The 115,343-nt window shown below is 45.1% G+C and carries 98 protein-coding genes and 1 riboswitch (1 of these 99 running past the window's edge); of the genes, 32 read left to right on the top strand and 66 right to left on the bottom strand.

Going from position 1 to position 115,343, the window contains the following annotated elements:
• Nucleotides 1–349: 349 nt before the first annotated feature.
• Both AC1DVJ_RS11940 and AC1DVJ_RS11945 read right to left on the bottom strand, forming a co-directional pair.
• Nucleotides 350–628: a hypothetical protein gene (locus tag AC1DVJ_RS11940; RefSeq protein WP_477590932.1), complete on the bottom strand. Its 279-nt coding sequence runs from the start codon at nt 626–628 to the stop codon at nt 350–352.
• Between the two features lie 158 nt (nt 629–786).
• A complete protein-coding gene (locus AC1DVJ_RS11945) occupies nt 787–1,998 on the bottom strand; it encodes an S-layer homology domain-containing protein (protein ID WP_477590934.1) in 1,212 nt (403 codons plus the stop codon).
• A 211-nt stretch (nt 1,999–2,209) separates the two neighbouring features.
• Between AC1DVJ_RS11945 and AC1DVJ_RS11950 the strand changes: the two genes are divergently transcribed.
• The 4 genes from AC1DVJ_RS11950 (at nt 2,210) to AC1DVJ_RS11965 (ending at nt 6,784) form a co-directional block, all read left to right on the top strand.
• Nucleotides 2,210–3,865, top strand: a complete 1,656-nt coding sequence (locus AC1DVJ_RS11950) for an FAD-dependent oxidoreductase (protein ID WP_477590936.1) — start codon at nt 2,210–2,212, stop codon at nt 3,863–3,865.
• A 147-nt stretch (nt 3,866–4,012) separates the two neighbouring features.
• Nucleotides 4,013–4,789, top strand: a complete 777-nt coding sequence (locus AC1DVJ_RS11955) for a DeoR/GlpR family DNA-binding transcription regulator (RefSeq protein WP_477590938.1) — start codon at nt 4,013–4,015, stop codon at nt 4,787–4,789.
• Complete coding sequence (locus AC1DVJ_RS11960) at nt 4,782–5,606, top strand: HAD family hydrolase (RefSeq protein ID WP_477590940.1); 825 nt, start codon at nt 4,782–4,784, stop codon at nt 5,604–5,606. Before AC1DVJ_RS11955 ends, AC1DVJ_RS11960 begins: the two co-directional genes overlap by 8 nt.
• Complete coding sequence (locus tag AC1DVJ_RS11965) at nt 5,603–6,784, top strand: MFS transporter (protein WP_477590941.1); 1,182 nt, start codon at nt 5,603–5,605, stop codon at nt 6,782–6,784. Before AC1DVJ_RS11960 ends, AC1DVJ_RS11965 begins: the two co-directional genes overlap by 4 nt.
• 74 nt (nt 6,785–6,858) lie before the next feature.
• On the opposite strand, the gene AC1DVJ_RS11970 is transcribed toward AC1DVJ_RS11965, so the two are convergent.
• From AC1DVJ_RS11970 to AC1DVJ_RS11980, 3 genes are all read right to left on the bottom strand, one after another.
• Nucleotides 6,859–7,404 carry a hypothetical protein gene (locus AC1DVJ_RS11970; protein ID WP_477590942.1) on the bottom strand — a complete coding sequence of 182 codons (546 nt, stop codon included), beginning with the start codon at nt 7,402–7,404 and terminating at the stop codon, nt 6,859–6,861.
• Nucleotides 7,405–7,451: 47 nt separating this feature from the next.
• Entirely contained in the window at nt 7,452–8,894 is a 1,443-nt protein-coding gene (locus AC1DVJ_RS11975) for a DEAD/DEAH box helicase (protein WP_477590944.1), read from the bottom strand.
• An 86-nt stretch (nt 8,895–8,980) separates the two neighbouring features.
• Nucleotides 8,981–9,556: an RNA polymerase sigma factor gene (locus AC1DVJ_RS11980; RefSeq protein ID WP_477590946.1), complete on the bottom strand. Its 576-nt coding sequence runs from the start codon at nt 9,554–9,556 to the stop codon at nt 8,981–8,983.
• Nucleotides 9,557–9,756: 200 nt separating this feature from the next.
• On the opposite strand from AC1DVJ_RS11980, the gene AC1DVJ_RS11985 reads away from it, so the two are divergent.
• Entirely contained in the window at nt 9,757–10,014 is a 258-nt protein-coding gene (locus AC1DVJ_RS11985; RefSeq protein ID WP_477590948.1) for a DUF2573 family protein, read from the top strand.
• Nucleotides 10,015–10,092: 78 nt separating this feature from the next.
• On the opposite strand, the gene AC1DVJ_RS11990 is transcribed toward AC1DVJ_RS11985, so the two are convergent.
• Nucleotides 10,093–10,869 (bottom strand): SDR family NAD(P)-dependent oxidoreductase, encoded by a 777-nt coding sequence (locus tag AC1DVJ_RS11990; RefSeq protein WP_477590949.1) that lies wholly within the window; start codon nt 10,867–10,869, stop codon nt 10,093–10,095.
• Nucleotides 10,870–10,944: 75 nt separating this feature from the next.
• Nucleotides 10,945–11,403, bottom strand: a complete 459-nt coding sequence (locus AC1DVJ_RS11995; RefSeq protein ID WP_477590950.1) for a chemotaxis protein CheX — start codon at nt 11,401–11,403, stop codon at nt 10,945–10,947.
• Between the two features lie 283 nt (nt 11,404–11,686).
• Between AC1DVJ_RS11995 and AC1DVJ_RS12000 the strand changes: the two genes are divergently transcribed.
• Nucleotides 11,687–13,366: a PAS domain-containing sensor histidine kinase gene (locus AC1DVJ_RS12000; protein WP_477590952.1), complete on the top strand. Its 1,680-nt coding sequence runs from the start codon at nt 11,687–11,689 to the stop codon at nt 13,364–13,366.
• Nucleotides 13,363–14,151 carry a TIGR01457 family HAD-type hydrolase gene (locus tag AC1DVJ_RS12005; RefSeq protein ID WP_477590954.1) on the top strand — a complete coding sequence of 263 codons (789 nt, stop codon included), beginning with the start codon at nt 13,363–13,365 and terminating at the stop codon, nt 14,149–14,151. The genes AC1DVJ_RS12000 and AC1DVJ_RS12005 overlap by 4 nt, the downstream gene beginning before the upstream one ends.
• 246 nt (nt 14,152–14,397) lie before the next feature.
• Here the strand turns inward: AC1DVJ_RS12005 and AC1DVJ_RS12010 are convergent, their stop codons facing one another.
• Entirely contained in the window at nt 14,398–14,976 is a 579-nt protein-coding gene (locus AC1DVJ_RS12010) for a PadR family transcriptional regulator (RefSeq protein ID WP_477590956.1), read from the bottom strand.
• Nucleotides 14,977–14,989: 13 nt separating this feature from the next.
• Nucleotides 14,990–16,516, bottom strand: coding sequence for an MDR family MFS transporter (locus tag AC1DVJ_RS12015; protein ID WP_477590958.1), 1,527 nt, complete (start codon nt 16,514–16,516; stop codon nt 14,990–14,992).
• Nucleotides 16,517–16,780: 264 nt separating this feature from the next.
• Here AC1DVJ_RS12015 and AC1DVJ_RS12020 point away from each other — a divergent pair, with 264 nt between their 5' ends.
• Together AC1DVJ_RS12020 and AC1DVJ_RS12025 are read left to right on the top strand one after the other, a co-directional pair.
• Nucleotides 16,781–17,683 (top strand): LysR family transcriptional regulator, encoded by a 903-nt coding sequence (locus AC1DVJ_RS12020; RefSeq protein ID WP_477590959.1) that lies wholly within the window; start codon nt 16,781–16,783, stop codon nt 17,681–17,683.
• A gap of 11 nt (nt 17,684–17,694) precedes the next feature.
• Nucleotides 17,695–18,501, top strand: a complete 807-nt coding sequence (locus AC1DVJ_RS12025; RefSeq protein WP_477590961.1) for a histidinol-phosphatase — start codon at nt 17,695–17,697, stop codon at nt 18,499–18,501.
• A gap of 95 nt (nt 18,502–18,596) precedes the next feature.
• Here the strand turns inward: AC1DVJ_RS12025 and AC1DVJ_RS12030 are convergent, their stop codons facing one another.
• Together AC1DVJ_RS12030 and AC1DVJ_RS12035 are read right to left on the bottom strand one after the other, a co-directional pair.
• Entirely contained in the window at nt 18,597–19,001 is a 405-nt protein-coding gene (locus tag AC1DVJ_RS12030) for an EAL domain-containing protein (RefSeq protein WP_477590963.1), read from the bottom strand.
• A gap of 101 nt (nt 19,002–19,102) precedes the next feature.
• Nucleotides 19,103–19,252, bottom strand: coding sequence for an EAL domain-containing protein (locus AC1DVJ_RS12035; RefSeq protein WP_477590965.1), 150 nt, complete (start codon nt 19,250–19,252; stop codon nt 19,103–19,105).
• A 111-nt stretch (nt 19,253–19,363) separates the two neighbouring features.
• On the opposite strand from AC1DVJ_RS12035, the gene AC1DVJ_RS12040 reads away from it, so the two are divergent.
• The 4 genes from AC1DVJ_RS12040 (at nt 19,364) to AC1DVJ_RS12055 (ending at nt 23,244) form a co-directional block, all read left to right on the top strand.
• The gene (locus AC1DVJ_RS12040; protein ID WP_477590967.1) at nt 19,364–20,443 is read left to right on the top strand and encodes a ParB/RepB/Spo0J family partition protein; all 1,080 of its coding nucleotides are present in this window, start codon (nt 19,364–19,366) and stop codon (nt 20,441–20,443) included.
• A 149-nt stretch (nt 20,444–20,592) separates the two neighbouring features.
• Nucleotides 20,593–21,270 (top strand): GntR family transcriptional regulator, encoded by a 678-nt coding sequence (locus AC1DVJ_RS12045; protein WP_477590969.1) that lies wholly within the window; start codon nt 20,593–20,595, stop codon nt 21,268–21,270.
• A 29-nt stretch (nt 21,271–21,299) separates the two neighbouring features.
• The gene (uxuA, locus tag AC1DVJ_RS12050; protein WP_477590971.1) at nt 21,300–22,406 is read left to right on the top strand and encodes a mannonate dehydratase; all 1,107 of its coding nucleotides are present in this window, start codon (nt 21,300–21,302) and stop codon (nt 22,404–22,406) included.
• On the top strand, nt 22,390–23,244 hold the full coding sequence (locus AC1DVJ_RS12055) for an SDR family oxidoreductase (RefSeq protein ID WP_477590973.1): 855 nt from the start codon (nt 22,390–22,392) through the stop codon (nt 23,242–23,244). The genes uxuA and AC1DVJ_RS12055 overlap by 17 nt, the downstream gene beginning before the upstream one ends.
• Before the next feature lie 351 nt (nt 23,245–23,595).
• Here AC1DVJ_RS12055 and AC1DVJ_RS12060 read toward each other — a convergent pair whose 3' ends face one another.
• Nucleotides 23,596–24,087: a CYTH domain-containing protein gene (locus AC1DVJ_RS12060; RefSeq protein WP_477590975.1), complete on the bottom strand. Its 492-nt coding sequence runs from the start codon at nt 24,085–24,087 to the stop codon at nt 23,596–23,598.
• 18 nt (nt 24,088–24,105) lie between these two features.
• On the bottom strand, nt 24,106–24,912 hold the full coding sequence (locus AC1DVJ_RS12065) for a helix-turn-helix transcriptional regulator (protein WP_477591095.1): 807 nt from the start codon (nt 24,910–24,912) through the stop codon (nt 24,106–24,108).
• 125 nt (nt 24,913–25,037) lie between these two features.
• Here AC1DVJ_RS12065 and AC1DVJ_RS12070 point away from each other — a divergent pair, with 125 nt between their 5' ends.
• The gene (locus AC1DVJ_RS12070) at nt 25,038–26,744 is read left to right on the top strand and encodes a glycoside hydrolase family 2 protein (RefSeq protein ID WP_477590977.1); all 1,707 of its coding nucleotides are present in this window, start codon (nt 25,038–25,040) and stop codon (nt 26,742–26,744) included.
• 48 nt (nt 26,745–26,792) lie between these two features.
• On the opposite strand, the gene AC1DVJ_RS12075 is transcribed toward AC1DVJ_RS12070, so the two are convergent.
• Both AC1DVJ_RS12075 and AC1DVJ_RS12080 read right to left on the bottom strand, forming a co-directional pair.
• Nucleotides 26,793–27,158, bottom strand: coding sequence for a group I truncated hemoglobin (locus tag AC1DVJ_RS12075; RefSeq protein WP_477590979.1), 366 nt, complete (start codon nt 27,156–27,158; stop codon nt 26,793–26,795).
• A gap of 221 nt (nt 27,159–27,379) precedes the next feature.
• Complete coding sequence (locus tag AC1DVJ_RS12080; RefSeq protein WP_477590981.1) at nt 27,380–28,588, bottom strand: AraC family transcriptional regulator; 1,209 nt, start codon at nt 28,586–28,588, stop codon at nt 27,380–27,382.
• A gap of 217 nt (nt 28,589–28,805) precedes the next feature.
• Between AC1DVJ_RS12080 and AC1DVJ_RS12085 the strand changes: the two genes are divergently transcribed.
• Entirely contained in the window at nt 28,806–29,045 is a 240-nt protein-coding gene (locus tag AC1DVJ_RS12085; protein WP_477590983.1) for a hypothetical protein, read from the top strand.
• 205 nt (nt 29,046–29,250) lie between these two features.
• Here AC1DVJ_RS12085 and AC1DVJ_RS12090 read toward each other — a convergent pair whose 3' ends face one another.
• The 6 genes from AC1DVJ_RS12090 to AC1DVJ_RS12115 form a co-directional block, all read right to left on the bottom strand.
• Nucleotides 29,251–30,315 carry a HupE/UreJ family protein gene (locus AC1DVJ_RS12090; RefSeq protein ID WP_477590985.1) on the bottom strand — a complete coding sequence of 355 codons (1,065 nt, stop codon included), beginning with the start codon at nt 30,313–30,315 and terminating at the stop codon, nt 29,251–29,253.
• A gap of 71 nt (nt 30,316–30,386) precedes the next feature.
• On the bottom strand, nt 30,387–35,927 hold the full coding sequence (locus AC1DVJ_RS12095; RefSeq protein WP_477590987.1) for an immunoglobulin-like domain-containing protein: 5,541 nt from the start codon (nt 35,925–35,927) through the stop codon (nt 30,387–30,389).
• Nucleotides 35,928–35,971: 44 nt separating this feature from the next.
• Nucleotides 35,972–37,738, bottom strand: a complete 1,767-nt coding sequence (locus tag AC1DVJ_RS12100; RefSeq protein ID WP_477590989.1) for an S-layer homology domain-containing protein — start codon at nt 37,736–37,738, stop codon at nt 35,972–35,974.
• Between the two features lie 69 nt (nt 37,739–37,807).
• The gene (locus AC1DVJ_RS12105) at nt 37,808–42,013 is read right to left on the bottom strand and encodes a metallophosphoesterase (RefSeq protein WP_477590990.1); all 4,206 of its coding nucleotides are present in this window, start codon (nt 42,011–42,013) and stop codon (nt 37,808–37,810) included.
• 306 nt (nt 42,014–42,319) lie between these two features.
• The gene (locus tag AC1DVJ_RS12110) at nt 42,320–42,421 is read right to left on the bottom strand and encodes a HupE/UreJ family protein (protein WP_477591097.1); all 102 of its coding nucleotides are present in this window, start codon (nt 42,419–42,421) and stop codon (nt 42,320–42,322) included.
• 550 nt (nt 42,422–42,971) lie between these two features.
• Nucleotides 42,972–43,736, bottom strand: a complete 765-nt coding sequence (locus AC1DVJ_RS12115) for a hydroxypyruvate isomerase family protein (protein WP_477590992.1) — start codon at nt 43,734–43,736, stop codon at nt 42,972–42,974.
• 71 nt (nt 43,737–43,807) lie between these two features.
• Here AC1DVJ_RS12115 and corA point away from each other — a divergent pair, with 71 nt between their 5' ends.
• Nucleotides 43,808–44,758, top strand: coding sequence for a magnesium/cobalt transporter CorA (gene corA, locus AC1DVJ_RS12120; RefSeq protein ID WP_477590994.1), 951 nt, complete (start codon nt 43,808–43,810; stop codon nt 44,756–44,758).
• 78 nt (nt 44,759–44,836) lie between these two features.
• Nucleotides 44,837–45,751 carry an AraC family transcriptional regulator gene (locus tag AC1DVJ_RS12125; RefSeq protein WP_477590996.1) on the top strand — a complete coding sequence of 305 codons (915 nt, stop codon included), beginning with the start codon at nt 44,837–44,839 and terminating at the stop codon, nt 45,749–45,751.
• Between the two features lie 55 nt (nt 45,752–45,806).
• Here the strand turns inward: AC1DVJ_RS12125 and AC1DVJ_RS12130 are convergent, their stop codons facing one another.
• The 7 genes from AC1DVJ_RS12130 to AC1DVJ_RS12160 all read right to left on the bottom strand — a co-directional run bounded on the left by AC1DVJ_RS12130 (nt 45,807) and on the right by AC1DVJ_RS12160 (nt 55,836).
• A complete protein-coding gene (locus tag AC1DVJ_RS12130) occupies nt 45,807–47,498 on the bottom strand; it encodes a hypothetical protein (protein WP_477590998.1) in 1,692 nt (563 codons plus the stop codon).
• Entirely contained in the window at nt 47,488–48,507 is a 1,020-nt protein-coding gene (locus tag AC1DVJ_RS12135) for a glycoside hydrolase family 88/105 protein (RefSeq protein ID WP_477591000.1), read from the bottom strand. The genes AC1DVJ_RS12130 and AC1DVJ_RS12135 overlap by 11 nt, the downstream gene beginning before the upstream one ends.
• Nucleotides 48,508–48,745: 238 nt before the next feature.
• Complete coding sequence (locus AC1DVJ_RS12140; protein ID WP_477591003.1) at nt 48,746–49,900, bottom strand: Gfo/Idh/MocA family protein; 1,155 nt, start codon at nt 49,898–49,900, stop codon at nt 48,746–48,748.
• A gap of 18 nt (nt 49,901–49,918) precedes the next feature.
• Nucleotides 49,919–50,797, bottom strand: a complete 879-nt coding sequence (locus tag AC1DVJ_RS12145; protein ID WP_477591005.1) for a carbohydrate ABC transporter permease — start codon at nt 50,795–50,797, stop codon at nt 49,919–49,921.
• 14 nt (nt 50,798–50,811) lie between these two features.
• Entirely contained in the window at nt 50,812–51,771 is a 960-nt protein-coding gene (locus tag AC1DVJ_RS12150) for an ABC transporter permease (protein ID WP_477591007.1), read from the bottom strand.
• Nucleotides 51,772–51,789: 18 nt separating this feature from the next.
• Nucleotides 51,790–53,424: an extracellular solute-binding protein gene (locus AC1DVJ_RS12155; RefSeq protein WP_477591009.1), complete on the bottom strand. Its 1,635-nt coding sequence runs from the start codon at nt 53,422–53,424 to the stop codon at nt 51,790–51,792.
• A gap of 162 nt (nt 53,425–53,586) precedes the next feature.
• Entirely contained in the window at nt 53,587–55,836 is a 2,250-nt protein-coding gene (locus AC1DVJ_RS12160; protein WP_477591011.1) for a helix-turn-helix domain-containing protein, read from the bottom strand.
• Between the two features lie 150 nt (nt 55,837–55,986).
• On the opposite strand from AC1DVJ_RS12160, the gene AC1DVJ_RS12165 reads away from it, so the two are divergent.
• A complete protein-coding gene (locus AC1DVJ_RS12165) occupies nt 55,987–56,739 on the top strand; it encodes a metallophosphoesterase family protein (protein ID WP_477591013.1) in 753 nt (250 codons plus the stop codon).
• 1 nt (nt 56,740) lies between these two features.
• Here the strand turns inward: AC1DVJ_RS12165 and AC1DVJ_RS12170 are convergent, their stop codons facing one another.
• The 3 genes from AC1DVJ_RS12170 to AC1DVJ_RS12180 form a co-directional block, all read right to left on the bottom strand.
• Nucleotides 56,741–57,463: an MgtC/SapB family protein gene (locus AC1DVJ_RS12170; RefSeq protein ID WP_477591099.1), complete on the bottom strand. Its 723-nt coding sequence runs from the start codon at nt 57,461–57,463 to the stop codon at nt 56,741–56,743.
• Nucleotides 57,464–57,556: 93 nt separating this feature from the next.
• Nucleotides 57,557–58,540 (bottom strand): CehA/McbA family metallohydrolase domain-containing protein, encoded by a 984-nt coding sequence (locus AC1DVJ_RS12175; RefSeq protein ID WP_477591015.1) that lies wholly within the window; start codon nt 58,538–58,540, stop codon nt 57,557–57,559.
• A gap of 25 nt (nt 58,541–58,565) precedes the next feature.
• Complete coding sequence (locus tag AC1DVJ_RS12180; RefSeq protein WP_477591017.1) at nt 58,566–58,937, bottom strand: helix-turn-helix domain-containing protein; 372 nt, start codon at nt 58,935–58,937, stop codon at nt 58,566–58,568.
• Between the two features lie 135 nt (nt 58,938–59,072).
• Here AC1DVJ_RS12180 and AC1DVJ_RS12185 point away from each other — a divergent pair, with 135 nt between their 5' ends.
• Entirely contained in the window at nt 59,073–60,545 is a 1,473-nt protein-coding gene (locus AC1DVJ_RS12185; RefSeq protein WP_477591018.1) for a hypothetical protein, read from the top strand.
• Between the two features lie 50 nt (nt 60,546–60,595).
• Here the strand turns inward: AC1DVJ_RS12185 and AC1DVJ_RS12190 are convergent, their stop codons facing one another.
• The 7 genes from AC1DVJ_RS12190 to AC1DVJ_RS12220 form a co-directional block, all read right to left on the bottom strand.
• Nucleotides 60,596–62,296, bottom strand: a complete 1,701-nt coding sequence (locus AC1DVJ_RS12190; RefSeq protein ID WP_477591020.1) for an S-layer homology domain-containing protein — start codon at nt 62,294–62,296, stop codon at nt 60,596–60,598.
• Between the two features lie 73 nt (nt 62,297–62,369).
• Nucleotides 62,370–66,605 carry a DUF4832 domain-containing protein gene (locus AC1DVJ_RS12195; protein ID WP_477591021.1) on the bottom strand — a complete coding sequence of 1,412 codons (4,236 nt, stop codon included), beginning with the start codon at nt 66,603–66,605 and terminating at the stop codon, nt 62,370–62,372.
• A 214-nt stretch (nt 66,606–66,819) separates the two neighbouring features.
• On the bottom strand, nt 66,820–68,205 hold the full coding sequence (locus AC1DVJ_RS12200) for an ABC transporter substrate-binding protein (RefSeq protein WP_477591022.1): 1,386 nt from the start codon (nt 68,203–68,205) through the stop codon (nt 66,820–66,822).
• Nucleotides 68,206–68,285: 80 nt separating this feature from the next.
• Entirely contained in the window at nt 68,286–69,119 is an 834-nt protein-coding gene (locus AC1DVJ_RS12205) for a carbohydrate ABC transporter permease (RefSeq protein WP_477591024.1), read from the bottom strand.
• Nucleotides 69,120–69,121: 2 nt separating this feature from the next.
• Nucleotides 69,122–70,012, bottom strand: coding sequence for a carbohydrate ABC transporter permease (locus AC1DVJ_RS12210; protein ID WP_477591027.1), 891 nt, complete (start codon nt 70,010–70,012; stop codon nt 69,122–69,124).
• 13 nt (nt 70,013–70,025) lie between these two features.
• A complete protein-coding gene (locus AC1DVJ_RS12215) occupies nt 70,026–71,342 on the bottom strand; it encodes a Gfo/Idh/MocA family protein (RefSeq protein WP_477591028.1) in 1,317 nt (438 codons plus the stop codon).
• A gap of 169 nt (nt 71,343–71,511) precedes the next feature.
• On the bottom strand, nt 71,512–72,558 hold the full coding sequence (locus AC1DVJ_RS12220) for a LacI family DNA-binding transcriptional regulator (RefSeq protein ID WP_477591030.1): 1,047 nt from the start codon (nt 72,556–72,558) through the stop codon (nt 71,512–71,514).
• A 428-nt stretch (nt 72,559–72,986) separates the two neighbouring features.
• On the opposite strand from AC1DVJ_RS12220, the gene AC1DVJ_RS12225 reads away from it, so the two are divergent.
• Together AC1DVJ_RS12225 and AC1DVJ_RS12230 are read left to right on the top strand one after the other, a co-directional pair.
• A complete protein-coding gene (locus tag AC1DVJ_RS12225; protein ID WP_477591032.1) occupies nt 72,987–77,120 on the top strand; it encodes an endo-1,4-beta-xylanase in 4,134 nt (1,377 codons plus the stop codon).
• 122 nt (nt 77,121–77,242) lie between these two features.
• A complete protein-coding gene (locus AC1DVJ_RS12230; RefSeq protein WP_477591101.1) occupies nt 77,243–78,505 on the top strand; it encodes an erythromycin esterase family protein in 1,263 nt (420 codons plus the stop codon).
• Nucleotides 78,506–78,584: 79 nt separating this feature from the next.
• Here the strand turns inward: AC1DVJ_RS12230 and AC1DVJ_RS12235 are convergent, their stop codons facing one another.
• Nucleotides 78,585–79,061, bottom strand: coding sequence for an NUDIX domain-containing protein (locus tag AC1DVJ_RS12235; protein ID WP_477591103.1), 477 nt, complete (start codon nt 79,059–79,061; stop codon nt 78,585–78,587).
• A gap of 386 nt (nt 79,062–79,447) precedes the next feature.
• On the opposite strand from AC1DVJ_RS12235, the gene AC1DVJ_RS12240 reads away from it, so the two are divergent.
• Nucleotides 79,448–80,416 carry a cation diffusion facilitator family transporter gene (locus AC1DVJ_RS12240; protein ID WP_477591034.1) on the top strand — a complete coding sequence of 323 codons (969 nt, stop codon included), beginning with the start codon at nt 79,448–79,450 and terminating at the stop codon, nt 80,414–80,416.
• Nucleotides 80,417–80,469: 53 nt separating this feature from the next.
• Here AC1DVJ_RS12240 and AC1DVJ_RS12245 read toward each other — a convergent pair whose 3' ends face one another.
• The 7 genes from AC1DVJ_RS12245 to AC1DVJ_RS12275 all read right to left on the bottom strand — a co-directional run bounded on the left by AC1DVJ_RS12245 (nt 80,470) and on the right by AC1DVJ_RS12275 (nt 88,572).
• The gene (locus AC1DVJ_RS12245; RefSeq protein WP_477591036.1) at nt 80,470–81,531 is read right to left on the bottom strand and encodes a LacI family DNA-binding transcriptional regulator; all 1,062 of its coding nucleotides are present in this window, start codon (nt 81,529–81,531) and stop codon (nt 80,470–80,472) included.
• A gap of 171 nt (nt 81,532–81,702) precedes the next feature.
• On the bottom strand, nt 81,703–82,521 hold the full coding sequence (locus tag AC1DVJ_RS12250) for an ABC transporter ATP-binding protein (RefSeq protein WP_477591038.1): 819 nt from the start codon (nt 82,519–82,521) through the stop codon (nt 81,703–81,705).
• Nucleotide 82,522: 1 nt separating this feature from the next.
• Nucleotides 82,523–83,341, bottom strand: coding sequence for an ABC transporter permease (locus AC1DVJ_RS12255; protein WP_477591040.1), 819 nt, complete (start codon nt 83,339–83,341; stop codon nt 82,523–82,525).
• Between the two features lie 22 nt (nt 83,342–83,363).
• Nucleotides 83,364–84,383 carry an ABC transporter substrate-binding protein gene (locus AC1DVJ_RS12260; RefSeq protein ID WP_477591042.1) on the bottom strand — a complete coding sequence of 340 codons (1,020 nt, stop codon included), beginning with the start codon at nt 84,381–84,383 and terminating at the stop codon, nt 83,364–83,366.
• A 65-nt stretch (nt 84,384–84,448) separates the two neighbouring features.
• Nucleotides 84,449–84,558, bottom strand: a riboswitch (guanidine-I (ykkC/yxkD leader).
• A gap of 810 nt (nt 84,559–85,368) precedes the next feature.
• On the bottom strand, nt 85,369–86,133 hold the full coding sequence (gene sdhB / locus AC1DVJ_RS12265; RefSeq protein ID WP_477591043.1) for a succinate dehydrogenase iron-sulfur subunit: 765 nt from the start codon (nt 86,131–86,133) through the stop codon (nt 85,369–85,371).
• Nucleotides 86,134–86,135: 2 nt separating this feature from the next.
• The gene (gene sdhA / locus AC1DVJ_RS12270) at nt 86,136–87,899 is read right to left on the bottom strand and encodes a succinate dehydrogenase flavoprotein subunit (protein ID WP_477591045.1); all 1,764 of its coding nucleotides are present in this window, start codon (nt 87,897–87,899) and stop codon (nt 86,136–86,138) included.
• 16 nt (nt 87,900–87,915) lie between these two features.
• A complete protein-coding gene (locus AC1DVJ_RS12275; RefSeq protein WP_477591105.1) occupies nt 87,916–88,572 on the bottom strand; it encodes a succinate dehydrogenase cytochrome b558 subunit in 657 nt (218 codons plus the stop codon).
• Nucleotides 88,573–88,848: 276 nt separating this feature from the next.
• Between AC1DVJ_RS12275 and AC1DVJ_RS12280 the strand changes: the two genes are divergently transcribed.
• Nucleotides 88,849–89,745 carry a LysR family transcriptional regulator gene (locus tag AC1DVJ_RS12280; protein WP_477591047.1) on the top strand — a complete coding sequence of 299 codons (897 nt, stop codon included), beginning with the start codon at nt 88,849–88,851 and terminating at the stop codon, nt 89,743–89,745.
• Between the two features lie 76 nt (nt 89,746–89,821).
• On the opposite strand, the gene AC1DVJ_RS12285 is transcribed toward AC1DVJ_RS12280, so the two are convergent.
• Together AC1DVJ_RS12285 and AC1DVJ_RS12290 are read right to left on the bottom strand one after the other, a co-directional pair.
• Nucleotides 89,822–90,484 (bottom strand): potassium channel family protein, encoded by a 663-nt coding sequence (locus AC1DVJ_RS12285; protein WP_477591048.1) that lies wholly within the window; start codon nt 90,482–90,484, stop codon nt 89,822–89,824.
• A 12-nt stretch (nt 90,485–90,496) separates the two neighbouring features.
• Nucleotides 90,497–91,849 (bottom strand): TrkH family potassium uptake protein, encoded by a 1,353-nt coding sequence (locus AC1DVJ_RS12290; protein ID WP_477591050.1) that lies wholly within the window; start codon nt 91,847–91,849, stop codon nt 90,497–90,499.
• A 310-nt stretch (nt 91,850–92,159) separates the two neighbouring features.
• On the opposite strand from AC1DVJ_RS12290, the gene AC1DVJ_RS12295 reads away from it, so the two are divergent.
• Nucleotides 92,160–93,575, top strand: coding sequence for an RNA-guided endonuclease InsQ/TnpB family protein (locus tag AC1DVJ_RS12295; protein WP_477591051.1), 1,416 nt, complete (start codon nt 92,160–92,162; stop codon nt 93,573–93,575).
• Between the two features lie 117 nt (nt 93,576–93,692).
• Complete coding sequence (locus AC1DVJ_RS12300; protein ID WP_477591053.1) at nt 93,693–95,333, top strand: CPBP family intramembrane glutamic endopeptidase; 1,641 nt, start codon at nt 93,693–93,695, stop codon at nt 95,331–95,333.
• On the opposite strand, the gene uvrC is transcribed toward AC1DVJ_RS12300, so the two are convergent.
• The 3 genes from uvrC to AC1DVJ_RS12315 all read right to left on the bottom strand — a co-directional run bounded on the left by uvrC (nt 95,293) and on the right by AC1DVJ_RS12315 (nt 98,170).
• Nucleotides 95,293–97,191, bottom strand: a complete 1,899-nt coding sequence (uvrC, locus tag AC1DVJ_RS12305; protein ID WP_477591055.1) for an excinuclease ABC subunit UvrC — start codon at nt 97,189–97,191, stop codon at nt 95,293–95,295. The two genes, AC1DVJ_RS12300 and uvrC, sit on opposite strands and share 41 nt — an antisense overlap.
• Nucleotides 97,192–97,302: 111 nt before the next feature.
• Entirely contained in the window at nt 97,303–97,617 is a 315-nt protein-coding gene (trxA, locus tag AC1DVJ_RS12310) for a thioredoxin (protein ID WP_477591056.1), read from the bottom strand.
• A 169-nt stretch (nt 97,618–97,786) separates the two neighbouring features.
• Nucleotides 97,787–98,170, bottom strand: coding sequence for a MerR family transcriptional regulator (locus AC1DVJ_RS12315; RefSeq protein ID WP_477591107.1), 384 nt, complete (start codon nt 98,168–98,170; stop codon nt 97,787–97,789).
• Nucleotides 98,171–98,382: 212 nt separating this feature from the next.
• Here AC1DVJ_RS12315 and AC1DVJ_RS12320 point away from each other — a divergent pair, with 212 nt between their 5' ends.
• A complete protein-coding gene (locus tag AC1DVJ_RS12320; protein ID WP_477591058.1) occupies nt 98,383–98,523 on the top strand; it encodes a YqzM family protein in 141 nt (46 codons plus the stop codon).
• A gap of 483 nt (nt 98,524–99,006) precedes the next feature.
• Here AC1DVJ_RS12320 and dnaI read toward each other — a convergent pair whose 3' ends face one another.
• From dnaI to AC1DVJ_RS12340, 4 genes are all read right to left on the bottom strand, one after another.
• A complete protein-coding gene (dnaI, locus tag AC1DVJ_RS12325; RefSeq protein ID WP_477591108.1) occupies nt 99,007–99,960 on the bottom strand; it encodes a primosomal protein DnaI in 954 nt (317 codons plus the stop codon).
• Between the two features lie 34 nt (nt 99,961–99,994).
• Nucleotides 99,995–101,488: a replication initiation and membrane attachment family protein gene (locus AC1DVJ_RS12330; protein ID WP_477591060.1), complete on the bottom strand. Its 1,494-nt coding sequence runs from the start codon at nt 101,486–101,488 to the stop codon at nt 99,995–99,997.
• 202 nt (nt 101,489–101,690) lie between these two features.
• Nucleotides 101,691–102,593, bottom strand: a complete 903-nt coding sequence (locus tag AC1DVJ_RS12335) for an alpha/beta fold hydrolase (protein ID WP_477591062.1) — start codon at nt 102,591–102,593, stop codon at nt 101,691–101,693.
• Nucleotides 102,594–102,673: 80 nt separating this feature from the next.
• The gene (locus AC1DVJ_RS12340) at nt 102,674–102,958 is read right to left on the bottom strand and encodes a YuiB family protein (RefSeq protein ID WP_477591063.1); all 285 of its coding nucleotides are present in this window, start codon (nt 102,956–102,958) and stop codon (nt 102,674–102,676) included.
• Between the two features lie 212 nt (nt 102,959–103,170).
• Here AC1DVJ_RS12340 and hemQ point away from each other — a divergent pair, with 212 nt between their 5' ends.
• Complete coding sequence (gene hemQ, locus AC1DVJ_RS12345) at nt 103,171–103,917, top strand: hydrogen peroxide-dependent heme synthase (RefSeq protein ID WP_477591065.1); 747 nt, start codon at nt 103,171–103,173, stop codon at nt 103,915–103,917.
• A 109-nt stretch (nt 103,918–104,026) separates the two neighbouring features.
• On the opposite strand, the gene AC1DVJ_RS12350 is transcribed toward hemQ, so the two are convergent.
• Together AC1DVJ_RS12350 and AC1DVJ_RS12355 are read right to left on the bottom strand one after the other, a co-directional pair.
• The gene (locus tag AC1DVJ_RS12350; protein ID WP_477591067.1) at nt 104,027–104,308 is read right to left on the bottom strand and encodes a hypothetical protein; all 282 of its coding nucleotides are present in this window, start codon (nt 104,306–104,308) and stop codon (nt 104,027–104,029) included.
• Between the two features lie 27 nt (nt 104,309–104,335).
• On the bottom strand, nt 104,336–105,526 hold the full coding sequence (locus tag AC1DVJ_RS12355) for an NAD(P)/FAD-dependent oxidoreductase (protein ID WP_477591069.1): 1,191 nt from the start codon (nt 105,524–105,526) through the stop codon (nt 104,336–104,338).
• Between the two features lie 520 nt (nt 105,527–106,046).
• Here AC1DVJ_RS12355 and AC1DVJ_RS12360 point away from each other — a divergent pair.
• Entirely contained in the window at nt 106,047–107,048 is a 1,002-nt protein-coding gene (locus AC1DVJ_RS12360) for an NAD(P)/FAD-dependent oxidoreductase (protein WP_477591071.1), read from the top strand.
• A 62-nt stretch (nt 107,049–107,110) separates the two neighbouring features.
• Here the strand turns inward: AC1DVJ_RS12360 and AC1DVJ_RS12365 are convergent, their stop codons facing one another.
• Nucleotides 107,111–107,320 carry a hypothetical protein gene (locus AC1DVJ_RS12365; protein WP_477591073.1) on the bottom strand — a complete coding sequence of 70 codons (210 nt, stop codon included), beginning with the start codon at nt 107,318–107,320 and terminating at the stop codon, nt 107,111–107,113.
• Between the two features lie 36 nt (nt 107,321–107,356).
• A complete protein-coding gene (sda, locus tag AC1DVJ_RS12370; RefSeq protein ID WP_477591074.1) occupies nt 107,357–107,521 on the bottom strand; it encodes a sporulation histidine kinase inhibitor Sda in 165 nt (54 codons plus the stop codon).
• Between the two features lie 334 nt (nt 107,522–107,855).
• Between sda and AC1DVJ_RS12375 the strand changes: the two genes are divergently transcribed.
• Nucleotides 107,856–108,017: a mechanosensitive ion channel protein MscL gene (locus AC1DVJ_RS12375; RefSeq protein WP_477591076.1), complete on the top strand. Its 162-nt coding sequence runs from the start codon at nt 107,856–107,858 to the stop codon at nt 108,015–108,017.
• Nucleotides 108,018–108,306: 289 nt separating this feature from the next.
• Here the strand turns inward: AC1DVJ_RS12375 and AC1DVJ_RS12380 are convergent, their stop codons facing one another.
• The 4 genes from AC1DVJ_RS12380 to AC1DVJ_RS12395 form a co-directional block, all read right to left on the bottom strand.
• Nucleotides 108,307–108,591 (bottom strand): hypothetical protein, encoded by a 285-nt coding sequence (locus AC1DVJ_RS12380; RefSeq protein WP_477591078.1) that lies wholly within the window; start codon nt 108,589–108,591, stop codon nt 108,307–108,309.
• Between the two features lie 138 nt (nt 108,592–108,729).
• Complete coding sequence (locus AC1DVJ_RS12385) at nt 108,730–109,884, bottom strand: sulfite reductase subunit alpha (RefSeq protein WP_477591079.1); 1,155 nt, start codon at nt 109,882–109,884, stop codon at nt 108,730–108,732.
• Between the two features lie 287 nt (nt 109,885–110,171).
• Nucleotides 110,172–110,543 (bottom strand): HesB/IscA family protein, encoded by a 372-nt coding sequence (locus AC1DVJ_RS12390; protein ID WP_477591081.1) that lies wholly within the window; start codon nt 110,541–110,543, stop codon nt 110,172–110,174.
• 120 nt (nt 110,544–110,663) lie between these two features.
• Nucleotides 110,664–110,846, bottom strand: coding sequence for an aspartyl-phosphate phosphatase Spo0E family protein (locus tag AC1DVJ_RS12395; RefSeq protein WP_477591082.1), 183 nt, complete (start codon nt 110,844–110,846; stop codon nt 110,664–110,666).
• A gap of 338 nt (nt 110,847–111,184) precedes the next feature.
• On the opposite strand from AC1DVJ_RS12395, the gene mqnE reads away from it, so the two are divergent.
• The gene (gene mqnE / locus AC1DVJ_RS12400) at nt 111,185–112,291 is read left to right on the top strand and encodes an aminofutalosine synthase MqnE (RefSeq protein ID WP_477591084.1); all 1,107 of its coding nucleotides are present in this window, start codon (nt 111,185–111,187) and stop codon (nt 112,289–112,291) included.
• Between the two features lie 48 nt (nt 112,292–112,339).
• A complete protein-coding gene (locus AC1DVJ_RS12405) occupies nt 112,340–113,404 on the top strand; it encodes an NAD(P)/FAD-dependent oxidoreductase (RefSeq protein ID WP_477591110.1) in 1,065 nt (354 codons plus the stop codon).
• A 12-nt stretch (nt 113,405–113,416) separates the two neighbouring features.
• On the opposite strand, the gene AC1DVJ_RS12410 is transcribed toward AC1DVJ_RS12405, so the two are convergent.
• A complete protein-coding gene (locus AC1DVJ_RS12410; protein WP_477591086.1) occupies nt 113,417–113,671 on the bottom strand; it encodes a YuzB family protein in 255 nt (84 codons plus the stop codon).
• Nucleotides 113,672–113,767: 96 nt separating this feature from the next.
• Between AC1DVJ_RS12410 and AC1DVJ_RS12415 the strand changes: the two genes are divergently transcribed.
• Nucleotides 113,768–114,013 (top strand): NifU family protein, encoded by a 246-nt coding sequence (locus tag AC1DVJ_RS12415; protein WP_028558591.1) that lies wholly within the window; start codon nt 113,768–113,770, stop codon nt 114,011–114,013.
• Between the two features lie 169 nt (nt 114,014–114,182).
• Here AC1DVJ_RS12415 and AC1DVJ_RS12420 read toward each other — a convergent pair whose 3' ends face one another.
• Together AC1DVJ_RS12420 and AC1DVJ_RS12425 are read right to left on the bottom strand one after the other, a co-directional pair.
• Complete coding sequence (locus AC1DVJ_RS12420) at nt 114,183–114,986, bottom strand: SDR family oxidoreductase (protein WP_477591087.1); 804 nt, start codon at nt 114,984–114,986, stop codon at nt 114,183–114,185.
• 6 nt (nt 114,987–114,992) lie between these two features.
• On the bottom strand, nt 114,993–115,343 hold the final stretch of the coding sequence (locus tag AC1DVJ_RS12425; RefSeq protein ID WP_477591088.1) for a Cthe_2314 family HEPN domain-containing protein. It continues 357 nt past the right edge of the window; the window shows 351 of its 708 coding nt (coding positions 358–708); its start codon lies off the right edge, out of view; the stop codon is at nt 114,993–114,995.

Raw genomic sequence — 115,343 nt, forward strand, 5'->3', positions numbered from 1 at the left:
GCCAGGATCAAACTCTCCATAATAGTGGACGATTGCTCGTCCTATTGTGAAAGCTGAAATGCTCATTTTGATGCTAGCGAGATTTTGCAATCTCTTTTTTGAACGATTTCTCGTTCGTGCTTACTCACTCGTTGTTCAGTTTTCAAAGATCAATTTCTTTCGCTCACTGCCGTGTTACCGAAGCAGCGAGAAGTAATATACCATAGCTGTCCAACCAGATGCAAGCTTTATTTTTACTTATTTCGACGTGAAAACCTATATATCGTGGCTTTCCTTTGTCGTAAAAACTGCAGCCCGTTTTGGCCGGACCAGTAATATACCACGGGCATTTGGATAATGCAACACCTTTTTAAAAAGAATATCGATTCAGTTCTTGTTCCACTAGTTCTTGCTCAAATTGCTCCTTTAATGAATCATTGCTAGGCGATATCGAAAGACCCATTTCTTTGAACTCACGAATCAAATTCTGAATTTCATCTAGGTTACCTTGTTGCACATAGTGCTCCGTCTGATTGATTACGTGAAATGCCATTGCCTGATAAGCTTCCGTGAAGCTTTGATCAACGCCCTCTGCACCCCTGTAATCAGCGTAATATCTTTTAAATGTATCCATCAAGCTCTCTTCCATCCTAACCCACTCCTCTCRAGATATAGCATAGTTTTCCACCTTCCTTACCAAATTATACAAAAAATGCACAACAAGCCCCCTGCTAATTAAGCAAGGAGCCTGTATGTATGAATCTAACCTTTTTATATATCTATTGTAGAATTGCGAACTTACTACCTTTATTTAACGTCAATTGTTGTAACGAGTTGATTATCGCCTTTAACCTGAACGACATGACCTGGTGTGAAGTTAGCAAGAGTACCCGTCAAAGTGAAAGTCGAAGCTACATTATATGTAGTTGTTTGATCAACGCCATTGATATTACGTGTAATCGTGATTGTTGCAATTTTACCTTGCGCGTTAATAGTAGTTGCAGTCAATGCTCCCAAAATATCGAAGGCTGTGCTAACTGGCGCATTAGCTGTCACTTCTACAAACACAACTGTGTTGTTGAATGCACGAACTTTCACAGTATCGCCTACAGCAATCTCAGTAGCAGCTACTTTCACACCGTTACGCAAAACGAAAGCATCTGGGTGTAATGTATACGCTGTTGTTGTGCCATTTTTAGTTAGGGAAAGAACATTGTTGTAAACAGCAGTGCTTACTGTACCTGAGTTTGTGTTTTGATCTTGATCAGGCAATTGATTGTTTGTACGATCCAATAGAGCCGCCAATTCAGCACGTGTTACACTTTTTTCTGGTTTAAACGTATTGTCTTCAAAACCGTTAACTAAACCTTTATCAACCGCTACTTTCACGTAACCTACGGAACCAGCAGGGATTTTTTTCGCATCTTTAAATGCAAGCGTGCTAGTCATTTGTGCTTTTGCTTCAGCTTCTAGTTTCAGAGCTTTCACAAGTAGTGTCGTTGCCCATAGACGATCTGCATCTTCATTTGGAAGAACGCTGTTATCACTCTCTGTAAATAGGTCATTTTCAAGCGCTACCGCAACATACCCTACTGCCCATGCAGGAACTTTGTCAGCATCTTTAAAATTCAATTTTGTTGCTTTTTCAGCATCGGATTCAGCTTGCTCACGCAATCCCATCAAACGAACTGCTGCCGTAATCGCTTCAATACGAGTCACAGTTTTTTGTGGTTTAAAGCTGCCATCTTCATATCCTTCGAAAACACGTTTGGACGCTAGGCTTGCAATATAACGCATTGCCCATTCTGAGTTTTTCATATCGTTGAAATTAATGTTAATCGTAACGTTTCCATTGAATACATTCTTCTGGTTAACGATCGGAGTGTTTTTAGATCCTTTGTTATTATCTCTATCATTATTATTATGACTACCATTTGCAAATGCGGCTGCTCCGCCACCCATTACCATTGTTAGAACAAGACCTGTAGTTACGATTTTTTTCATTAGATTCTTTTTCATTTTAAAATCTCTCCCTTAGTCATTATGGTTTATACATAAGATGGAGCCTTCGCGAAGGGTTCCTGGTTATGCTACAAGGATTCGCCATGGCTTGTCAGTTTTTGGGGGTAGAGCATGAAAATCTTTTAAAATCAATTATCAAAGTCTATTAAATCCACCCTGAAACTGCTAAACTGAGACCATATAGTCTAACGCTAAAGGAGCTTTATGTATGCGCTTACGAAACCCGCGAGTTCAACTCGTTATTGCATTGGCTGTACTCCTAATCCTCGTATCAGCCTTCTCATTCAGCAAGATTTGGTTCAAGCAAGGAAGCCTTAACGTAACCGCTGTAGCGCCCACCGTTATACATCAAGACATACCCCAAGTGAGTGAAGCACCTTCAGCAGTACCTGTGCAAGAGTCAAAAGTCGAGAGTTCAGCCACATATCCAACAGAAAACGTAGATGTTGTCGTTATTGGAAGCGAGCTCGAAGGCCTATATTTGGCCCGTGCTGCTATGGATGAAGGCCTGAAAGTGAAAATACTCGATCCCCACCAAGCTTTCGGAGGCCAAATTCTTCAAAGTCAGATGTTGTTTCTAGATGAAACACGCGATGAACAAGGACATTTACTCGTTCAAGGCCGAGCCAAAGAATTATTCGACGGCTTCCGAAACGCGAAGATTCGCAAGTTGCCTGAGTTCACCACTTATATGAATAAGCTGAGCAAGGACATCCCCATTGAGTCAGGTATCACGATTCAAGATATTGAACAAATACAAACGCCTGATTATATGCACAAAATTCCGTCCATTGTATATCGCACTAACAAAAATGAAGTAAAAAAAATAACCGCTTCCTATTGGGTAGATAACAGTGACTTTGCAGCGTTAATTAGTAAATTAGAAGCCAAACGTCTACCAGGCCTTGAGAAGTTCTACGGTCAGAAAGACATTGAATATATGAGCGCTGGCATGATGATGAAGTTCAAAAACGTAGATTGGAAAAAGTTCAATACGACATTTAATGCGTTAAAGCCTGAGGAAAGAGCTAAGCAATTTGGCGGCGGAAGTGTAAGCGATAGTTTTGCAATTGGACTTAGCGGCATGACCAAGGCGTATCATCCTTCTAATGACCGCGTCTTCTTAAGAGGTTTGAATGCGGTGAATCAACGCGATGGAGAAGTCCTCATTAACGCCCTGCTCGTCTATACCGTGGATCCTGCCAAGCAGGCGTCCGTACAAGAGGCTGTTTATTTAGGAAATAAAGAAACGGCTCTGATTTTGCAACATTTCCGTAAGACGTTACCTGGCTGGGAGAAAGCCGAACTAGGCGAACTTCCAACCTACCCTTATGTAAGAGAATATAATCACTACGAAATGGACTACACGTTAAAGCCATCTGATCTCCTTGCAGGCACGATGTTTTGGGACAATGTCAGTATTGGCGGCTATCCCCTAGATCTACAAGGAACGAGCGCCAACAAGTGGGGAATTGAGATGGGACGCCCTGATAAATATGGCATGCCGCTTCGCAGCTTTTTACTGAAAAATTATGAGAATGTCATTGCCGCTGGGAAAAATGTGGGTTCCTCAGCTATCGCATACGGCAGTACACGTATTCAACCCAACACGAGTTTAGCCGCTGAATCCATCGGGGTCATTTTAGGCCAACTTCATGGAAAGCAAAAACTTCGCGAAATTAAACCTGAAGAGATGCTGAAGCTGCAAACATACTTAGCGACTCGTTATCAAATCAAGTTGACGGGTGTTACAGCTACCAATAAGATCACAGGTTGGAACGAAGAAGAAATTCGTAAACTGGATACGGGCGAGATCACATATCCCAGCTATATTCAAACGCGTAAAAAGCCAGCCGTTAAATAAAATTATGTTATTGACCGTGTCCTCGTTGTGACGAGAGAGCACGGTTTTTTCTTTCGTAAAGGTATTGAAAGTAAGGTAACATCCGTATACAATAAGCAATATACTTATAATCACTTACAAATACTTAAGCAAAGAAGGTGAACAACCTTGTTTCAAGAAGAACGACTCTTCTCTATCCTCGAATACTTAAAATCGAATAAGCGTATCTCCGTAGATCTGATCTGTGAGCTTTATGAGGTTTCTCGCGATACGGCTAGACGAGACATGGTGAAATTAGAGGAGCAAGGCTCGATCGTTCGCACGAGGGGCGGAGCGATTCTTCCGACGCTTTCTAAAGAAGTCGGTAATTATGATCAGCGTCTTCAAGAAGAGTCCTCTTCTAAACTGACGATTGGTAAAACAGCCGCAGCCCTCGTTCAGGATGGCGATTATCTGATGATGGATGCGTCCACGACTGTTTTGCATGCTGCGAATGCCCTTATCTCCAAAAACAACATTGTCATCACAAGTTCGATTGAAACAGCCGCTATCCTCACCCGCAAAGATGAAATTACGATTCATATGCTTGGCGGTGTGCTAGATAATAAGCAGCATAGTGTCTACGGGGCTACTGCGATTGAAATGTTAAAGGAATATCACGTCGATAAGCTATTTATTGGAACGTGTGGTATTTCCGAAGATGGACTGTCTGCTCCGAATGAAGAAGAGTGCTATTTAGTTAGAGCCATGATGCAGCATGCTGATCAAGTCATTGTACTCGCAGATCATTCCAAATTCGGTAAGCGTTTATTCCATCGCGTGGTTGGATTTGAAAGCATTGATATATTGGTGACTGATCAAGCGCTAAGTGAGGAAATGAAAGATCGACTATTAGCCAGTGAAGTTGAAATTGTATTAGCAGGAGGAGAAAACCAACATGATTAAACTTATTGTTAGTGATTTGGATGGCACGTTGCTTGATCACCATAAGAAAGTCGCACAGCAAGAGCTTGATGCCCTACGCAAGGTGAAAGAGGCAGGAGTTTCGCTTTGTTTAGCCTCAGGTCGAATGAACTTGGAAATGCAACAAGTGCTTCAAGAAATAGATCATCAAGCACATTCCGTTTCCCAAAATGGCGCGTTCATCCATTTACTGGATGGAACGCTTCTGCAATCTAAGCTATTTGAGCCTGCCATTGCTAATCGCGTTTATGAGCTAATTAAGGCTTCGGATGTCGTAAAGCTGATATGCTCCGGCGATGCGAACTATATCGAAAGCTTGAGTCCAGCTTCCGATGAGATTCAGGCGAGGATGTTTGAATCATTTATCGTGAAAAGCGAAATTGAGCAATCCCTGAAGGATGCTTTCCCGATATGTAAATTTTCACTATTCGGACGTGTAGAGAATTTACTTGAGATCAAAGCTCTATTAGAAGAACAACTTCGGGATCAATTGGACATCTATTTGGCTGATACAGATTGTCTCGACATCATGCCTCACCAAGTTTCGAAAGGCAGCTCCCTGCTTACACTTACCGCACATCTAGGTTTAAAGCCCGAGGAGATCGCTTGCTTTGGGGACTCCTTTAATGATGTCTCGATGTTCGGTATTACTCCGCATAGCTTTGCCATGCAAACCGCTCATGCAGATGTGAAAAAGCATGCCGCTACTACGGTGGGTTCCGTATCCGAAGCGATTGCACACGTTTTTGCCTATAATGACAAATTTACGACTGAACATAAAGGCAGCGCCGCATTATGAAAAGATTATTGATCATGGGCTGCTTATCTTACTTATTAACAGGCTGTACACACGTTATTTTTGGTGCGGTATTGCCTGAATTACTGGCCCATTATGGTCGAAGCTACAGCGGCGGCGGCATGCTCGTATTTCTGCAGTTTGGAGGCTTCATGCTTGGGGTGCTTGCAATGCCCACACTCATTCGTCGCATCAGTCGTCGAAGTACGATTACAATGGCATTTTGCTTCTTATTTATCGCTATGATTGCCATTGGCTTACTGCCTCCCTGGCCGGTGGTTATCGGGTTGACCTTCCTTGCAGGTATCTCATTCGGACTTGTGGAATCTAGCATAAGTACATTCGTTCTCATGGCTGCCAAGGATCAACAAGCCGTTGCCTTCAGCAAGCTTGAAGTCTTCTTTGGTGTAGGCGCCTTATTTATGCCGCTTGTTTCCAGTCTACTTATTGCAAATGGTTTATGGAAAACTGCCTTTATACTGCTTGGGGTAAGCGCACTTGCAACAGGGATCATTTGGTCCAAACTTTCCTTAGGCGAGCATGATGAATTACTTGCACATAAAGCGGACCGTACGCAGAAAGCAGCTCGAGTTCCTGTTCTTACTAAAAATTCGTTCATCTTTTTATGCTTACTAATGACCGTCTTCTTCTTATATTGCGGCATGGAAAATACGATTGTTAATTTCTTACCGTCGATCTTTAAGGACCAGCTTCACGCTTCAAGTTCAATCGCTTCACTTGGTGTTACCGCTTATTGGGTAACAATGGTTGTTGGTCGCTTATTTGCAGGCATACTTGCCGAGAAAATGACGTATTTCCGTTATTTAGCCTTCTCGTTTGCCTTAAGCTTGCTTACCGTATTCTTATGGGTGTTTAGCACCAATCTATGGAGCAGCTTTGCCGTTATCCTCTTTCTCGGGTTATTCATGTCAGGTATGTTCGCCGTCGCCCTGATCTATGCGAATCAACTATTGCCAGGACGTACGGAACAAACAACGAGTGCGCTGATCGCCGCTGGCGGTTTAGGCGGAGCCATCCTGCCGCTCGGTGTTGGTTGGGGCATGGACCACTTCCATGTCGGTGTCTCGATTTGGTTTGTTCTCATTAGTATGTGTGTTGTATTTGGCATTATTGTGTATACGCGTAGATGGCAGGTTCCTGTTCTGCGGGCAAAAGCTTGATGTTCGTGTGAGATACGAAATAAGAAACAAAAAACCTTCAGATCCACTTTGTGGAATTGAAGGTTTTTTAATTTCTACTGAAACGGCTTTAATTGAATCACGATGCTGTTGTCTTCAAAGACCACATTCTTAATTCCAATTAATTTAGGCAAATAGGATTGCAGTGGGATTTCAACAGGAGCTAGCTGAAGCCAGGCGCTAGGCAACTGCATATTCTTGATCTGCGTATTCACATGCTGAATAACTAAGTTAGGCGGATCCCACGCCAACGTAAACATCGTGTGTGCGCCGATCGGGATCCGTTCCTGCCACCTCACGTTGACATCCGCCTCAATCATCGAGCCTTGCAGGTTCAGCTTCGCCCCTTCCAGTCGAAAGTTATGCGGCAGCAAGCTGTGCGAAGCTATTTGCTTCTTGAGCAAGTTATTCACATCATCTTCCGAAAGCCGAACGTCCAGCTTCCGTGTAAGGACCATCTCTGCGATTTTGTTACTAATTGAAATCTCTTTATACTGCAGATCAAGTGACTCCGTTGGCTTCACATACTGAATGACGATGACTAGCATCGCCGCTGCGATGACAGCCAGAGTCAAGATCGTAATCATGATTTTCTTCAGCATGCTGCTTTACACCCCGCTGATAGTGACCAGCTTCCTTATGAAGCAAGCTATTCTTCTTTGTTCTGCTGCTTCTCTTTCAGCCAGCGCGGAGCTCCCTTGCTCTTGCGATCGCGCTCGCGTTGCGCTTTGCTGACGGCTTTGCCCGCGGCAGCCGGCTTGGCCCCCGCTGCCGCTGCCGGCCTCGCCGGAGCAGCGTCGCGCTGGACGCTCGCTTCTGGCGCCGCGGCGCTTACGCGCACCGCGCCCGCTGGCGCGGCAGCATCACGCGCGCCGGCGGAGCCGCTGCGCGAAGGAGCTGCGCCGCTCGGGCGCGCGGCTTCACGGCGGCTGCGCATCGTAGCCGCACTGCGGTCTTGGGCCGGGTCAACTAACCGGCCTTCGTACATCGCCTTCGGCTCGATCGTAATACCGAGCTGCTTCTCGAATTTTTCGATGATGAAGAGCTCTCTCGATGTCACGATAGAGATCGACGTCCCCTCGCGGCCCATCCGGCCTGTCCGACCTACACGGTGAAGGTAATACTCCGCATTCGTAGCTACATCCAAATGGAATACGTGCGTTACACCTTCAATATCTAGTCCTCTAGCAGCAACGTCCGTCGCCAGCAACAATTGGAATTTCCCCTCACGGAAATTCCCCATGACCTTGGCGCGATCCTGCTTGCTCGCTTCTCCATAAAGAGCTTCAACAGAAAGACCGACATATTGAAGCTTGCCAACGACTTGCGCAATATCGTCGGTCACATTAATGAACACGATCGCAGATTTTGGCTTAATCATGCGAACCAGTCTTCTGAGTGTATCGATCTTTTCCCGTTCCTGGCACACGACATAGTGATGCTCCAGCGTTTCAGCGGTACGCTGTGAGGGGTTAATTTTGATAACAACCGGATCCTTCAGCCATCTGCCTGCCGCTTGCTCTGTACTTTGGGGAATTGTCGCCGAGACAAACACCATTTGACTCGTACGAAGCATACCTTTAAGCACCGCTTCTACATCCTGCATAGAACCCAGCTCAAACACTTGGTCGACTTCATCCACTATGCCGATCTTCACATGATGCAGCGTAAGCTTCCGAATTTTCATCAACTCAAGTAAACGTCCTGGCGTTCCAACGACAATATGCGGGTGAAGACGCAGCTTTTCTACCTGTCTTGCTGCTGCCGCTCCCCCGATCAAGGATTGCGAACGAATAGGTCCCCCACTCGTCAGCTTCTCAATTTCCTGCATAATCTGCATGCCTAGCTCTCTCGTAGGGACGACAACCAACACTTGCAACTGTTTTTGTGCAGGATCAATTCGCTCCAAAGCCGGCAGCAAATAGGCTAGAGTTTTCCCCGTTCCTGTCTGGGATTGGATAATCGCGTCTTTGCCTTGCAGGAGAACAGGGATGCCCTCCGCCTGAATTGGAGTTGGCTCGCCAATTCCTAATTGTTGTAATTTATCTAAATATGTTTGTGCAATCTGCAGCTGTTCAAAACTCGTGCTCAATGCTAAATACCCCTTTTCTCTTCCAACCTCATGCCCATATTATATGCTAGAGTGCTTCAGCAAACAAATATGTACACGATGCCTCACTATCTCTCCGATCCCCACTCATCCAAAAACTTCTGCTTAATAGCATCGCGCGCACGAAACAGCCTTTGTCGCACAACGCCTTCTGTCACGCAGAGTTCACTCGCCATATCTTTGTACGATAGATTGTGGATCCATTTCATCGCGATAATTTGTCTATAGGCGGGGCTAAGTTGATTTATGTAGGCAATAACGGCTTCTCGCATGACCTTCATTTCAACTTCTACGTCTGGAGAGGCCGAATAGTCCGAAGCTGGGGCTGACTCCTTCAAGGCGAACAATGTCTCTGTTTCAAGTTCATCACGGTTACGTCTATGTTTTCGCAAATGATTGAGGGTTACGTTCCGAGTAAGTCTTTTGAGCCAGCCCTCGTATTTATCGATTTCCGCTAATAACGGGGCCTTGTGAACCGCTCGAAGAAAGGATTCCTGGATAATGTCCTCCACGGCCGCGTGATCTCTCAATATAAAATTAATCATCGGATAAACAAGCAAGTAAAATTCTTTATAAATCTGTTCCTGCATGCCTTTATCTAATGTGTTAAAGTCGCTGGTAAATATCTCTCTCAGTGACTTCATCCTATTCCCCCCTAGCCTACAGGTAAAAAGACCCATCATATATCTACCTTATTTTAGGGTAAAAAGGGGGCGTAAACAATCGTTACCGTAAAAAATATCGGGAAAATTTTCCTTTGCGTTTCACTTTTGACAGCCTCTTCTTCATCTATTACACTAAAAGTGCTATAACTACCCTATTTCCATCCGAAGGGATGAAGTGAATGAATACCGATTTCGAGAACGATTTTAACACACTGGTCGCCAAAACAGCTGAACTTATTACGGGTGATACATCCCCAGAAATGATCGAGAAAATCAAAATATGGGCATTTTTTAACCATGTTCATAAGGCCCTTCCTGCGCTTGCTTCCCACTGGAATCAATCCCATCCCGAAGGCAAGGCGGAAATGCGAAAGATTTTCGAGGAAATCCGTGAGCTCAATTTAGCGAAGCAAGCAGCGAAGCCTGATCAACAGTAAGCGCCGGGTATGGACTCTTACCCGTGCTTTTCTGACTCATGAAAAAAGCGGCCCCAATCGTTCAGACTGGGAGCCGCTTTATTTTTTATTCATGATACCTGACATCAACTTGTCAAACATGCGTGGAAACATATGAAACAATTTCACTCCTGCGCTGGCTACGAAAGGCAAATTCTTTTCTGGTATGTTTTTCTCGATGGCATGCATAAGCTGTTTAACAACTTTTTCTGGCTTTAACATGAACCAAGAGATGTTCTTGACATAATTACCGCTCGGATCCGCCTTGTCGAAGAATGGTGTCGCAATCGGACCTGGGTTAATTGCAGTAACCGTTACACCCGTCCTCGCTAGCTCCATCCGCAAGCTATTCGTAAATCCAAGCACCGCATGCTTGGTTGCGGAGTAACCTGTCGATTTCGCTGAACCAATTTTCCCCGCCATCGAGGCAATATTGACGATGTGACCGCTGCCTGCCGCCAACATATGCGGGAGTACGGCTTGCGTGCATCGCACTAGCCCAAGATAGTTCACATCCATCATCTCTTCAAAATGAGTAAGAGGCGCCTCGGCAAATGTCTCGAATATGCCAAATCCAGCATTATTAATCAGTATATCAATACGCCCAAATTCGGCGATGATTCGAGTCACAACTTCGCCCACTTCTACCGTCTTCGTCACATCCATGGCATATACGGCATGTCTACCTGGCAAGCCTGAAGCAATTTGTTTGAGCTTATCTGTACGCCTTGCGGTCAACACGGGAATAGCTCCTTTAGCTGCAAATTGCTGCGCCATCACAGCCCCTATCCCACTTGAAGCACCTGTAATCAAGACGACTTTGTTCGTGATTTCCAACCTATTCCGCTCCCTTCCACGCAAATAAAAAAAGGAGTTACCATATTGTAGGTACTCCAAACATTCTAACTTATATTACGTAATTAGTACTTGAATGTCTAGCTCACCAATGCCATCCATAATTAAAGGAATGGTTAATGCTTTCTTCGGCACAAATCCTGCTGCCGTTGCAGATTGGACAAGCTTAGGTGGTGTGATGTCTACCCGAACGCCTTGATTAAAGAGCATCGTGCTCGCATTACCGCTAATCATATTTCCCAGCTCAGATATGGCACTCTTTCCCATATCATCCATTTCAGTGATGACGTATCCACCCATCATGGCAGATACCATTTTCAAAGCAACATCTTCCGCCAAACCGAAGACAACGTCACCTTCCATTTGCCCCGTCATCCCAATTTGAATCCAGATATACTTTTCCACAAATTTGACGTCTTTAATGCCGAGCTGCCCTGTAGTTGGGCGAATGTTAGCAACTTGCTCGATGACGATTCTAGCCGACTCCAAAAAGGGATTAATGTACTCAGCCTTCATAGCTCCGCTCCGATCTCATTTGTGAATAAGTTTCACAGAAAAACGACCTTTTTCAACATTATACATAAAATTTTAGGACAAGTATACTGTGAAATTTACAAAAATAGTTCCAACTACTCAGATACACACCCCAATTCTACCTTCATACTTAAATTGTCGAAGCGTAGAATGAGAACGGTAACATATAATTAATAAAAACAAAAAAGAATGGAAAATTATTCAAAATAATTGCTAATCCTGTTAAACTATTAGAGAGAATCTTAAAAAGGAGAGCTGACAGTCAATGACGATGCCCCCCCCTCCTGCTAGTGTCCAAAAAGTAGCTTTTTACCTTGTAGGTATTATAACACTCTTAGGTGTGGATTTATTTTATTTACATCATCTATCTTATTTTCAACATAACCAAATGGTACGTATAGCTCTCGATAGTGGTTTGTTCGTCGTATTCATGATACTTGGCTACTTAGGAATCAGGCTAATCATGCGACGCGAAGTTATCATTTCGGAGTCTGCTGAGCGGTATAAATCACTATTTGATAACCATCCTGATTCCATTATTTCATTTAGCTTGGACGGCGATGTCCTTTCTTCGAATCACGGACTGGAGAGCTTACTAGGATTTGGTGAAGAATCGTCGAAATCTGTTTCCTTTCTTCCAATGATCCATCCTCCTGATCTACTCAAAACACTGCACCATTTCCAAGTGGCTTCTCAAGGATTGCCACAAAATTTCGATGCTGCTTTCATGCATCAAAATGGATATCCCATCGCTTCTAATGTAACTTTCGTTCCAACGAAGGTGGGCAATCAAATCGTTGGGGTTTATGCCATACTCAAAGACTTGACCGAGATTAGAGAACAGAAGAAGGAAATTGATAAGCTGTATAAACAAAATCAACTTATTCTGAACTCTGTCTCTGAAGGCATTTATGGGATTGATACGAATGGACGCACCATTTTCTGGAACAAAGCAGCTGAAGCCATTACCGGTTGGAAAGTGGACGAAATGCTAGGACGCCGGATACATAATCTCATTCGACCTGTGGATGGTGATGGATCTTTTGTCATCCTAGAGGAAAACTCGACCGTGAATACGATGCTGCAGCGTGAAGGCTCTATTGTTAATGAAGATGTATTTTGGAAAAAAGATGGAACCAGCTTTCCAGTTGAGTATATGTCTAGCCCTATGCTCGATGGCAGCGGCCAGATTCTGGGCACCGTCATTACGTTCAGCGATATTACCGAGTTGAAAAAGACGCAGGAATTCCTGATTAAATCAGATAAACTATCTGCCGTTGGGCAATTGGCTGCAGGTGTTGCACATGAAATCCGTAATCCGCTGACCGCATTAAAAGGCTTTCTCAAGCTGCTCAAAACGAGTTCCGCAAAGGAGCAGTATTACATCGAGATTATGCAAAAAGAACTGCAGCGTATAGAATTCATTGTGAATGAGTTTTTGTTTGTTTCCAAGCCGCAGGCTCCCCATTTCGTTACTAGCACGTTGCATACGATTGTTATGAGTACCGTAGAATTGCTTCAGCCACAAGCGTTGCTCAGTAATATTGAAATTGAAGCTGTCGTTGACGCTGGACTTCCTCACGTTACGTGTGATGAGAGTCAAATCAAGCAAGTATTTATCAATATTATGAAAAATGCCATAGAAGCTATGTCAGAAGGCGGAACCCTGCGAATCCATGCGGAGCTAAATGTCGCTGGCGATCAAATTCTCGTTCGTTTCGTGGATCAAGGCTGTGGGATTGCGCCTGAGCGACTTCCCAAGCTTGGGGAGCCCTTCTATAGCACGAAAGAAAAAGGAACGGGTCTTGGCCTGATGGTCTGTTATCGGATCATTGAAGCACATGGCGGCTTCATGAAAATACATAGTAAACTAGAAGAAGGTACGATCGTCGAGATCACACTTCCGACAACAACTTACCTATCTAAAGGAGCAGCAACAGGATGAACGGATTTCTAATCGATCTAGATGGCACACTTTACAGAGGGCATGAGCCCATTCCTGGTGCCGCTGCTTTCCTGCAGTGGCTGCATAAGGAGCAATTGCCCTACCTATTAGTGACGAACAATTCGTCCCGTACCCCCGAACAGGTTGCCGAGCATATGCAAGCGCTCGGCATCGATGTACCCGCGGCAGCCGTCTATACGTCTTCGCAGGCGGCTGCGCAGTACTTAACCGAGCAGCGCGCTGGACGCCGCGTGCATATGATCGGCGAAGACGGCCTGCGGATCGCGCTGGACGCAGCCGGCTTCGCCTTTGATGAGACGACGCCGAATTACGTCGTCCAGGGCATTGATCGCAGCTTCACCTACGGGAAGCTGACGGAAGCGGTCCGCCATCTGAAGCATGGCGCGACCTATGTTTTAACCAATCCCGACCGGATGCTTCCGTCGGATGGAGGTCTAATGCCAGGGGCTGGCTCCCTGGCCGCTGCGATCACCGCCGCCTCTGGCGTGGAGCCGGTGGTGATCGGTAAGCCTTCGCCGATCATCATGGCGTATGCCATTGAGCGGCTCGGTCTGCCTGCCGCCGATGTCTGGGTCATCGGCGATAACGTGCACACCGACATCCGCGGAGGCGCGATGGCGGGGTGCCGAACGGCACTTGTGCTGACGGGCGTAGCCACGCCAGACAATGTGCACGAGCAGCTGGCGTCGGCTGGCATATTGCCGGACTTGGTCTGCACCGATTTACCACATTTCATAGCACAGCTTGAAATGCTAGAGTCATAAAGCAAGAAGTAGCTTACCACACCACTCGATAGAGATGATTATTGGTCCATATCACTCCAACCAAAGATCCCTATTTATAGCAGGTTATATTGGGGTAGGGTCTAAGCCTGCACATTTAAGTCGATCAAACCTAAATTGCTCCAGTTTGGGGCTAATGAGCATACCTCCCCGAAAGTTTCTACTTTATTGCGCCAAACAAAAACCGCACTACCTTGTCAATCAAGGTAGTGCGGTTTTCAATTTTCTTCACTCAATCCGATCCCAATCCACATCGAGCACCGAATCTTTCTCCTGCAACCGACCCTCGCGGGCATCCCGTTGCAATTCTTCTAGCCATTTCAACTCGGTGAATGCACGTTTATAGCTGCCGACCATCATTTGCAAGACGACGCGTGGAACAATGGTCAAATGCTCATTGTATAGGCTTTTCATCTTATTCATAATCATTTTCTGTTCCAAAATTTTATGCTCTAGAATATCCGCAATCTTGGCTTGGTCACCATGAACGGTAAATGGCAGGGCAACGTAGAGCGGATGATAATGCTTAATCTCTTCATGCAATTGATGAGACAGCAGCTCTTGAAATTTGCGCTTACCTGCTTCGGTGATTTGATAAATCGTCTTCTCGGGTCGATTCGTATCTCGCACGACTTCCAAAGCTTCTACAAGACCCTCTTTATGAAGCTGATCCATCGCATAATAAAGCGAACCATCCTGCAGCTTCATATAATTCGTCATGCCGCGCTCTTTCATCGTTTGGCGAATCTCATAGGTATGCCGATTGGCTTCCATTAATAGCCCGAGAATGACCAGCTTCATCGACATTTGTCATTTCCTCCTAGTGTCCTACTGGTACATCTCCTTTAACAGGCGCTTTACCAACTTCTAGTTTAGCATTTCCCATCATTAAAATGAACGCAAGACCTAGTACGGCTAAGACAATCGTTGTTTGGAAAACGACTGCAATGGAATCGGCCAATGCCGTAAGCAGCTTATGCAAGACCTCAACTGGAATGTTCGCTCTCACTTCAGGTTGCAGCAGCATGCGTGCGTCATGAAACTTTTCAGCCATGGCTGGGTCATTCAGCGAAGTCGTGATGTTATCTTTTAAAGCGTTCACTTGAATGCTCCCGAATATGGCTACCCCAATGGCGGAACCAACAGATCGGAAGAAAGCAACTAAGGATGTCACCGTACCCCGACGGCGAAAATCTACTTTATGAAGTGCGGACATCGACGTGATTGGGAAGCAAGCGCCAATCCCTAATCCCAGAATAATCATATACGTTGTGATCACCCAACGCTCCGAATCAATGGAAATGCCGCTAAGAAGCGAAGTCGCTACCAAGAGAAGTGCCACAGATACAAAAAGCACATTCCGGTAGGAGAATTTACCGATGAAGCGTCCCCCTAACGCACTACTTACAACAACACCAAGCATCATTGGCGTTAATGTCGAGCCAGCTGATGTTGCCGAACCTTCGAATACACCTTGGATAAACAACGGAATGTAAGTTCCTGCCGAGATGAGCACCGCACCGTATGCGAAGCTGACCCCCATGCTGGATGTAAACAAGCGATTTTTGAACAAATCAAGAGGTACAATTGGCTCTGCGGCGTATTTCTCAATGAGAAGAAAGCCAGCTAGGAGTACAACGAAACCAGCAAATAAACCAATAATCTGCATCGAATCCCACGCATACTCTTTTCCGCCAAACTCCAACGCGAACATCAGCGAAACGATGGCTGCGGTCAGAACAATCGTTCCACCCCAATCAATCTTGGCCTTACTATGTTCCACGGTCTCGTGATACGAGAAAATAATCATTACCAAGGAAAAAATACCGAGGGGTAAATTGATGAAGAAAATCCATTCCCAGGTAACATGATCCGTAAAGTAAGCACCAATTATGGGCCCTAGCACACTGGATAAACCGAAGACAGCGCCGAACAAGCCCTGCATTTTACCCCGTTTCTCTGGAGGGAAAATGTCAAAAATAATAGCAAAGGTAATCGGTATCAAAGCACCGCCACCAATACCTTGAATCGCACGGTAGATGATGAGCTGTGTCATCGATGATGCCGTTCCGCATAACGCAGATCCAATCATAAAGACGACAATCCCGATAATGAAAAATAGTTTGCGGCCATACATATCGGACAGCTTTCCGAAGATCGGCATTGCAGCCACATTGGCAATCAGATAGGCCGAGAATACCCAAACGAATTGGCTGAAGCCGCCAAGCTTGGATACGATCGTTGGCATCGCAGTGGATACGATCGTTTGATCGAGCGAAGCCAGCAAGAGCCCAAGCATCAAGGCTACAACCGTCCAGGTTGGATTTGATTTACGTGTTAAAGTCATACGTGGAGTCTCCTTAGTCGATATTTTATATGTATAAATTATTATATTCAAATTTGAGTATTTTGCAAAAATAATTTTCAGGTTGACGCCCTTTCCCATGCCTTGGTAGCTTGCACCCAAAAACTCGCAATTATCCTGCCATGTTGCCTAGTTAGCACTTCCTATCATATAATAAGGTCAGAAAAGGTTTTTATGCCATTTACAATTTCGATAAATTTTATTTGTACCTTTACACCTAAATCTAACATGCAGGAGGTAAATCTCATGAATATGAACCAGTTAGAAACCCTCCTCACGATTTCCAAAACGATGAGCTTTCGAAAAGCTGGCGAGATTCTTAACTTGACCCAACCTGCCGTTTCCGCGCAAATAAAAAGTCTTGAGGATGAATTCGGTACGATTCTCATTGATCGTAATCAGCCTGTCACTTTAACAGATAGTGGAAAGCTTTTCTTGGAGCATGCAGAGAAAATATTGCGGATCACTAGTGACCTGAAACAACGTCTTTCCGATCTAAGTCAGACACCTCAAGGTCACATCCATATTGGCACAACGACTTCCATAGCCATGCAGATATTACCGAGGGTGCTTTCCTATTTCCAAGATCAATTCCCGCTGATTAAAACAACGATTCATTCCATGACGTCCTCTCAGATCATGACATCCGTGGAAAACGGTCATATCGATATCGGGATCACGTATTTGTTTGAGAAAAATCCAGCACTGGAGACATCGGTGCTTTACTATGATACTTTCGAACTCATCGTCTCCACGCACCATCCACTTAGTCGTTTCACACACTTATCTATCGAAAAGCTCAAGAACATTCCGTTTATCATGCTTTCCCCGGAAACAGCAGGTCGACGATTCGTTGATCAAATCTTCAAGTCCTATGAGGTCTCACCTCATATTGTCATGGAGTTGTCTAGCAGCGAGGAAGTGAAGCGCATGGTAGAGCTTAATCTGGGTGTTGCGATTATTTCCAAGATGTCTGTTGCTGATGAATTGCGGCATGGATCATTGAAAATGGTAAAAGTGAACGAACTGGATATTACCCATCCAGTAGGCGTAGTATATAAGTCAGGACGGTACTTGAATTCAGCTATGCAACAATTTCTTCGCGATCTTAAAGGAATGCCGGAAACGCAATTTATCGGTTCAGAATAGGAGTCCAAGCCATGAAATTCGACCTACATACGCATCATGATCGATGCGGACATGCGCAAGATACCATACGTGACTATATTGAAGCAGCCATTGCAGGCGGCCTTCAGGTTATTGGCATCTCGGATCACTCGCCTTATTTTGGAAGTTCAGAAGATCGTGCACAGCCTGCTATCGCCATGGCCAAAAGCGAATTCCCCCGATACATCGAAGAAGTACTTCGCCTCAAACAAGAGTATGCTGGCAAAATCAATGTACTCTTAGGCGTCGAGTCTGATTATTTCCCTGAGCACGTGGAGATCTATCGGCAAGAATACGCGAAATATCCGTTCGACTACATCATAGGATCCGTACATCTCTCAGGTGGAGTGAGCATCTTCAATCGCAACAGATGGAAGAAATTAAATGCAACTGAACAGGTTGAACATAAAGAAGAGTACTATCGTCTGATTGCTGATTCGGCACGCTCAGGCATGTTCCAAATTCTTGGACATATCGATGCGATGAAAGGTTTCTACCCTGCATTTTCCGATATCGCGACACCAAAGGTCGATGAGACTTTGAAAATCATTGGAGAGTCTGGTGTAGCGATCGAAATTAATACGTCAGGCAAAACGAAAGACGTTGGCGGTTGGTATCCTTCACACCAAATTCTGGAGCGTGCGCTGCATTACGGCGTTGAGGTTACCTTCGGGTCTGACGCCCATGTCCCTAGTCGCGTTGCTGACGACTGGGAAGAAGTCCAGAAAGCCTTGAAGGAAATTGGATTCAAGCATTGGGTCTATTTCCAAAATAAGCAGAAGCAAATCGTCGCGCTTTAGCTTTTCCTAAACACAAAAGAGGTGCCCCAGTACGGGGCACCTCTTTTGTGTTTACGAACGATATTAAATATCATAATTATGAATCGACTTGGCTCCTAAAATGCTAGCTTCTCATGTAACCCTTCTTTTAATACAGCTTGCAGCTGCTCTGGCTTCATCGATTTATAAAAATAATAACCTTGTATATGATGACATCCATTCTCCACCAAGAACTCCGCTTGCTCTTCGGTTTCGACTCCCTCTGCAATCATTTGCAGCTGAAAAGCATTCACCACAGATATGATCGCTTTGATCATCGCTCGATCCTTGCTCTCGGTTTGAACGCCTCGAACAAAGGACTGGTCAAGTTTTATCTTCGTAACCGGGAACCTTTTCAAATAGCTTAGGGTCGAATAATGCGTGCCGAAATCATCCACGGAAATGGAGATCCCTAGTTGGCGAAGCGAGTAAAGTACGCCCATCTGCTCGTCCTGCATAGCAACATTCTCTGTGATTTCCATCTCTAATTATTTCGCTTCCAGTCCTGTCTCTTCCAGAATCGCAATGACTTTATCCACAAAGCGATGATCATTCAACTGTTTGACAGAAATATTAACGGAGATCATGAGGGGTTCATCTTAAGGCTATGCCAAGCTTTCATCTGCCTGCATGCGCCGCGGAGCACCCATTCACCAATGACATCAATAAGGCCGAGTTCCTCCGATAAGGGAATAAAATCGGATGGCGAGATGTAGCCTTTCGTCTGCTCCATTTATGCCAAATCCCCATGACGAACACGCCTTTCTGTCGAATTGACGTTTCCACGGTTCCAACCTTGATATATAATTAAGTTAGATGACCCTGAACGAATGGAGACATGAAAATGGACATACATAACATTTCTATACATCTGATTGATGAAGACACAGACCAGCCCCGTTATCAATTCGATGAAGAGGCACTTCAAGAATTAATGAAAAGCATTGGTGAAATTGGCTTACTCTCACCGATTAAAGTGCGTACAACCGCTGACAACCGATATAAAATCATTTATGGCAATCGCAGATATAAAGCTAGTAAAATGCTTGGCCTTCCAACCATGCCTTGTATCGTATCCACGGTAACGGATGAGATGGAAATCTATCTGGAGCAGATTGCTGAAAACCTAACACGAGAAGGCTTCTCTCCGATCGAGGAAGCCGAGGCTTTTCATAAGCTCATGCATGATGCGAAGTTTAGTTCTTCTATCAAATATCTTTCTGGTAAGCTAGGTAAGCCGGAATCCTATATCAAAAACAAATGTGAGCTGCTCAAATTTGGGAACTCCGTTAAGAAGCTCATCGTAGGCGGAACCGAGATTCGCAAAGATAAACTCACTGAGGATCAATTACTGCCGCTGAAGGATCTGCCGATCGAGCATCGTGATCCACTTGCCCTAATCATGGCACGCGATGAAATGCCCGTCAGTGATGTGAAGAAAATTGCGAAGATGTTTAAGGATAAAGACATCTCTGACAGAATTAAAGGCCAGCTGCTTTATAAGTCTGGGCCTGAATTAATTGAGACCTGGTCCACCTTCCAGAACAATCGGGCAGAACGTGCAAAGCCAGTCGCAGCCAAGTCACCTTCTAAGACAGAGAAGGTGAAAGTGGAGGTTAAGGAAGCAGAGGTTACTGATGAAGTCAAAGTTGAAGTCAACAACAGTTCGGCAGTTGAAACTGCGATTTCAGCGCAGCAAACTGAGACTCCTATGGCTGCTGGAAAGCCACTTCAAGCAAAACTAAAGCAATTGCTTCTCACGATCCCCGCTCCTCCCGTTTCGAGCGAGCTCCAAATGGAGCAGGATGGAATGAATGAGCAAGAAAAAGAGCAGTTCTCACAAGACGTCTCGACGTTAGTGGAACAATTGGAACAACAATTGGAAGCTTGGAAAAAGGTTCAAGTTTTAGCTGTTTCTCGATAAAGCTTTCTGACACCGTATGTGACTCGTGCTATTCCTAGTTAGGAAAGCACGGGCTGCATGCGGTGTTTTTGTTCATCACTCCCCACTACCGCACTACCATACAAGTATGGTAGTATGAATGTAGGCTATATTTAACAAAGGAGACACACATGGATTTTTTCAAAAAACCACTGATTAGTTCGACCCGAGATGCCGTCTATCACACGCTAAAGACTCAAATTCTGAGTCTTACCCTGCTTCCAGGTGCGACCATTTCGGAGAAAGAAATGTCGGTAAGCTTCAATGTGAGTCGGACACCCGTTCGGGAAAGCTTTGTGCAGTTAGCACAGGAAGGCTTGTTGGACATATATCCGCAACGCGGAACGGTTGTCTCTCGCATTGATTTGGAGCTGGTTGATGAAGCACGATTCATTCGAGAACATTTGGAAAGCGCCGTTATTCGCTTGGCCTGTATCTCTATTCCTGAAGAGTCCCTTCGCTCGCTGCAGATGAATTTAGCCTCGCAGAAAGTGTGTATGGATGAACAAGATTATAAGAAAATGTTTGAGCTTGATGAGGAATTTCATCGAACGATTTTCGAAGGCTGTAAGAAAATGAACACCTGGGCGGTCATTCAACAAATTAACGTGCATTTGAACCGTACCCGGATGCTTCGATTGGCGACTGATCATCATTGGGAAGAGCTGTATGCGCAGCATGGTCAGATTGTTGACGCCATCAAGGAGCAACAGCCAGATAAGGCAGAGCAGTTAATACACGCTCATCTTCAAGTTGGCATTGCCGATCAAGCATTACTGAAAGAGAAGTTCCCCACGTATTTCAAATAGGTTTATGAAATGGAGGCGAGTGTGCATCTATGAAAATGGTATTCCGCTGGTTTGGAGAGGGCAACGATACGGTCACCCTGAAGCAAATAAAACAAATTCCCGGCGTTGAAGGCATCGTCTGGGCACTGCATGATGTTCCAGCCGGTGAAGAATGGCCGATGGACAAGATCCAGAAGATCAAAGCGGAGGCTGATCGTGCTGGGCTGCATTTGCAGGTTGTTGAGAGCGTCAACATTCATGAAGACATTAAACTAGGACTTCCAAGTCGCGATGCGTATATCGCTAATTATAAGAAAACGATTGCCACTTTGGCACAGGTTGGTGTCAAAGTGATTTGCTACAATTTCATGCCTGTGTTCGACTGGGTACGGACGGATTTACATAAAGAGCTTGAAGATGGCTCGACGGCACTCTTTTATGAAAAAAGTAAAATTGCTAACCTCGACCTTGCTGAGCATGTTGGGCGGATCAATGCAAACCCAGATTTCAGCATGCCGGGTTGGGAGCCGGAGCGACTTGCTCATTTAACGGAGCTTTTTGATGCTTATAAGGATGTTACGGAAGAGCATCTCTGGGCGAACTTAAAGTATTTCTTGGATGAAGTCATTCCGGTTGCCGCAGAGCATGGCATTCGAATGGCCATTCACCCGGACGATCCGCCGTGGTCCGTCTTCGGATTACCGCGCCTAATGACAAGCCAAGCGAATATTCGCCGTTTCTTAGCCTTGCATGACAGCCCATTTAACGGGCTTACGATGTGCAGTGGCTCACTCGGTGCGAATCCGAGTAATGAAATAGTCTCGATCGTGCATGAATTCGCGGATCGGATTCCTTTTGTACATATTCGGAATGTCCGTGTGTATGAGAATGGCGATTTCATCGAGACCTCTCATCGAACGAAGGATGGTACGGTTGATATTTCCGGCATTGTGCAGGCGCTGCACGAGAACAATTACGAAGGCTTCTGCCGTCCGGATCATGGCCGACATATTTGGGATGAGCGCTGTAGACCTGGATACGGGCTGTATGACCGAGCACTAGGTATTATGTATTTATGGGGACTTTGGGACATGATGTGTCGCCAAGGGGTTACTTTACAAGAAGGAGCTGTGGCGGATTATGAGCGGATTAACTAATTTTCCATCCCTACAAGGGAAAGTCGTTGTGATAACAGGAGGTGCTGGCGTCCTGTGCCGCGTGATGGCAATGGAACTAGCTAGACAAGGCGCACACATTGCTATTCTGAACCGCACCCATGAGAAAGGGCTAGCTGTGGTGGAGGAGATTCAAGCAGCTGGTGGCAAAGCGATTGCTGTTGCTTGCGATGTAACTGTGACCGAAAGTGTTCAGCAAGCTGCAGCCTCAGTGATTGAACAGCTCGGTACCTGTGATATCCTGATTAATGGCGCGGGTGGAAATCATGCCAGTGCGAATACGACGAATGAGATTTTCAAGATGGAGGATGTGGCGAATCCAGATGTACAATCCTTTTATGATCTAAGCATCCCTGGATTCCGCAATGTACTTGATCTTAATTTCGTTGGGACATTAATTCCTACTCAAGTGTTCACGAAACATATGCATGGCAAAACCGGTGCAACGGTTATCAATATCTCATCCATGAGCGCACCTTCGCCGATGACGAAAGTTCCTGCTTATAGCGCTGCTAAAGCAGCTATCGATAACTTCACGAAATGGTTAGCTGTTCATTTGGCAGAAAGCGGCATTCGCGTAAATGCCATTGCCCCGGGCTTCTTTTTGACTGAGCAGAATGCCAAATTATTAATGAAAGAGGACGGATCGTTGACAGATCGCTCTCATAAAATCATTGCACATACCCCGATGCGCCGATTCGGCAAGCCGGAAGATTTACTAGGTACCTTGCTGTGGCTGGCTGATTCCGACATGTCCCGCTTCGTTACAGGCACAACGATCCCTGTGGACGGCGGGTTTATGGCCTATTCGGGCGTTTAGTCAGAGTGAAGCGCACGCCGTTTCATTGCATAAAGCTCTTTGTGAGCTGTGCATTGAAACGGTTTTTGATTGTTTATGGACTAGGTAGAAGGAGGCGGAGAATGGTGTTATTTGTGTCCGTTAGCGAGAATCTCGCGGGGAACGGGGCTCCAGTCTGAATATGGAAGGTCTATACGATTTCATAATCTACTTGTTTAATGGCAGAGAACACGAGATCGATCATCTCCGCACGAGCGTGATTAATAAAGCCTAACGACGTCTATCTAGAATTTTAGGGAAGCATGTTTTTTACTCATACTTCGCTAAAGAATCTGGGATTCAGCAGATGGGACCACCTTTTCCCCAAAAGTATCAGCGCTTCTGCAAAGCAACCCACATCGACTTATTGCGAAACTCTTCCTCCGAACCAAGCTCTCTTCCGAACCAAGTAGGCGGTTCAAACTGCTGTGCCGCCTGCAAATCAGGGAACTCGACTTCAACGACAAGGAGGTCAATTTGTTTATATTCATCGATTTCAAAAGTAAACCCACCCGCTTCAAGCGTCGTACGAATCTTCTCTAACGGAATTAATCCTGTGCGCTCGAGTAACTGTTTATAGATTGTCTCAGTAATGCTGTATTCAACTTCTTCTCGAACCATCCCATGTCCCGATTTGAAGGTATGCGTATAATGCGATTCCCCCGAGCTGTCTACCAACTTGCGCACGCGAATTTCTTGGTCATCGGAGAAGGCCAAATACGTTTGATAAATATATTGCTTAGACACTTGGCTCATATCGTTATTCACTAATTCAGCCGCAGGAAATGCGGGCAATAAATACTTTCTTTCAATTTCGGCACCCATAATTCGGTTAGCCCCTCTCTATTTGTTCATTGTTCGAAAACGAACCGGTGAAATCTCGTTCCATACTCGAAACATTTTACCAAAATGAAACTCATCTGCAAATCCACAAGCATCTGCGATCGCCTTCATCGGCTCATCGGTCAACAAAAGCATCGTCTTCGCCTGCTCATTCCGAATCTTATTCAGATACGACTTAGGCGAGATGCCTACATGCTTTATAAACATTTTACGTAATTGCGAGACAGAAATATGGTAGGTTTTCGCCAACTCTTCCAGCCGGATGGGCTGATGGTAGCAGGTTTCGAGCCACAGCTTCGCTTGCTGAAAGGCTTTCATGTAGGGGTCACTCGACGAATCGGTATCCTTCATAAATTGGATCAATCGTATTAACACATATTGAAATTCTGCCTGCCGTTCATGCGGATCCGTTCCATGCATCGACCATAAGCGTGTGAGCTGTGCTTCCAGCCAATCTGACTGCTCTAAGGTGTACGGTTTATAAAAGGGGATCGGCAGTGCATCCACTGGCACCGGCTTCAACCAATGGAGATGCTCGAAAGGAATGTCAAAAACATCAAAAAGGAGCATCCTGATACATAACGGCTTGTCAGTAGACGAAGTCATCGTCAGTGTAAAACCAGGCTTTAGATAGATTAAATTCCCGGCTTGTACGTGCAGCGGTACTTCGTCTATCTCATGGCGGAATTCCCCTTCGCCGCTCATAATCCAATATAGCGAGTGAACATCTGTCGTATTGCGAATATCTTTCCAACCAGGCACAGGAGGCTTCTCATACGAAAGTCGATGATGATAAATACGGTGCATATTCAAAGGAGTTGTTCACCAGCCTTGTAGCGATTTTGACAAATAGAGATGAGGTTTATCCATTCAAATTAACTCTTCTTCTATGATACGCTTTACGAAACAGACATGAAAGGGGCTTACCGATAGTGATACGTACTTTTCAGCAGCATAACTTGCGACCTACCCGAATTTTGGACGGCTTATGGGATTTCATCACGGATCCTGACAATAAAGGAGTTTCTGAGGGGTGGTCCTCACAATTCCCTGCGGGCTCTAGAAAATTCGTCGTCCCTTCCTGTTGGAATAACGAATTAGGGACTTACGATTATATTGGCGCAGCCTGGTACCGAACATATTTTGATACGCTACATGAAGCGAATATTCGATTGGTATTTGAAGGCATTCTTCATCATGCGGATGTGTACGTGGATGGTCAGCATATTGGCTACCACTTTGGCGGGTTTACACAGTTTTCTATGATTCTCCCCCATCTAGCAAAAGGCAAACATGAACTCGTCATTCGCGTTGATAATACCGTTGATTGGCAAACATTACCGACGGACATTGCGGATTGGCACTCTTACGGGGGTATCATTCGTTCAGTTGAGCTTCAGGAGCTCCCTGATGTCTATATTGATTCAATGAAAATTGATTATCAATTGAAGGACGATACGGCTAATGTTCAACTGCAGATTCAAGTGAGTTCTTTAAGCCAGAAAGATTGCCAGATTGAGGTTAATGCGAGTACGGAGGGACTTTCGCTCGGGGTTACGAATGTGCTGGTTGCTGCAGGTCAAACGACTCACTTTACACTGCAGGGAAGCCTTAACGAGGTTCGCAGATGGGATGTTGGTCAACCCGCTCTGTATACATTTACGGTTAGGGCCGGTGAAGACGATCTCATCGATCGGACTGGCTTCCGTACCATTGAAGTGCAGGGCAGCGATATCCTGCTGAATGGAAAAAAGCTATACCTACAGGGCGTGAATCGTCATGAAGAGCACCCGGAGTGGGGATTTGCCTTTCCACCAAAGCTGATGCTGAAGGATTTGGACATTTTATCCGACATGGGCTGTAACATTGTGCGCGGCTCCCACTATCCGCAAAGCCAGTTCTGGATTGATCTGCTCGACGAGCACGGCATGCTTCTCTGGAGCGAGATCCCGATGTGGGGTTGTTTTATGAGCGTGGAAACACTAGCAAGCCCTATATTCAGAGACCGTGGCGTCCACATGCTGCATGAAATGATCACCCGTGACTACCATCATCCTTCCATCATTTTCTGGGGTGCGCACAACGAAATTGATACACGGACCCAGGAAGCGCTGGAGCTTACGAAAGCTTTCGTAGGCAAAATCCGCAGCATGGACGCAAGCAGACTCGTCACTTACGCAACGATGCAACCAGAGCAAGATATCGTACTCTCTTACTTTGATGTCATCGGGATTAATAAATATTACGGCTGGTATGAAGGCAGCGTTGATGGATTTAGTACTATGCTGCAGAACTACTACAAGAATGCCGAGAAACAGGGCGCTGCTGGCAAGCCTGTTATCATGAGCGAGTTCGGCGCGGCGGGGATTTTTGGTGATGCTGGCTGGGAGCCGCGCCTCTTCAGCGAAGACTATCAAGCTGATGTCGTCACCCGTGCTTTGAAAATCTTCCGCGACGACCCGCGCATCGTCGGAACGCTCATCTGGCACTTCGCCGATATTCGCGTCGATGTGCGGAGCGACCGTCCTTACTTCCGCGATCGCGCGCGGAGTTTCAATAACAAAGGCTTGCTGAGCGAGTATCGCAAGCCGAAATTGGCTTATCGTTTAGTGAAGGAGATTTATCGCTCTGAACGATGAGACAAAGGGACTCAGCCTATGCGGGCTGAGTCCCTTTTTAAATAACACTCATTTATGTAAGATATCGTCCTTCAACGTAGACACCTTCGCCAACACTTGATTGATCTCGTCTGCCCCCACATTAAAATGCGCAAGTGCGTCATGAAGATGCGTCGCAATCGCATTAAAATGTTCTTCCGATAGATCCATTCCTGCATGCGCCTTGGCCATGGAAGCCCCTGTGTACTGGTTCGGCCCACCTAACGCAAAGCCAATAAATTTAGCCTGATGCTTACGCTGTTTCTCCATATCCGTGTTGCGAAAAAAGTGATTGACCGTATCATCCGCCAAAACTAGCTCATAAAAGTAGTTCACCACTGCCGTGATGGCCTCTTCTCCACCGAGTTTATCGTACAGCGTTGTTGCGTTCTCCATTCGTATCCTCCTTCAGAAATGTACCTATTTACCTGGATAGCTTATCCAAAATTCACGGAAATAATCTCTGTCTATATGATTCCTGTCTCCGCCTCAGTCCAGCACACTGGTAAATTAGTGCCAGGCAAAGTCATGAATATAAATAAAAAAAGGGACCTAGCCAACTGGGCTGGGTCTCCTGCTTTTAGAGGTGTTTGTTCGATTACTTCAATTTACAAGGCTTACTTCAACTTCATAGATCGATACTTCATCGGAGAAATCCCGGTAAGTTTAGTAAATTGACTGGTGAAATAGGCGGCATTTTTTAGTCCGATCATCTTCGCAATCTGATGGACTTTCAATTCGGGCTGCATCAGCAGTTCCTTCGCTGCGTTCAAGCGGATTTCAGTCAGGAACTCGATTACGCTTTTGCCAGTTTTCTTCTTGAAAATGACGCCGAAATAAGCTGGATTCAAGTGCACATGCTTCGCTATCTCTTTCAAGGGTAATTCCAGATGATAATGATCCTGTAAATACCTTATAGCTTGTTCATCGAACGGAATTTCACTTCGTTCTTCCTGACGAATCAAATCATTCAATATTTGGATGACGGGAAGCATCTTCTCGGAGAAGGAATCTCCCGCTTCGATTTGTTCCAGTTGTTCTGCGTAATAGATACGATGTTGAACACCATTTTTCGTAACGTCTTGTCTTAATAACGCTAAAAGAACGACCTTCAATTCTTTCTCCAAACTTTCCAAAGCCTCCGCGTTCAGTCCGGACTTCTTGATGTCTTCGTTCCACTCTTCAAGCCGATTGATAATCGTCATGGCATCTTGGAGTTCGAAGAGCGCCGACAATCGATACAAATAGGAATCGATAAGCGATTTTTGAAAAGCTTTGGTATCTCTGTACGTCATGATCATCGCTTCATTGGATATCAATCTGTACTTCAAAGCTTGATTCGATTCTAAGTATCCTTTGGCGATGAATGGCAAGGAATATACACCCGATATCCCCACGGATACAGAGAGCTGTAAACTTTTCATCAACTCACTCTGCAGATGACGACAGATCTGAATCGCTTTTTTTATATCAAATGTTTGTAAGATCGCAACAAGACATTCTTCATCGTCAAAAAAGCACGAGAACGAATTTAAACAATTAGCAACCAAATAATACGCGGATAATTTCAAAATATCCCACTGGTGAGTATCGCAGCTTGCTTTCATAGCTGATATCCGATCAAAACGCAATTGAATGACATGATATTGTTCATCCCCTAATGAAATGCCAATCGCATTCGCTTCCGAAATAATCGCCTCCGACGAATGCTTTATGTCCTTTTTGAACAAGCCGCGCAAGAACTCACTGCGAATCACATATTGATATTTGGCAAATACAATATTATTTTGAGCAATGTGATTGGGGATAAAATCAACAGCTTCCATCGTCATTACCTCCGTGTTTATGTATCAGTGTGTAATAGCAATTCATAATTCTGATAATACCGACCTTTTAGTGCCCGCCACATCTTTTATCCAAAAGATTCCTAGTGTTCGCTGTACGCTGTCAGCATGTTGCTTACAGATTAGCACGAGTCATAATACCCTTTCATTATGGAAATACTGGGTCTTTATTTGAAAGAGAGGAGCTCGTGAATCGCTTGTGAGAATTAATGATCTACTTGAGAGGTTTACGGAGGAGTGGGAACAGGAACTAAATAAAAAGGATGACCAGCGTTCTACGGCAGTTGATATTAGTGAACTGATCGTGCGTCTGTCGATCTTTACCCACTCCCTGAACTTCTCTGCGAGGTCTTTCCCCATTGTTATAACAATCCGTGTGTTCTTGAATCAGAATTGGTTGTTTCTGCCTTATCAGACCATTTGTCTATACTCTATTTAATTTTACGAAACAGTGATAGGGATGAGTAGGGAGTCAATATTAATATATAGATATAAAATTGATTTCTTGAGATGAAATTAACACTAAAAACAATTAAAGTAACTTTTCTAAACTATTTAATAAGTAATCCTCTGCGTCCATTATGAATTACAGGGAGGGCACTCAATTAAGAGTGCCCTCCCTTTACAACAAAATCTAATCTGCCTTAACTACCCAAACGTTGCACTACCCAATATAACGCCATCATGAATATGATGCATGACGTCGAGATCATCAATTTTCGATACCATGTGTATTTCCGCAATGCTAACAAGAGCGGCAATACCACGCACAGGACCATGAGTTGACCTGCTTCCACGCCAATATTAAATGATAAGAGGGTGCCGATCAGATTACGCTTCGGAAGACCCGTCTCAGCCACTGCTCCCGCGAAGCCCATTCCGTGAATCAGCCCGAACATAGCCGTCAACAACCATCTCCACTTAGCCTTTTGAACAAATAAGTTTTCCAAAGCTACGTAGCAAATGGTCAACGCAATCGTCACTTCAACCCAAGCTGAATTGACGTTAATGGTGCCCGTCGCCACTAAGAACAAGGTTATACTGTGTGCAACTGTAAATGCGGTTACAATTATCAATGCATCCTTGAAACGGGAGGCAATCAGGATCAAGGACAACAAGAACAGCAAATGGTCGTATCCTGTGAGGATGTGCTCAATTCCAAGAACAAAATAATTCCATAGAAGTATGCTCGTTGCTTTAGTCGGCACAGTAAGGTGTATGTCTTTTTTATCCTTTGAAAGAAGATCTTGATAGGAGTATTTATCAGCCATAACGACAAGCATATTTTTATGTTCAGGGTCATTCTCATACACTAAGTTATAATGAAGATCAATTTGCTCTAGCATTTGCTCGCTCGTAAATCTTAATTCAAATAGAATGCCTCTCATGGAATTTTTATCCTCGATTTTCATCGATGACAATTCCATCTGTAGCGGCTGCGAATTCGCTATGATTTGAATACCGTTCTTAAGATAGGACGTGATCCAGTCTCTTTGAGGAGACAGTTCCTCGTTTTCCACGTTCCTGCTTAAGTTGGTGTCGAATTGCAGCAAATAGTCGTTTTGATCTAAGAACAGCTCATAAACGATTTCTTTGCCTTCCACATGCAAGGTCGAATACCCATAGCTTCCGGAGTGCGCATAGGATGGGACGGCAGTACCGAATAAACACACCAGAACGAAAAATAAGGTAAGTGTTTGTCTAATCATGGCTGAACCTCTCTTTTTCATATTAATGGAGAGAAAGGATATCCCCTTCTCTCCATTTTTTCATAACTGGTTTATTGCAGAATTCGATTAGCTATCCACACAAGATCGGCAATATCAATTTTACCATCATTATTGACGTCCGCAGGCTTAGCGGAAAGCCATCCGGAGTCGACCTCAGTCATTCCATAACAGTGCCCCGCAAGTATCAAATCGCCAATATTGACTTGTCCGTTTCCATCAAGATCCCCTGGATCCACTGGTAAAGTGGTCAAGATTATCGATTGCGTAAAGCTTTGCAACGCAATGTTTAACGATATGGCAGCATGATCGAGCTGTTGTTGGGTAGAAGCGGCATCCAGGTTGACGATTGATGCGGCTTGGATCGCCGCCATTAAAGTATCTCTGGAGCCAATCGGATATTGACCTAGATCAGTTCCTTCCACTGCATGAGCATGTGCGGATTGTGCCAAGGCGATCATTGCTTGCAACATAGCCCGTTCAGATCCCTCCTCTGCAGCCAATACGTATAGCACGAAGGTTTTCGTAGCCGTCTCCGTTCCTTTCGTGATCGTTGCCGTCAGCGATACTATCGCATCTGTTGCGGACGTTAGCGGACGGATTACCGTTCCGCTAGCTGAGATAACGCCAATTGTGTCACTGCTCCATGTGATCGTCGAATCGTTCGCGCCAGTCGTATTCAGCGTAACATTCCGAGTCACGCCGTCTGCGCCATCCCCATTCGCGTAACCGATGCTCAGCGCCTCTTTATCCAAAGCGACGGAGGTTGTGTCGTTTTCCGAAATGGAAAGATCGTCATAGTACGTTACCGTGCTCGGCGCAGCTCCGCTGTTCCCCCATTGATCGCCGATGACGATACGGTTAAAAGATTTTCCGTTTCCGTTTGAATCCATCGATTCCGATATGATCAGAATATTGTCAACGTACATATCCACATGATCACCCGACGTATAGTCCCATTTGAATTCGTGCCAGCCAAGCGTTCGAGTCACATTCGATGCAAAATAACTGGAGCCTATGCGATATGCGTATTTGGTCGGCGAGGTCGGCGTGTTGACTCCGATTGCCCGCAATGCGAGACCGTCATCGACGAACACCTTATTTTGCTTAGTCGGGCTATTATTCAAAACAGCCGAATCATAAAACCAAATCTTAAAGACTTTATTGTATTGTTTGTCAAGATTTTGAATAATCGCATCTACATCTTCATTAAGGACGTAGCTGTAGGAGCCCGAATGCTTAATCTTGGTACTCAGCGTCGGCACGCCTTTCCCTGTCACCACCTTCCAGTTGCTAAGGCCGTTCTCAAACCCGTCCTTCTTATTAAACGACTGATTCACGCTGCTAGAAGTATGCTCTGTGGACAGTGCCACAATCTTGTCCGACGTCAGCGCTTCGCTGAATACGCGAACATCATCCAGTAGCCCGTTGAACGCTTCGCCTCCGGTTTCGTTAGCTCCGAGCATAAAACTGGTCGAAGTTGTGGAAAGCGCGCCTAAATTTGTCGTATTGGAGGCTCTTTGAACGCCGTCGATATAAACAAGCATGCCGCTTGCTTTATTATAGGTTACGGCGTAGTGATGCCATTCGTTGTCGCTCCAAGCAGTGTTGCTCCAGGTGAAGGTCACCGTCTTGGGCACTCCGTTAATCCAATATGTGATTCGGCCTTTTCCTGTACCGTCGAACTGCAGTGCGGTAAAATGGCCATCGTGGCGTATGATGGACTTTACGCCACCAACACTTGCAGACTGTGACGTTTTAAACCAAACCGATACCGTTATGGCATCCGTTAGATTCAAAGATGGCGTACTGCCAAACTCAACGCGAGAATTAGTTCCATTGAAAGACAGTGCTTTTCCTGTAATGCCGTCATTGCTCCAGGTTGGATTGTTCAGCATCGTTCCGTTATTGCTGTTGCCCGAAGTATCGTTAACGATAGTTTCGGAGCCTTCGTTCATACTCCATTGAGCGACAAGCGAGCTCGGCGCTCCAGTTACTGCAATCGCATTGCTAGCTGGAGTAAGATTACCATTCTGGTCGTACGCTTTTACCGTGTACAAATGATCACCTGGAAGTACAATGTTATCCAGATAACTGTTCAATTGGGCAGGAGAATCCGAAATCTGCGTACCGTCTCGGTAAACCTTGTAGCCTGCAACCAATACGTTATCCGTTGATTTCGTCCAATGAACGGTGATGCGATCAGCAAGCGCGTAATCCAAGTTTAATACTGGCGTAGAAGGGGCCTGCGTATCTGCAATCGTACCAGCCGCTGGTGTTGCCGCATCGGAAAAGCTTCCTTTTCCTCCTGCTCTTACCGCCCTTACTTTGTAGTAATAGGTATTCGTGAGACCGGTCATGACCTGAGTATCGTAATAATGATTACTGCTCGCGGAGGCAATGTAACTACCAGATCCCGGAGTAAAGTTGCTGTCTTTGCTTCTGAATATTTCATAATAAGCAAGTTTGGAATCTGTTGCTTCATTCCAGGTCAGCTGAGTTCCTTTGCTGTCCATTGTAGCCGCCACGCCTGATACTTTGACAGGAGCTGTGCCTTGAGTAACGCGAATCGTAAACCAGTCGTGCCCTTTGATCGTAAAAGTAACTTTGTTGTCGATAACTTGCAGCGGTGCCAAATCATTCTCGACGATATCCGTTTGCGTGGCCGAGCCCGCTTGCAGTTTACCCAAATCTACGGTCACCGTCGTATCCGCGCCTAATGTTTCATTAAAGCGAAGAATAACACCTTCACCATTGTTTTCGGCGATTTTTGCGGCTGTAAGCACAACATTATTCTGATCGATCCCGATCAATTGATCTACTTTTCCGTTATACGTTCCCGATTGTGCATTCTGAATTACCGTCGAAGTGAAGCCAGACGCTGCTTGCATGCCGAATTTGTCCGCCCGGCCCGTTTTCCAGTCCGCGCCGCCGTGAGACGCGATGGAATATTTAAATGAGACAAGTCCTCCCTGCGTTTTTTGGAAGTTCGTTTGCCACTTATTATTGAATACGTAGCTGTAAATCCAAGGTTTTTGCTGTCTGACATCATAATTCTTATCCCACTGGTAGGAGCGGCGAGCGCCGTATTCCACGAGCGGAGCATTAACCGGCGACAACATAATACCGTAATCGCTTTGGTTGGAAACATCAATCCAGCGATTCACCGTATAATTGTCCGTCATAGATCCATATAACTGCTCGGTGCTGGTATCTTTAGTATTAGAGCTAACACCCGGACGTACATCTCCAGTCGGCATTTCGTGACGAATGAGCGGAGTTGAAACATTCATCGGGAACGAGAAGTAAGCCTCCTCATCTTGGGCAGCCGTATTCATAGCGACATCCTTCATCACGTCATTGACAATATCGATTCTCGGAAGCGAATCGTACAAAATAACATTTCGCTTCAAGTTACTTACTCCTTGAGCGGGCTTACCGTCCGCCGTCATTACACCCATTACCCCACCGACTGCGCTCGTCAGTTGAGCCGAGATTACGCTGTTCGTAGTAAGCAAGGTGCTGGCGTTGGCATTCGTTGTATAGTAGATGAATTGATTCATCTTATTCGGAGCCGTACTATCGACCATCTCTTTATTCCCATTTGCTTTGTCGATAATACTGCTAATCGAACCTGTGGAGTCAAAGGTCACCTTAAAATAATTATTTTCCAACGTGTTGGCAGTCGCTACGAGGGAAGTCGTAAAGACAGGATCATCTGCACGTGTGTTTACTTGGAAAGTCTTATAACCATTGCCCGGAACATTACCCGCTACAAAGGCAACGTTGCCGTCGCTCAGTCTCTGATATGGGACCGGTAAACCCGTTTCTTTATCGATAAGATCGAAATGAACAGGCAAATCACTCGCTTTTACATTTACGATATCCGAGTTTATCCAGGAATTAGAGTTATAAACGACGATAGTTTTACCGTTTGTTGGTATAAGCGCATTGATCGCTCCCAGCGAGCTGTTGAGTGTCGAATCGGACAAAGTGTTGCCCGTTATCGCCATATCCCGCTTCCAATTCCATTGATCTTCCGGACGGTTGTTACTCGGTGCTTGAGGCCCCCATGCGTGATCGTCGAAAATTGTCATTTTCTTAAAGGCTTCGTTGATGTTTTCGAACGGGTATCGGGTTCCCGAGCCTGCCAAGGTTGCCCAAGTTGCGAATTTCTCGGCAGCCGGCAGTTTATCATGATTCTGTTTATTTACAGATGTTTCAAATGCAGCCGATGCTGCTCCGTAGTTCCAGGATCCTTCCAGGGTTCCCTTAAATGTCGGAATCTTGGATGTGTCGGCGTTCGCATCGATATATTGGAAAAAATCGCCAACATTCGAGCTGCGGTATTCCGGGAACACATATTTTCTACCCAAGCTGTCGGTTTTGGCATTCATCGTTTGGATGTTTCTGATTACGTCCGCAACGATGCCTCCATTATCTCCGCCATTTGTCATATCTTCGAATACCGCATCGTAAGGATAGCTGCTCGGACTCGTCGGATCTGTAACATTGTTTTGCAAATTCAATAAGCTTCCTGCTACAGCATTAAATGTTGCATTACCGCTTACATCCGTATTTCTGAAGCTGAAATCGTCCATCGAGTATTTCCCATGGTTATAGAATAGGATTTTATTCGTCGGGACCCTTCCTTGCATATAAAACAATCTAGGATATGCGGCAGCATAGTTATTATCGTTTGAGTCACTCCACGTACTGTTCGTCCAGTTGGCGCGAATAACACCGTATTTTACGCCTGCAGAGGCGTTCGCGTCGATATTCGCCCATGAAATGCTGGAATCGTCCGACTTTACTAATACTTTGCTCGAATCGGCTCCAAGCATATCTTTACTGATTCGCTCGGAATAGTAGTTTTCCCTGGCGAGCTGCTCTGTTCCTAGCCCTTCGTATACGGAATGCTGAAAATTGGACGGGTAAGAAATATTGCCGTTTCTCACGTTTTGTTTGTATGTTTCAAGCCAGTCCGCATTTCTTGCATTCGCAGCGGATTCAAGGAACATATAAGAGGCTTCGAGTGGATAACGGAACTGATTGTTCGCCGTTTGTCCTGCGGTTTGCGCAATCTTTGTGCTCGCGTCATCGAGAAACCCCGGAAATATCGATTTTCTTAGACTTTCTTGAGGATTGGTGTAGCCATAGTCCATATGCGTATCATGAGCAATGAAAAATTTCCAATGGCGGATTTTTTTCTGTGTCGATGTCTTCGTGGCTACTGGCACTCCCGTACCGTCGGCATTATCGAAAACTTCGAACGTAACATTATCTCCATCATTGTCTAATTCCAAAACATTGACGATAGTAGTGCTCGTACCAGCAACGAGATTCCCTATAGATTGCAGATACGGCGATTTGCCCGTAACGGAAATTTTGACCCATGCGCTTAACGCGACGCCTGGATTACTAATCGTAAGCTGCGTTTCGGATTTTAATTGACCTCCATCATCGATAATGAACGGACGTTGCGTAATTGTAGTAATCGAGACCGCGCCTGCCGCAAAAGCACCGCTTCCAAAGGCACTAAATGAACATATGAACATGATGATTGCCAACAATGCTGAAATCTTCTGTTTCACTTTATTACCTTCCTTTCAAAAAATATTAGTAAGTTCGGTATTTTCTAAATAAGGCTAGACTTCTGCAACAAACGTTGAATAATTGCTGCAACTTCAGCTCTTGTGATCGTAGCTTTTGGTGCAATTGCCATTTCGCCTCTGCCTGTAATAATGCCAGCCTGCAAACAGTCTGCAACATTACTTTGTGCCCAAGTGGACGTATCCGCTCCATCCGTATACAAGTTAAGTGTCGTATTCGCATCTTGCACAGACAGCTTGGCTTTCAAACCAGTAACTCCCATCGCTTTGGCAATAATCACCATCGCTTGCTCACGCGTAATTTTATCTGTTGGACGGAATGAACCGTCTTCAAAACCGCTAATCAGTTGATAAGAAACAGCTGTCTTGATTACGTCGTTGTACCAATCCGAATCTTTCACGTCTGTGAAGGATGTCGGACCTTTTTCCAGCTTAAGTCCCAGGCCGCGAACAACAATAGCTGCAAACTCAGCGCGTGTAATGTCTTTATCAGGATTGAACAAGCCATTTTCCATGCCATCGATCACCATACGCGAGCCCATTGCATTAACCGCTTGCTTTGACCAATGGTTCGCTACATCACTGAAATTAACTTCATGCCAAACGACTGAATAAGTACTGTTAGTCAAGCTGTTGATAACAGCGAAATATTTCCCGTCAATCTGTACGATCTTGGTCGGAACGTGGCGTACCTTACCATCTGGCTCAACGACAATACCTGTCGTAATTTTGTTCGGGTCTACTCCGTCCGGAATAGCAATGGTGCGTTCTACATACATGTTAAACTTCGAAACATCCACTGTTTGATTACCATAGGTTGCTTTAACTGTGAAATCAATCGTTGGCGCAACAATCGTAAAGTTCCCTTCATTCGCTGCATCCTTAACGATTTCAACCGTACTCGCTGTCGCTGCAGCAATTTCGACCTGAATCTTGATGTCTTGCAACGCTACCGACTTACCGATTTCCTCACTGATCGCGTCGATGTTCATTTGCTGGGCAGGAATTTTATAAGTTGCCTGGTTCGTTTTTATTTCCAGAACGGCATCCTTGTTCTCCATGCTTTTGACCATCATTCCGTTCAATTCGCCAACAACAACATCGGACTTGCTGTTTACTGGAATTGTAATAATGGCGTTTTGTCCTACTTCTGCTAATTTCGCTTCTAATTTCTTCTGATCGATCGAAATTGTGGTTACCTGCTGGTCGTCACGGTTAGATATCGTTGCTGTTCCAGCGTTCTCTACTATTCCGTTAACGATGATATCAAAATCGGTCTTCTGCACCGGAATTGGTCCTGGTCCCGGTCCTGGCTCTGTCTGCTTCGATATCGTAGCAGACACTTGTGCATCGGAAGTTTGTAACGTAGATTCTAACTTCGAATCTATCAGCTTCACACTTTTAAGGGATACTGCTGCAATACCGTCGCCTTTCGTTTTGAAGGATATCGTACCCAAGTCTAGATTCCCGTTATCTCCCACAATGTGTCCTGTTTTCGTGTGAGCAAAAACTAGTTGATTACCCGTAACGATCTGATCTACCTTAAAACCCGATTCCGGACCTGTCCAGCTGTCGTATGTCAAACGAGCGGAGTCAAACCCCAAAGTGACTTCATAGGCATATAAATCGGTTAATCCTTGTCCCGATACCGTAACCTGAATTGTATCCCCAGTTGTCAGATGATCGTTATTAAGCGTTAGTGTAAAACCAGAACTATTAGCAGCTGAAACACCTAGCGGCATTATCCAAACAAGGCATAATATTAGCATCAAATTCAGTATTTTGTACTTCATAATTATCATTCCTTTCAATAATAATTTGAGGAAGGTATTGCTCCTCCCTCAAATTCTCGTTTTACAAGATTACTGTCTAAGAATTGTTCTAGCCAAGGCTGCAAGGTCGATAATATCCAACTTGTTGTCGTGATTAAAGTCATACATTTGAATCGATGACCAATCGGAACGGTCGGAGGTTGCTCTATAATTTTTTGCAAACAGAACCAAATCGTCTACGCTTACGGTCGTATTCACCGCTCCTGCAAAGGTTGCCAATGCTGCGTCTAAGTTGATAACTGCCTGGTCTGCTTGAGGTTGAGTTGTGTTGACATTGTTGGTAATGGTACGTGCATTGCTAATTTCTACTTTTAATGCATCGACTGCACTCTGCGAATAATATCCCCAGCTTGTTGAGCTAATCAAAGCTGAATCGACTTTCGCTTGAGCTGCCGTGATCTTCGCGTTTAGCTCCGTTCTATCCACAACCGGAACGGTAAGCTGAACATTGAAGGCTGAATCGCTATTTATTGGTGATTCAACACCATATACATCAGCAACGACAACATTATTTAAGTGAATTGTGCTGTTTACCGTTTGACCAATCAGTTTGGTTTGGAAGTTCAGCTTCAGAACATCCATCGTTCCTGTAACCGGACTATTCGATCCTGTAGATGCTGCAAGAATTCTAATGGATCCAGCTGTATCGGTTTCTCCAATGGCTGAAACACCCTCAAAAAGTGACTCCACAGACACAAATTGCAGTTGTCCTGGATCGAAGCTGACAGTAAGATCTTGGGCATAAACGCTTGAGGTTACATTCGATAAGCTGTATGTCAAGCTTAGAGACTCCCCGATTACTACGGAAGCTGGACCTGTTAATTGAGCTCCTTGAATAATTCTCAGCCCAGAAATAGCAATCTGCAAATTATTTGTCGCCTCATCGACCTGCACCTGCGTCGCATTCACGTCACTATTTACTTGGATTGCAACCGTCAATGCACTTTGCAGCGAAGTCCATGTTGTAAGTGTGTAATTGTCGCTATTATATGCTTGGGCTGCTGTAATCACAGCACTAAGCGTCGATTTGTTTACAGTCGCATTCCTGAATGTAACATGAATTGTACGATTGCTAGTCACATTGGTAATCGTATACGTATTGCCCGTTATTGTTACACTTGCATCGTCTACCAGCAATGTGTCGATCAGATAACCGCTGTTTGGTGTGATCGTGTACGTTTGAGCTGCTCCATCATTCACAGTAACGATGCCGCTCGGGCTAATCGTACCATTGCATCCCGCTGTTGCCGTGATCGTATGAATCGTCGGCGGTACTTGCACGATAATCGGAATCATTAGAGAACTAGCTGGCGCAGGGGTCATCACTTGACCTGATGCGTTGGCAAGTGATGCTGCAGTCATACCCAGGTTGGCTGTCGCTGCCTGAGTAAGCGATTTTGCTTTCCAATTGATCTTGAAGAGGGATCCGTCGGAGTCCAAAGCGTCTGTCGCTACTTGGCTCGCAGCAATGATTCGAATTTGTCCCGGTATGTTGGCTTGGGATTGAATCACCTTAAATCCAGGCTTCATTTCCTCGATCGACACAAAATCGACGACATCGGCACTATAGCTTAACGTGAGATCCGCTCCAAAGATCGCGGTTGACACGTTATCGAGGCCAACTTCGGTGCTAAACGAGGTGTCTTTATAAACCGAAATCGGACCTGTCAGCAACACATTTGGAACGTCTATAGGCAGCACAGTTTGACCGTTAATGATTACATAACAGAACCCCTTAACACCGCCTGATGCTGTTGCAACTACTTTCACAATTCCGTTTTTCTTAGCGGTAAGCATCCCATTTACATCAATCGTTGCTTTATCCGTTATCGCGGTCCCAAAAGCTTCCTGCACGCTCCAGGTTACATTATTATTTGCGGTGGCCGGCAGCACGAATGACTGCATCTGCAAAGTGCCGCCAGCAGTTGTGATCCCGTTCTCGTTTCCAACCCTTGAAACAGTTATGGATTCGACCGCCTGAAATTGTCCAGTAATTTTAACCGTACCGATTCCTTTAATGTCGGTGCCGTCTTTCGCTGTAGCAACCACTTTCACGGTCCCGTTTTTAATAGCTTGAAGCACACCGTCGGCGTTAATCGTTGCTTTATCTGTTGGCGTGTTCCCATCGGATCCGTAAACGCTCCAGCTTACCGTCTTTTTTGCACCATTCGGCAAAACTTCAGCTAACATTTGCAGCGTACCGTCATCGGTAGTAATTGTCTTTAGACCTTCCACGCCATCTCCAGTAACCACGATCGATGTGGCTGGCGGGGATTGGTTACTTAAAGTGATCGAAGAGTTGCCTTTAACGCCGCTGCCGTCCACTGCAGACGCTACTACCGTTACTGTTCCGTCATCAAATGCGGAAAGCAGTCCATTGGCATTGATCGACGCTTTATCCGTTGGCGTGAATCCATCGGCTTCATAGACATTCCATTGTACAAAGTTATCCGCATTTTCAGGTAGAACAGTAGCCAACATTTGCAATTGGCCGTCTAATACAGTGATTTCGTTCGCGCCGCCCGTTCCGCTTACAGTGATTGAAGTAACCGGATTGCTTGGTGGCAGGATTACGGCATCCCTAGAGCTGATTTCGACGCCTTCTGAATTATCGCGTTTATCAACGGCCTCAACGATGAAATCGTAATTTTGGTTTTCATCAATGCCAGTAATCGTGTACTTGTAAGCGTCCTGACCTTGAACAGCAGGAATATAGGCGCTCCAATTCGTTCTGAGCTTTCCGTTTTTCTCGATGATGCGATAGCCTCTGACCATATCCGTCCCGCCGGAGTTGTCTGTCGGCTTTGTCCATGACAACACGATTCTTCCGCCGACTCGCTTTTCAGCAGCTAGCTGCTGAACCTCATTCGGCCTCGAATCCGTTCGTTTAATCGAATACGTATCGAACGGTGTGTTCTGCCCAGAAATGTAAGATTGGAGCTTTATTACTTCTTCGCTGATTTGAACCCCTGTGAATACCGACTCATTCGTTTGTTGGTAAAATTCAGCAAAGTCTTTATTAATGGCAGGATTTATTGGGTAGTATTTGTTTGCCGCCGAGTTATTGATGAGATACATTGTACCGTCCGGATTCAGAACATTTCCATCTACATCTTTAGTTGAGTTCGCAATCGGCTGATTGTTAAGCATTTGTTTGGACCGCACATACGTATGGTCATGGCCTTGCAAAACAAGATCGATGCCGAGCTCATCAATAAGTGGATATAATTTATTTCGGAGATCCGTAATATTCTGTTCGGTCGAGTGAGAGCCTACAGAATAAATCGCTTTGTGAAATCCAAGGATTTTCCATTTTTTATCTGTCGAGGCGACTTCTTTGCGCAGCCACTCAACTTGCTTGTCGAAAGATTCTTTTTGAAGCTGATTCCACTCTACATCGCCCGTATCCAAGATCATGAAATGCGCGGGGCCGTAGTCGTATGAATAAACGCCACCTGGAAAGACCGCTTCCGCTTTCGACAAGCTTTCGAGGTTGAAGTGAAAGGAGAAATTTCCGCTCGTACCGCTAAGTTCATGATTCCCAGCCACAGGCGCAATCGGTAAATTCATGAGATTGTTCTTGGCCTGAGTTAAATAATCATGCCATTCTTCTTCATAGCCTCCGATCTCGACAAGATCCCCCGTCATGAGAAGGAACTTGGCGTCAGGGAACTTTTGCACCCCATTGTTGAGCGTATTCCCCCATTTTGCGAAATCCGAAGTATTAATTCCTTGGGAGTCGGTCGCATATAGAAATGAGAACTGATTCTCGTTCTGGGCTTCCGTCGTCGTAGTCCCGATTTCGCTCCAGAAGCCACCACTTCCTACCCGATACTTGTAGGAGGTTCCAGGCTGTAAACCATCAACAAGCACTTTATGAATAGCAAAATCGCCGAAAACACCGGCTCTGATTGTAAGTGTCTTCACTTGCGCTTTGCTTTTAAACGATAGAATCTCGCCTGTCGCAAAGTCCTGTGAAGCAGCAACGACTTGTACTTCGCTATCTAGAACTTCTACAGGTGGTTGAACACCAGTTTGCAGCGCCGTATACCACGCGAAGCCTCTTTGCGTTTTTGGATCTCCGTTAATCGTCATCGAGACATCTCTAGGACTATAATCGAATTCTACTGTCGGATTAACCGATTGTGCCAGTACAACAGGCGTCAAAAACGCCGATGATAATAGCATTAGAATGCTGGCTAGACAAAGGAATATGCCGAAAAATTTTCTATTCAAAATCATAACCCTCCAATAAACTTGATAAATGCAATAAAATGTAAATGAACCTCGTTGGATACCCTTTAATGTGGCATTCCTCACCTCCTTGAGGCGAATTATGTCGAACATGACTTATTGTCCTATATTTAATAACTAATTTGATATAGATTAAATCTATACGCTTGTAGAATTTATGGGATGTTTCATTATCTTTTTGTTAAGATCTTTCATCCGCACTAAGCAAGCTGATAAAAACAAAAAAGCAAGCATTTGCCTGCTTTACCCCGGATTAAAACCAGTGCCAACACGAATATGATGCATCGCTTAGAGATTACGCTTCGGAAGTCCCGTCTCATCCAAGGCTCCGGCAAAGCCCCTGCCGTGAATCAGCCCGAATATCGCCGTCAATAACCATCTCCACTTCACCTTTTGAACAAATAGATTTTCCAAATCTACTTAGCAAATGATCTGCACAATGGACAATTCAACCCAAGTTGAATTGTCACTACTGGTGTCCGTCGCCACTAAAAACATGAAATATATATAGATGGACCTAAAAAATATAGAAGAATCTTTAACATAATGTTAATTTGTTTGTATTGTAAACGACGCCGAGTTTCAGAAATTACATATAAACAAACAACCCCTTTCCAGCTTGAACGGAAAAGGGGTGTAGTGCTTTAACTTGCTTTATAGAAGTTGCCCATTTTGTTGCTAGATTTAAGAACCGTTCTTGGAGCAAAGTATCGACTAACCGCAGCAAGCAAAGATAAGAAACTAATTTCAAAAGGAAAACCAACTTCATGACATTCAAAATGAACAAAAAAAGGGACCTAGCCAACGGGGCTGGGTCCAAAGTTTATATTAAAAAAGGGGGTCTTGTTTATTATAATACCCTTTCTATGTTAGAGAACTGTAACGGGAATGTTCCAATTGTGTTACAAATTTGAAGAAGTTGTAACATAACAGCTGCCTGTCACTTCAGCAGTTTACGAAGCCCGACCTGCGGCTCCTCCACCGGAAAATATTCAAGTCCCATATGCCCAGTAAATCCTGCCTCATCTATGGCTTGGAAAATCTGTTCATAGTTCAACTCACCATTATCGAGTTCGTGTCTGCCAGGATTGCCTGCCGCATGAAAATGGCCGATCCACGCTATATTTTCACGTATGTTGGCGATGACATTCCCTTCGGTGATTTGTTGATGGTAGATATCGAACAACACCTTTACATAAGGACTTCCTACTTGCTTTACGATATGGAAAGCTTCTTCTGATGAAGCCAAGAAATAACCTTGATGATTCACGCGCGTATTCAGCGGCTCAATTAGAAGCGTAACTCCCTCTTTTACCAAAAGAGGTAGACAAGCCCGCAGCCCCTCAATCAGCGATTGCGTCTGTGCCTCTCTAGACAGGCCTTCAAGTGCTTGTCCCACTTGGGAAATCAGTTTGGTGCAATTCAGGCGTTTTGCGACTGCGATGGATTCCGTAAGTCCTTCAATATAAGTACTACGCAGAGCTGGATCTACCAAGCTCACGAACTTCGTGCAAAATGTTGCAATCGAGACACCCGCTTCAGCCACAGCATCCGCAACGGCATCTACATCCTTTTGCCACCAAGACCAGAACTCAATTGTATCGTACCCGAGCTCCTTCAGCTCATTAACACTTTCCCTAAAATCACGCCCGTTATACACCGCATCCACACAAACGGAGAGCTTCATCCCAATCCCTCTTTCCATTCTGATCTTTCCCCATTGTATGGTAAAATGAAGCAAATGCCTATGAAAAAATGAAAAGCTAGGAGTCGCCCATGATACGAACGCTTGCCATCACTACCGATTTTGATGTAATCCACGATCTCCCGCTAGAAGAACTTTCAGCCCCAACGATTCGTTGGTACTGGGTTGATTTCAATAATCCGGATGAAAAAGAAGCTTCGACGTTGAAGGATCATTTCCACTTTCATCCCCTCGCCATCGAGGACTGCTTTCATTTCATGCAACGACCGAAGATCGATCATTATCAAAATGTTCATTTCTTTGTCATGCATGCCATTAATGCGAAGACACTGGATGCGGAAGAAGTCGATATGTTCCTCGGGAGCAACTATATCGTTACGTTTCATTTACGTGAATCCAGAGAAATAGAAGACGCCTGGACCCGGGTATCTGAGCAAGAAAATCTAAGAAATCAAGGGCAAATCTATGCCGCTTATTTAATTCTAGATAATCTCGTTGATCAATATTTCCCCAGTGTTTATCAAATTGAGGACGCACTTGATGATATCGAAAACAATATGAAGGCCGAGGCCATTGATGCATTGATGAACCAAGTTTTTGAAATCCGTTCCCAGCTATTGAAATTACGCCGGACAATCGTCCCTATGCGTGACCTTTTGTATCGGATTATCAGTACGGACCGGATCGAACAGGTGCGCGAGCATCTCGTCTTTTTCACGGATATTCATGATCATCTGCTAAAGCTTTCTGAAATGATTGACTCGAATCGCGAGATTACCGCGGATATTCGTGATAGTTATATCTCGCTCAACTCCAATCGGATGAATACAATTATGAAAACATTGACGGTGATTACAACGATTTTCATGCCATTAACATTTATCGCAGGGCTCTATGGGATGAATTTCACCTATATGCCTGAGCTTGACTGGCAATGGGGATACTTTGCCGTGCTTGTCATCATGATTGGCATTGGTTTAGGCATGTTTGCCTGGTTCATGAAGAAGGGTTGGTTTAAATAAGTTGGTGTCAAGGGATACCCGCCTCTGCAACAATCCCCAATGATGACGGCGAATTAGCTTCAGAGGAGGAAATCCTGCGTGCGAAACAAAGAATTGAAAATAAATGAGACGGCTGTCAGTTATGCCATCGACGATTACACGAATCATTTTCTAACGGAGTATCCCGTTCATTGTGAATATCGAACCATTCCCTTGGAGCAGCCTCTCCTCCATTCCCATAATGGTTACGAAATTTACCTCGTTGTAGAAGGGTCCGGCCATTATCTCGTTGGCGATCGTCTCTTTCCGCTCCATGCTGGCAGCTTAACGCTCATTCATCCGAATGTGCTGCATCGTCCGTTTCATGGGCAGAGTCCTGAATTCCATCGGTTTGTACTCTCATTAGACGAAGCCTATTTGACGCGTTTACATGAGATTTGCCATATTTCCGATCTTTCGATTTCACGCCTGTTGACGGAGAGCCATCCTGATGCAAGTCATTACTTCCTCACGCCGACGCAGCTGCATGGGATGCAGACGATTCTAGTCGAGCTGGAGCAAAATCTTGCGGTACGTGACCCGCTTTATGAGCTGGCGGTGCTGCGAGGGATCAGTGAATTTTTCTTGGAGCTTCTTCATTTGCAAAAGGATGCCGCCTCGCAAGCGATCAAGCGCGATGATCCGCAGCTGATCGGCGATGTGCTCGCCTATCTGATTGGCCACTATCAGGAGAATATCCTGATCGAGGATCTCGTGCTGCGCTTCCCTGTGTCTCGTTCGCAGTTGTTTACGTTATTCAAGGAAACGACTGGCACGACCATCGGCCAGTTTCTCACGGAATATCGCCTCAATGCGGCGAAAAGGCTGCTTATGGAAAGTGATCTGACGGTCACGGACATTGCCTCAGCCACGGGCTTTGGCGATATCTCGCATTTTTTCCATGTGTTTAAGAAAGAAACGGGGCTAACTCCGAAGCAGTATCGGGTTGAGGCTTATAAGCGAAGATTATCGTAGCAAAACATCCACCAACCCTGCCAGAGGCAGTTTTGGTGGATGTTTTAAGTATGCGCTATTGCTGAACGAGCTGCTTCTGTAAAGCCTTTGGCAGGCTGATTTGGTTGCCACGGTAGAAGTCGGCGGTCTTGCCTGGTGCTTGAGGCACTTTAATAGACATGGCGCCCTCTACCGAGTCGGCTGATGCCGTTACCCATTCTTCTTGATTCGCCAAGTGAACATTCGGTAATGAAGCATTGCTGCCTAGTGAAAAAGCGAAAATCCAAACTGCTTTCTGCAGCTTGTGAAAATCGAATGCTCGCTCTTCGTTGCCAGTCGAAATGATATAGTCCAAGTGAAGCTCATTCGCCATGCGATCGGCTGATAGCACCAAAGGACCGTAATCCGAGCTGTCGAGCACCACTTCCACTTGAAGCAGGGTATCCCCAAGCTGCGCTGAGATGCGCTTGCCTTCTTGCTTCGTAGGAAGCTCAAGACCTTCTAACTCACCGCCAAGAAGCAGTCGAATGCGCAGGTCCTTCGCTTGAAACCTGCCGTTGATGATGTCTAGGTCTTGATGCCATGCGCCATTATCGGTCGCCAAATTGAAGCTGAACAGCACTTGATTGCGTGATTGCACACCCGTAAAAATTGCAGAGCAGAAGTCCTTCCCATCCTTCAGAAATTGCAGCTGAATGGAAACCTTCTTTCCGCCAGCGTCCACGAAGCCCAGCAAATTACGGCGCTGATTCCACATACTACCGAGCGTGTAGCTGCCGAGGGTCAGCTTGTCATTTTGATATGTCGTCGCATAGTTCTGATATCCGGTCTCCGATGCCATCATCGTTGGCTCTGTGTAATAACGTTCATCCTTGGTACTAAAGTACGCATGAAACTGCTGAGGGCATTGGATGCCCCCTGAGTTCTTGTCTATTGCATTTCCCAGAAAATTCTTCTCACGATCTGTCAGCATTGTGTGATACGTTCGACTGTAAGGACCTCCCCATTCCCGCGTTGCAGGATGGTAATGCTTCGCGATCATGTGCCACGCAATGTCCAATAAATGTTCAGCATCGGCAACAGCTTCAGGTGTCGTCGACTCCTGATAAATGCTGTCCAGTTCTTCTATAGCAAGCGGTGAGTAACACGGACTGTTATACTCCGAGAATGTGCCAATGCCTGACGTATAGGCAAGGAACCGCTTCAACCGCTGCTCCCCATAGCTGCGGATTTCTTGGTCGTCGATTACTTCCCCGCCGACCAAGGTGACAAAGGCACCCATAATCGCAATGTTCGTATAATGCGGTCCCACATTGCGAATAATGATCGCTTGGCAGGCGTGATAGACAGCCTCACGAATTTGAGAGATGAGCGATTGCGGAAGTGCCGCCGCATACCGCTTCAATATCAGTACCAACTTCTTCCCATGGAAATCCGCCATGTTCCAGTCTGGACGATCCATCTCATCCAGCGATTCCTCGTAGAAGTAAGGCCAAATACCAAATGAAGCCCGCGATGGATCCTGATCTTGCTGCGCGATAACGACGCCTAGGATGTCGGCCGCTCTTTGCGCGTTGACTTCACCGCCATAGCGAAGTAAATCATAGGCGTAGCACATGGAAGGGTACAAGGCATATACGAAAGGATGCGTATCTGGTTTAAGTGCTGTGTGGTACGTTGCCTCTAGCCGCGTTCGGAGTAATTTGACCTCAGCATCGTACAATTGTTCATTGGCTTGAATTGCTTTTAATAGTTCATTATCGCGCATATTGGGTTTGCTCCTTCTGCAGGACTCTGGATAACAGCATCAGCACTAACCCTTGGCCATAGAGAGTGGGATACGTGGGAATATCGTCTTGATATGCCTGAATCGTAGGCATGACAGGTGTACCGCCAGATACTCCTTCCACAATACCTTCCTCCGTAATGTATGGCAAGATGGAAGTACTTACTTGCTCCGCTGCGGCTGCCGCCTCTTCTTCACGAGGAAGAAGACCTAGCTCCATCCCCTTCAACAGACCATAAGCAATTCCTGCACTTCCCGACACTTCTCTGTAAAAATGCGGTTGGTCCATGACTGTACTCCATAGACCGTCATCCTGTTGAAACGCAAGAAGTCCGTTCATTAAGCGACCATACCGTGCCTTCAGCTCGGCTGGAATTTCAATGAGCGTTTCAATTTCCTCGACGATCATCGGAATCCCCGCCGCGATCCAAGCGTTCGCACGGGTCCAGCGCGCGCCCGACATATGATCACCTGATGCGCAATTCCATCCGTGGAACAGTACATTCGTCTGTGGATCCTGCAGTAATCGCAGATGGATCAACACCTGCTTAAGCGCCTCCTCCGCAAACAATTGGCTGCCAGTTAATGAAGCTGTTCGCGCAAGGAACAGCACCGCCATGAAAATCGTATCCGCCCACACCTGCTCGGAGAATGCCACATTTTCGGTTACCGTGTGCTCGAAAGCATCTTCCCGCGTGCGCGGTGTATCATGGATTAACCATTCCGAGATACGCACCGCTTCCTCCTTATACCAAGCCTCCCCCGTGATCCGGTAGAGCGCTGGAAAAATCGCATAAGGAGCCATCGAATTGATGACTGATTTCTCTCGGGCTTTCTCTTCGTTGCATTTCACCCATTCCTGTAAATAGGCAAGCACTTCTGGTTGACGCGTTACCTCGTAGTATTCCAACATTGCGATGACACCAACGCCAGGAACCCAATCCCAATGATGGATGTCCATTCCCCATTCGCCAGTGTGATCTTTTATCATTTCTTGCCAGACTTTTTCCGCATAATTGATTCCCATTGCAATTCACTGCCCTTCGCGGTGTTTCCTTTAGATCAAAGGATTACCTTAACAGTAGCATCAATGCCCCGTCGGAGGCTTGGGGTTCTGTCTTGAAAACATGGGGAATCGTCCAGAATGTTACAACTAGAAAATTCCTCTTATTCAAAGAGCTTTATTTCACTCTAGTGAATAAAAGGAATTCGTTAGTTCCTTGCTATAGTCAGTCCCAGCTAATTGATTGGAAAGTGTGTGTCTCCGCGGACTCTTTCGCTTTAATACACATTAAGGCGCTTAGCAGTCCCGCTTCCATCGGAGATGTCGACTCCGCCTTCCCCTTCAAGATATCGATAAAATTCTGGGCAAGCCGGGCATCGCCACCGCTGTGGCCCGAGTCATCATGCTGTAACATGTAGCTCTCTATGCGGCCAGAGTGATGCATATGAACCTTAATCTCGTTCATCCGAAAATCGAATTCGAGTGTACCCTTATACCCAATAAACCGGGCAGATCTGGTCCCCGCCGATTTGCGTGTATAAAAATTTTGACTATACACGGCATGCATGCCGCTCTCGTATAAAATCATAGCACTCCCTGAATCTTCGAGCCCCGTATCGACGGCGAATGAACAGCCTGGACCTCGTCTTGCCTCATTCGCGTATCGCACCAGATTCAGATCGCTCTCAGGACATGTCTCCCGCTCATCACAGTCTTTGCATACAAGTCCAACCGGTTTGTCACCCTTAAAAATTTGTTTCGACGTCATGGCAGAGATTTGTACTGGACGCAAATCAAGAATCGAATTGATATAGTCGAAATCGTGCGTAGCCTTTTGAAGCCACAACCCGCCTGTCAGCGCCTCATCTCGAAACCACTTCTGAAAATAGCCAGGCCCGTAAGGCACATTGTTAATCGCTTGCACGTGCTCTACTGTACCAATCTTGCCAGAGCCAATAATCTCCTTGGCCAATTGAACATGCTCTGTAAGCCGGAGTGGAAACGAAACAACAATGTTGTTCGTTGTCCCTGCATATTTCATATAGGTTTGTCTCAATTCCACGAGCTCATCCAAATGAATGGCGACTGGTTTCTCTAAAAATAACGGCAGCCCCGTCTTGATTACAAGACTTGCCATTTCAGCATGAAGATTGCAACGCGTACCAATGCAGATGCCGTCCAGTTCACTCGCTCTCAGCATGTCAGACGCATCTGAATAGTAGGCGATGTCATGCGTCCATCCTCGACTTGCTACCTCGCCCTTAACTTCATCGATTTTGATATCCGTCACGGCAACAAGTCGAACATCTGGGTCACAGTGGACGAGCATGTCGATCATATGCCGCATCCTCTTGCCGTACCCAATAACGCCAATTTTCATTGATAGCTTCCTCCTAACCTAACCTTTGATAGCGCCAATCATGACACCTTGAACGAAATACTTCTGGATGAACGGGTACAGAAGCAAAATCGGCAGCGTAGCCACAATAATAATGGCGTATTTGACCTGCATGATCGCCAAGCTTTTCTCTGCGCTAGGCGACATGGAATCCGCGAGACCTTCTGAGTTTTGCACCAGTACCTTCACCAGATACAGTTGAAGAGGCTGTAAGTTCTTATCGGATAAATAAATCAGTGCTCCGAAATAACTGTTCCAATGCCCCACCGCATAGAACAAAATTAGGACCGCAATGATGGGCATGGAAAGCGGTGCAACGACACGATAAAGGATAGTGAGATCATTCGCACCGTCCAATTTGGCCGATTCAATCAAGCTTTCTGGGATATTGGCAAAGAATGTGCGGGCGATGATGACATACCAAACGCCGACTGCACCAAGGATGACGAGCACCCAACGCGAGTTGTACAGACCTAATTTGTTAACCAAAATAAACGTTGGAATAAGGCCGCCGCCGAAAAACATCGTAAATGCAAGGAACACCGTAAGCCATTTCTTCGCAAAAAAGACAGGGCGGGATAACGGATAAGCCAGCAACAATGTCATGATGACATTGAGCGCCGTTCCCGCTACTGTGTAAAAGATTGTGTTCGAATAAGCTTGCCAAACGTCTGGATTTTCAAACACCAGCTTATAAGAATTTAGTGAAAATCCAATCGGGTACAACCAAACTTCATTACTAGCTGCTGCCAATGCTGAGCTTAACGACATACTAACGACATAAACGAGCGGGTACAAACAAACGACGATGACCAGACACATAATGCCGATAATGACATAATCCGCCAACTTGGATTTCCATTTTATCGTATTTGCCATCATACTTCTCCTAGTTACCATAGCGATATYTGTGTAAATTTCCGACTCAGTGTATTGAACATAATGAGCAGGGTAAAGTTGATAACCGCATTGAATAAGTCAATGGCGGCTGCAAAGCTAAAGTCTCCACCCAAAAGTCCCACCCGATAGACATAGGAGGAAATGACGTCTGCTGTTTCATAGGTTGCTGGGGTGTACAGCAAAATTATTTTTTCAAAACCAACACTCATCATTCGCCCTAATGACAGCAATAGCAAGATGATGATCGTAGGCGCGAGGCCAGGCAGTGTGACGTGAATAAGCTGCTTCCACCGGGATGCGCCATCAATTTTGGCAGCTTCGTACAGCATAGGGTCGATGGCTGACAAAGCAGCCAAATAAAGAATAGAATTGTACCCAAAGTTTTGCCAAACATCACTGCCGATATAAATCGTACGAAACCAGCCAGGCTCGCTCATGAAATTGATTTTCTCATGTCCGAACCAACCCAGAATGACATTGACAATGCCCTCATTCGGGGACAGAAACGTAATGACCATCCCCGAAATAACCACCACCGAAATGAAATGGGGCATATAGCTGACCGTTTGCACGACCCTCTTAAATCTTTTCAGTCGAACTTCATTAAGAAGGAGGGCAAAAATAATCGGAATCGGGAAGCTCCAAATCAAATGATAAAGGTTAATTAACAGGACGTTTTTAATAAGCCGCCATGCGTATATCGAGTTGAAAAATTCCTCAAACCAGCGGAATCCGACCCATGTGCTGCCCCAAACTCCCTTTGTAGCTGAATAATCTTTGAACGCAATCAATATGCCGTACATGGGAAAGTAATGAAACAACAGGAAGTAAATGATGCCAGGGAGCGTCATGAGCAATAAATATTTATCTCTGCCTACAATTTTGAAAGCATTCCGGAGCAACGTTTGCCGTTTAGACGCTTTGCTCTCCGGGGCAACTGTTGCGATTTCCATAGCGTCATCCTTTCTTCCTTATTTGCTCTTCATTAATCGATCGTATTGAGCTTGTTTAATGCCAACGATCTCGTCAATGCCGATATCTTTCAAGCGCGCAGTGAACTGATCCCATTTCTCTAGCGGCTCTTGACCGAGGATGAATTTCGCAACCATTTCATCTTTATATGTGGAGAGATCTGTCATTTTACGGTTCAATTTCGCACTTTCCTCATCTGTTGGCATAGCGAATTCGGCAAGCGGCACAATATACGATTCAATTTTCTTCGCCCGTTCCTTCAGCGTATCGTCGGTTAACTTCAACTTTGAAACATAACCTAATCGCAGGGTTGAAGCTACAGATTGCCAGCCTCCGACTGAACGAATAGCCTCAACAGGTCCCAGTCCTTGCGGATTTTTCAGAATGAAATCGGTCATTTGCGCATCGCCGTTTTGCGTCGTATACGTCTGCCCCTCGATGCCCAGCGTCATGCGTTTCGCATTCTCAGGAGAGTACATGACATAATCAAGCCAGCGCATAGCTTCTTCGACATGCTTGGATTCTTTCGTGATAACAGCTTTCCCGTTAGGAAGACCAAGCGTTTCAATATGTCCTTTGTAACCATTCGGCCCTGCAGGCGGGTTCGTCATCACATATTTGCCAGCACTTTCGCCCGCTTCCTTCAGCTTATTGTTCCAAAGCGGTGTTGACTCTTGCCAGTTGATGACGGAACCGGTGATGCTACGGATAATTTTGGAAGTCATTTGATCCTTATTATTGACTGCAAACTCCACGTCTAGCAGCCCTTCTTTAACGAGCTTATTCAGGTAAGTAACCATTTCCTTCGCTTTCGGATCAAGCCATTCGTACTTAATTTTTCCTTGCGCATCTGGATAGAAGCCATCACTGAAACGAAGGTGTAGTCCCCAGGCATTTCCCCAGTTATAGAGCTGGGATACGCCGTTCACATTCGTCATTGGAATCTCATCGGCTTTCCCGTTTCCGTTAGGATCTTTTTCTTTAAACGCTTTCAAAACCTGATACCAATCGTCTGTCGTAACCGGCTCTTTCAGACCCAACTTATCGAGCCAATCCTTTCGAACCAACCAGCCGTAAGGTCCTGCCGCAACTTCCTCATCACGTGAAGTAGATAAATGATACGTAATACCTTCAGGCGATTTCATGAAAGCAGGAAGCAAGGTTTTCTCCTGAAACAGCTTCTTCGCGTTTTCACCGTACTTATTAATGAGTTCGTCAAGCGGTTGCAGCAAACCATCTTTTGCATATTTGTACATATCAAAGTTAGAGAAAATAATGTCTGGCAAATTAGAACGTGCTGCTAGACGTGTCTGCATCGTAGTCTGGAATTGTGCCCCAGGCACGACATCCCATTTGATCTTAATTCCCGTCTTCTTCTCGATCTCTTGGAATACGGGCAGATTTTGCGTCAAACTTGCAGCTGCATATGGATTATCTGGTACAGCAATCGTTAATGTCACCGAACCGTCCGTTACGATCGGCATTGGATTCTTCGCCTCTGCCGTTTTCGCATCTGCCGCTTTGGTCTCAACCGGCTTTGTTGTTTCTTTGGTTGTAGATGCTTCATTCGTACAGCCAACGACAAGGGTCAACGTGAAAGACAAACCTACTGCGGTAGCAATCCATTTTTTCAAATAAAAAACCTCCCTTATTTGGTTGCAATTTCATTCTCGTCTAACGCAGAAGAAGCTGCCAGCGAGATGTAACCTCAGCGTAAATCAGCAGCCCCTTTTCGTCCACGAACAATACTCGTTCTGAAGCGATCATTTTTTTACATTAGCACTTGAAAAGCCTTTCTACGCGCGTTCCTTAAACTTGCTCGGAGTAATGCCCATATATTTTTTAAACAAACGTCGAAATGTTACATCATTTTCAAATCCAATCTTTTGAGCAACCTGCAAAATCGTCGTATCACAAAGCAACAACCTCTGAGAAGCATCTATTCTTTTTTTGTGCACATAATCGATAAAATTAGTACCTGTCTGATCTTTAAAAAATCGACTTAAATAGGAGGCCGTAATATGAAACTGGTCCGATACTTGCGATAACGATAAAGATGGATCTTGATAGTTGTCATTGATGTAATCGAGTACCTGTAGAATCAGCGTGTTGTTGCCGCTTTCTTTCAACCCTGCAATCGTCGCAGCCGCCTCACGATAGAGTTCCTCAATGAAACCGAACATATCTGTCAAATCATCCATCGTCCACAATACTTTCAAATTAAATCTAGTCGGTATGCCCGCTTCCATCTGCTCCAATGCTTTGTAAGATGCAGCGGCCACACTATAGCAGAGAAATCTTGCCATCCCTGCAGTCAAACAATRTGCAGCGATATGATGATTAACGGTCTCACGTGCAATGCGAATCGCTTCGTGAATGGCTCCGCTTTTGATCGCAATGATTAAGGATTCTTCTTCTGGGAAGTATCCTCTCCAATCTCCGCGATCCTCGATTTCATCTACGTAGATCATAGTTCCCTCTCCTCGAACGAATCGGTAATCGACCGCAGCGGAGGCATCTTCATATGAATGAGAGAGCTGATCACAATGTTCGTACATCCTCCCAATGCCGACTGACTTGTAGGTCCAACTGCACTGCGTTAGGAACTCCGCAACCCGTGAAACAGCTTCGGCTCGCTCCCCGGTCTCGTTCATATTCAAAACGACAGCCTTGCGGCGCGGTTCCAACTCGACCCAATAAGCAGCAGCATCCAGTGGCATGAAGATTGCTTGTAACTGCCGATGCTGTGACTCATCCAACACTCGGTCTTCATCGATCAGAATGACCATACACATCACGTAGTTCCGCTCAAATTCAAGTCCAAGAAATGCCATTGTTTCGCGCAGCACTGGTTTTTGGGCCGCATCAGGCTTCAGTAAATGATTCAGACAGGTATTACGCGCAAGCGGTCGATATAATTCAATTTCACTAGTGTTTCGATTCGCATTCGTAATCATGTCCAGAATGGCATGCTCAAGCACATTGAATTCATTCTTATCCGTATCTTCATTGAACAGCTTGCTGCGCACCGTGCTCATAATTCGGGCAATGGGCCGGTAATTGCGCATCGTCAGCAAATAGGACAAAAATAAACCCAACACCATATAGAACAACGTCAAAGCAGCTGCGACTACCTGAATGTAAAGCAATTCATTTGAAAATGTTTGGGCAGGGATCGCCACCGTATACATCCAATTGGTTTTGGGTGATTGCACATGATAAAGTGCATAAGATTCGCCCTGCGCGCTTTCCCATTTCAACGATTTGCTAATCGTGGAGTAATCACTCGTTTTGGTGGATTCGAACGCTGCTTCATTCGTCTGTGCGATCAGCTGATCAGATGAATCCGTGATGAGAAGAAGGCTATTCTTAAGCAGCGTCGATTTTGCAAACACATCCAATAGCGCCTGCTCATCAATAAATAACACCAGTGTTGCTAGGAAATTCGAGTCTCCAGGAGGCAACGATTGGATATACGTAAGCTTGGCATGCTGCTTATTGTCAGCATCAATCTCTTGATGAATCATCAGACGTCGGTCGTTCCGAACAGATAAGGTTTGTTTCCATTCTTCCCAACCTACGTGATCAAAATGAACCAAATCTGAGAAAAACCGCTCTAGATTGTCCTTGCCTTTGGTTGATAAGACAGTATCCTTTTCGTTCAAATAAACAGCAATATCCTGAACAAATTCATACGTTGTTTTATACAATTTCAGCTCCTGCAAAATGTTCAACATCTCCGCAATATCGACCCTGTCATATCCTAGGGTCGAGCCCTCCATATTCATGAGCTTGGATACCCAGGGCGTATAGGAAAATTGCAAAGCAAACGAATCCATCCGTTCAAAATGGAGATCAACTTCCTTCTGGATGTCGTGTAAGGCACTGCTATATGTAAATTGAGTCTGCTCGCGTAGCGAATTATAAGCCCAATAATAGGCCGCAATGCCAAACAGCAGAAACGGCACCGTAATCAATATTAGATATGAAGCGAATGTTCGTATGAAAATGCTGTTTCTCTTTTTAAAATACGATAACCCGTTCATATACCCCTCCGTCGCGCTTTATCCATGTAAATTTTTGTTTGCCACAGGTAAAAAACAAATCTCTATTCGGTGCATTCGAAATCAGATAGCATCATTCTTATGTAGTCATTACATTGCTCTAGCAGAGCAATTTGTAAAGGAGTCGATTGAATGGAACAGACTGGAAAAATAGCCATTATTTCAGATATTCACGGCAATGTTCCCGCTTTGCGAGCTGTCCTTCAGGATATTAGGGAACGATCCATTTCCCGCATTATTTGTCTTGGTGATATTGTTGGTAAAGGGCCCAACTCCGATGAAGCTGTTGATCTCATCAGAAGCAATTGCGAAGCCGTCATCCAAGGCAATTGGGATGTATTGATGGGGAGTCATCAGGTTAGTGAAGACTATGCCTGGCACCAACGACAACTAGGCCAATCGCGAATCCAGTATTTGTCCTCATTGCCATTCTCCATTGATTTTCGCATCAGCGGTAATCGGGTAAGATTATTTCACGCATCAGCAACGAGCGTATTTCACCGAGTCCAACCTTGGGATTCTCTGGAAAGCCGACTCGCGTTGTTCCACAATACCGATCAAACCGGTACGCCCGAAGACGGTTGTACACCAGACATCATTGGATATGGCGATGTCCACCAAGCATTCATCCAGCACCTAAACGGAAAAACCTTATTCAATGCGGGCAGCGTCGGTAACCCCCTTGAACTCCCGCTAGCTTCTTATGCCATTATGGAAGGGGTGCTTGATTCTGAGATTGTCGCCCCTTATTCGATTCAATTCATCCGATTACCTTATGATATTGAATGGGCTCTGCACCTTGCCAAACAAGCAAATATGCCGTCATTCGCAGAATATCAATTTGAGTTGACTACCGCCAAAACGAGGGCCTTGATGAAAAAATAACTTAATAGAATGCACGTCTTGAATGCTCATATTTGTTTCTTATTTTATGAACATGAGACGCACCTGGCTCTATAAGTAGCACATCTGGAATCTCTCCTATCGTATTTAATAGATTCGTTAAGGTGATCTCATCGTTACTTGCAGACACAGAAATTCGTATCGTTATCTTACATGAAGAATCGTTCTCGTTCATTCTCTCCATGGAAGATCCAGTTTGAATGTGCAAGACCTGTATGTTCATTGTCACCAACTTGTTAATCACTTCACTTAAACTTGCCGGTTTGTCTGAGACACCTAAAGTAAATTCAATTTGCTTCCGCTTACGAATGAGGTACTTCTCCCAATGATTTAAGACAAACAAACAAAATAATACGAGAATAGCGGTCAAGAAGGAAACATAATAGAACCCCGCTCCGACAGACAAGCCAATTGCTGCTACTACCCATATAGAAGCAGCAGTTGTCAACCCAGAAACGGTCGAGCCATTACGCATAATGGCTCCAGCTCCAAGAAAACCTATACCGCTAATGACTTGGGCCGCCAATCGCGCTGGATCCCCCCTAACGGTAGTATCGTTCATAAAGTCACTGAACCCATAAATAGATAAAAGCATGATTGTCGTCGATCCAAGGCAAACTAAAATATGAGTTCGCAGCCCAGCCGCATGGTTACTCATTTCTCGTTCCAAACCGATACAACCTCCTAAGACCAGTGATAAAATCATTCGCAACGTTAGATCAAAATGAGATATATGCCAGATCGTATTATGTATTTCCAATCTAATCCCCCACTTATATCAGTCTCCTCTTATTCAAAACTAAATGTCGGCAATGAGTCCAAAAGGCTCCGTATGCGTCTGACCACCCGGTCCGAAGAGTCGAGCACGCACGTACTGGCGTACTTCGCTTGTTGTGTCCAGATGAATGGTTTTGTCGGTCGATACCACTCTACCTTCCGCAGATATCCACTCTATTGTGGCGTAATTTTGCGCTTCCACAGTGATCGTCTGGGCATTTCCATCGACCTTGATATCACTGATGACGGGAGGCATGCCCACTGGCATATCTGGAATCCCACTAGAGGTAGAAAAGATCAACTTGCCGTTTATCAAAGCGTCCTTAGCCGCTGCTTCCGTTTTTTCTTCTAACAACAGGTAGGTCCAGCCCTTCCCCACCGCATTCACATGATGCGAGTCGTCTGTGCTAGTTCCCCACACATTCCTTTTAGGCATTAGCGAAGTTAGCAGTTGATCCCACATCGTTTCACTGTTATTTTTGTCAAATTGGCCTACATTAAGCACTTCTATCCCGACAACATGAGGAAACTTGTTAAGAAGTTCGCGTGTAAAATCAAATTCAGAGGTGCTTCCGCCCCGAGCGGGATGATTGACATACATAATGCCGCCTAATTTCCCAACATTGATAATATTTTGTTCGAAACCCTCAGTTATATAACGGCCTTCGCCTCTTCTGTCAAAATAGTTCGTAAAGTAGCTGGACATATGTGTGTTTTTGCTAAGTTCGTTGCCTTGGATGGCGATCATAGGACTGTTGGACACCCCCCAATCGCTCCAAGGATAAGTCACATAGTCGTGATCTGTGATCGCAAGAGCTTCATAACCTAATGCCTCGTACCTCTCAATCATTTCCTTCGGCGTATTGACGACGTTGTCTGACCATTCTCCTATGGGTTCATTCGAATTCAAGGTATGTGAATGAAGATTGGCTTTGATGTGTTTTACGGTACGCCAATTTATTTCAGAATAGGGATTGTTAATGATAAATTTACACGTTGCCGACATTGTGCGTTCCCCTTTCTTATTCAATTCAATTAATCAGCTCCTCATACCTGCGACGGTATGTACTTGGCGGCTGCCCGAACGATTTCTTAAACTGTCTTGAAAAATATAACGGATCAGAAAACCCGGTGGAGTATGCGATCTGTTTGATAGATAACGGCGTGCATAACAACAATCGAGCCTGCTCCATCCTGATCTGGAGGAGGAATTGCATTGGCGATGTCCCCGTTTGAAGCTTAAACATTTTAGAAAGATGCGTTCGGTGATATCCTAATGCCCTTGCCAACTTCCCAATGGAAACTGGCTTCGCATAGTTAAGTAGCAGCCAATCGACAGCATCTTGAACTTGCTTATTTTCTTCTATTGGCACTTGCCTTGCATCGCTGACTGACAGTACCATCGTGATTCCCGCCTCTCCAGAAAATCCCCTACAAAAGTCCATCTGTTCCTGATTGGATTCCGTCTTCTTTTCAGATAGAGTTCTAGTTGGGAGCGCATAATTAGCGCTTCACACTGAAAGGAGTTGGTAATTGATATGAACGTGAAAAAAAGTAAGCTGATTGCATTTGCCTTGTTTTTGTCGTTTATGCTGTTTGGCGGGACTTTGCCTGTCGCATTGGCGGCGGATGCCATTTCCCCACTTCCGCATCTGGGTATTTATTACGGTTGGCCCTCACTCGTCAACGGCGCTGCAGGCAATGTAACAACGGCTACAGCAACATTCAATCAATTTGACGTTCTCGTTTTTGGTGACGGTATCGAACATGCAGCTCACGGAGATAATGCGAAAACAAAAACTATCATTACGAGCTTGAATGCAAGCGGTAAAAAAGTATTCGGTTACGTGGACCTCGGTGTTTCCACTCAAAATCTAAGCATCGCCACGATGAAAACGTATGTGGACGAATGGAAAAGCATGGGCGCCTACGGCATATTTTTGGATGATTATGGGTTCGATTACGGCGTCACACGCGCCAGACAAAATACGATGCTAACCTATATTCACAGCGTAGGACTGAAAGCATTCATGAACTCATGGAACATTGATCACGCGCTTGGCAATCTAGACGAATCTGGCGTAAGCAATCCTCCTAGTACGGTAGCAGGCGATTATTACTTAGCGGAAAGCTGGCTCATCTCAGGGAATAGCTATCAATCCGTTTCGAGTTGGTCGGCCAAAGCTGACAAAGCGCTCAGCTACTATCGTTCGAAAGGCGTGATTACTGCCGCTTTGTCGACGAATGCTGCAAATGGAGCAACAGCTTCGGACAACACAACAGACAAATTTAAGATGGCTTGGTGGGGCGCTGCCATGTATGGCTTCCCGTTCCAGTGGACGGATCTTTGGTACTCGGCAAGCAATAACACCCTCCATTACTATTCGAACTTAAGTACCAGTTACGGATCGACCTTCCCAGCCGATCCTGTTCATCAAAGCAGCTCCACGCTAAACTCTCGCGTTTCTAACTCAGGTACAATCAACGTCAACGGTAACGGATCTACAACTGGCACTGGCAGCTTTACGTCAACTTCAACAATTACCATTGACGGCAGTACAAGCGACTGGTCAGCCATCACGGCGCTTAACAGCAGCGGGTCTGGTGCGGTTTCCACAATAAAAGCCACAAATAACGGTTCGAACCTGTACCTCCTAATTCAGGGAAGCGGCTTAAATGTGAAGAATCAATTTTATTTGAACACGGACAACAGCACAACTTCCGGATACAACCCGACTGGATGGACAACAAGCGGCGTCGATGATTTATTGGAGAATGGCTCACTGCATACGTACGCAGGCACGAATAACAGTTTTACCTGGACACCTGTCTTAACGTTAAGTTCAGCTCAATTCGTCAATAATGGTAGTACGATTGAGGTCTCCATTCCATTATCCACACTAGGTTTAAGCGCGGGAAATACGATACGAGTAGGTTTCATTAAAAATGATTCGGCAACGGATCGCTTGCCTGCATCAAGCGGAACACTTTACAGCTACACCTTGCATTAGTCAAGGAATATGGAAGAAGAGCCATGTTGATAAACATGGCTCTTTTCTTTTTATCTCGACAAATTGAAAATACGATAAATCATCACAGCTGCTTGCGCGCGAGTTGTATAATCACTTGGTGCAAAGCTGCCGTCTTCCATGCCAGTTACGATTCCAGCTTGACGAAGCGCTGTTACCGCAACTTTGGCATACTCCGCGATCATCGATTGATCTGTGAATGCCTGAGAGCTCGCCGTGCTCGGCAATTTCAAGCCCGACTTTTGGGCCATGCGGTAGATCATAACAGCCATATCTTGACGGCTGATTTTCTCATTGATGCCATAACTGCCATCTTCCTTACCGTTAACGATGCCAAGTTGTTGCGCACTAGCGACGGCTTGCTCATACCAAGTTCCCCGCTCTACATCACTAAATGTGCTCGTTGCTTGTTGATTGATTAAATCCAATGCTCCCATGAGCATTTGAATAAATTCAGCTCTTGAGACTTGACCTTGAGGACTAAAATGACCTTCGCTGATGCCGGATACGATTTGACGAGCTTCAAGACCCTCAATGTCAGCTTTTGCCCATGGCACAGTTCCTAAATCTGTAAACACGGACTTCACGTCTACTGCGGCATATTGGCTAAAATGAGCTGGTTTGAATTCAACCATGCCCGTCACGGCGTTGTATTTGCCGTTTTTGACAACTTCTAATTTACCATCGGCAGACAAGTAGTAGATAACAATCTGATGAGGTGATTCACCTGGCTGCAGCTTGTATGGAATAGCGACTACAGGACGGTCATTTCCAAATTTGCTAATAGTCTGGCCATCGACCGTCAGTTTGAAGTCATAGACGGTGTGATTTCCAATTGTAAGCTTGACCGCATCCGACAATGATGCAGTGTCTACTTTAGAAACAGTAAGCTGAACATCACCTGATTTACCTGAGTCATTCAACAGTCCTGGGGAAATAGTGACGATCGCCAGACCTGTATTGATTTCGATTTTATCGATTCCAGCATCATTCGCATGCTGAATTTGCTGTGATGGTATTTGAACGACGACTTGATTCGATTGCTCTGCTCCCTTAATGTTAATCTGCATGTTGTGATCCGTTGTGGAATTAAGTGCTTTATCAAATAGGTCTGGCATAATGTTGACGTTCGATGTACCGTTGGGGCCTGGCGTTGTATCTACATTTACTACTCCTGGGCTTCCTGAGTTTCCTGGATTTCCTGGATTTCCTGGATTTCCTGGGTTTCCTGGGTTATCAACGCTAGTCACTGTAAGTTCAATCGCGCTGTCGGAACCGTTTGGTATAAATCGACTCTCAGCCAAATTAGCGTCCATCAATTTAACCAAGCTAACAGACACTTTCACTTTACCTGCATCTTTGCCGGTAAAAACAAATTTACAAAGTTCTGATTCCCCGTTTATGACAGGCTGGTTAGTATTCAGGGCGAAGGCGCAACGAATTTGATTACTTTCCGTTTTCTGGGCCGAAGAGCCAGTTCCTTGCATTACATTTTGAGGTTCCCCTGGCGTTATGAATGTCGACTGATCCCAGTTCAATTGCACTTCATATGCTGCAACACCTTGTAGACCGCTACCCTTCACGGTAAAAGTTACACTATCCTTGACTTTAATCGTACTCACGTCTGAAGTTAAACTGAATGTTGGCGAATTGCTGGCGAAAGCTTTATTTCCTAGTAAGGGTAAGACCATACAACAAGTTAGCATAAATGCAAGAATGGCAATACGTCTCATGAAGTCAACACCTCTTTTTTGGGGAAATAGGAAGAGGACAATCACTTGCCCTCCTCCTTTCATGATTGAAAAATTAATGATTCAGCAGACGTCTAACAACAAAGGCCAATTCGTAAAGTCCTACTTCACCGTCTCCGTCAAAATCCCAAGTTGCTTTCCATCCTGAGTCTCCGACTTTACTTCCGTAGTGAGCAGCAATAACTCCGACATCTCCGATATCGATTCCTACTTTATTGTTAACATCGCCTGTTGTGCTAGTAATGACAAGACTGTTAAATACGGCAATTGCCGAGTTCAGAGCCGCAGCTGCGCTACTGAGTTCCGCTTGTGTCGCACTTGAATTGCCAGCAACCGACTGTGCGGCATCAAGCGCCACTTGAAGTTTACTTTTCGCACTAGCTGGATACTGACCGACTTGTATTCCTGCAACAGCGTGCGCAAGTTTGTCCTGTGCAGTTTCGATAGCTGCCGTCAGTGCAGTACTGCTAATGATTTCAACAGATACTGCTGCCCCAGTTACATTCGCAGATGTTACTTCACCTGCAGCATCTGAGAAAGCAGCTTGCTCTACTGAGAATATTCCTGTTCCCTCAGCGGAGGCAACCGGAGTGAAGTTAATTTTAAGTAATGCAGGTTGATCTCCGTTCAGTGCGTTACCCGCACCAGTATTAACGACAATCAAGCGTACTGTCCCTGCAACCGAATCGTTATCGACGTCTTGAATAGCTGATTTACTATCTAAAGATACAGCGTTGTCGAAGGTAAACTTTTGAGCATCATACTTGATGACAACATCCTGTGCCGTAACTTGTTGAGCACTTGTCACACCAAATTGTAATGCTACGTGACCTGTAGTAGTAACCTTTTGTGGACCTGACAAGACTACTGATGCAGTAGCTGGTGTTGAACCATTCGACACTTGAATTTGATCAATTGGGTACCAGCCATCGCTACGTTTACCGGCAATCGCCAAATCAATACCAGGTTTATTTGTGTCGGGAGCAATTACGCTAACCAACACCTTATACGTCCCACTCGCAAGATCAGCTGGAATTTGCAGCGGAAGATTAGCATCATTACCGCCTGGTAACCAAGAACGAATATCCGTTTGATTTGCTTTTGTTACGGAAGAAGCAACGACATTCCCGTTCGCATCGGCTAGTGCAACTGCAACTGGCCAGTTGTAATAGAACGGTGCCACACCTTTGTTATTCCAGTGTGTTGCAATGGAAACTGCATCTCCAGCAGCAGCTTGCGCCTGATGTGATACTGATTCCAATACATAACGGTAACCAACTGTTTTCATCCAGGAATCCAAGTTTTCTTGGATATTTTGTGTGATACCGTTCTCACCCACTACGAATTTAGCCGGTGAGTTTGGACCTACCCATGACGTATGGGAATAGCGAATTTCGTTCAGCTGTTCCATAATATAGTCGTCAGTGAAATGATTTGGCAATGAAATATTGCTTGTAAATTCTCCGCCAGAGAAATTAGTTTTCCAGAAATCAGGCATTGCGGAAGCAGTTTTTGCTGCAGCAGCATTCTGACCAGGCTCAAGGAATAAGCCGACATCGCCCCAGCCGTTAACTGTCCAGTCTTTCCATGTTTCCGTCGAACCCTTATCCCCAATAATGTCGTTGAACAAGCCTAATTTATTGCTTGCAGTAATCGGGAAAGGTTTTCTCATACCAAGCAATTTGTTATGGAAGTTATCGATATATGGTTGTACATACTGATCGGATACGGAAACTTTAGGGAAATTACCTAGAGGTGCATTAACATAGGTATTATGGAACTCACCCCAATGTCCTAAAGAACCGAGCTGGATGTAAGAAATTCTCGGATCATTATCATAGTGCTCCGCGAACGCTTGAATCATTCTTTTATGTTCACTGATCAGTACTTGGCTATTGTAATTCGGCGCAAAACCTGTACGAGATGTAACATCGCCATAAATCGTTCCAGCATTTGCAACTCCTTGTTCAGCCACAATCTCGTCATACAACCAATCAGGGATATCCCTGTGTACAGTGCTACCCGGTGTATCCATGACAATGCGCAGGTTGACCTTGGCACCCTGGCTGTACCAATAATCAAGCTGGTTCGCAGCTTCTATGCCTGCCCAGTCAAAATTCCCTTTTGTAGGCTCAAGGTCTTTCCAGTTAATGCCGGCATATAGAATTTTGGCATTTTGCGGATAAGGTGTATTCTTCAGAAGCTCCTTACTTGGCGTTTCAACACCTCGCGCCCAAGGCATAAAGCCCATATACGGATTGTGAAGCACATCAAAACTCTCTCTTGGGTAGTAAACGCCAGCAGTCACAGTTTGATGAACTTGAGAGGATACGCTCATCATTGGCGCACCAACTTCAGGAAGAGCCGTTGAATTTTTGGAAACATATGCGACTTTCAATTGTCCTGGACTAGCTAGTCCTAGTTGATCCAAATATAGATAGACGAGACTTGAAGTCATATTCAACTCATTATTAACAGAGCCGGTCTTCACCCAGTTGCCTGCGCCGACAAAACGGTACAGCGTGTTGTAAGATACTTTGTAATCAATGCCTGCATTCGGCCATCTCGAATCATGATCGCCGGTTGTGCTGTTGTTATCGCTGTCGATGAAGTATTCGTTTTGCGAGTTCAGATTGGCTCCTTGCGTCAGTAAGTAAAGCTTGTTGTCATCTTGAACGGCATTCAAAGTCATCGTAGCCGCAGTCGAAACCGATTTATTATCGATTGCTGCCCAATCGCTTTCTTGACCATCAACGATCATCGCTGTGCCATTCGTTGCCGAAAGCGCCGTTGGATATTTCAAGCCGGAAGCTGGTGCGTTATCGCTTCCAACGACAGCTCCAATATTTAATCCAACATTAACCTTATCCGAAACATTCGTAAAACTGTTCAGATCAACAGACATCTCGAAATTAGTAAATCCAGCTGGTGCATATGTAGCCGACATGACCGTTGGCTGAACACCAATTGAAGTCCATCCCCATAATCCATTTGCTCCAGTATATTTATAGAGCTTACCGTTCTGAACCATATAGTCCGAACCTGTTGCCGGAATTGCCCCGTACTGTTGATAGCCAGTTGACGTGGAATTGTCAGAGTCAATGAACAGATTTCTAAAAGGTGTAGTCGACACATCACCATGATAATGAGCAAATGCATAAACCTTTTTGTCTTTGATAAAAGAACTAAAATCAACAATACCGCCTGTTCCTGCCGCAATCGGCGTGATGCCTGCCCAATCCGCATCATTGCCGTCTACAGTCACTTTCGGAAGCGCTGGGATCACTTTCGCCGCAGCGCCTGGTACTTTAGGGGCTCTTTGACCACTGTTACCGCCATCGAATCCTATGTAAAGAGTACGCGGAGCAGTTAAGCCAATTAATGAAATCGGGATAGATACTTCAATTGTTTTGTTATCTTTCGTGCCAGATTCTGCATACTGAACACTCGGGTCTGTCAAGCTCGCCAACGAGTCCCAAGCCCATCCAGCGTTATGGCTTTTATATACAGCTCCATCCGCGCCATTCTCGATCAAATAATCAAATCCTTGGTTGGGCCAAAGACTAGGTGCAAAAAATCCAGTATTTTTATTGTTATCGGTATCGATCAGAAAATCATTCCAATCGCCAACTTTACCTGTAATTAAAACGGAAAGTCTTTCATTATTCATAACCGCATAAACGGAAGTTGTAACAGAATCAGCAGTAGTGGCAATTGGCTGCAATCCAGCCCAATCGTCCGTATTAGCGTCTACTGTAATGTTGGCATCTGGTCCAAAGGCAGGCACTTCTGTGTCAGCGCCTAACATATCTTTACCAACATCAGGTAAGAATGCGTTGAAGCCGCTTTGACTATAGGCGACCTTCATAGGTGCTGATGCAGGAAGTCCAAGCAAATCAATGCCAACCTCTGTCTCCGCAATAGTTTGCGTATTGGCATAAGGGACAGTCCCTATTTGCGCCCACGCCCCGCTTGAATATTGATACAGCTTATCGCCTGTAATTTTGTAATCAATACCGCCTGAATTCTTCCATCCCGTCACTGGCTCGCCTGTTGCAGGGTTGTTATCCGCATCGATATAGAATGTGCCTTGATTGCTAACATTCGTTCCTTTCACCAGTACATGGAGCTTACCACCGCTTTGAATCGCTTTAATCAGTTGCAATGAACTAGCTGCCGTAACTGAATCATGTGTCACGGAAGCCCACTCGGCAGGTTGCCCTGTGAAATGAACCGTAGTCGGTACTGCAGCACTCACGGACGCAGACGCAATTGGTGTTAGAGTAGACATTAGGAGCGAGGCAAACATGACCAAACTACCGCTCTTTTTCGACAATAAATTCCTTTTTACCACTAAACACACCTCTTTATGGAAGATTGTTGGTCAAAAAATAGACAACAAAAAGACAGCAGGCAGAAAATTTCTTTGACAAAATTATCAAAAATCTTTTCATGCTCATACTGCCTTCTCGTGATGTCACCTAGGGTTGGATAAAGCCTTTACCTTATTTGCCGTAAAGTGTTTTGATTTCTTTCACGGCAGCTTCGATATCACCTTTACCAGATAGAGGTTGTGCTAATTTTTGCGGGATGATTTCCCATAGCAGCTTATCTTTCCCATCAAAGAATGGCACAGGAATCGCAAACTTCTGGGAATCAATAAAGGTTTGTTTATTGTAACCTTCGTCGATTCCGAGGTAAGCTGCAGCTGCAGCTTTATTCGCAGGAATCGATTGACCTTGTTTAGCAAGGGCGATTTGGCCTTCAGGGCCAGCGAGCCAGCTCAACAGCGCCCAAGCGGCTTTCTCGTTTTTCGAATTCGGGCTCATCGCATTACCTGCAACTTGAACAACCGTTTTCGTATCTTTGAATTTCGGAGGCAGAACAGTATCGAATTTAATATTCGCTTTCTTGAACTCAGGAGCAGACCAGGAGCCAGCGAAGCTCATCGCCACTTTGCCAGTTGTCAAGGCCAAGAACGGCTCTTTGGAAAGCGATTGGCTTTGGCTCGTCGTTGGTGTTACATGGTATTTCGTAACCAGATCACGATAGAAACTTAGTACTTGGTTAGCTTCTGGAGAAGAAAGCGCAAGTGATTGATCGTCGTTTACTACTTTACCGCCATTGGAAAGAACTTGCGGCTCTAGAACGGAATCTGCGGATCCAGCAGCATCCACCGTGATACCCCATTGCACGATATTATTCGCATCGAACCCGGCATCAGCGGCTGTTTTACCGTTTTTGTCAATCGTCATTTTCTTAGCGATATCCAACGCTTCATCCCACGTCATTTCTTTCTTAGGTGCCGTGGCTCCAGCCGGGTTGGACTTGCTATTGTCGAACAAGCCTTTGTTATAGTACATAACGATCGTATTGGCATCTCGTGGAAGCGCCACTTGTTTGCCGTTCACTTGATGAGCGGCGAGGACGCCAGGCTCGAAATCAGATGTATTGAAACCCGTTGTTTTGATCAGATCGGTTAAATCTTTCATCGCGCCAAGTTTCGCGTATTTATCATCATAAGCGAAGCTCATTTTATAAACATCAGGCAAATCTTTAGAAGCAGCTTGTGCTGTTAATGACGTCCAGTATGTACCCCAATCTTTACTAACAACTTCCACTTCGATCTTCGGATATTTTTTATTAAATTCTTTAAGCAACTCTTTCGTTTGCTCTGTCTCTACGTTCGTTCCCCACTGTGAATACGTTATTTTGCCGGAAATCACTTCCGCTGTTGCAGCAGGTGCCTGTGTTTGCGCTGCAGTTGTCGCTGCTGCAGATGCTGCTGGAGCTGGTGTTGTTTGCGTTGTGTTTGAACTGCAGGCTGTAAGAAGTGTTGATGCACCTACGATAACGGTTGCTGTGCTAGTGAGCCATTTTTTTGTTTTCATGGAAAACCCTCCTTAGATTTATACATTCGTTACATGTTAATTCTATAGACAAGATATTGATCCAATCTGCATGACCCATCTTACTTCAAGCCGGTCATGACCACCCCCTCAATGAAATAACGTTGTGCAAAGAAATAAATACAGCCAATCGGTAACAGGGCGATGAATGAACCTGCAGCTAGAACAGGAAAATCATGTGAAGTTTGCCCCATAATCATTTGCAAGCCTACGCTCAACATTTGAAGTTTTTCCGATTGAATGAAAATCAATGGTGTGAAGAAATCTGTCCAAGAGAACACGAAAGCAAATATGAAAGCGGTCACAAGAATTGGCCGACAGAGCGGCATTGTTACCTTGGTGAATATGGTCCAGTAACCACCGCCGTCCATATGTGTAGCTTCATCTAATTCCATTGGAATGGTCATCATAAACTGGCGGAACATGAAGATAAAGTATGGGTTAGCGAGCATTTTTGGAACGATGAGCGGTAACCACGTATTGTACCAACCAATGTTTTTGTATAAAATGTACAGCGGAATTAATGTGATTTGGGAAGGAATCATCAACGTTGCAAGGACGATACCGAACAAAAATTTCCGCGATTTTGCTTTCGTTCTAGCAAAACCAAAAGCAATCAAGGCTGCGCACAAAACGGTTCCTACACCGACCATACCAGAGATCGCGAATGAGTTGAAAATCCATCTCCCCATTAGCGGCATCGTATCGAACAGACGACTGAACGCCCCAAAACTAATCGGATGAGGMAAAAATTCTGGCGGAAACTTAAACGACTGTTCCTGTGTTTTCAACATCGTGGAAACGAGCCATAGCAACGGTCCCATAAACACGGCCAATCCGATCATCAGCAGTGCATATTTCGTCATTTTCGCTGCAAAAGCAGAAGTGCTTGTCATGCTTAGCTTCCTTTCTCCGACTCATAGAATACCCAGCGGTTCGAAGTTTTCATTACAATGAGTGTCAATACAAGAATGATAATAAACAATACCCATGATTGCGCCATCGCGTATCCAAATTTCATATCCTGAAAGGCCGATTGATAAATATTCATCACGTATGTTCTAGATGCGTAGTTTGGACCGCCGTCGGTCAAGAGCTTAGCTTCGGTAAACATTTGGAAGTAAAAAATGATTTGCATAACAAGCGCGAACAGAATGGATGGTGTTAGCATTGGCAGCGTAATGTTAAAGAAGCTGCGAATCGGACTAGCCCCATCTATTTTAGCCGCTTCGTACAGATGGCTCGGAATGTTCTTGAGCGCAGCTAAATATACGAGTACAGGACCGCCTGACATCCAGACACCGATCGAGACAACCAACGGCTTAATTAAAACCTCCGTGCCGAACCAATCGATTTTGTTCACACCGAATACCGACAGAAGTTCATTGATAAATCCGTTATCCATACCGAACATCAACTGCCAGATAATAACCGTTGCCACGGGCGGAACGAGATATGGTAAATAGTACAAGGTTCGAAAGAAGCGAATACCTTTAACCTCGAAATTGAGAATGACCGCAGTTAAGATTTGAAAGACAACGGTTACGGGCACTGCAAATCCTACGAAGAACAGCGTATTCGTGAATGCTTTTATAAATATTTTATCCTTTAGCAAATGGGTGTAATTATCCAAACCGATCCATTCCGGCTTCGTGATAGTGTTATAATCGGCAAAACTGAACACCAGACTGACGATTGCTGGCCCGACAAAGAAAGCTAAAAATCCGATAATCCAAGGCGAAATGAACAGTAAAAACTTCAGTTCTTCTTTGGGCTTTGAGGCCAACATCCGTATCCCTCCGCTATTTGACGCTTGTTGACACTTGCTCCAATTCAAGCTCCAATTCCTTTTTCTGCGCGATAATATGATCATAGTAGGCTTTCATCTCGATCACTTTGCCTTGATCTAGGCGCGATTGTTCCGCTGCAAATGCCATGATATGTCCTTCAACTGAAGCTTCTGCTGAAGTTAGATTGCCATGCGTTCTCCCAAGCCTCACGTCGGCGATGAATTGTCGCATAATTCCCTCGTCGCCTCCGCCATGATGATGTGCAGGAGCATCCACTTGAACAAGTGTCCTTTTACGCGTGGAGAATTGGAACATATCAATTTCGCCTTTCTCAAAATCACCGCGAATTTCACCCTTTGTGCCCATAATCTGCACAATTCGATTAATATCTCGCGTGAATGCGCTCATACTGAACATTACGGTTGCGCCGTTTGCAAACTCCATGTTGACGACTTGATGATCCACCACATTATTATCGGTACGGTAAACGCATTTGCCGTATGGTCCCGCTTCCAAAGCCTTCATCCGGTTCTCCATCGTAGGGGGATCGGCAATGAGTCTAGCAAACGGGTTATCTACGAGATCCTGCAAGTAATAACGAGTTGCCGAGAACGGGCAAGTATGTTCTACAAGACAGCCATTCGTGCACCTGTCCGTAGATCCTTCTGGTGCATTTTCTTCTGTAAAGTGAGAGAGTGAACCGAAGGAACTGATCTTTTCGCACTCTGCATCAACTAACCAGCGAATTAAATCCATATCATGGCAGGATTTTTGCAAAATCATCGGACTCGATTGGTCAGAATTCCTCCAATTTCCTCTAACAAAGCTATGCGAATAATGCTGATAGCCGACATTCTCATTATGCTGGATCGAAACGATATCTCCGATGTCGCCTTGCGCAATCATTTGCTTTAGGGTTGACCAGAAAGGGGTGTACCTGGATACATAGCAGATCGACAAAAGCAGATTTCTCTGTTCAGCCATTTGCGCCAAATGAATACATTCATACGGGTCTGGCGACATCGGCTTCTCCAATAGTATATGGTAACCTTTATTAATCGCTTCCAGCGCTGGTTCGTAATGCTCTTGATCTTGGGTGCAAATGAGGACTGCATCACACAGCTTAGGCAGAGTCATCATCTCTTGCCAAGAAGAAAATACAAATTCATCCGGGATTTCATACTCATTTGCGAATATTTCTCTTCGCTGCGCGTTCGGTTCGGCTACAGCAACGATTTTCACTTCATGTGGGAACTGTTTGGCGTAGGGGGCATAGCACAAATACCCTCTTGCTCCTGCCCCAATTACGGCAATCTCTACTTTTTTCATCTCTCTGCCTCCAATTCCAGGTGATTTACATGTTGTTTGTCCAAATTCATCTATATTTGCGCCAAATATTTTCCCAAAGGGCATAAAAAAACAAATCTACATTGTAAGCGTTTACTTATCGGTCAAAAGAAAACACTGGATTTAGTTGGTTAACCAGAAGCAGTGTTTTCTAATTTTTAGATGAAATGGATGACTCTCTAATTATTAATTCGAAAGGTACTGTCACTTTTAGGGGGATATTGTATTTCCCTTGGATATAATCAATTAATAATTTCGCTGCAATTTGGCCGATTTCAAACTTCGGGATATGTATAGTCGAAAGCGGCGGCGACGAATACTGGGCAAATTCGATATTATCCAGACTCACGAATGCGATATCGTCCGGCACTTTTAGACCAGAGTCCGATACAGCCTTCATTGCGCTCACAGCCATCATATCACTTGCGACAAACATAGCCGTAGGCATATGTTCCTTGTGATTATGGATCAAATGCTCCATAAAATCATAGGACTTTTCAATCACCCACTTGGAATCGCAAACCCAATCCGGATTATAAACCAGATCCGCTTCAGCTAGCGCATTTTTATAGCCGCGAAATCTTTTCTCAAGCTCCATACTGCCTGCAAGACCAGGGCCGCCAATAAAACCGATGTGCTTATGCCCTTGCTCGATCAAATGCTCGACCGCATATTTGGAAGCCGCAACACGATCATAGCCTAGACAAGGCAATTCGTGATCCGATAAGTCAACACCGACGATATGCGTTACATTTTTCTTAATGTAATCATACGTTTTCTCGTCATGAATACCTTCAACCAATATTAAACCATCTATACCGCTCTCATGAATGATTTTATGCAAAATAGCTGGGTTCGCTGCATCCTCTGAAGTGTGGATAAAAGCCAACGTACACCCCAACTCCGCAAGACCCTTTTCAATCCCTTCCAGGATAAAAGAATAATACGGATGATTATATTTGTTCAATGGGCCCGTCACTATACAACCAACAACATGCTCGAGTTTACTTTGCTCTTTATTGCTCTTAACCACTTTTTTCATAATTCGGTTCTGGTGGTAGCCTAGTTCATTAATAGCATCCCAAATCTTTTTGCGAGTTTCCTGATTGATCGCTCTGCTCGAATCATTGTTCACTACTCTTGATACTGTAGAAATTGACACTCCAACGTGATCCGCGACGTCTTTTAACTTTATCAATACAATTAACTCCTCTTCCACTCCAAATATTTGGGGCAAAGCAGTCTGTGAATCACTTGGTTTGTTTAGCATTTATTTCTTGTTCTCATCATAAATCCTAGACCCCAAACGTGTCAATAGTTTATCCAAAAATTTGCGCCAAAAACATTGCTTCGTTTGGCATGATTATTTGCACCAAAAAAATATCCACCAAATTGAATTGGCGATAGTTAATTTCGAGGCAAATTTATAGGTCATTTATTTGAAAATTGGATAAATCCCGAAAGCTGATCGAGTTCGTCAACGTAATCGCTGCAAGCTCTTTTTTCTACAAGATTAATTCTTTAATCTTTACAGTAAGACCTAAACATAGTTAGGTACTCACTTCACTTTTAACCATATACAATAATGTTTGAAAACGATTACAAAACATGAAGGAGGGTTATATCTTGTCATTCGTAAAAGCATTTCGCGGCTTTTTATCCGGACTTCTACTCGTCACTTTGATATTTCCACTAGGTAGTGGACATACATTGGCTGTCGAAAATGAAAGTGGTACGATTGTCTACAATTTTGATGACGGTACAACCCAAGGTTGGGGAGCTCGCGGTGCGGGAAGCGTTGCTGTAACACAAGACAGCGCCCTATCTGCCCCAAGCAGCTTAAAGCATACAGGCAGAACAGGCACATGGAACGGTCCTAGTCTTAATGTCAAAAGCTTACTGCAAAAAGGAGCTGTGTATGAAATTTCTGCTGATGTGAAGCTGCCGGACAAAACAGCTTTACCGGCAAGTACGGTAAAAATTTCTTTGGAAAACACCCCCGTTGGCGGGAGCACGGGTTGGGCACAAGTTACTACAGCCAGTATCGCCAATTCCGATTGGACACCTCTGGTCGGGAACTACAGTTTTGATAAGGATATGAGCGCACTAACCCTTTACATTGAAAGCTCGGTAGCTACGGAGTCGATCCAGATTGACAATGTGAAAATTAAAATGACAACGCCGCCGCCCATCGATCAATCGGGTCTCGAAACTGGTTTCGAGAATAATACGGTACAAGCATGGGCTCCGCGGAACGGCGCTGAAGTTCTCACCGTTTCTTCAAGCGTTTATCACACGGGTTCGTACAGCTTGCTTACAGAAGCCATGGGTGCAAATCAGGGACCTAAAATTAACTTGCTTGGCAAGATGCAAAAGGACAGCAAGTATAATTTATCCGTTTGGGTAAGAATGGCGCCAGGCCAAAGCCCTGCCACTCTGCGCTTGAGTATACAGCGAACCTACCAAGGCACCAATAATTACGAGACGGTTGTCGGCAATAAGGAAGTCACAGCAGATGGTTGGGTTCAGTATACGGCGGATTACACGTTGAGCAACCCTGTTGATGCCATTGGCGCTTATGTAGAAACAGCTAGCGCAGCAGCTACCTTCTTCATCGATGATTTCAAATTGACTTATCTACCAGGAAAACCGATTCAGACCAACATTCCATCGTTATATCAGACGTTGAATGCCTATTTCCCGAATGGCATTGGTGCAGCCATAGAGCCAAGTCAAACGGCAGGCGCAACTGGCGATATGTTGAAAAAGCATTTTAACGTCATCGTAGCTGAAAATGTCATGAAGCCTGCCAATCTTCAACCTTCAGAAGGTACCTTTACATTCACTGAAGCGGACAAGCTGATCGCTTATGCTGAAGCTAACGGTATGAAGGTCCGCGGTCATACACTGGCGTGGCATAGCCAAACCGGAGATTGGATGTTCAAAGACTTAGACGGCAAGCCTATGATCGAGGAAACAGATCCAGCGAAACGCGCAGCGAATAAAGCTCTTCTGTTAAGCCGCTTAGAAACGCATATCAAAACTGTCGTGGAACATTTCGGAACCAAAGTTTACGCTTGGGATGTTGTGAACGAGGTGATCGACGATTCCAATGGATTACGTAACAGCCCTTGGTATCAAATTACGGGAGAAGACTTCATCAAGCAAGCTTTCATCTGGGCGCATCAATACGCTCCGCATGCCAAGCTATATATTAATGACTACAATACTCATAATCCGAGAAAAAGAGACGATTTATACAATTTGATCCTGAGAATGCAAGCCCAAGGTGTGCACATCGATGGCGTCGGCCACCAAACGCATATCAATGTTGACGGTCCGTCCGTGAGAGAGATCGGAGATTCCATTGAAAAGTTCGGCCAACTTGGACTCGATAACCAAATCACGGAGCTAGATGTCAGCGTCTATACCGACAGAAATCAAAGCTATACAACTGTGCCGGAGAATGTGTTGATCAAGCAAGGCTATCGCTACAAGCAGATTTTTGATGAGTTCATTCGTCTAAAAGCTTATGTCAGTTCCGTTATCCTCTGGGGAGTTGGCGATGATCATACATGGCTCAGCACGTTTCCTGTAACAAGATTGGAAGCTCCTCTGCTGTTCGATAAAGAACTGCAAGCCAAGTACGCCTACTGGGGCATCGTAGATCCTAGTAAACTGCCAGTCGCTATTCAAACCATCGATCCTGCCAAAGGAACGCCGGTTATTGACGGTAACTCAGAGCTTGTTTGGGATGTTCAGCGTTCCCTTCCGTTCGATTCAGGTAAAATCAAAGGAGATTTCAACGTACTTTGGGATGATTCGAATCTCTATATCAAAGTCAATGTGCAGGATGCAACCATTAATGCCAATGATTTGCTTGAACTGTTCGTAGATGATAACAATGGAAAAACAGCTGCCTATCAGCCAGACGACAAGCATTATACGTTACAACGAAACGGTACAGCTGTTAGCGGTATGAATTATTCGGTTAAGGAAACGACAGATGGCTACCGTATCGAGGCATCCATGCCAATTACAACTGCTGTTCTGGGTAGCAAAAAAGGATTCGACCTCCGTGTAACCGATGCGGATCAGGAGAATGCCCAAGTTTCTTGGAATGATGTCACCAACAGCCAGAACACAGATACAACTAAATTTGCAATCTTAACATTAGATAAAGCTTTAAACACGCAAGAAGCTATCAAAGGAACACCTGTCATTGACGGAGAAGTCGATACCATGTGGGCAAATGCGAAAGAAGTATCCACCGATCTGTGGGTACAAGGAACGAGCGGTGCCACAGCTAAAGCCAAAATCATGTGGGACGAAAACCATCTCTACATTCTAGCTAACGCAACGGACAGCCTCTTAAGTGATGCAAGCAGTGCGTTCCACGAGCAAGATTCCATCGAAATCTTCCTTGATGCGAACAACCATAAATCGACAGACTATGAGTCCGACGACGGACAATTCCGAATTAACTTTAAGAATTCACAAAGCTTCGGGGGGGCTGCTTCAGCGGACAAGATCACCTCGGCTGTGAAACTTACAAGTGATGGTTATCAGGTTGAAGCGGCTATTCAACTGCCCAACGCAGTCAAGGATCGTATGATTGGATTCGACTTCCAAGTCAACAATGATGAGACAGGAAGCGGTTCGAGAAGCAGCGTAGCGATTTGGAATGATACCACAGGCCAGTCCTACCGCAATACGTCCAAGTTCGGTGCCCTTCAATTGGTGGATCCTACTGCTCCTACTGAACCTACTGTTCCTAGCAATCCCGGAAGCAGCAGCGTAGGCTCAACTGCTGTACCCGCAGATACGATTGTCGCGTTAGACGGTGGAAAGCTAACCTTAAACGGCACGGTGATCGAAGTACCTGCTGGTGCAGCGGCAAGCAACTTTACAATTAAAGTAGAAACCATCAGCGACACCTCTTCCCTGTTCGCTGATCAACCATTCGACGCGATCAGCGAAGTTTATGAGATCACGAAAAATCAAGAGGGAACATTTATCAAGCCGGTCGTGATTACACTTCCTTTTGACAAATCGAAAGTAGATTTCAGTAAGTCGAAAGTAAGGATATACTGGTTCAATGAAGAAACGCTTCAGTGGATCCTCCTAGAGGGGCAGCAAATTGATCAAGCTAATGGAACAGTATCCGCATCTACAAACCATTTCACGAAATTTGCAGTCTTGGCATCCGCGATTGATGCGCCTAAGGAAATTGAAACAGCATTATCCGATATCCGAGGGCATTGGTCCGAAGCAAGCATTCGCACTTTCATGAAATCAGGAGCGATCAACGGCTACCCAGATAACACATTTAAACCGGATAACAACATCACGAGAGCGGAATTCGTTACAGTTATCGTCAAAGCTTTCGAGCTTAAAGCAGTAGGTGAGAAAAGCTTTAGCGACACCCAGAACCACTGGGCCCAAGCTTCAATTGCCACTGCCGCTGCTTTAGGCGTGGTCAACGGGAAAAGTAACGACACCTTCGCGCCAGATGATCTCATTACGCGCGAGCAAATGGCTGCGATCATCGTTCGTGCCGCCAAGCTCAGCCCAGCTGAAACAAGCAGCAGCTTCACAGATAGCTCTCTGATCTCCGATTGGGCTCACGCTGCGGTTGATACCGCCATTGCCAAAGGATTGCTCCAAGGCTATGACGACAATACCGTTAGGCCAGGCGCAAACACCACCCGTGCTGAAGCCGTGACCATTATTTTAAGAGCTCTGGAAGCAGCGAAATGATAAAAGACGGATTCTTTGTAGATCAATGATCTATAGAGAATCCGTCTTTTTCGACTTTATCTATCCTTTTTTGTGCATACTACGTACGATAATCTGTAGGAATAGGAGTAACACAAGTGAACATGGACGAACTCATTGTGGAACAAATTAAGAAGCAAGCTGTGCCTTTGAAAAGCTCTGATGATTTGGACGTGTTAATCGAAGCGATTGGCGATAAGAAGTACGTTTTACTTGGTGAGGCCACGCATGGTACTTCCGAATTTTATAAGCTGCGCATGGAATTGAGCCGTAAATTAATTGAAACGAAGGGATTTTCCTTTATCGCCGTTGAGGGAGATTGGCCTTCCTGCTATGAGGTTAACCGTTATGTGAAGCAGTATAAGGATGCGAAGCCAACCGCCCGTGAGGTGATGGAAACATTTAACCGCTGGCCAACATGGATGTGGGCGAATGAAGAAGTTGGGGAATTAATGGATTGGCTCAAAAAACATAATGAAGATAAACCGATGGAGCAGCGAGTCGGCTTTTATGGATTAGACGTCTATAGTTTGTGGGAGTCATTCGAGGAAATCGAGCGCTACTTACAAGAAAAAGGTACTCCTGAGCAGTTGGCTTTGGCTCGTAAAGCCTTTGAGTGCTTCGATTCCTATGAAAAGGAGGGCCAAAACTACGGCGTTTCCGCTGCCTTCTACGGCGAAAGCTGCAAGGACGATGTCGTGAAGCTGCTAAAGGAGCTTCACGCGAAACGCTTACGTTACGACGAAGACAGCGAATCCGCCCTTAGTGCGGAATTGAATGCGCTTGTTGCTGTAAATGCAGAGGACTATTACAGCACCATGGTCTTGCACGACGCGGAGTCATGGAACGTCCGCGACCGACACATGGTCGAGGCGCTGCGCCGCCTCGTCGACTACCACGACCCAGACGCCAAGGTCATCGTCTGGGAGCATAACACGCACATCGGCGATGCGCGTGCAACGGATATGCTGGCCGACGGCATGGTCAACGTCGGCCAGCTTGTGCGCGAAGCGCACGGCGAAGCCGATGTGTGCGCCATCGGCTTCGGTACATACCGCGGCACCGTTATTGCCGCGAAATCGTGGGGCGCGCCAATGGCGACGATGCAAGTGCCCCCTGCCCAGCCGGGCAGCTGGGAGGAGCTCATGCATCGCGCTGGCGCGCATGATCAGATCCTCCTGCTCAGCCAGGAGGATCCGATTCTCGGGCACGAGGTGCTGGGGCACCGTGCCATCGGTGTCGTGTACCGCCCCACTTCTGAGCGAGGGAACTATGTTCCCTCGGTGATGGCTCGGCGGTACGACGCCTTCGTTCATGTGGACGAGAGCCATGCGCTTCGTCCACTCATTGAAAAAGTGCTTGTGTGAGTTCACACAAGCACTTTTTGTTATATTTAGAAGTTCAACGGCATCGTTGAAAGCTTATAGCCTTTGACCTAAGTTAGCACTAATTTGGCGCGAGCTTGTATTCCTCTATAAATTCAATACTCTTCTTACGATCTCTGCCATGTTCAAAAATGAGTTGTTTTATGTTTGGATACAGCACAACACTGTCCAGTTCCGATAAGAGAACCCACCTAACACCAGTTTGATTTAAGTCTGGTTTTTGGGGCAAAGAAGGACTTGATCCACCTTTTATCTTACAATCAAAAATTAAACTTAATCCATGTGGAGCTGTGCCATATATGTTTGACGAAAGGTGAGGAGCATACTCATAAACAAATGCAAGCTGCCCTACTTCAACATCTACGGAGGCTTCTTCCCAAGCTTCACGTTTCACTGCTTCAATTACTGATTCTCCAGGTTCAACTCCACCAGCAGGAAGGTTGTAATGTAATCCGTTTTCGTCCTCAAACTCAACAAGAAGAACAGCATCATTTTCGATAATAAGTGCACATGCTCTTACCCTGATATGATAATTCATCTCACCATCGCCCTTTCTTTCGCTATACGACAAACGAACTCGCTTCACCCACTGTAGCGGCGGTGATATGCAAATTAACCACTTCCTTTTTATCCCATAAATTCATTATAGCATCTAAAGGATCCTAGCCCCTTCCAATCATCCACAAACAAAAAAAGGAACCCAGCCAACGGGGCCGGGTTCTAAAAAGTTTATATTAAAAAGGGGGTCTTGTTTATTATATTACCAAGTGAACATTATGGAACCATAACAGGAATATTTCATTTATGTTACAAATTAGAAAACGCTTTATTTATTTTCATCCCATTCTCCAGTTGCACCTTTCACCCATGTGGCATATACTAAAATAAAATTAATTAGAATTATTCTAATTAAGGAGGAACCCTATGAGCGTCCAGTATGACTATCATCATCTCCACCATGTGAAAGAACAAAGTAAGTCAAGAAAAACACTGTGGGTCACCCTCATGTTAACTGCTTTTTTCACCATTGTTGAAATTGTCGGTGGGGTGCTCTCGAATTCCCTTGCTCTTTTATCCGATTCTGCCCATATGATATCCGATGTCTTCGCGCTTGGTTTGAGCATGGTTGCCATACACCTTGCTACGCGTCAGCCCAATGCCCGCTTCACTTTTGGCTTCCTGCGCTTTGAGATTGTCGCTTCATTTCTGAACGGATTAGCGCTATGCATCATCGCTTTGGGTATTTTTATCGAAGGTATCCAGCGTGTCATTCACCCCCAACCGATTCAATTGGGACTCATGCTAGGCATAGCTTCGATCGGTTTCGTTGTTAACCTTGTGCTCACGTTGGTTCTCCATAACAGCGTTAAGGAGGAGGATAATCTCAATGTGCAAAGCGCGCTATGGCACTTTTTTGGTGACTTACTCAGCTCAGTTGGTGTCATCATTTCATCGATTGTCATTTACTATTCAGGTCTGCTCTGGTTCGATCCGATGATTTCGATGGTGATTGGGGGCATTATTTTTACAGGTGGCAGCAAAATCATTCGAGAATCTTTCATGATCCTGATGGAATCCGTCCCCGAAAAGTTTAATCTAGATGATATCCGTGCTGTGATCGCGAAGGTAGAGGGTGTTGAAGATGTGCATGAAATGCATCTCTGGGCGGTTTCGACCGACCACTACTCATTGACTGCACATGTATTTATTCGCCCGAACATTCAGCCCTTCTGTGTCATTCTCGCCATCAATGAGACTTTGAAAAGCAAGTATGGCATCGAGCATGCCACGATTCAAATCGAGCACGCGGACATTAATCCGCACGGCGAGTATGGGAAGGACTTTCTTCGGCAGCAAAAGCAACTGAAACAGCAAAGCCACAATGGCGCTTGAATCATGGCTAAAATAAAAACCGTTAATCACTTCTCCCAAAGTGATTAACGGTTTTATGCATTATGCGTTGATTTACGCACAATCATCTCCATCTCGATGAGCAGCTCGTGTCCCATCATCTGAGCTAGATGCGAATCGAGCAGCTTCGCGCTCTCCTCATCCAGCTCTTCCCCCATCTGCCGCATGAGGAAAGCTGCGACCAAGCTCGTTTGCAGCTCGACAGGCATCTCGAAGCTCGTAATCGAAGGGAAACTCGCCTTCGCAAAATGCTCATTATCCATCCCAATGAGCTGGACCTCTTCGGGAACACGGATGCCTCGATCATGGCACTCCGAAATCAGTTCCAGTGCTAACGCATCATTGAACGTATAAATACCGATCGGTCGCAACCCGCCGCTCACGCGCAGCGCCTCATCCAATGTGCCAGCCACTCCCAGCTCTCCGGCATCCAAAAGGGCATGCACAGTCGGCTCCGCCTTATCTCCCAGCCCCGCGAGAAAACCCTCGATCCGCTGCTCATTCGCACCCATCCCTTTACGCCTACCTGCGTAGAAAACTGCTTTGCAGCCATGAGCCAAAAAGTATCGTACTGCTTCACTCGACGCCTTGGCAAAATCCAAATTCACCGCCAGCTTCGTAATCTCATTCGGCCAGCCCCAGCCGTTGAATATGACGAGCGGCGTCCCTTCACCCACCAGCTGCTGCGTGGAATGCATGCTGATTGCCAAACCATGTGAAACCAATCCGTCCACACGTCGTTGTAATAAGTGCTCAATATGCCGCGTCTCCACCTCAGGATCCATGCCCGCTGCTGAAAATACAGATAAATGATAGCCGTAACCGTGAAACCGCTGCTCCAACTTCTCAGCAAATCTGCCATAATACCCGCCAAAATGCGGAAGAATCAGCCCTAACTCATTCGAGCGGCGCCGACTTAAATTTGTTGCCATCACGTTCCGGCGATAACCTAGTTTTACAACCGCTTCTTCCACCTTGCGGATCGTCTCCGGCGACATCGGAACCTTCCTACGGTTCATCACATTCGACACCGTCGCAATGGACACACCTGCCTCAGCGGCAACCTCGACGATCGTAGCTTGTTTGTTTTTCTTCATCCCATACCCTCATTCTTGAAACGCTTAAACTTATTGTAGCTAGAAGGATATTACTCGTCAAATCCCTCTTCCCCGTTGTAGTAGCATCTGCCCAGCAAAACAAAAGACACCACAAGCAGATCACTCTGCGTTGGTGCCATCTACCCTAATAGCTATGGTGCCCATCAACAATTACTCGTCGTGATGCCCAATTAACGAAATGATCTGCTTCTTCAGCTTCACGAAAGCTTCCGAATCCTTCACATCTTCCACCTGCCGCAGACCGCGCGGTATGACAATCTCACTGCGGATCGTGCCTGGATGCGCCTGCATCACATATACCCGCTGAGAAAGGAAAATCGCCTCCTCAATGTCATGGGTGATGAAAACAACCGTCGTTTTCTCCTTTTCCCAAATCCGCAGCAGCAGCTCCTGCATGGAATTTTTCGTTTGTGGATCCAGGGCTCCGAACGGTTCATCCATCAGCAGTACATCTGGATTATTCGCCAAGGCACGCGCGATCGCAACCCGCTGCTTCATCCCGCCCGAAAGCTCCTTCGGCAGTGATTTAGCGAATTTATGCAAACCGACAAGCTCCATGAAGTGATCGGCTATCGCTCTCTTTTCGAATAAAGGAACTCCCTTCAATGTTAACCCGAATTCAATGTTCTCCCTCACAGACAGCCATGGGAACAACGTATAGCTCTGGAAGACCATGCCTCTGTCCGCACCAGGACCGTCAATTTCATGGCCGTTGATACTCAAATCGCCCATCGTCAAGGGCTCTAACCCAGCAATGATGCGCAAGAGGGAAGACTTCCCGCAGCCCGAAGGACCGACGAAACTGACAAACTCATGAGCATCAACGTGAAAGGACACACGATCCAAAGCTACGAATTGCGACTTCTTCGTACTGTACACCTTCGTAACATCGACAGCATCGATCTTGCGTACACCCACGCTTTTCCCCACAGAGGACACGCTGTTATCTGCCAAGTTCAAAGCTTCCATCCTAACGCCCTCCTTCCAGCCATGGGAAAAATCGCTTATGACAATAAGCAAATGTGCGATCCGTCAGCAATCCCAACAAACCAATCGCAATAATGCCTACAAAAATTTGATCCGTATTCAGAAACCGTTGCGCCTTCATAATCGAAAATCCAAGTCCACTGCTTGCCGCAACCAACTCCGCTACAACTAGATACGTCCATGCCCACCCAATGATTAAGCGCAATGTATTCATCAAATCAGGCAGCAGTGCGGGAATCAGCACCTTTTCAATCACTTGCCACCGTTTCGCACCGAGTGTATACGAGGTTTGCAGCAGATCATTGGAGACCGACCGTGTATTGTCTGCAACCATCAGCATCAGCTGGAAGAAACACCCCAAGAAGATAACGAGCACCTTCGCCCATTCGCCAATCCCAGCCCATACCATAATCAAGGGAATGAACGCTGTCGCAGGCATATACCGAATAAATTCCGTTGGAGGTACAAGAATCGCCTCAGCAAAACGGTACGTACCCGCCAAGATCCCAAGTGGAATCCCGATTATACAAGCTAATAGGAATCCACCGCCAACCCGGAAAATACTAATCCAAACATTATCCCAGAACACAGGGCTCTGTAATTGAATCCCGAACTGCCGGAGCACCTGATCCGGTGTCGGGAGGAAGGTAGGATTGACGAATTCGCCATAGCTCATCACGCTCCAGAACAGCAACACAACAGCTATGATAAGTACGACCCCAGACATATAGGATTTTCGGCTAATATCGCCCCTAATGGCAAACAATGTGGACTTTCGTCTTTTTTTTACCAGCATTTCCATCTGCAGTCCTCCTGTTCAGCCTTTATTTCTTGCGCTCCTTCATGACTTCTTCTACAAAATGGCCATCCAAGAAGGTTTCCGCTTTTGGTATTGTAGTCAGCATATCTAAGCCTTTTAAGAATTCGGCTGTTTTCCCAGCAGTAAAGGTAAGCGATTCGTAGGAATCCGCTTTTACGAAAGCTTTGACGTTATCTTCCAGTTGGAAAATCTTCACGCTGTCCACGCCAGCTTTATACTCATCGACCGGCGTTTCTGCCGCTTTGGCCATAATTTTCAGTGATTCCTCTGGATTGGCTTTCCAGTAGTCCAAAGCATCAAACCAAGCGTTAATGATTTTTTTCACATCATCTGGGCGATTCTTTGTAATTTCTTCTTTAAATACGAGCAAGTCTGGAATCAATCCCGGTGTATCCTTGGATGAGAATAATAGCTTTCCTTTCCCCTCTTGAATCGCTTTGCTTAGGAAAGGCTCCCACAGTACCGCAGCATCCAGGTTACCTGAGATGAACGCTGGCCCCGCATCATTCACCGTCATATTCGTATAGGAGACGTCCTTCTCTGCTAACCCTGCTTTTTCAAGAGCTGTCAGCATGAGAAGATGATCGACAGTTCCAAGCTCTGTTGCTACTTTTTTACCTTTCAAATCTTTCAAAGAATTAATGCTAGGCTTCACAACAACGCCATCGCCGCCATTGGAATTATCGTTAACGAGCACGGCTTTGAGCTTGATGCCCTTACTTGCCGGCGCAAGTGTATCACTTAACGTCTGACTATTGGCATCCACTTTACCTGAAGCGAGTGCCGATAAAGAGTCACTGTACACAGGGAACCAAACTAGATCCACATTCACGCCATTTTTCTCGAAAAAGCCCTTTTCCTTCACGAGGTACCAGACGAACCAGCCCGGCCATGGACTAAGCGCCAATTTGATCGGCTCACTGCTGCCTCCTGCTTTCGTACTCGCCTCTTTACTCCCACACCCGCTGATTACTGTAAAAGTTAATAATACCGCTAACATCAGAAATATTGTTTTTTGTCTCATTCCCCGAACTCCCTCTCTTGTTAAAATGATTAGGAAAAAGCCCGGAATGATATCATATCCTGATATCCTCCCGGGCTTTTATCCCTCCGTGTGCACGATGAAGCTCAACGTGTGTCTTCTCTTGGACCTGACCAACAGCCAAAACCTCTGTTGCGGAACCCTAGAAAACAAGTTTGCTATGCGGTTGTCTTTTCGTTGTCTTACTTTTGTCTATATCATACTTAGATTGATCACTCATGTCAATATATATAACACAAATAAATTATAGGTTGTCAAAATGAGTTAATGCGTAATATTATATGACATATAGAACATCTTAACGGAGGTGTCGCGATGTATTCGATTCATTTCCACATTCACATGTTAGATAAAAAGCACATTCAACCAGCCGCGGCCATTATACCAACTCAAGTATCTTCACCACTTTATGACGATCTCACTATGCCTAGCCATTCTTTCCAGCACCCTCACTTGATTCCCCCTATAAACAAGCATGATGTCACTGAACCGCCCTCATACCCCGCAGCTCACTAACCTCTACACACTTGATGAAGATGACCTGAGACTCTGACTCAGGTCTTTTGGGTTTGCCGAGACGTGAGTCTCGGTGGGGATATCCGTACCGCATTACTTACTAGACGCATTTATCCACCGCCCATCAGTTCTTTCTGCGCGCTTTCGCCACCAATAAGAATGCCAAACATTCTTATTCATTCGCAAAGCGGGGAATCACGCGAAATAAGAACTCCCCGAGTTCTTATCTACCGCTCATCAGTACATTCTGCGCATTTTCGCCACCAATAAGACTGCCAAACATTCTTATTCCTTCGCAAAGCGGGAAATCACGCGAAATAAGAACTCCCCGAGTTCTTATTTGCTGATCATCGATGTATCGAGCTCGAACTCACCGCCTGCTACACCCACCCCCAAACAAAAAAAGGCCCAGCACCCTCAGGTGCCAGACCTTTCTATTCGTCAGCGCAGCTTACACGCCTAACCATTTCTTGAACAAATGCTTCGTCGTGTCCGCATTCAGTGCTGCGATTGACGTCGTAAGCGGAATGCCCTTCGGACAGGAGCGTACACAGTTCTGCGAGTTACCGCAGCCTTCGATACCGCCATCTGTCATCAGCGTATCCAAACGCTCGTCTTTGTTCATTTCACCTGTGGGGTGAGCATTGAACAGACGAACTTGAGACAACGCGGAAGGCCCGATAAACGAATTCTTGTCGTTTACGTTCGGACAAGCTTCCAAACACACGCCGCAAGTCATACATTTGGACAATTCATATGCCCATTGACGCTTCGACTCCGCCATACGCGGTCCAGGACCAAGATCGTATGTTCCGTCGATTGGAACCCATGCTTTAACCTTCTTCAACGCGTTGAACATGCGTCCACGGTCGATAACAAGGTCACGCATGACAGGGAACGTGCTCATTGGCGCTACGCGAATTGGCTGCTCCAGCTTATCCACAAGTGCCGAACAAGCTTGACGCGGCTTCCCGTTAATGACCATCGAACAAGCGCCGCATACTTCTTCCAGACAGTTGGATTCCCAACATACTGGTGTTGTTTTGTCGCCTTTGGCATTCTTCGGATTACGCTGAACTTCCATTAATCCGCTGATCACGTTCATATTCGCGCGGTATGGAACTTCAAATTCCTCTGTGTACGGTTTGGAATCCGGACTCTCTTGACGAGTCACGATAAACTTCACTGTTTTCGGTGCGCTTAGTGTCTCCGCCATGATCAGGATCCCTCCTTTTTCTTCTCCGTGGAGTAGTCACGTTTACGAGGTTTAATCAACGATACATCAATTTCATCATACGAAATCTTTGGACCATCTGGCGTCCAGTCAGCGATAGTCGTTTTCATGAAGTTGTCATCATCACGCTCAGGGAAATCAGGCTTGTAATGCGCGCCGCGACTTTCATCACGCATCAAGGCACCAACAGTCATCGCTTCAGCAAGCTCGAACATGTTCCAAAGCTGGCGTGTGAACGCAACACCTTGGTTGTTCCAACGCGCCGTATCTGTGATGTTGATGTTGTTGTAACGCTCTTTCAAATCTTTGATTTTACCAATTGTATCTTGTAAACGATCATTGTAACGAACAACCGTCATGTTAGCATTCATCATGTCGCCAAGCTCTTTATGAAGCACATACGCGTTCTCAGTACCGCTGTTCATTTTGAGCAAGCTCTCATAACGATCTGTGTGACGCTTCTTCTCACGGTCGAATACGATCGAAGATGTATCATCCGCATGCTTCTCTAAGCCGCGAATGTACTCAACCGCTTTCGGACCGGAAACCATTCCGTCATAAATCGCCGAAACGAGGGAGTTCGCACCCAAACGGTTTGCACCGTGATGCTGATACTCACACTCACCTGCTGCGAATAGGCCAGGAATGTTCGTCATCATGTTATAGTCAACCCATATGCCGCCCATGGAATAGTGAACCGCAGGGAAAATCTTCATCGGAATTTTACGCGGATCGTCACCCATGAACTTCTCGTAAATTTCCATAATACCGCCAAGCTTAATATCAAGCTCTTTCGGGTCTTTATGAGAAAGATCCAAGTAAACCATATTCTCGCCGTTAATTCCTAGCTTCTGATCAATACACACGGAGAAAATCTCACGCGTTGCAATATCACGAGGCACAAGGTTACCGTAGGCTGGGTATTTTTCTTCAAGGAAGTACCAAGGCTTACCGTCTTTGTATGTCCAAATACGTCCGCCCTCACCACGAGCTGACTCGGACATCAAGCGCAGCTTGTCGTCACCAGGAATCGCCGTAGGGTGAATTTGAATCATCTCACCATTCGCATATTTAACACCTTGCTGGTAAACCGCACTTGCTGCTGTACCTGTGTTAATAACCGAATTCGTTGTTTTGCCGAAAATGATACCAGGGCCGCCAGTCGCCAAAATTACGGCATCAGCAGGGAATGTTAGAATTTCCATGCTGCGCAGATCTTGTGCTGCGATACCACGGCATACGCCTTCATCGTCTAGAACGGAACCAAGGAATTCCCAATGTTCGAATTTCGTTACAAGACCTGCTGTCTCCCAACGACGAACTTGCTCATCCAACGCGTACAGAAGTTGTTGACCTGTAGTCGCGCCAGCAAATGCTGTACGGTGATATTTCGTACCACCGAAACGACGGAAATCAAGCAATCCTTCTGGTGTACGATTGAACATAACGCCCATACGGTCCATCAAATGAATAATCCCAGGAGCCGCGTCACATAATGCTTTAACAGGTGGTTGATTCGCCAAGAAATCTCCACCGTATACCGTATCGTCAAAGTGCTCCCACGTGGAGTCACCCTCACCCTTCGTATTCACCGCACCGTTAATGCCGCCTTGCGCACATACGGAGTGGGAACGTTTAACAGGAACCAAGGAGAACAATTGTACATGAACCCCAGCCTCTGCTGCTTTAATTGTCGCCATGAGTCCCGCAAGGCCTCCGCCGACGACGATGATTTTTGAATTAGCCACTTCTGTTCACCCTCCCTTAATGCCCCGTATGCGCTTCTACTGGAACCGAAAAGTCCGTACCTGTAAACGCAGTTAATGACATGATAAACATCACAGTCATCCCAACGAATAAGCCCAATGTAATGTAAGTCGAAAAGCGTTGCGCACGCGGTCCAATTGTAATCCCCCAGCTTACTAGGAATGACCATAAACCATTGCAGAAATGGAAGGATGCAGAAATAATCCCTACCAGATAGAACGTGAACATGAAAGGATTCGTCGCGATATCATGCATCGTCCTGCCCAATTCTTCATGCGCTACATTGCCTAAAGCAACCTGAACACGCGTCTCAAACAGATGCCAAGCAATGAATAAGAATGTAAGCACACCTGTTACACGTTGCAACATAAACATCGTATTACGGAAATATCCGTAGCTTGATACGTTATTACGTGATTGGTACGCTACATAAAGTCCGTAAACGGCATGATAAAGAAGCGGTAGCCATATTCCCACGATTTCCATGAGGAGTACCAAAGGCAAGTCGTTCAGCCAGTTAATTTGATCCACGAAGGCTTCGGGCCCTTTCGTAGCTTCATAGTTAGTGAGCAAATGCTCAATAAGGAAGAAGCCCACCGGAATGACACCTAATAACGAGTGGATCTTTCGAAAGTAATACGAATTACTCATAATGTAACCAATTCCCCCCTCAACAAAATTCAATCCCAACTAACATACGACACGTTTTGACAAAACAAGCCACATATCATTGTACTCTCGCCGCAAACGAGCGTCAACCCATAATCATCCACGCCTATTTTGCCAATTCAGTCAATGATTATACGTGGAAGTTCACGAAATATAGATAAATTGTGACATGTACATCGTACCTCTTTCACGCTTATAATGGAAGTGCCGTTTTTTTATATCTACTTATAACTATTTCACATAAGAGGTGAGAATAAACATATGGATCTTTTAGATGTTTTCGCTATCGTTGTCGAACAAGTCAGCCTCAATAAAGCTTCGCAATTGTTAAACATTTCGCAGCCTGCACTTTCGCGCAAAATTATGAAGCTGGAAGATGAACTGGGTGTGGAGCTTTTTATCCGGAAGGGGAAAAGACTGGAGTTAACCAAAGCGGGGCAAATTTGCTATGATCATGCTTTAGAGAAGCGCCATCTCGAACGCAAGTTCAAGCAAGCTATTCATATGTATAAAGCCGCGGGCAGTCATGCGTCACTTACAATTGGCGCCTCGCTCACAACGCTTCAAGCAACATTGCCTGATCTCATAACGGATTACTTACAGGAATATCCCCTGACAGATATTAAGCTTCTTACCGGCAAAACGCATGAGGTCGTGTCCATGGTCAAAGACAACAAAGTAGATATCGGTATCGTAGCCTCACAAATTAATGCGACAAGCCTTCACTGTGAGCCTTTGTTCGACGACCATCTCTGCCTTGTACTTCCATCCGGACACCCTTTTATAGATCGTTCGGAGATTACGATGCAGGATCTGAATGAACTGCCGATGATTCTCTTTTCAAAAGGTACTTGGTACCGCATTCTGATGGACGAACTATTCAACCGTTTCACTATATTTCCTAATGTTCAAATGGAAATCGATTCCTTCGAAGCGATCATTCGGCTCGTTTCCACCTGCAAAACAGCAACCTTATTACCCAAATCCTATTTACGTGACGATTTAATTCAGAATAATGAACTTATTTTAAGACAGCTCCAAGAATTGGAACAAACGAAACGAACGACCTCACTCATCTACTCCGATCACTCTGCTGATAATGCAGAATCCATGAAGTTCGTTGCCCAAGCGATCAAATACTTTGCCAAACACAACTAGCTGCAATTTTCATTAAACATGCATTGTCCACCTTCATTTGAAATTCAATAGCTGCAGGACATGGAACGTGTTGGGATCAGCCGATAACTTGACTTTCAAATTCATTGATTTGGTTATTGGTTCCGATAATGACCATAATGTCGTTTTCATTCACGATGTCACCTGCATGCGGCGCAATGATAACCCCAGACTGCTTATTGATCGCGACAACACTACAACCGTACTTTGCCCGCGGATCCAACTGTTGGATCGTGTAACCGCATAAGCGTTTCGGTACCGATAGCTCAACAATCGTGTAGTCTTTGGATATTTCAATATAATCCAACAAATTAGGAGTTGCGAGTTGATGTGCCACGCGAATCCCCATGTCTCGCTCCGGATAAACGACGCGATCAACACCTAGTTTCGTCAGAACCTTTCCATGAAGCTCTGTTAACGCTTTGGCAACTACTTGATTGACCCCTAAATCTTTCATCACAATAGCCGTCAAAATACTGGATTGAATATCATCCCCGATCGCGATAACCGCGCAATCGAAATTTCGAATTCCTAATGATTTCAGCACATCTTCATCCGTGGCATCTGCGACAACCGCATGTGTCAATTGAGCGCTCATTTCGTTTACGACTTCCTCATCCAAGTCAATCCCTAACACTTCATGACCGAGTTTCATCAGCTCTTTAGAAAGGCTTGACCCAAAACGGCCAAGTCCTACTACTACGTATTGATTCTTCTTCATTCTACTAAACCCCTATCCAATCGTAATTTTCCCCTCAGGGTATCTAAATAATTCTTTTTCCTGCTTCGGCTGTAAGGCATAAGCAAGAGTGATTGTCCCTAAGCGCCCAGCAAACATCGTTAAACAGATAAGCACTTTCCCAATCGTTGTTAATTCTGGCGTCAATCCCATCGAAAGGCCCACGGTTCCGAAGGCGGATGTGACTTCAAACAATATTTTGATAAATGATGAATCTTGTATCGTGGATAAGATCATCGTAACGATAATAACTAAGAATAATGCCATCATGGTTAACGTAATTGCCTTGAGAATACGATCCTTCGCTAAGCGGTAACGATAGATAACGATATCTTCTTTTCCACGAATCATCGTGATAATTGCACTGATTAGGATTGTAAACGTAGTTGTCTTAATCCCGCCACCCGTTGAACCTGGAGAAGCTCCAATAAACATAAGGATGATGAGGAGAAATTGAGAGGCTTGACGAAGCGCACCAATGTCCACGGTATTAGCCCCTGCCGTCCGAGCAGATACGGATTGAAATAAGGAGGACAAAATTTTCGCGCCAAAATCTAAGGAACCTAAGGTTCTGATATTTGTAAATTCGAATATAAAAATACCAAGCGCACCTACAACAAGGAGCGTACCGCTCATGGATAAAACGACCTTAGAGTGAAGGGAAAGTTTCTTCTTATTCCGAAATTCCAATAGATCAGCAATGACAATGAACCCAATTCCCCCAAGAATAATCAGCATCATCGCTACAAAATTCACGACGAAATCACCCGCATATCCAGTAAGCGAAACGAAAGGAGCATCCACCGTACCGAACAAATCAAAGCCCGCATTGTTAAACATGGAGACAGCATGCCAGATGCCGTAATAGAGACCTCTTGTAAAGCCAAAATCAAACGAAAACCGAATTGTAAAGATGACAGCCGCAATCGCTTCAATCGTTAAGGAATAAATAATAACTTTACGAATCAAACGGACAATGCCTTCCATACTGCCCTGATTAAAGGCCTCTTGCAGGACAAGCCGCTCTTTTAACGTAATTTTTTTGCGAAAAGCAAAAGCAACTAATGTCGCCATCGTCATAAAGCCAAGTCCGCCAACTTGAATCAACGAAACGATTACAATCTGCCCAAACATCGTATAAGCACTTCCCGTATCCACCACAACAAGCCCTGTTACACAGGTTGCGGAAACAGCCGTGAAGAAGGCATCAATAAAGGGAAGTGAATGTCCTGTCGCCGATGCAAATGGCAGCGTCAAGAGACCCGCTCCTATGAAAATGATTACAGCGAAGCCAAGAACCAATATTTGTGGCGGTGTAAGCTGCCATATATTCAATTTTTTATTCATCGTGCCTCCCGGGTCATGTAAGAAAATAATCGGACTTCAAGCTGTAACGATAGGATTCCCCGTTAACATGTAGAAATTCCGCCAATAAGCAATTGATAGGTATTATATAATTGTTTCCGAATCTTTACCAGTAAATTGGCTTTTTTTAATCTATCCGTTCCGTGGAGAGGACTCCCACATCTACAAGTGGCGAGGTGAATCCGCGACTTCCTGAGTTCCCCTCTAAATGTCCTTCCTTTTCCAATTCAAATACGATAAAATAATTATAGAACATTTGTTCTAATTCACTATATGGACTGGAGGTGAAGTCATGTCAGAGCCAAAGTCAGTTTATAGAACCTATCAAGTATGGATCAAACCTGGACATCGATTATATCCGTATCTGGATCAGGTGTGTCAAGATGCCAAGAACCTCTACAACACGACCAACTTTTATATTCGACAAGTGTTTACCGCTTTTGGGCAGAATCAACCCCTACAGCCATTACAGCAACAAGTGATGGATACATTGCAGACTCACATCGACGCCATGAACGAACGACTGAGCGAGAGGAATCGTTCCCGTCCGTTTCAATTACCATCGCAGGAGAGTCCTTTTGTCAATTACCGCTTTCTGGACGCCTTATTCAAAGTGATGGCACAAGTCGACTATCGGATGCTCCCTACGCAGAGTAGTCAAGGGGTTATGCAGGTTGTGTTTCATAACTGGAAATCCTTTTTTGCCAGTATAAAGGACTATCGTAAACATCCAGAGAAGTATAGCGGAAAGCCACGTATTCCGGGCTACGCTCGTAGTCAAGCAAAAGAAGTGGTTTTCACGAATCAGGATTGTGTGATCAAGGAACGGAAATATCTTAAACTTCCGAAAACGCGAATGCAGCTTAACATCGGAAAGCTGGGTTATACCGATGGACAGTTGATGCAGGTACGTGTTGTTCCAAGATATGGACAATACGTGGTGGAAATGGTCTTTGCATGTCGGATTGAAGAGAGAGAAGCAGAGAAAGAACATGTACTAGCGATAGACCTCGGCGTCGACAATCTTGCAACCATCGTCACCACAACCGGATCCAAACCGGTTTTGTTGAAGGGCAAGGTAGTGAAAGCCATCAATCAGTATTACAATAAGATGAAGGCTCGTTATACAGGTATTCTTCGGCAAGGTAAGGAGCCGCAAGAAGGTGTGCATACTTCCCACCGTTTAGAACGATTGCATCTGAAGCGCCATCGCAGGCTCAAAGACTTGTTCCACAAGGCGAGTTATCATATTATCAAGCTGGCTGTGGAACAAAACATCGGAACAATCGTCATCGGGCATAACGACGGGTGGAAGAAATCGTCTGATATCGGGCGGCGAAACAATCAGTCCTTTTGTCATGTCCCTCATCAACTTCTTCTTTCGATGCTTCAATATAAAGCGGCTGAACAGGGAATAGTCGTTATCTTGACAGAAGAAGCTTACACTTCGAAAGCTAGCTTCTTGGATCACGATGCATTGCCGCGTTATGACGAAGAGGGGACTTGGACGTTTTCAGGGAAACGGATCCATCGCGGACTGTATAATAGTGCAAAGGGTATGATCCATGCCGATGTAAATGGCGCAGCCAACATTATGCGAAAAGTATTCCCAAAAGCATCCGCCAAGGAAGCTAATGGGATAGAGGGGTTGGATGGTACAATAACCATCAATGTGTCAACTCCACTGGTGTTAAGCATCCTGAAATAAGTAAGGTTGATACACTAGAAACCCCCACTTAAACTTTATCTAAAGGTAAGTGGCGGGAGTATTTCATGATAACGTAAAGAAATAATTGAGAATTGTGAATCCAGAAGGGAATTGACTATGCTAAGGCTGAAATTTAATCGTTTGCTGCTTCTCTTGGCTTGTATCGGCCTACTCCTTTATATCAGCATTGCGATGTTATATGGACTGCGTGACGAGGAACCGCCAACAGCGGACATTCCTACGATTACTAAGCAGCAAGCTGCAGAAAGTGCGGCAGCCTTTATTCTTCAGCGCTATGAGCTGCACAATCCGGAAACTTATGTTGTCTATCAATCTAAAAAAGAACGAAATGGCTACTTACAAAAAGAACATTTACTAGAAGCTTATACGAAGCAATATGGGGAACGGTTCCCCATCGACTATTATCAAGTCAGTGTGAAGGATTCCATAACAAAACGACAGTTTGAAGTCGATGTGAACTACACAAATTCAAACATCATTGGCTGGCATGAAAATCTAGAAATTACGAACAGGGGACAGTCGTCGCCGATTAGTACGACGAAAGCAGATACGTTAGCGAAGCTGGAGATTCGTCAAATGGGCTTTGATCCAGAGGACTTCATCCAGGTGGACGCGACAAGCGATGATGCTACCGAAGAACAATCAACGCTGCATTATGAAAAACGCACGAATCCGATCGGTGAAGCTAAGCTTCACGTTCGCGTGAATTTCGATCAAACGAATCTTACCGGTTTTCTTGTCAGCTTTCAGCTCCCTGAGTCTCACCTGGATTGGCTAGCGGAACAAGATGACTCCGCATCTCTCATGACTTGGATTTCCATGGGCTTCACACTCCTGATGACGCTTGCTGCGATTGTTTTTGCCATCATATATAGGAAACATATGAAATTCAGCAGAGGCCTGCTTTTAACCACAATCTTCTTAGTCATTTATTTCATGAATAATGTAAATATGTATCCGGCATTCCGGGCTATGGGCGGTGATATGAATAGTGATTTCGCCATATGGTTTACGATTATCTTCATGAGCGTCATTACTGTTCTTCTAGGCATCTCGCTCTACCTTTCATTGGTCGCAGGTGTTGGGCTTTGGAACGCCATCGGTCAGAGAAAATGGCCATCTTGGAAAGACGGCATGTTCGGCCAAGAGGTTTACCACGGAATGGGACGCGGTTATTTACTCGCACTCTTCATCCTTGGCATTCAGCAGGTGTTATTTTACGCAGGCGAAGTGAAGTTTGATGTATGGTCCGTTAATGATCCTACGGATTCGGTACTCAACATGCTTGAGCCACGATTATTCCCGCTCATGGCATGGGTTGCGGCCATTTCAGAGGAGGCAACCTTCCGACTGCTCGGAATCATCCTTTTCAAAAAGCTGTTCCGCAACAACTTCATTGCCATCCTATTACCAAGCGTGATCTGGGCAGCTAGCCATACCCAATATCCGATCTATCCTGTGTATACGAGACTCATCGAGGTCACCATCATCGGTATCATTCTTGGTTATGTATTCCTGAAATACGGGTTCATTACAGCCATATTTGCCCACGCATGTATGGATAGCATATTGATGGGACTTTCTCTCTTCTACTTGGGGCATGTTGGCGATATCCTCGCAGGCATAGTGTACCTACTACTACCTGGACTAGTCGGTCTTGGATTAGCTTGGCTGCATGGAAAAAGGCGAAAGCCCCCTATTCTTGGGGAGCCGCCGCCTCGCCTTGAAGTGCTTTGATAATTTCGTTCGCTAATTTCTCACCGATACCCAGAGGCTTGAAGTCCGTGACTTCAGCCTCTTTTATTTTGCGCACGGAGCCAAAATGCTTCAGCAACGCTTTGCGGCGCTTCTCACCGACGCCTGGAATGGCGTCGAGCTGCGAAACGACCATCGATTTCGCCCGCGTTTCCCGGTGAAATGTGATTGCGAAGCGATGGACTTCGTCTTGAATCCGCTGCAGCAAGTAGAACTCCTGACTGTCCCGCGGTAACGGAACAATTTCGGCAGGATCCCCGATCATCAGCTGGGCTGTTTTGTGCTTCGCATCCTTCACAAGCCCGCAAATTGGAATATATAAGCCCAATTCATTCTCAAGAACGTCGATCGCGGCAGAAATTTGCCCTTTTCCTCCATCGACAACGATCAAATCAGGCATCGTAAGATTGTCCTTCAATACGCGTTCGTACCGACGCCGAATCACTTCTCGCATCGTTTCATAATCATCTGGCCCTACGACCGTTTTCACCTTATATTTACGGTATTCCTTCCGATCAGGCTTACCATCCACGAAAACAACCATGGCCGATACCGGATTCGTCCCTTGAATGTTCGAGTTATCGAACGCCTCTATACGGCGTATAGTGCCAATGCCAAGCCACTCGCCAAGATTCTCAACAGCCTTCGTTGTACGACGCTCGTCGCGTTCAACTAATTTGAATTTCTCATCCAATGCGTTCACTGCATTGTCTCTGGCCATATCGACCATTTGCTTCTTCAACCCACGCTGCGGCATGTGGACTTTGACCTTAAGCCAACCTTCCAAGGCTTCGCGAATCTCCTTCTCGTCTCCCTCTGAACGTCTTACCACATCATCCGAAGCTTCTTGCTGCGCTTCCGGTTCTGGCATCGTTGGCAAGAAAATCTCCTTCGGCAATGCTGGATTATCGCTGTATACCTGCGTGACATACGTCATGAAATCGTTGTACTCATCACCGTAGTAAGGGAAGAGTGAGACGTGCCGCTCAATGAGCTTGCCCAGGCGCATATACTGAATGTGCACCGCCATCCAGCCTTTGTCGACGGCGTAGCCGAACACGTCGCGGTCAAGCGCATCGGCCGTCGTGATCTTCTGCTTCTCCATGAGTGCGTCGATGCTCATGATATGATCGCGCAGTTCCTTCGCGCGCTCGAAGTTCAGTTCTTCTGCTGCCGCCAACATCTTGGTCGTCAGCTCTTCTTTAATGACGTCGTGTCCCCCGTTCAGGAAACGACTGATCTCTTGCACCATCCGCTCGTTCGTCTCAGCGGATACCTCCAGTGCGCAAGGCGCAAGACACTGACCCATATGATAGTATAGGCATACTTTATCGGGCATGGTCTTGCACTTGCGCAGCGGATACAACCGGTCCAGCAGCTTCTTCGTCTGCTGCGCTGCAAAAGCATTCGGATAAGGGCCGAAGTACTTCCCCTTATCCTTGTACACGCGCCGCGTGACTTCCAGACGCGGCTGTTCTTCGTGTGTGATCTTAATGTACGGGAACGTCTTATCATCCTTCAGCAGCACGTTATAGCGAGGATGATGCTGCTTAATCAGATTACACTCGAGGATGAGTGCCTCCATATTGGACGAAGTAATGATATATTCAAAGTCGCGAATTTCGCTGACTAGTTTTTGCGTTTTTGCACTGTGACTCCCTGTGAAATAGGAGCGTACACGATTTTTCAAAACCTTAGCTTTACCCACATAAATAATGGTCCTTTGATGGTTCTTCATGATATAGCAACCCGGCTTATCCGGCAGTAAAGATAGCTTATGCCTGATCGTTTCCAGGCTCTCTTCGCGGACGTCTGCGTCCTCTTGCTCGAAGTCAGTCATTTACTCTCATCTCCTTTCAGAAAAATCAGCACAAAAAAAGCTCTTTCTCAGCATAGCAGAAAAAGAGCTTTTTCTCACGAACAATTGTTTCTAGTTTGTAACGATTATGACTTATTGATGACGGGAAACAACGTTTTTCAACGCGTCTTTGGATTGGAAGCCAACCACTTTATCAACCGGCTGTCCGTCTTTGAAGACGATTAATGTTGGGATACTCATTACGCCAAAGCGAGCAGCAGATTCTGGATTGTCATCTACGTTTACTTTAGCGATTTTCAAAGATTCAACTTCTTTATCCAGCTCTTCCAATACAGGAGCGATCATTTTACAAGGTCCGCACCAAGGTGCCCAGAAGTCTACAAGTACTGTACCTTCTCCTTCAACTTCTTCTTTAAAACTGTTGTCAGAAACATTCACGATTGCCATGATAGTTCCTCCTTCTTAGAATGAATTCAATTTATAAGGTGAAAAGTAAGATTAAGCTGTTAACTTAACTTGCTTTGCATCACGGGTGACAAAGTCAACACACAAAGTATACCACAGTCAGGTACCTTTTCAACCAAGCCATTAGTTAGTAAAAAGGGCATCCTTTGGTCTACTTCGAAGGTAATTCCACTGGCAAGCCTTGGCGTCGCTGCTCTTCAATATAGAAGATTCGATCCTTCAAGTTGGCTTGAAGGAGCTGTAGCATCTCCATTTGCTTCTCAATTTCTAGAAGCTTCTCGCTGTATAGCGGGAGTAGATCATCGCATTGTGACTCCTGATTCTTCATCACACAGTTGAGAAAACTCTCAATCTGTTCGGTCGTAAAGCCGAGGCTCAAATAAAATTGAATCGTCTTCACACGCTCAACAACCATTTGATTGTAGACACGATAGCCATTCTCTTCACGCTGAGTTGCGATCAGCCCTTTGGCTTCGTAGTAGCGCAAGGAACGAATACTGGCTCCGGTAAGCTTGGATAGCTCACTAATCCGCATGGACTTCACTTCTTTCCTGATCCTTCATGCATGGAGGGATGTCTATAATATAAACCATGACACTAATGTCAGAGTCAAGAGCTATTTTACCCAATTTGATCTCATTTGTGTTTGTTTGCATAATTGTCACTTTTGATTAGCTTTACAACTTTCGACGAATTTGGGTATACTAGGCTTACAAATATGAATGTCGGACGTTAGGGGGTAACCAAATGAGCAATCAACACCCTGAGCATCACGTGTACGAAGAACCGCGTAATGATTTCATGGACGTAGGCATAGGCTTTGGCGCATTCTTTGGCGTATTGTTCGTCATTGCAGTCATTGCTACCGTCATCCAAGTGATGAAATAAGGTTAACTAAAAAGAAAGCCGCTTTGCATGCAAATGCGAAGTGGCTTTTTTGCATATCAAACAAAGCACCAGGTACATTCGACTAACTCTGCCGCACTGGCCCCTTCTACTCGAGTTAGTCGACTATTTCGACTAACTCCCTGCCGCACTGGCCTTTTCCACTCGAGTTAGTCGATTATTTCGACTAACTCACTGCCGCACTGGCCTCTTCCACTCGAGTTAGTCGATTATTTCGACTAACTCACTGCCGCACAGGCCTTTTCCACTCGAGTTAGTCGACTATTTCGACTAACTCACTGCCGCACTGGCCTTTTTCACTCGAGTTAGTCGATTATTTCGACTAACTCACTGCCGCACAGGCCTTTTCCACTCGAGTTAGTCGACTATTTCGACTAACTCCTTGCCGCATACTCTTGCTGGGGTCGGGAAACTGGGGCTTATACACAAAACCTAGCCATTTCTGGCTAGGTTTTTCATTACTTCTTATCGCCCGCGTTTGTTCGTTCCCGTTACCTCTACCACATCAACGAATGGACGTATACGGTCCATAATCCGTTGTCCTTTATACTCCTCGTCACCGTCTTTGTTCGTGAAGCTGAAATGCTTCTCCAAACCCGACAGCACATAATTGGAGGTGTAGAAGGTTGGTTTCCGATTCATCCGGTGATTGACGATTGCACCGATGACATGATCTCGGAGCCAAGGATTCAAGTTCTCTGCCCCGATATCATCGAAAACGAGTAAGTCTGTTTCTTTTAGAAGGTCTATCGTCTCTTTCAACTTATACGGCTCTTGGAACATGCTCTTCAAGTCCTCGGCAAAGTCTGGCATATAGACGATAGCACCCGTCATCCCTACCTTGGCAAGCTGATGCAGCATGTAGCCCATCAAGAACGTCTTTCCCGTACCGAACGATCCAGATAAGTACAGGCCACGAGGCTGAAGGCCTTCCTCAATAGTTAAATTCACGTAGTCATTGATCTGCATAACGGCTTTTGCCCGATCCAAATCCGTTTCCAAAATATCACCAAAAGAGAAGCTTCTCGAAATCATACGCGGATCCACATGAAACGTGCGAATACGGCTGCTTATCGCATCTTGTTGACCTTTGGCAATAAACTTTTTACAGGAAACCTTCTCCTCATGGATAAAAGCAGCTTGACCTTCCACGGATTCGGCCGAAATTATCGTGTAATGCCCCGTCATATCGTTAGGACATTTGTCCAACCCTGGGCAATTGGAGCAATTTTTAAATTCAGAAACATGCTGGTACAGCTTGTTCATATTTATTTTAATCGCATAATCATCGACAAAAGAATATTTCTGGCGAAACTTAGCAATCAAAGGGTCCGCGAGAACCCCTTGGATCTTCACTTCTGCTTTTCTTTTCCATTCTGAATCCGGTAATGATTTAAGTAGATGAGATAATGATTCCATCATCCGTTCGGCACCTCCTAACAGTCACATCATTCTAGCTCTTGCGATTAAATCGCTCATCTAGCTTCTGTGCCATACGTCTTGCAGCCTCTAGCTCCTCTGCAGACAGCCTTGTAGACGCCGTTGTTCCCGTATCTGGCAATACAATAGGGATATGAGGCTTCTGTGTCTTACCCTGACGTCCACGCGTAGCAGAGCCGCCACCCGCCTTCGCAGATTCCACTTTAGAAGCAGCCTTCTGTTTATAATTGATTTTCTCACGAACATATTCAACAGCTTGCTCATACGTATTAATTTGCTTGCCTAGCATATCAGAAGCTACAGCCTCAATCGAGGATTTGGCCCATGAGCGACGATCAATGTGCAGGAAGTGAATCAGAACATTGATAACTTCTTCTTTTAATTTATAGTTCAAATCGATTTTCTCAAAAATATTAAGTACGCCATCAGGTATTGAACCCTGTGTGAAAAACATTTTCAACACGGCCGTATATGGCTCATTTCGCATGATGTAGTTGTACTGATGATCTGTGCATTCGCCGCGCAGCTGCTGAGGAACTTCTAAGTAATAAGCCATCTCAACGGACTGCTCTTCCGACGGATCAACGCTATCCTCAGTTTTCGTTGTCGTCCGCTCCCGCTCTTCATCCCGTTTCTTGCTCTGTCTGTAGAACAGATTTGCATTATATTGCATGAGATCCATGACAAGCTCACCCTCTTCCGTGAACACGCCATCCTCATCCAGCAAGCGACATGTCTCTTGCAGGGAAAGATTGTATTTCTTCGCCACAATATTAATGGCTACCATATGCTCTGGTTTGTGCTTCAGCGYTTCGACAAACACACGATTACTAGCTCCACGCGGGAACCTCATAATAATATCCGCATACTTGAAGCCCTTGGTTGTCACATCCATTCGAGCGTCCCCTTGCTTGCTTGCAGACGCCTCATAGAGTGCTTGTTCCAACTCATAATCCACGACCTGTGTATTCAGACGGAATAGCTCATAGAAAGGTACAGATAAGTTCTCCTCGGTCGCCTCACGGCACTCCTCAGGTTCAGGTGAGAGAAGATCTTCACGTAGCGACAGAAGCATAAATTTGCCGACCTTGTCACGGAGTAACAATGTTAAGTGCTGGTTACGGAAAAACTCATTCGGTCCTAACGGCGCGAACAGCGTATAGACGAAAACATAATCCTCTTCCTCTGGAATAAACTTGCGTGTCGTCTGAAGGAGACCGATCGCTTCTAGCTTCGAGGATTGTTCAATAATATACTTCCGACCGCGCTCATTCTGATCAAGCTCAAGCAACAGAAACAATTTTCGTTGCTGCTCCATCGGCGAATAGCCTACCTTCTCAGCACTCATCTGCTGATAGAGTGCCTGATAGAAACTAATCGCCAAGCCGCCTATCATTGGCTGATACATCATTGCTAACATTTTATAATCTAAACTGCTCAAAGAAAACTCACGGTTCACACAAAACCTGTGATTCTCGGTGAAATGCAGCATATTCGTCATTCTCATTCCGTTACAGCACCATCCTGCCTCAGCTCGACTGAGTCGTAACTACAAATCTAGCTACTTACTGCCTCAGTCTCTCCCTATTAGTCTACCACAAAAATCGACAATCTTGGTATCTACAAGAGAAAGATAAATTTACCTTTCGGGCAAGAAAAAGATTCCATCGCAATTTCTCACTAGCAATGGAATCTTAGCTTGGGCTCAATTATTTATACGTCTGCAACGTGTTTTCGGGATCAGCAGTATGTTCTCCTACATGTCCATACAGCTGCGGATACAACTTCTGTGCGATGATCAGATCAAGCTCCCAACGTTCGCTCTGCTCCTTCTCTTCTAGGCTTTGCATCCATAGATCAATAAGATCATTCATACGCGTTGCGTTTTGAATCGGTACAGGATGCTTAGCATTTTTGATGAAAAAAAGAGAGCTTTGAGGCAGCCCCTTGTGAAGTATTTGGGCGTATGGATGGAATCCAGTATCTTTTTGACCATAGATCAATAACACGGGTTGTTGAATCATCGGAAGACGGCTTGTGCAGGAGTAGCGGAGTGATTGTTCGAAATAGGACTTCACATTACCTACTGCGTCATGTAAAGCATGTTCGTTCAACTTATGATAGGTTGTCGTTTTATCGGCATTGCCATACGTAATTGCATTAATCAAAAGTTTCATAATTCGACTAGGATTCGCCATTCGAACCGCAAACCAAACTCTGAACCTATTGTAGGTATCTGTCAGTTCAGACATTCCGCTTACAATAATCCCCCCTACAAACCTGGTGGGATGCGATAGCAGTGCTTCCAAAGCAACGGTTCCTCCTGTTGAATAACCGCACAGAAAGGCTTGCTTGATACCTAAGTGATCAAGAAGCCCTATCATGTCTTCCGTAATAAGTTCATAACTTAGTGTCCGCGCCGAGCAAGCACTAGCGCCATGCCCCCTAATATCAAAGGTAATAACACGGAAACGGTCCCCTAGTTGTTCTTTCTGATACGTGAATGCTTCTAGCGTAAGCAACGGAGGGTGAATAAACACAATCGGCGTGCCCATTTCTTGCCCATTTAACTCATAGTGCAGTGTTGTTCCATTCACATTCGCCCAAGGCACGAGTCGTGTCACCTCCTAAAGTGAAGTTTAGTAACTCCCTCTTAGCGTGACCCGATTAGCTTACCTTTATCACACGACGACTAGAACATTTTGAAGCCGCGCGTACGCAGTGCTTTGATCGCAGAGCCACTCAAAATCGCGCCAATTAGACCCCCGATTGCAGGAATAACATCTACAATAGTAAAACTCTCGTCACTGGATAGAAAAGATGAGGATCCCATGTAACCATAGATGATAATCCCAATCACCAAGGCAATGAACGCGTACAGCGGAAACCATGTCGTTTTCATCAGCATGTTTAGAATAAATCCGATCCMAAAGAATAACACCATCATTAAGACAGTGGCAATCACCATTTGCAACAAGATAGTTCCCCCTTAAATATGTAAGAAGCACTTCATTTCATTGGCTCCTGTAGCTCTTATTATTGTAATCGACAGAAAGGTACAGGTAAAGTGTACACAAATTGAACAATTTCCGAGAAACTGCAGCGCAATTTCACCCTTTGTTCATTTGCCCTTTCTCCATGAATTGGATACAATGTAGGGGATATTAGCCCTTGAATGGAGGAAAAACAATGAGTGAAGCCGTACAAACGCTGGAAGGCTGGTATGCGCTCCATGATTTCCGTCTGATGGATTGGAATGCATGGCATGCCGCAACCCCGCAAGAACGTAAGCATGCAGCGGACGAGCTGCAATCTTTCTTGTCCCAGTGGCAGCAAGTTGAAAACGATAAACTAGGCAGCACTGCAGTTTATAGCATCGTAGGTCAAAAAGCTGATTTCGTTTTCATGCAAATGCGTGAAACACTGGAAGAGCTGAATGAGCTTGAAACTGCTTTTAACAAGTCTAGCTTTGCTGCTTTTACTATACCCGTTTATTCTTATGTCTCAATCGTAGAATTGAGCAGTTACCTTGCGAAGCCAGGTGTTGATCCGGCCCAAGATCCTGAGATCCAAGCTCGCTTGAAGCCTATTCTTCCTAAATCCAAGCATATCTGCTTCTATCCGATGAACAAACGTCGTGATGGTAACGACAACTGGTACATGCTTCCTGCCGAAGATCGTAAAACAATGATRCGCAGTCATGGTATGATCGGTCGCACTTATGCAGGTAAAGTGAAACAAATCATTACAGGCTCCGTTGGTTTGGATGATTGGGAGTGGGGAGTTACCCTATTCTCAGATGATCCCCTTCATTTCAAAAAGCTCGTGTACGAAATGCGCTTTGATGAAGTCAGCGCACGCTTTGGCGAGTTCGGAGATTTCTACGTTGGTAATGTAATGCTTCCTGAGAAATTCGCGACATTCATTCAAATCTAATGATTACCTAAGAGCAAGGGACCTCGGTCCTTTGCTCTTTTTTTATTCTTCCCATGATAAAAAGAAAAAGAAGCATTGCCCTTATACAGAGCAATGCTTCTTGGATCATTTATTCATCGTCCTCGTCGTCTCGCAAAGCAGCTTCCAATTCAGCTTCCATCTGCGCTTTACGCGCCAGATACGCTTCAGTATCACGGTCACGTTGACGACTTTTTTCCTTCAGACGTTCAATCGCAGGAAGAATGAGGATATCAATTTCCTTTTGAACAACAGCCACATGATCGTAACGTTTCTCAGTCTCTAAGAAGTGACCTACCTCGATCAAGGCATTGTAACGATCCAGTTCATCCCGGGTAAGAAGTCCTCTTACTTGGACACTGCAGTGTCGCATGGCAATCCCCCCGTTAGCTAACCTTGACTAGAAACGTCCTTTACGTATAACTAACGGAATTCCGCCAATAATGTAAAGGTATCTCATATCAACCACTTTTTTCATCATAGCAGCTACATTACCTTTCAATTTACGGGAACCAACGATACCGATCGCTTGACCTTTACCAAGKGAAGCTACTGTACCTTTGTTCGAGTATTTGAAGGTTTTCATTTGCGATCCACGGATCGACGCGATCAAGTTGTGTGCAACAGCTTCACCTTGCTGCATAGCAATTTGTGCTGTTGGCGGATATGGTCTGCCTTCATCGTTCATCACGATGGAACAGTCACCCACAACATAGATATTATCGAAGCCTGGTGCGTGAAGATGCTCATTCACTTTAATTCTGCCGCGCATCGTTTCGAAGCCAGCTTCGTCTAACATATGGTTACCGCGGATACCGCCCGTCCATACAACCGTTGCTGCTTTAATAAACTCATCGCCAGCAATAAGAACACCCTCAGGCGTACATTCTTTAATGGCTGTACCAATTTTGAAAGTGATACCTTTGTCAGTAAGAACTTTCATCGCATACTCAACAAGCTCAGGATCGAAACCTGGCAATGCTGTTGGAGCTGCTTCAATATTATAAATCTTCACAAGGGAAGGATCCACGTCGAACTCTTTGCAAAGCATTGGGATACGATCTGCAAGCTCACCGATAAACTCAATACCCGTAAATCCAGCTCCGCCGATAACGAAAGTTAGGTAGTCTTTACGATCTGGTTCACGCTTGTACTTCGCGAATTGGTATTCAATGTGCTCACGAATGAATCGTACGCTGTTGATACTGCGAATGTTCAAAGCATTTTCTTTAAGTCCAGGAATACCGAAGGTTTCCGCTTCGCCACCAAGTCCGATAACAAGGTAGTCATAGGAAAGTGTTCCGTCTTCCAAAATAACTTTTTTCTCATGCGGACGAATTTGTGTAACTGTCGATTTCACGAAATCAACTTTAAATTCATCAATCAGTTTCAAAATGTTCACGCGTGCATTTTCAGGATTATCCGTCCCTGCAGCAGGCATGTGAAGATGTGTTGTAATGTAGTGATAATCATGCTTGTTAACAAGCGTAACATCAGCTTCGTTGTAGTTCAATTCCTTCTGCAAACGAATTGCAGCTAGAATTCCGCCGTAACCGGCTCCTAATATAACGATTCTTGGTATTCTACTCATGTCTCTCTCACTTCCATATCCGTATTTTGTCCATGGTCTCTCTATCTTGTGAAAAATTACACAAACAGCTTCAAAAGTATTATACTGCTACTAGTTTGCTCGTATTCGCAGTGAATTATGTTGAAACAGGCTGAAATTCGTCACAACATGTGTAAACCGATTCTCATGATATGATATAATTTTCATAAGTAAATATCAAGTGCTATTTTGCTTTAAAATCAGGCAATACGGCCCTTTTAGCCCATCTAGCGAATGTAAGCATTTACTTATCATATCAATAAGCGAATTATATGAGAAATCCTCTCTCGAAGCTATTCAGGATGAGCGACCGCGTTCAAAGGTATGATTTATCGCCAAATTTAGAAGATGTTTTCGGAAACCGAAAACTTATGCCTTCTAAAATGTGGAGAAAAATTTAAAATTTTCTGTTTCCTTCATTAGATGAGACGTTTATAATGATAATAATTATCGATTTATTCAGAATACTTACACATATCCGGGCCAAATCGGAGGTTCTATTATGAACGTGGGAGAAATAAATCAAAACATCGTTGACATTATTGTAATCGGCGGTGGTCCCGCTGGCATGTTCGCTTCCTTCTATGCGGGAATGCGTCAAGCATCTGTGAAAATTATTGAAAGTATGCCTCAACTAGGCGGTCAACTTGCAGCGTTATATCCCGAAAAATATATTTATGACGTCGCTGGCTTCCCTAAAGTAACTGCACAAGAGCTAGTTAATAATTTGTCTGCACAGATGAAACACTTCCGTATCGGCATTTGCTTGGAAGAGAAGGTACATCAGGTTGTGAAGAAAGAAGAACGTCTTTTCGAAATCACGACGGACAAAGGTGTTCATTTGAGCCATGCCGTCATTATTACAGCTGGCGTTGGGGCATTTGAGCCGCGTCGTCTTGAATTACCGGAAGCTGCTCAATTCGAGAAGATAAACCTTTATTACTTCGTAAGTGACTTGAATGCTTTTGCTGGACAAAAAGTTGTGATTAGCGGCGGCGGTGATTCTGCAGTTGACTGGGCATTGATGCTTGAGCCAATTGCTGAGAAAGTAACTTTGATCCACCGTAGAGATAAATTCCGTGCGCATGAGCACAGTGTTGAGAACCTCATGAACTCCAAGGTTAATGTTGTAACACCTACGGAAATTACGAAGCTTCACGGTACGGACCGTATCGAGCAAATCACCCTCAAAAATATTAAATCAGGCGAAGAAAGCATCCACGATGTCGACGCCGTTATCATCAATTTCGGTTTTGTTTCCTCTCTTGGGCCGATTTCCGAGTGGGGCCTAGAAATTGAAAACGGGTCAATCGTTGTTGATTCCCGTATGGAAACGAATATTCCAGGTATCTTCGCAGCTGGTGATATTACGACCTACCCAGGCAAATTGAAATTGATTGCTGTTGGCTTCGGTGAAGCACCTACTGCGATTAATAACGCTAAAGTTTACATCGATCCAAGTGCCAAGCTTTCACCAGGACACAGTTCGAACTTAAAATTTTAATTTTCGGTAACAAAAAGGGGTATTCTATACCTAATCTACGGATTAGGAGGAATACCCCTTTGTCATCTATATGTCCAGTTTGTAATGGCTTGCGAGAATTGCAAACCAACTGTCCTATGTGCTCGCAGCGTATGTGTGACCATGGTAAGCTGAGTGACTTGCTCGGTCCCTATTCGCCTTACGAGATGAATGACATTTCCTTGACCAACGAGTATGGCAGCAACAAAAACCAAAACCAATGCCTTCATCTCTTGAATTGCCCCGACTGTCATTCCAGCTTTACCCTGCAAATACCTGCTGAGTGAACTTTAATTGAGTGGTGTTTCATCCTTAACCAACACGGATAACTTTAATTTACGTCTCTGAATTTCCGCGAGCAAAAGTTCAAGAAAATCGGATTCTAATCTTAAATCTAGTGCTTTGTAATAAGAGTCGATCAACGTCTCATCGCTAATTTGTCTCACTGAAATCACCCATATTCTATAATTTAAACTTATAGTATCATGGGGTTTTTAATAGAACAAGCGTTCCGTTATCCACAGATAACTGTGCATATCCTGTGGGTAAATTGTTAATATGTACCACCAGGGCAGGAAATATATAGGGGGATAATGTGCATAAACTTATGCACATCCAAAACTTGGCAAATGCCGATAAAAAAAATTGATCACTAATTTAGGCATTTTTCACGTTCTGTTAACATAACCTTCATCTTTTTCACAAAATTGAAAAGAAATTTTAATCGTCCCTTAATAATTCTCGTTTACAATGATACTAGAAAGACAATCCATAAGGAGATGAACGAGTATGATCGTATACGATATCGTAGTAAATGGAGAAATCAAAGAAACAATTAAGCCGCGTAAGAATCGTTTGAAAGAAATTTATGCTTTTATGCAAGAGCAAACGAAGTTAATGCAAGCTAAGTATGGTGAAAACGTACGTATTAAAGGCCGAATGGTTTACTAGGAAAAGAGTAATTTCACCCGCGGCCTCTCTCCTTCCACAGCTAAATAATCCTTTTCCGATGTAAAACAGTCAATAATCGATAGAAATCGTAGCTGCCTTTCTCCGGTATGTCGGTCAGTCCAGCCTTTACTGCTGCATCTATGCCTGACTTCGCCCATCCGTCAACGCTGCCTGCTCCTCTAGCGAATGAACTCTACCGTTAATTCTGCGATTTGTTCCTGTAATTTTTCTAACATCCGTATGACCTCCTCATCGAAGAAAGTTAACCCTTCTGTTGCTATAATCGCATTCAACTTACTTGCATAGGCAGGGTCAGTTGCGTACCCATATTAGACACATTCTCCCCTTTAGTAAACTCCCATGTGCTTGCTGACACACGATCTCCCCGCCAGTACGGCGTCTGCACACCACTTCCAACCTTATACCCCACCAAGTTATTCCACGCGTTGATTTGACCATCGGTTTCGAGTATAGCATGTGCAATTCTGACAGACGGGAACATGGGTGAGCCCTCAAAGCGGAGCTTCACTGCAATCGGTGCTACGAGATCGATGAAATCCTTTCTTATTGCCATCTAGTTTATTCCACAAATTGGTAGATGGAGACGCGGCTAGTTGATAGATGGTGAAATAGTAATTTGTTTTGCAAAAAACGAAAGAGGGTGCCCCTCAGTCATTTTCATGACTTTTGGGACACCCTCATCTAATTTCAATTAATAAACGTCGCGTTGGTAACGTCCTTGCTCTTGCAAGCCATTCAAATACGCTTCAGCGTCTTCGCGGCTCATCTTGCCTTCTTTTTCAATTATGTCAATTAGGGTGTTGTGAACATCCTTCGCCATGTTTTGTTTATCGCCGCACACGTAGAAGAAAGCTCCGCGCTCTAACCAAGCGAATAGCTCCTGGCTATTCTCCTGCATTTTATTCTGCACATACACTTTCTGCGCTGAATCGCGGGAGAAGGCTACGTCGATTTTGGTCAGTGCGCCAGCCTGTTGATATTGCTCAAGCTCCTCCTGATACAGGAAATCTGTCGCAGAGCGTTGGTCGCCAAAGAACAACCATGCTTTGCCTGTCGCTTTGCCCACCGCACGCTCTTGAATAAAGGAACGGAATGGCGCAATACCTGTTCCAGGACCTACCATTATGATATCCCGCTCCGAGGACTCCGGCAGGTTAAAATGTTTGTTTACTTGAACAAAGACCGGAACGGTATCACCTTCGTTCAGGCGCTCTGCGCACATCACGGAACATACGCCTTTGCGCTCGCGACCATGCGCCATATAGCGAACCGCACCGATCGTGAGGTGAACTTCCCCCGGATTGGCTGCAAAGCTGCTAGCAATGGAATATAAGCGTGGCGGCATTTTTCTTAATAAAGCGACAATTTCGTGCACAGAAGCTTTCCAAGGTCCAAATTCACTTAGTAAGTCAAGCACATCGCGTCCGTCAGTATAAGCCTTCAGCTGCTCCACATCCGCCACAAGCTGCTTCAACGCTTCATTTTCGGAAAATTCAACTGCTTGCTGAACGATCTTCCTGGACAACAGAGTAAGCTCAAAATGCTTCAAAAGCGCTTCTTTCAACGGGAGCGTTTCGTTCTGTTTATTAATGACAACCGCCGTGTCCGCATCCCACTTCATAACCTCAAGGATAGAAGCAACCAACTCAGGATCATTGTCAGGAACTACGCCTAAGCAATCACCAGGCACATAGGCCAGGCCAGAGCCTTCGAGCGAAAGTTCAATATGGCGTGTTTCTTTGCTGGAGCCTTCCCCGTTTAAATTGAAGTTTTTCAATACTTTCGCTTGAAACGGATTGGTTCTGGAAAACAAGGACGGTACTTTTTCGACATCAGTAACTTGCATTTCTCTTCACTCCAGAAATTATTTTTTATTTAGAATAGCACATGCCGTTCAACATAGAAATGTTTTTTAATTAACCATATTATGAATTTTTAATTATTTCGAAAAAATTAAACAATTTGTCTTAATTAGAGGCCATTGTTCATCCCACAAGCCCAATTGACATTTAAAAAACAAAATTCTGCTTTGAATCAGCCTCTTTTTCCAGTTTCGTCAAAAACAAAAAAATAAAAACCTCCCAATTCTGTGTATTAACATCTACACAAGCTTGGAAGGTTCGTTATCCGTTATTAAGCTTCGACCTTATCATCACAAGGCTCAGGTGTTCCCTCATAATCCGCTGGTTTGAAGGAAGATCCACAACCACACGATGCTACTGCATTCGGGTTATTGATGGTGAAACCGCCACCCATGCCTTTGTCTTCGAAATCGATTTGGACGCCGTATAAATACTTTGCGCTTTCCTCGTCTACTACAACCTTAAGGCCGTGAATGGTAAATTCTTTATCGTCAGACTTTTGATCATCATCAAAGCCCATTCCATAAGAAAAGCCGCTGCAGCCCCCAGCTTTCACGCCAAGACGTAAGAATAGCTTTGGTGATTCTTCAGAAGCCAAAAGTTCTTTAATTTTCTCACTTGCTGATTCACTTATGTTAATCATAATGGAAATCCCTCCTTGGTTTTTCCCTACATATTTATATACTTAGGAAAACTGGCATTGGTATACGAAGTGCTTGCTATAAGTATACTCCTAATCCAACCGATGCTCAAGGGCAGCTGTTCACTGTTTAGGACGTCTTGTGGCATAATACTGCAATAGCAGCTGGTCCAGATCTCGACTGCATTTCTGCACGTCAGGATGTTGGAAACCATAGGAGGTTCCCAAACTAACCATTTTGCCTCGAAGCTGTTCAATTTTGATATGAAGTCGTTCCTGCGGTTCGGTCACGAATAATGGTAGCACGATTATTATCACCTTTAGCCCTTACGTAATCACATTGCAATAGTATACAGGAATTTGCTAATATTGGGAATAACATTTCGCCAATTTCATCGAAAAAATATTGCACACGCATAAGATTGTCAATTTATCTTCAATGTTCCGATGTTGCCCCTCCTAACTAGGAGGTTTATAATAATAGGGATAGATAGCTTGTATCGTTATAAACTAGGTGTGAATTCCTAAACCGAACTGGTTGACAGGTACGCGAGCAACTCACACCACCTAACGCAACTGCTTATAGAATCTGGCTGCGTCGTTTCATTATGCGGTTAATTATATTTTCATAGGAGGCATGGAGCATGAGTATTACGACAGTAGACCCGCTCAAACGGATGGCTGAGATTACTGACAAAGTTGAGAACGGCGAACGTCTGACCATGGAAGATGGACTATTCTTATATGAATCTGACGACCTCTTAACCATTGGTCAATTAGCTAATAAAGTGAATACACGATTGAATGGAAACAAGGTGTATTTTGTACAAAATATGAGTCTGTACTTCACGAATGTATGCGAAGAGCATTGCTCTTTTTGTCATTTCCGCCGCGACGAGGGTGAAGAAGGTTCTTACACGCTGACGCCTAGTCAGATGTTAGATTATATTGCTGAAAATTTCAACCCTGAAATTAAAGAATTCCATATCAGTCAGGGGCATAACCCTCATCTGCCGTTCGAGTATTATGTCGATTGCATTCGTCAATTGAAACAAGCCTATCCGGACGTTACGATTAAAGCTCATACGGCTGCTGAAATCGAATTTTTCTCCCGTATTAGCGGCTTAAGCTACCGTGATGTGCTCAAAACATTAATGGATGCTGGACTTTCCACCCTTCCTGGTGGCGGTGCAGAAATTCTAACGGAGCGTTACCGTGCCAAAATGAAGGTTGAAAAAGCATCAACGGAAGAATGGTTGGATGTTCATCGCCAAGCTCATCTCCTTGGGATGAAAACACATGCAACTATGCTCTATGGTTCGATTGAAACGAAGGAAGAACGGATTCGCCATATGATCTTGCTTCGTGAGCTGCAAGACGAAACAGACGGCTTCCTTGTATTCATTCCGAATTCCGTCCAGCCTGCAAGTAAGAATGCTGGTCTTAAACGACGTGTTCCTGCTTGGGACGAGCTGAAAACCATCGCAATTAGCCGCTTAATGCTGGATAATTTCCCGCACATTAAAGCTTATTTTATCAATATCGGCACCAAACTTACGCAGCTATCCTTTACCTTCGGTGCTTCCGATGCACACGGTACGATCGTGAAAGAGAAAATTTCACATGCCGCTGGCGCACTTTCACCTGAAGGTCTTACGCGCGATGAGCTTGTATGGCTCATTCAAGGTTCCGGCCGCGTCGCGGTTGAACGCGACACCTTTTATAATGAAATCAAAGTGTATGAGAGATAATAGAGATTAGATCAGATCATCGTTCAGAAGAAGGGATATTGGTTGGCTATGAAAAAGTTTGTCATTCTCGGAGGAGGCTATGGCGGTCTGACCGTAGCTTTAAATTTGCTGGAAAAAGATTTACCAGACGACACAGAACTTATTATGATTGATCGCAGTCCATTCCAAGGCCTGAAAACCGAATATTATGCACTCGCTTCTGGCACTATCGCTGAAACCCATATTCGTGTTACCTATCCGGATGATTCGCGACTTCAGCTTGTGTATGGCGAGGTTGCTGGCGTTGATCTCGAGGCGAAACAAATCAATTTCCACGACAAAGAACCCATTTCCTATGACTGGCTAGTCATTGGACTTGGTTGTGTGGATAGTTATCATGGCATTGTCGGGGCTCAAGAATTTTCATCCAGTATCCAAACACTGGCACAAACGCGCGCGACCTATCAGAAAATTAATAATATCAACCCTTATGGTCAAGTTTCCATCATTGGCGGAGGACTTAGCGGGGTTGAGATGGCTTCAGAGCTGCGCGAAAGCCGTCCTGACCTGAATATCCGATTAATTGATCGTGGTCCAAGTCTACTTTCAGCTTTTCCAACGAATCTACAGCAGTACGTGCGTGAATGGATGATCGAGCATCATATCGAGCTGCGAACACAAGTAACCTTGGTTCGATTAGACGGCGGCGATTTGTACAATCAAGATGAGATTATTCGCACAGACGCGACGATCTGGACGGCCGGTATTCAGCCAACACCTATTGTGGAAGCTTTGAATGTACCCAAGGATCGCCAAGGACGTATACTGTTAAATGAATACCATCAAATTCCAGACTTCGAGGAAGTTTTCGTAGTTGGTGACTGTGCCTCATTACCCTTCTCACCAAGCGCTCAAGCCGCACAAGCGCAAGGTAAGCAAATTGCAGAAGCGATTCAGGCTATTTGGAAAGGCGATACACCTCGACTTGGCAAAATCAAGCTGAGAGGCACGCTCGGTTCACTTGGTAAAAAGAGCGGCTTCGGAATTATGGGAAAACGTACGTTAATGACGGGTAAAATTGCTCGAATGCTCAAGAGCGGCGTACTTTGGAAGTCCAAGCGCCACTTCGGTTAGGATGACTGCAGGTTATTCACTAAGTAAGTCGTACATCGCTTCGATCTCTTTTATTTTTTCTAAAATGCGAGCATGGAGGCTCTCCGCACTTTCTGCGGCAATGATTTCACCGTTTACTAAAGCGTAAGGCTCCATGTAGCACTGGCCGCAGTTGCCCAGACAGCCGTATTCCATGACATCGAATTCCGGATTTTGCTCGAGGTCTTTCATCACTTTATCAGTTCCTGTGTGCATGTTGCTGGCACAAAATTCTATAATTGGTCTCATGTAAAAATTTCACCCCATGTTGATAGTTTCAAGCCCTTAACCATTTTCATTTAATGCGTATTGTACTATAATAGTTAATGAAAGGAGATGAATCAAATGACAGAAAAAACCAAAGAAGCGATTTACGATGAAGTTCTTGAGGTTTTAGATAAACTTCGTCCTTTTCTACAACGTGATGGCGGTGACGTCGATCTAGTTGATGTGGAAGACGGAATCGTTAAGCTGAAACTTATGGGTGCATGCGGAAGCTGCCCAAGCTCAACAATCACACTGAAAGCTGGTATTGAGCGTGCATTGGTTGAAGAAGTAGAGGGTATTACAGAAGTCGTACAGGTATTCTAGTAACGACTATATCATGAGATAAACTTTTATCGAAGTCTTTCGAGGATGATCGACCGCGTTTAGAGGTTGTTTATATCGCCAATAAGAATTTGTTCTTCCGAGTTCCGGAAACTTCTAAATTCTGATGTGGTAAGGAAGAGCTTACCTCTAGGTAAGCTCTTTTTGCTGTCTAAGGTTCTATTTCGGTCTTACGTTGTTTGAGAACCGGCAGAGGCTGAATGGGATCCAATGCGCCTGAGATATCCATAATATTGCCTGTGATAAAATCAGAATTTGGTGAGCAGAGGAAATCGATGACACGTGCCACATCCTCCCCCGTTCCCGGTCTTCCCACCGGCGTTTCCCCATCCACTTCTAAGCGCGCTTCTTCCATTGTGCGTTCTTTATTCTTCCCGCGAATATCACCTGGACAGATCATATTCACCGTAATACCATGAGCGGCTTCTTCCTCGGCTAACGTTTTGGTGAAAGAGACCAACCCTACCTTGGCAGCCGCGTAAGCAGCCCGATGCGTCCATCCCCTCGCTTCAGCCGCTTTGCCGAAACCGAAATGGATAATGCGTCCCCATCGATTCTTTCTCATCTGCGGCAGCACGAGATGATCCAGCTCCATCACACCTAGCAGATTCCCACGCACTAAATAGTCAATTTCGTCCATGTTATAGTCAGCGAAAAAGCGACGTTCACGAACAAAAGGCCCTGCATTGTTCACAAGTATATCGATCGGCCCTAGCTTTGAGACCGTTTCTTCCACCATGCGGATAATATCTTCGCGTTTAGCTACATCCCCTTGTACAGCGATGCTGCGAACACCCATTTCAGTCAATTGCTGAACGAGCTCGCAAGCTTCCTTCTCACTTGTCACATAATTAACAGCGACCTGACAGCCCTTTTTGGCTAGGGTCAATGCCGTCATTTTGCCTAAACCCTTGGCACTGCCTGTAACAAGCACTGTTCGACCTCTTAATGGCATGGTCCACTACCCCTTTGTCACATATGCCGTAATATAAGTAAACGCTATTGTTAAGGTTCGGCACACCATGTCAAATCCCTGCTGCAAATCGGACAAATTGAGCTTCACATTCTCAATATGAATGCGCTCTCCAAGCATTGGTTCTTTCTGCAAAAGATCGTCCAGCATCTCAGCATTAATATAATGAATTTCCATATTACGTAAATTGCGCAGTCGATCTAGCGGCGCTTTATATTCCATTTTGAGTGTATACAGCTGCAGTTCTAACGAGCCGTGGATATGCTTCTCATGCATATAACGGAGCACAGTGAAATACGAAAATCGTGATTTTAATGTTTCCGTTTTCAACCCGAAGAG

This window comes from Paenibacillus sp. P4_A9 (assembly GCF_056402415.1).

What these genes read in the sequence shown, in the direction of transcription:
- AC1DVJ_RS12255 (WP_477591040.1), bottom strand. Translation starts at nt 83,341, where the DNA reads ATGGAAATGCTGGTAAAAAAAAGACGAAAGTCCACATTGTTTGCCATT.
- AC1DVJ_RS12410 (WP_477591086.1), bottom strand. Translation starts at nt 113,671, where the DNA reads ATGAGACCAATTATAGAATTTTGTGCCAGCAACATGCACACAGGAACT.
- AC1DVJ_RS11980 (WP_477590946.1), bottom strand. Translation starts at nt 9,556, where the DNA reads ATGAAGTCACTGAGAGAGATATTTACCAGCGACTTTAACACATTAGAT.
- AC1DVJ_RS12300 (WP_477591053.1), top strand. Translation starts at nt 93,693, where the DNA reads ATGCTAAGGCTGAAATTTAATCGTTTGCTGCTTCTCTTGGCTTGTATC.
- uvrC (WP_477591055.1), bottom strand. Translation starts at nt 97,191, where the DNA reads ATGACTGACTTCGAGCAAGAGGACGCAGACGTCCGCGAAGAGAGCCTG.
- corA (WP_477590994.1), top strand. Translation starts at nt 43,808, where the DNA reads ATGATACGAACGCTTGCCATCACTACCGATTTTGATGTAATCCACGAT.
- AC1DVJ_RS12350 (WP_477591067.1), bottom strand. Translation starts at nt 104,308, where the DNA reads ATGCGACACTGCAGTGTCCAAGTAAGAGGACTTCTTACCCGGGATGAA.
- AC1DVJ_RS12260 (WP_477591042.1), bottom strand. Translation starts at nt 84,383, where the DNA reads ATGAGACAAAAAACAATATTTCTGATGTTAGCGGTATTATTAACTTTT.
- AC1DVJ_RS11960 (WP_477590940.1), top strand. Translation starts at nt 4,782, where the DNA reads ATGATTAAACTTATTGTTAGTGATTTGGATGGCACGTTGCTTGATCAC.
- AC1DVJ_RS12210 (WP_477591027.1), bottom strand. Translation starts at nt 70,012, where the DNA reads ATGTTGGCCTCAAAGCCCAAAGAAGAACTGAAGTTTTTACTGTTCATT.
- AC1DVJ_RS12025 (WP_477590961.1), top strand. Translation starts at nt 17,695, where the DNA reads ATGAAATTCGACCTACATACGCATCATGATCGATGCGGACATGCGCAA.
- AC1DVJ_RS12010 (WP_477590956.1), bottom strand. Translation starts at nt 14,976, where the DNA reads ATGTCGATGAAGCTGGTCATTCTCGGGCTATTAATGGAAGCCAATCGG.
- AC1DVJ_RS12000 (WP_477590952.1), top strand. Translation starts at nt 11,687, where the DNA reads ATGACGATGCCCCCCCCTCCTGCTAGTGTCCAAAAAGTAGCTTTTTAC.
- AC1DVJ_RS12250 (WP_477591038.1), bottom strand. Translation starts at nt 82,521, where the DNA reads ATGGAAGCTTTGAACTTGGCAGATAACAGCGTGTCCTCTGTGGGGAAA.
- AC1DVJ_RS12420 (WP_477591087.1), bottom strand. Translation starts at nt 114,986, where the DNA reads ATGCCATTAAGAGGTCGAACAGTGCTTGTTACAGGCAGTGCCAAGGGT.
- AC1DVJ_RS12020 (WP_477590959.1), top strand. Translation starts at nt 16,781, where the DNA reads ATGAATATGAACCAGTTAGAAACCCTCCTCACGATTTCCAAAACGATG.
- AC1DVJ_RS12200 (WP_477591022.1), bottom strand. Translation starts at nt 68,205, where the DNA reads ATGAAAACAAAAAAATGGCTCACTAGCACAGCAACCGTTATCGTAGGT.
- AC1DVJ_RS12075 (WP_477590979.1), bottom strand. Translation starts at nt 27,158, where the DNA reads ATGGAGAACGCAACAACGCTGTACGATAAACTCGGTGGAGAAGAGGCC.
- AC1DVJ_RS12365 (WP_477591073.1), bottom strand. Translation starts at nt 107,320, where the DNA reads ATGACAGTCGGGGCAATTCAAGAGATGAAGGCATTGGTTTTGGTTTTT.
- AC1DVJ_RS12060 (WP_477590975.1), bottom strand. Translation starts at nt 24,087, where the DNA reads ATGGGTGCCGAAATTGAAAGAAAGTATTTATTGCCCGCATTTCCTGCG.
- AC1DVJ_RS12115 (WP_477590992.1), bottom strand. Translation starts at nt 43,736, where the DNA reads ATGGAAAGAGGGATTGGGATGAAGCTCTCCGTTTGTGTGGATGCGGTG.
- AC1DVJ_RS11950 (WP_477590936.1), top strand. Translation starts at nt 2,210, where the DNA reads ATGCGCTTACGAAACCCGCGAGTTCAACTCGTTATTGCATTGGCTGTA.
- AC1DVJ_RS12415 (WP_028558591.1), top strand. Translation starts at nt 113,768, where the DNA reads ATGACAGAAAAAACCAAAGAAGCGATTTACGATGAAGTTCTTGAGGTT.
- AC1DVJ_RS12055 (WP_477590973.1), top strand. Translation starts at nt 22,390, where the DNA reads ATGAGCGGATTAACTAATTTTCCATCCCTACAAGGGAAAGTCGTTGTG.
- AC1DVJ_RS12030 (WP_477590963.1), bottom strand. Translation starts at nt 19,001, where the DNA reads ATGGAAATCACAGAGAATGTTGCTATGCAGGACGAGCAGATGGGCGTA.
- AC1DVJ_RS11965 (WP_477590941.1), top strand. Translation starts at nt 5,603, where the DNA reads ATGAAAAGATTATTGATCATGGGCTGCTTATCTTACTTATTAACAGGC.
- AC1DVJ_RS12195 (WP_477591021.1), bottom strand. Translation starts at nt 66,605, where the DNA reads ATGTCTACTCTAACACCAATTGCGTCTGCGTCCGTGAGTGCTGCAGTA.
- AC1DVJ_RS12385 (WP_477591079.1), bottom strand. Translation starts at nt 109,884, where the DNA reads ATGCAAGTTACTGATGTCGAAAAAGTACCGTCCTTGTTTTCCAGAACC.
- AC1DVJ_RS12405 (WP_477591110.1), top strand. Translation starts at nt 112,340, where the DNA reads ATGAAAAAGTTTGTCATTCTCGGAGGAGGCTATGGCGGTCTGACCGTA.
- AC1DVJ_RS12390 (WP_477591081.1), bottom strand. Translation starts at nt 110,543, where the DNA reads ATGATTAACATAAGTGAATCAGCAAGTGAGAAAATTAAAGAACTTTTG.
- AC1DVJ_RS12180 (WP_477591017.1), bottom strand. Translation starts at nt 58,937, where the DNA reads ATGGTACTGTCAGTCAGCGATGCAAGGCAAGTGCCAATAGAAGAAAAT.
- dnaI (WP_477591108.1), bottom strand. Translation starts at nt 99,960, where the DNA reads ATGGAATCATTATCTCATCTACTTAAATCATTACCGGATTCAGAATGG.
- AC1DVJ_RS12040 (WP_477590967.1), top strand. Translation starts at nt 19,364, where the DNA reads ATGGACATACATAACATTTCTATACATCTGATTGATGAAGACACAGAC.
- sdhB (WP_477591043.1), bottom strand. Translation starts at nt 86,133, where the DNA reads ATGGCGGAGACACTAAGCGCACCGAAAACAGTGAAGTTTATCGTGACT.
- AC1DVJ_RS11985 (WP_477590948.1), top strand. Translation starts at nt 9,757, where the DNA reads ATGAATACCGATTTCGAGAACGATTTTAACACACTGGTCGCCAAAACA.
- AC1DVJ_RS12320 (WP_477591058.1), top strand. Translation starts at nt 98,383, where the DNA reads ATGAGCAATCAACACCCTGAGCATCACGTGTACGAAGAACCGCGTAAT.
- AC1DVJ_RS12280 (WP_477591047.1), top strand. Translation starts at nt 88,849, where the DNA reads ATGGATCTTTTAGATGTTTTCGCTATCGTTGTCGAACAAGTCAGCCTC.
- AC1DVJ_RS12035 (WP_477590965.1), bottom strand. Translation starts at nt 19,252, where the DNA reads ATGGAGCAGACGAAAGGCTACATCTCGCCATCCGATTTTATTCCCTTA.
- AC1DVJ_RS12130 (WP_477590998.1), bottom strand. Translation starts at nt 47,498, where the DNA reads ATGCGCGATAATGAACTATTAAAAGCAATTCAAGCCAATGAACAATTG.
- AC1DVJ_RS12285 (WP_477591048.1), bottom strand. Translation starts at nt 90,484, where the DNA reads ATGAAGAAGAATCAATACGTAGTAGTAGGACTTGGCCGTTTTGGGTCA.
- AC1DVJ_RS12245 (WP_477591036.1), bottom strand. Translation starts at nt 81,531, where the DNA reads ATGAAGAAAAACAAACAAGCTACGATCGTCGAGGTTGCCGCTGAGGCA.
- AC1DVJ_RS12235 (WP_477591103.1), bottom strand. Translation starts at nt 79,061, where the DNA reads ATGAATTATCATATCAGGGTAAGAGCATGTGCACTTATTATCGAAAAT.
- AC1DVJ_RS12380 (WP_477591078.1), bottom strand. Translation starts at nt 108,591, where the DNA reads ATGGCAATAAGAAAGGATTTCATCGATCTCGTAGCACCGATTGCAGTG.
- AC1DVJ_RS12170 (WP_477591099.1), bottom strand. Translation starts at nt 57,463, where the DNA reads ATGATTTTATCACTGGTCTTAGGAGGTTGTATCGGTTTGGAACGAGAA.
- mqnE (WP_477591084.1), top strand. Translation starts at nt 111,185, where the DNA reads ATGAGTATTACGACAGTAGACCCGCTCAAACGGATGGCTGAGATTACT.
- AC1DVJ_RS12175 (WP_477591015.1), bottom strand. Translation starts at nt 58,540, where the DNA reads ATGTCGGCAACGTGTAAATTTATCATTAACAATCCCTATTCTGAAATA.
- AC1DVJ_RS12165 (WP_477591013.1), top strand. Translation starts at nt 55,987, where the DNA reads ATGGAACAGACTGGAAAAATAGCCATTATTTCAGATATTCACGGCAAT.
- AC1DVJ_RS11940 (WP_477590932.1), bottom strand. Translation starts at nt 628, where the DNA reads ATGGAAGAGAGCTTGATGGATACATTTAAAAGATATTACGCTGATTAC.
- AC1DVJ_RS12190 (WP_477591020.1), bottom strand. Translation starts at nt 62,296, where the DNA reads ATGAGACGTATTGCCATTCTTGCATTTATGCTAACTTGTTGTATGGTC.
- AC1DVJ_RS12015 (WP_477590958.1), bottom strand. Translation starts at nt 16,516, where the DNA reads ATGACTTTAACACGTAAATCAAATCCAACCTGGACGGTTGTAGCCTTG.
- AC1DVJ_RS12185 (WP_477591018.1), top strand. Translation starts at nt 59,073, where the DNA reads ATGAACGTGAAAAAAAGTAAGCTGATTGCATTTGCCTTGTTTTTGTCG.
- AC1DVJ_RS12295 (WP_477591051.1), top strand. Translation starts at nt 92,160, where the DNA reads ATGTCAGAGCCAAAGTCAGTTTATAGAACCTATCAAGTATGGATCAAA.
- AC1DVJ_RS12375 (WP_477591076.1), top strand. Translation starts at nt 107,856, where the DNA reads ATGATCGTATACGATATCGTAGTAAATGGAGAAATCAAAGAAACAATT.
- AC1DVJ_RS12045 (WP_477590969.1), top strand. Translation starts at nt 20,593, where the DNA reads ATGGATTTTTTCAAAAAACCACTGATTAGTTCGACCCGAGATGCCGTC.
- AC1DVJ_RS12290 (WP_477591050.1), bottom strand. Translation starts at nt 91,849, where the DNA reads ATGAATAAAAAATTGAATATATGGCAGCTTACACCGCCACAAATATTG.
- AC1DVJ_RS12240 (WP_477591034.1), top strand. Translation starts at nt 79,448, where the DNA reads ATGAGCGTCCAGTATGACTATCATCATCTCCACCATGTGAAAGAACAA.
- AC1DVJ_RS12100 (WP_477590989.1), bottom strand. Translation starts at nt 37,738, where the DNA reads ATGAAGTACAAAATACTGAATTTGATGCTAATATTATGCCTTGTTTGG.
- AC1DVJ_RS12360 (WP_477591071.1), top strand. Translation starts at nt 106,047, where the DNA reads ATGAACGTGGGAGAAATAAATCAAAACATCGTTGACATTATTGTAATC.
- AC1DVJ_RS12145 (WP_477591005.1), bottom strand. Translation starts at nt 50,797, where the DNA reads ATGGCAAATACGATAAAATGGAAATCCAAGTTGGCGGATTATGTCATT.
- AC1DVJ_RS11995 (WP_477590950.1), bottom strand. Translation starts at nt 11,403, where the DNA reads ATGAAGGCTGAGTACATTAATCCCTTTTTGGAGTCGGCTAGAATCGTC.
- AC1DVJ_RS12065 (WP_477591095.1), bottom strand. Translation starts at nt 24,912, where the DNA reads ATGCACCGTATTTATCATCATCGACTTTCGTATGAGAAGCCTCCTGTG.
- AC1DVJ_RS11945 (WP_477590934.1), bottom strand. Translation starts at nt 1,998, where the DNA reads ATGAAAAAGAATCTAATGAAAAAAATCGTAACTACAGGTCTTGTTCTA.
- uxuA (WP_477590971.1), top strand. Translation starts at nt 21,300, where the DNA reads ATGAAAATGGTATTCCGCTGGTTTGGAGAGGGCAACGATACGGTCACC.
- AC1DVJ_RS12080 (WP_477590981.1), bottom strand. Translation starts at nt 28,588, where the DNA reads ATGGAAGCTGTTGATTTTATCCCCAATCACATTGCTCAAAATAATATT.
- AC1DVJ_RS12005 (WP_477590954.1), top strand. Translation starts at nt 13,363, where the DNA reads ATGAACGGATTTCTAATCGATCTAGATGGCACACTTTACAGAGGGCAT.
- trxA (WP_477591056.1), bottom strand. Translation starts at nt 97,617, where the DNA reads ATGGCAATCGTGAATGTTTCTGACAACAGTTTTAAAGAAGAAGTTGAA.
- AC1DVJ_RS12230 (WP_477591101.1), top strand. Translation starts at nt 77,243, where the DNA reads ATGGACGAACTCATTGTGGAACAAATTAAGAAGCAAGCTGTGCCTTTG.
- AC1DVJ_RS12215 (WP_477591028.1), bottom strand. Translation starts at nt 71,342, where the DNA reads ATGAAAAAAGTAGAGATTGCCGTAATTGGGGCAGGAGCAAGAGGGTAT.
- AC1DVJ_RS11970 (WP_477590942.1), bottom strand. Translation starts at nt 7,404, where the DNA reads ATGCTGAAGAAAATCATGATTACGATCTTGACTCTGGCTGTCATCGCA.
- AC1DVJ_RS12315 (WP_477591107.1), bottom strand. Translation starts at nt 98,170, where the DNA reads ATGCGGATTAGTGAGCTATCCAAGCTTACCGGAGCCAGTATTCGTTCC.
- AC1DVJ_RS12135 (WP_477591000.1), bottom strand. Translation starts at nt 48,507, where the DNA reads ATGATAAAAGATCACACTGGCGAATGGGGAATGGACATCCATCATTGG.
- AC1DVJ_RS12090 (WP_477590985.1), bottom strand. Translation starts at nt 30,315, where the DNA reads ATGATTAGACAAACACTTACCTTATTTTTCGTTCTGGTGTGTTTATTC.
- AC1DVJ_RS12140 (WP_477591003.1), bottom strand. Translation starts at nt 49,900, where the DNA reads ATGAAAATTGGCGTTATTGGGTACGGCAAGAGGATGCGGCATATGATC.